General features: G+C 60.4%; 99 protein-coding genes and 3 pseudogenes (2 of these 102 running past the window's edge). 49 read left to right on the top strand and 53 right to left on the bottom strand.

The genetic code is table 11. The annotated features are described in order from the left end of the window. The 10 genes and pseudogenes from PSH69_RS02035 to PSH69_RS01990 all read left to right on the top strand — a co-directional run. Positions 1 to 1,511, top strand: partial view of an MMPL family transporter gene (locus PSH69_RS02035; RefSeq protein WP_305410886.1) — the 3' portion only. It extends 829 nt beyond the left edge of the window; the window shows 1,511 of its 2,340 coding nt (coding positions 830–2,340); its start codon lies beyond the left edge, outside the window; its stop codon occupies positions 1,509 to 1,511. After that, positions 1,511 to 2,668, top strand: a complete 1,158-nt coding sequence (locus PSH69_RS02030; protein ID WP_305412773.1) for a sodium:proton antiporter — start codon at positions 1,511 to 1,513, stop codon at positions 2,666 to 2,668. The genes PSH69_RS02035 and PSH69_RS02030 overlap by 1 nt, the downstream gene beginning before the upstream one ends. After that, positions 2,655 to 3,902 carry an NAD(P)/FAD-dependent oxidoreductase gene (locus PSH69_RS02025; RefSeq protein WP_305410885.1) on the top strand — a complete coding sequence of 416 codons (1,248 nt, stop codon included), beginning with the start codon at positions 2,655 to 2,657 and terminating at the stop codon, positions 3,900 to 3,902. The genes PSH69_RS02030 and PSH69_RS02025 overlap by 14 nt, the downstream gene beginning before the upstream one ends. Then, positions 3,899 to 4,624 (top strand): class I SAM-dependent methyltransferase, encoded by a 726-nt coding sequence (locus PSH69_RS02020; RefSeq protein ID WP_305410884.1) that lies wholly within the window; start codon positions 3,899 to 3,901, stop codon positions 4,622 to 4,624. The genes PSH69_RS02025 and PSH69_RS02020 overlap by 4 nt, the downstream gene beginning before the upstream one ends. Beyond that, positions 4,624 to 5,121 (top strand): hypothetical protein, encoded by a 498-nt coding sequence (locus PSH69_RS02015; protein ID WP_305410883.1) that lies wholly within the window; start codon positions 4,624 to 4,626, stop codon positions 5,119 to 5,121. Before PSH69_RS02020 ends, PSH69_RS02015 begins: the two co-directional genes overlap by 1 nt. Next, complete coding sequence (locus PSH69_RS02010; RefSeq protein ID WP_305410882.1) at positions 5,118 to 6,314, top strand: beta-ketoacyl-[acyl-carrier-protein] synthase family protein; 1,197 nt, start codon at positions 5,118 to 5,120, stop codon at positions 6,312 to 6,314. The genes PSH69_RS02015 and PSH69_RS02010 overlap by 4 nt, the downstream gene beginning before the upstream one ends. Beyond that, a complete protein-coding gene (locus tag PSH69_RS02005) occupies positions 6,311 to 6,769 on the top strand; it encodes a hotdog family protein (RefSeq protein ID WP_018928602.1) in 459 nt (152 codons plus the stop codon). The genes PSH69_RS02010 and PSH69_RS02005 overlap by 4 nt, the downstream gene beginning before the upstream one ends. Next, positions 6,769 to 7,497 carry a 3-oxoacyl-ACP reductase FabG gene (fabG, locus tag PSH69_RS02000; protein ID WP_019581870.1) on the top strand — a complete coding sequence of 243 codons (729 nt, stop codon included), beginning with the start codon at positions 6,769 to 6,771 and terminating at the stop codon, positions 7,495 to 7,497. The genes PSH69_RS02005 and fabG overlap by 1 nt, the downstream gene beginning before the upstream one ends. Continuing rightward, entirely contained in the window at positions 7,497 to 8,723 is a 1,227-nt protein-coding gene (locus PSH69_RS01995; protein ID WP_305410881.1) for a beta-ketoacyl-ACP synthase, read from the top strand. The genes fabG and PSH69_RS01995 overlap by 1 nt, the downstream gene beginning before the upstream one ends. A 15-nt stretch (positions 8,724 to 8,738) precedes the next feature. Then, a pseudogene (locus PSH69_RS01990) lies at positions 8,739 to 8,891 on the top strand (excinuclease); the annotation flags it as partial. A gap of 342 nt (positions 8,892 to 9,233) precedes the next feature. Here PSH69_RS01990 and PSH69_RS01985 read toward each other — a convergent pair. Next, entirely contained in the window at positions 9,234 to 9,617 is a 384-nt protein-coding gene (locus tag PSH69_RS01985) for a type II toxin-antitoxin system PemK/MazF family toxin (RefSeq protein WP_370695225.1), read from the bottom strand. A 104-nt stretch (positions 9,618 to 9,721) separates the two neighbouring features. After that, positions 9,722 to 10,618, bottom strand: a complete 897-nt coding sequence (locus tag PSH69_RS01980; RefSeq protein WP_111453918.1) for a LysR family transcriptional regulator — start codon at positions 10,616 to 10,618, stop codon at positions 9,722 to 9,724. A gap of 118 nt (positions 10,619 to 10,736) precedes the next feature. Here PSH69_RS01980 and PSH69_RS01975 point away from each other — a divergent pair, with 118 nt between their 5' ends. Then, complete coding sequence (locus tag PSH69_RS01975; RefSeq protein WP_305410880.1) at positions 10,737 to 12,011, top strand: MFS transporter; 1,275 nt, start codon at positions 10,737 to 10,739, stop codon at positions 12,009 to 12,011. Positions 12,012 to 12,079: 68 nt separating this feature from the next. Here the strand turns inward: PSH69_RS01975 and hemE are convergent, their stop codons facing one another. The 11 genes from hemE to PSH69_RS01920 form a co-directional block, all read right to left on the bottom strand. Continuing rightward, positions 12,080 to 13,147 carry a uroporphyrinogen decarboxylase gene (gene hemE, locus PSH69_RS01970; protein ID WP_305410879.1) on the bottom strand — a complete coding sequence of 356 codons (1,068 nt, stop codon included), beginning with the start codon at positions 13,145 to 13,147 and terminating at the stop codon, positions 12,080 to 12,082. Positions 13,148 to 13,300: 153 nt separating this feature from the next. After that, entirely contained in the window at positions 13,301 to 14,719 is a 1,419-nt protein-coding gene (locus PSH69_RS01965; protein ID WP_007936832.1) for an FAD-dependent oxidoreductase, read from the bottom strand. 33 nt (positions 14,720 to 14,752) lie between these two features. After that, positions 14,753 to 19,198 (bottom strand): glutamate synthase large subunit, encoded by a 4,446-nt coding sequence (gene gltB, locus PSH69_RS01960; RefSeq protein WP_305410878.1) that lies wholly within the window; start codon positions 19,196 to 19,198, stop codon positions 14,753 to 14,755. A 349-nt stretch (positions 19,199 to 19,547) separates the two neighbouring features. Then, on the bottom strand, positions 19,548 to 21,155 hold the full coding sequence (locus tag PSH69_RS01955) for an AAA family ATPase (protein ID WP_305410877.1): 1,608 nt from the start codon (positions 21,153 to 21,155) through the stop codon (positions 19,548 to 19,550). Between the two features lie 10 nt (positions 21,156 to 21,165). Continuing rightward, complete coding sequence (gene aroB, locus PSH69_RS01950; protein ID WP_018928613.1) at positions 21,166 to 22,266, bottom strand: 3-dehydroquinate synthase; 1,101 nt, start codon at positions 22,264 to 22,266, stop codon at positions 21,166 to 21,168. Positions 22,267 to 22,416: 150 nt separating this feature from the next. Beyond that, a complete protein-coding gene (gene aroK / locus PSH69_RS01945) occupies positions 22,417 to 22,935 on the bottom strand; it encodes a shikimate kinase AroK (protein ID WP_019581860.1) in 519 nt (172 codons plus the stop codon). Positions 22,936 to 22,939: 4 nt separating this feature from the next. Beyond that, a complete protein-coding gene (gene pilQ, locus PSH69_RS01940) occupies positions 22,940 to 25,015 on the bottom strand; it encodes a type IV pilus secretin PilQ (protein WP_305410876.1) in 2,076 nt (691 codons plus the stop codon). Between the two features lie 13 nt (positions 25,016 to 25,028). Next, positions 25,029 to 25,556, bottom strand: coding sequence for a pilus assembly protein PilP (locus tag PSH69_RS01935; RefSeq protein ID WP_305410875.1), 528 nt, complete (start codon positions 25,554 to 25,556; stop codon positions 25,029 to 25,031). Next, positions 25,553 to 26,176 (bottom strand): type 4a pilus biogenesis protein PilO, encoded by a 624-nt coding sequence (gene pilO / locus PSH69_RS01930; RefSeq protein ID WP_019581857.1) that lies wholly within the window; start codon positions 26,174 to 26,176, stop codon positions 25,553 to 25,555. The genes PSH69_RS01935 and pilO overlap by 4 nt, the downstream gene beginning before the upstream one ends. Further along, complete coding sequence (locus tag PSH69_RS01925; RefSeq protein WP_019581856.1) at positions 26,173 to 26,739, bottom strand: PilN domain-containing protein; 567 nt, start codon at positions 26,737 to 26,739, stop codon at positions 26,173 to 26,175. Before PSH69_RS01925 ends, pilO begins: the two co-directional genes overlap by 4 nt. Next, positions 26,739 to 27,803, bottom strand: coding sequence for a pilus assembly protein PilM (locus PSH69_RS01920; protein WP_305410874.1), 1,065 nt, complete (start codon positions 27,801 to 27,803; stop codon positions 26,739 to 26,741). The genes PSH69_RS01925 and PSH69_RS01920 overlap by 1 nt, the downstream gene beginning before the upstream one ends. A 217-nt stretch (positions 27,804 to 28,020) precedes the next feature. On the opposite strand from PSH69_RS01920, the gene PSH69_RS01915 reads away from it, so the two are divergent. Beyond that, entirely contained in the window at positions 28,021 to 30,459 is a 2,439-nt protein-coding gene (locus tag PSH69_RS01915) for a penicillin-binding protein 1A (RefSeq protein WP_370695247.1), read from the top strand. Positions 30,460 to 30,592: 133 nt separating this feature from the next. Here PSH69_RS01915 and PSH69_RS01910 read toward each other — a convergent pair whose 3' ends face one another. The 3 genes from PSH69_RS01910 to rpmE all read right to left on the bottom strand — a co-directional run bounded on the left by PSH69_RS01910 (position 30,593) and on the right by rpmE (position 33,086). Beyond that, positions 30,593 to 31,861 (bottom strand): malic enzyme-like NAD(P)-binding protein, encoded by a 1,269-nt coding sequence (locus PSH69_RS01910; RefSeq protein WP_204123936.1) that lies wholly within the window; start codon positions 31,859 to 31,861, stop codon positions 30,593 to 30,595. Positions 31,862 to 32,043: 182 nt separating this feature from the next. After that, positions 32,044 to 32,832, bottom strand: coding sequence for a thermonuclease family protein (locus PSH69_RS01905; protein ID WP_305410872.1), 789 nt, complete (start codon positions 32,830 to 32,832; stop codon positions 32,044 to 32,046). Positions 32,833 to 32,867: 35 nt separating this feature from the next. Then, positions 32,868 to 33,086, bottom strand: a complete 219-nt coding sequence (gene rpmE, locus PSH69_RS01900; RefSeq protein ID WP_105340587.1) for a 50S ribosomal protein L31 — start codon at positions 33,084 to 33,086, stop codon at positions 32,868 to 32,870. Positions 33,087 to 33,415: 329 nt separating this feature from the next. On the opposite strand from rpmE, the gene PSH69_RS01895 reads away from it, so the two are divergent. From PSH69_RS01895 to PSH69_RS01850, 10 genes are all read left to right on the top strand, one after another. After that, positions 33,416 to 35,635 carry a primosomal protein N' gene (locus tag PSH69_RS01895; protein WP_305410871.1) on the top strand — a complete coding sequence of 740 codons (2,220 nt, stop codon included), beginning with the start codon at positions 33,416 to 33,418 and terminating at the stop codon, positions 35,633 to 35,635. 166 nt (positions 35,636 to 35,801) lie between these two features. Further along, positions 35,802 to 37,538: an arginine--tRNA ligase gene (argS, locus tag PSH69_RS01890; protein ID WP_305410870.1), complete on the top strand. Its 1,737-nt coding sequence runs from the start codon at positions 35,802 to 35,804 to the stop codon at positions 37,536 to 37,538. A 1-nt stretch (position 37,539) separates the two neighbouring features. After that, a complete protein-coding gene (locus tag PSH69_RS01885) occupies positions 37,540 to 38,250 on the top strand; it encodes an SPOR domain-containing protein (RefSeq protein WP_007936813.1) in 711 nt (236 codons plus the stop codon). A 298-nt stretch (positions 38,251 to 38,548) separates the two neighbouring features. Then, entirely contained in the window at positions 38,549 to 39,079 is a 531-nt protein-coding gene (gene hslV, locus PSH69_RS01880; RefSeq protein ID WP_007936812.1) for an ATP-dependent protease subunit HslV, read from the top strand. Positions 39,080 to 39,133: 54 nt separating this feature from the next. Next, a complete protein-coding gene (hslU, locus tag PSH69_RS01875; RefSeq protein ID WP_105340591.1) occupies positions 39,134 to 40,474 on the top strand; it encodes an ATP-dependent protease ATPase subunit HslU in 1,341 nt (446 codons plus the stop codon). 198 nt (positions 40,475 to 40,672) lie between these two features. Next, positions 40,673 to 41,053: a gamma-butyrobetaine hydroxylase-like domain-containing protein gene (locus tag PSH69_RS01870; RefSeq protein ID WP_018929151.1), complete on the top strand. Its 381-nt coding sequence runs from the start codon at positions 40,673 to 40,675 to the stop codon at positions 41,051 to 41,053. A gap of 243 nt (positions 41,054 to 41,296) precedes the next feature. Next, positions 41,297 to 42,976: a class II poly(R)-hydroxyalkanoic acid synthase gene (gene phaC / locus PSH69_RS01865; RefSeq protein ID WP_007936808.1), complete on the top strand. Its 1,680-nt coding sequence runs from the start codon at positions 41,297 to 41,299 to the stop codon at positions 42,974 to 42,976. A gap of 134 nt (positions 42,977 to 43,110) precedes the next feature. After that, on the top strand, positions 43,111 to 43,965 hold the full coding sequence (gene phaZ / locus PSH69_RS01860; protein ID WP_086944125.1) for a poly(3-hydroxyalkanoate) depolymerase: 855 nt from the start codon (positions 43,111 to 43,113) through the stop codon (positions 43,963 to 43,965). 129 nt (positions 43,966 to 44,094) lie between these two features. Beyond that, a complete protein-coding gene (phaC, locus tag PSH69_RS01855) occupies positions 44,095 to 45,777 on the top strand; it encodes a class II poly(R)-hydroxyalkanoic acid synthase (RefSeq protein ID WP_305410869.1) in 1,683 nt (560 codons plus the stop codon). Between the two features lie 59 nt (positions 45,778 to 45,836). Then, on the top strand, positions 45,837 to 46,457 hold the full coding sequence (locus PSH69_RS01850) for a TetR/AcrR family transcriptional regulator (protein WP_019581845.1): 621 nt from the start codon (positions 45,837 to 45,839) through the stop codon (positions 46,455 to 46,457). 182 nt (positions 46,458 to 46,639) lie between these two features. On the opposite strand, the gene PSH69_RS01845 is transcribed toward PSH69_RS01850, so the two are convergent. The 3 genes from PSH69_RS01845 to PSH69_RS01835 form a co-directional block, all read right to left on the bottom strand. After that, complete coding sequence (locus PSH69_RS01845; RefSeq protein WP_138866662.1) at positions 46,640 to 47,449, bottom strand: phasin family protein; 810 nt, start codon at positions 47,447 to 47,449, stop codon at positions 46,640 to 46,642. A 10-nt stretch (positions 47,450 to 47,459) separates the two neighbouring features. Next, complete coding sequence (locus PSH69_RS01840) at positions 47,460 to 47,882, bottom strand: phasin family protein (RefSeq protein WP_111453927.1); 423 nt, start codon at positions 47,880 to 47,882, stop codon at positions 47,460 to 47,462. Positions 47,883 to 48,087: 205 nt separating this feature from the next. Continuing rightward, positions 48,088 to 48,363, bottom strand: a complete 276-nt coding sequence (locus tag PSH69_RS01835) for a polyhydroxyalkanoic acid system family protein (protein ID WP_018929158.1) — start codon at positions 48,361 to 48,363, stop codon at positions 48,088 to 48,090. A gap of 154 nt (positions 48,364 to 48,517) precedes the next feature. Between PSH69_RS01835 and ubiE the strand changes: the two genes are divergently transcribed. The 11 genes and pseudogenes from ubiE (at position 48,518) to PSH69_RS30150 (ending at position 56,676) form a co-directional block, all read left to right on the top strand. Then, a complete protein-coding gene (ubiE, locus tag PSH69_RS01830; RefSeq protein ID WP_007936800.1) occupies positions 48,518 to 49,288 on the top strand; it encodes a bifunctional demethylmenaquinone methyltransferase/2-methoxy-6-polyprenyl-1,4-benzoquinol methylase UbiE in 771 nt (256 codons plus the stop codon). Further along, a complete protein-coding gene (locus PSH69_RS01825) occupies positions 49,288 to 49,911 on the top strand; it encodes an SCP2 domain-containing protein (RefSeq protein WP_305410868.1) in 624 nt (207 codons plus the stop codon). The genes ubiE and PSH69_RS01825 overlap by 1 nt, the downstream gene beginning before the upstream one ends. Continuing rightward, the gene (gene ubiB / locus PSH69_RS01820; protein WP_028939613.1) at positions 49,908 to 51,512 is read left to right on the top strand and encodes a ubiquinone biosynthesis regulatory protein kinase UbiB; all 1,605 of its coding nucleotides are present in this window, start codon (positions 49,908 to 49,910) and stop codon (positions 51,510 to 51,512) included. The genes PSH69_RS01825 and ubiB overlap by 4 nt, the downstream gene beginning before the upstream one ends. 91 nt (positions 51,513 to 51,603) lie before the next feature. Next, positions 51,604 to 52,005: a phosphoribosyl-AMP cyclohydrolase gene (gene hisI, locus PSH69_RS01815; protein WP_007936797.1), complete on the top strand. Its 402-nt coding sequence runs from the start codon at positions 51,604 to 51,606 to the stop codon at positions 52,003 to 52,005. Further along, complete coding sequence (locus PSH69_RS01810) at positions 51,998 to 52,330, top strand: phosphoribosyl-ATP diphosphatase (RefSeq protein ID WP_007899279.1); 333 nt, start codon at positions 51,998 to 52,000, stop codon at positions 52,328 to 52,330. The genes hisI and PSH69_RS01810 overlap by 8 nt, the downstream gene beginning before the upstream one ends. Positions 52,331 to 52,354: 24 nt before the next feature. Then, positions 52,355 to 52,633, top strand: coding sequence for a twin-arginine translocase TatA/TatE family subunit (locus PSH69_RS01805; RefSeq protein WP_305410867.1), 279 nt, complete (start codon positions 52,355 to 52,357; stop codon positions 52,631 to 52,633). A gap of 10 nt (positions 52,634 to 52,643) precedes the next feature. Then, a complete protein-coding gene (tatB, locus tag PSH69_RS01800) occupies positions 52,644 to 53,075 on the top strand; it encodes a Sec-independent protein translocase protein TatB (RefSeq protein ID WP_305410866.1) in 432 nt (143 codons plus the stop codon). Beyond that, on the top strand, positions 53,072 to 53,866 hold the full coding sequence (gene tatC / locus PSH69_RS01795; RefSeq protein ID WP_019581837.1) for a twin-arginine translocase subunit TatC: 795 nt from the start codon (positions 53,072 to 53,074) through the stop codon (positions 53,864 to 53,866). Before tatB ends, tatC begins: the two co-directional genes overlap by 4 nt. Then, positions 53,863 to 54,570, top strand: coding sequence for a 16S rRNA (uracil(1498)-N(3))-methyltransferase (locus PSH69_RS01790; protein ID WP_305410864.1), 708 nt, complete (start codon positions 53,863 to 53,865; stop codon positions 54,568 to 54,570). The genes tatC and PSH69_RS01790 overlap by 4 nt, the downstream gene beginning before the upstream one ends. 189 nt (positions 54,571 to 54,759) lie before the next feature. Then, positions 54,760 to 55,773, top strand: a pseudogene (locus PSH69_RS30155) (methyl-accepting chemotaxis protein); the annotation flags it as partial. Positions 55,774 to 55,812: 39 nt separating this feature from the next. Beyond that, positions 55,813 to 56,676: a methyl-accepting chemotaxis protein gene (locus tag PSH69_RS30150; RefSeq protein WP_370695246.1), complete on the top strand. Its 864-nt coding sequence runs from the start codon at positions 55,813 to 55,815 to the stop codon at positions 56,674 to 56,676. 81 nt (positions 56,677 to 56,757) lie between these two features. Here PSH69_RS30150 and PSH69_RS01780 read toward each other — a convergent pair whose 3' ends face one another. From PSH69_RS01780 to hutC, 20 genes are all read right to left on the bottom strand, one after another. After that, positions 56,758 to 57,492 carry an amino acid ABC transporter ATP-binding protein gene (locus tag PSH69_RS01780; RefSeq protein WP_007936789.1) on the bottom strand — a complete coding sequence of 245 codons (735 nt, stop codon included), beginning with the start codon at positions 57,490 to 57,492 and terminating at the stop codon, positions 56,758 to 56,760. Continuing rightward, entirely contained in the window at positions 57,485 to 58,444 is a 960-nt protein-coding gene (locus PSH69_RS01775) for an amino acid ABC transporter permease (RefSeq protein ID WP_305410862.1), read from the bottom strand. The genes PSH69_RS01780 and PSH69_RS01775 overlap by 8 nt, the downstream gene beginning before the upstream one ends. A gap of 140 nt (positions 58,445 to 58,584) precedes the next feature. After that, positions 58,585 to 59,382, bottom strand: a complete 798-nt coding sequence (locus PSH69_RS01770) for a transporter substrate-binding domain-containing protein (RefSeq protein WP_033063925.1) — start codon at positions 59,380 to 59,382, stop codon at positions 58,585 to 58,587. Positions 59,383 to 59,608: 226 nt separating this feature from the next. Further along, complete coding sequence (gene mdoH, locus PSH69_RS01765) at positions 59,609 to 62,179, bottom strand: glucans biosynthesis glucosyltransferase MdoH (protein WP_305410861.1); 2,571 nt, start codon at positions 62,177 to 62,179, stop codon at positions 59,609 to 59,611. Further along, entirely contained in the window at positions 62,172 to 63,986 is a 1,815-nt protein-coding gene (locus PSH69_RS01760) for a glucan biosynthesis protein G (RefSeq protein ID WP_305410860.1), read from the bottom strand. Before PSH69_RS01760 ends, mdoH begins: the two co-directional genes overlap by 8 nt. 321 nt (positions 63,987 to 64,307) lie before the next feature. Then, entirely contained in the window at positions 64,308 to 64,745 is a 438-nt protein-coding gene (dtd, locus tag PSH69_RS01755) for a D-aminoacyl-tRNA deacylase (RefSeq protein WP_258672065.1), read from the bottom strand. Continuing rightward, positions 64,742 to 65,713 carry a prolyl aminopeptidase gene (gene pip, locus PSH69_RS01750; protein WP_018929173.1) on the bottom strand — a complete coding sequence of 324 codons (972 nt, stop codon included), beginning with the start codon at positions 65,711 to 65,713 and terminating at the stop codon, positions 64,742 to 64,744. The genes dtd and pip overlap by 4 nt, the downstream gene beginning before the upstream one ends. Before the next feature lie 115 nt (positions 65,714 to 65,828). Continuing rightward, on the bottom strand, positions 65,829 to 66,749 hold the full coding sequence (locus PSH69_RS01745; RefSeq protein ID WP_305410858.1) for an alpha/beta hydrolase: 921 nt from the start codon (positions 66,747 to 66,749) through the stop codon (positions 65,829 to 65,831). Continuing rightward, positions 66,749 to 67,696, bottom strand: coding sequence for a choline ABC transporter substrate-binding protein (locus PSH69_RS01740; RefSeq protein WP_305410857.1), 948 nt, complete (start codon positions 67,694 to 67,696; stop codon positions 66,749 to 66,751). Before PSH69_RS01740 ends, PSH69_RS01745 begins: the two co-directional genes overlap by 1 nt. A gap of 239 nt (positions 67,697 to 67,935) precedes the next feature. Beyond that, positions 67,936 to 68,736: an N-formylglutamate deformylase gene (gene hutG / locus PSH69_RS01735; protein ID WP_305410856.1), complete on the bottom strand. Its 801-nt coding sequence runs from the start codon at positions 68,734 to 68,736 to the stop codon at positions 67,936 to 67,938. Between the two features lie 10 nt (positions 68,737 to 68,746). Further along, positions 68,747 to 69,952 (bottom strand): imidazolonepropionase, encoded by a 1,206-nt coding sequence (gene hutI / locus PSH69_RS01730; RefSeq protein WP_305410855.1) that lies wholly within the window; start codon positions 69,950 to 69,952, stop codon positions 68,747 to 68,749. A gap of 17 nt (positions 69,953 to 69,969) precedes the next feature. Beyond that, on the bottom strand, positions 69,970 to 71,379 hold the full coding sequence (locus PSH69_RS01725; RefSeq protein ID WP_305410854.1) for an amino acid permease: 1,410 nt from the start codon (positions 71,377 to 71,379) through the stop codon (positions 69,970 to 69,972). A 153-nt stretch (positions 71,380 to 71,532) separates the two neighbouring features. After that, positions 71,533 to 73,071, bottom strand: a complete 1,539-nt coding sequence (hutH, locus tag PSH69_RS01720) for a histidine ammonia-lyase (RefSeq protein WP_305410852.1) — start codon at positions 73,069 to 73,071, stop codon at positions 71,533 to 71,535. Between the two features lie 113 nt (positions 73,072 to 73,184). Then, positions 73,185 to 74,708, bottom strand: coding sequence for a histidine ammonia-lyase (hutH, locus tag PSH69_RS01715; RefSeq protein WP_305410851.1), 1,524 nt, complete (start codon positions 74,706 to 74,708; stop codon positions 73,185 to 73,187). A 158-nt stretch (positions 74,709 to 74,866) separates the two neighbouring features. Then, entirely contained in the window at positions 74,867 to 75,697 is an 831-nt protein-coding gene (locus tag PSH69_RS01710) for a glycine betaine/L-proline ABC transporter ATP-binding protein (protein WP_096481383.1), read from the bottom strand. After that, the gene (locus PSH69_RS01705; RefSeq protein ID WP_018929182.1) at positions 75,694 to 76,545 is read right to left on the bottom strand and encodes a proline/glycine betaine ABC transporter permease; all 852 of its coding nucleotides are present in this window, start codon (positions 76,543 to 76,545) and stop codon (positions 75,694 to 75,696) included. Before PSH69_RS01705 ends, PSH69_RS01710 begins: the two co-directional genes overlap by 4 nt. 70 nt (positions 76,546 to 76,615) lie before the next feature. After that, the gene (locus tag PSH69_RS01700) at positions 76,616 to 77,584 is read right to left on the bottom strand and encodes an ABC transporter substrate-binding protein (RefSeq protein WP_018929183.1); all 969 of its coding nucleotides are present in this window, start codon (positions 77,582 to 77,584) and stop codon (positions 76,616 to 76,618) included. A 170-nt stretch (positions 77,585 to 77,754) separates the two neighbouring features. Beyond that, entirely contained in the window at positions 77,755 to 79,437 is a 1,683-nt protein-coding gene (gene hutU / locus PSH69_RS01695; protein WP_305410850.1) for a urocanate hydratase, read from the bottom strand. 450 nt (positions 79,438 to 79,887) lie between these two features. Next, entirely contained in the window at positions 79,888 to 80,457 is a 570-nt protein-coding gene (locus tag PSH69_RS01690; RefSeq protein WP_305410849.1) for a HutD family protein, read from the bottom strand. Positions 80,458 to 80,480: 23 nt separating this feature from the next. After that, entirely contained in the window at positions 80,481 to 81,191 is a 711-nt protein-coding gene (hutC, locus tag PSH69_RS01685) for a histidine utilization repressor (RefSeq protein WP_162135916.1), read from the bottom strand. Positions 81,192 to 81,337: 146 nt separating this feature from the next. Between hutC and PSH69_RS01680 the strand changes: the two genes are divergently transcribed. Continuing rightward, complete coding sequence (locus tag PSH69_RS01680) at positions 81,338 to 82,702, top strand: formimidoylglutamate deiminase (protein WP_204123945.1); 1,365 nt, start codon at positions 81,338 to 81,340, stop codon at positions 82,700 to 82,702. Between the two features lie 60 nt (positions 82,703 to 82,762). Here PSH69_RS01680 and PSH69_RS01675 read toward each other — a convergent pair whose 3' ends face one another. Both PSH69_RS01675 and PSH69_RS01670 read right to left on the bottom strand, forming a co-directional pair. Then, positions 82,763 to 83,332: a lipocalin family protein gene (locus PSH69_RS01675; protein ID WP_305410848.1), complete on the bottom strand. Its 570-nt coding sequence runs from the start codon at positions 83,330 to 83,332 to the stop codon at positions 82,763 to 82,765. Between the two features lie 33 nt (positions 83,333 to 83,365). Then, entirely contained in the window at positions 83,366 to 83,620 is a 255-nt protein-coding gene (locus PSH69_RS01670; protein ID WP_019581819.1) for a hypothetical protein, read from the bottom strand. 284 nt (positions 83,621 to 83,904) lie between these two features. On the opposite strand from PSH69_RS01670, the pseudogene PSH69_RS30145 reads away from it, so the two are divergent. After that, positions 83,905 to 84,891, top strand: a pseudogene (locus PSH69_RS30145) (cache domain-containing protein); the annotation flags it as partial. Between the two features lie 141 nt (positions 84,892 to 85,032). Then, positions 85,033 to 85,797 carry a methyl-accepting chemotaxis protein gene (locus tag PSH69_RS30140; RefSeq protein ID WP_370695245.1) on the top strand — a complete coding sequence of 255 codons (765 nt, stop codon included), beginning with the start codon at positions 85,033 to 85,035 and terminating at the stop codon, positions 85,795 to 85,797. A 62-nt stretch (positions 85,798 to 85,859) separates the two neighbouring features. Here the strand turns inward: PSH69_RS30140 and PSH69_RS01660 are convergent, their stop codons facing one another. From PSH69_RS01660 to PSH69_RS01640, 5 genes are all read right to left on the bottom strand, one after another. Beyond that, on the bottom strand, positions 85,860 to 86,477 hold the full coding sequence (locus PSH69_RS01660; RefSeq protein WP_305410846.1) for a DUF924 family protein: 618 nt from the start codon (positions 86,475 to 86,477) through the stop codon (positions 85,860 to 85,862). 3 nt (positions 86,478 to 86,480) lie between these two features. After that, positions 86,481 to 87,491: a class 1 fructose-bisphosphatase gene (locus tag PSH69_RS01655; RefSeq protein ID WP_305410845.1), complete on the bottom strand. Its 1,011-nt coding sequence runs from the start codon at positions 87,489 to 87,491 to the stop codon at positions 86,481 to 86,483. A 244-nt stretch (positions 87,492 to 87,735) separates the two neighbouring features. Further along, on the bottom strand, positions 87,736 to 89,103 hold the full coding sequence (locus tag PSH69_RS01650) for a DUF3999 domain-containing protein (protein WP_305410844.1): 1,368 nt from the start codon (positions 89,101 to 89,103) through the stop codon (positions 87,736 to 87,738). Continuing rightward, the gene (locus PSH69_RS01645; protein WP_305410843.1) at positions 89,100 to 92,687 is read right to left on the bottom strand and encodes a DUF2339 domain-containing protein; all 3,588 of its coding nucleotides are present in this window, start codon (positions 92,685 to 92,687) and stop codon (positions 89,100 to 89,102) included. Before PSH69_RS01645 ends, PSH69_RS01650 begins: the two co-directional genes overlap by 4 nt. Before the next feature lie 193 nt (positions 92,688 to 92,880). Beyond that, positions 92,881 to 95,331, bottom strand: coding sequence for a glycogen/starch/alpha-glucan phosphorylase (locus tag PSH69_RS01640; protein WP_305410841.1), 2,451 nt, complete (start codon positions 95,329 to 95,331; stop codon positions 92,881 to 92,883). Between the two features lie 256 nt (positions 95,332 to 95,587). Here PSH69_RS01640 and PSH69_RS01635 point away from each other — a divergent pair, with 256 nt between their 5' ends. Beyond that, positions 95,588 to 96,025: a YkgJ family cysteine cluster protein gene (locus tag PSH69_RS01635; RefSeq protein ID WP_138866653.1), complete on the top strand. Its 438-nt coding sequence runs from the start codon at positions 95,588 to 95,590 to the stop codon at positions 96,023 to 96,025. Between the two features lie 139 nt (positions 96,026 to 96,164). Here PSH69_RS01635 and typA read toward each other — a convergent pair whose 3' ends face one another. Beyond that, positions 96,165 to 97,985, bottom strand: a complete 1,821-nt coding sequence (gene typA / locus PSH69_RS01630; RefSeq protein WP_008028025.1) for a translational GTPase TypA — start codon at positions 97,983 to 97,985, stop codon at positions 96,165 to 96,167. Positions 97,986 to 98,124: 139 nt separating this feature from the next. After that, positions 98,125 to 99,579: a tRNA uracil 4-sulfurtransferase ThiI gene (thiI, locus tag PSH69_RS01625; RefSeq protein WP_305410839.1), complete on the bottom strand. Its 1,455-nt coding sequence runs from the start codon at positions 99,577 to 99,579 to the stop codon at positions 98,125 to 98,127. A 328-nt stretch (positions 99,580 to 99,907) separates the two neighbouring features. Here thiI and glnA point away from each other — a divergent pair, with 328 nt between their 5' ends. The 6 genes from glnA to ntrC all read left to right on the top strand — a co-directional run bounded on the left by glnA (position 99,908) and on the right by ntrC (position 105,980). Beyond that, positions 99,908 to 101,314 (top strand): glutamate--ammonia ligase, encoded by a 1,407-nt coding sequence (gene glnA / locus PSH69_RS01620; RefSeq protein WP_018929197.1) that lies wholly within the window; start codon positions 99,908 to 99,910, stop codon positions 101,312 to 101,314. 134 nt (positions 101,315 to 101,448) lie between these two features. Continuing rightward, positions 101,449 to 101,997 (top strand): chorismate mutase, encoded by a 549-nt coding sequence (locus tag PSH69_RS01615; protein WP_064615886.1) that lies wholly within the window; start codon positions 101,449 to 101,451, stop codon positions 101,995 to 101,997. 101 nt (positions 101,998 to 102,098) lie between these two features. Continuing rightward, entirely contained in the window at positions 102,099 to 102,614 is a 516-nt protein-coding gene (locus PSH69_RS01610; RefSeq protein WP_305410838.1) for a DUF4124 domain-containing protein, read from the top strand. Next, the gene (locus tag PSH69_RS01605) at positions 102,611 to 103,231 is read left to right on the top strand and encodes a DUF4124 domain-containing protein (protein ID WP_305410836.1); all 621 of its coding nucleotides are present in this window, start codon (positions 102,611 to 102,613) and stop codon (positions 103,229 to 103,231) included. The genes PSH69_RS01610 and PSH69_RS01605 overlap by 4 nt, the downstream gene beginning before the upstream one ends. Positions 103,232 to 103,461: 230 nt before the next feature. Further along, positions 103,462 to 104,547, top strand: coding sequence for a nitrogen regulation protein NR(II) (gene glnL, locus PSH69_RS01600; protein WP_018929201.1), 1,086 nt, complete (start codon positions 103,462 to 103,464; stop codon positions 104,545 to 104,547). Continuing rightward, on the top strand, positions 104,544 to 105,980 hold the full coding sequence (ntrC, locus tag PSH69_RS01595; protein WP_018929202.1) for a nitrogen regulation protein NR(I): 1,437 nt from the start codon (positions 104,544 to 104,546) through the stop codon (positions 105,978 to 105,980). Before glnL ends, ntrC begins: the two co-directional genes overlap by 4 nt. Positions 105,981 to 106,582: 602 nt before the next feature. Here ntrC and PSH69_RS01590 read toward each other — a convergent pair. Further along, the gene (locus tag PSH69_RS01590) at positions 106,583 to 107,023 is read right to left on the bottom strand and encodes a hypothetical protein (protein WP_018929203.1); all 441 of its coding nucleotides are present in this window, start codon (positions 107,021 to 107,023) and stop codon (positions 106,583 to 106,585) included. Here PSH69_RS01590 and trmL point away from each other — a divergent pair. Further along, positions 107,022 to 107,477, top strand: coding sequence for a tRNA (uridine(34)/cytosine(34)/5-carboxymethylaminomethyluridine(34)-2'-O)-methyltransferase TrmL (gene trmL / locus PSH69_RS01585; protein WP_007939438.1), 456 nt, complete (start codon positions 107,022 to 107,024; stop codon positions 107,475 to 107,477). The genes PSH69_RS01590 and trmL overlap by 2 nt on opposite strands. 137 nt (positions 107,478 to 107,614) lie before the next feature. On the opposite strand, the gene secB is transcribed toward trmL, so the two are convergent. From secB to PSH69_RS01570, 3 genes are read right to left on the bottom strand one after another with little or no spacing between them, the layout of a single operon-like run. Then, on the bottom strand, positions 107,615 to 108,100 hold the full coding sequence (secB, locus tag PSH69_RS01580) for a protein-export chaperone SecB (RefSeq protein WP_305410835.1): 486 nt from the start codon (positions 108,098 to 108,100) through the stop codon (positions 107,615 to 107,617). A 56-nt stretch (positions 108,101 to 108,156) separates the two neighbouring features. Then, positions 108,157 to 108,411, bottom strand: coding sequence for a glutaredoxin 3 (grxC, locus tag PSH69_RS01575; protein ID WP_018929204.1), 255 nt, complete (start codon positions 108,409 to 108,411; stop codon positions 108,157 to 108,159). Between the two features lies 1 nt (position 108,412). Continuing rightward, complete coding sequence (locus PSH69_RS01570) at positions 108,413 to 108,826, bottom strand: rhodanese-like domain-containing protein (RefSeq protein ID WP_018929205.1); 414 nt, start codon at positions 108,824 to 108,826, stop codon at positions 108,413 to 108,415. Between the two features lie 153 nt (positions 108,827 to 108,979). On the opposite strand from PSH69_RS01570, the gene gpmI reads away from it, so the two are divergent. The 4 genes from gpmI to PSH69_RS01550 all read left to right on the top strand — a co-directional run bounded on the left by gpmI (position 108,980) and on the right by PSH69_RS01550 (position 114,233). Then, positions 108,980 to 110,509, top strand: a complete 1,530-nt coding sequence (gene gpmI, locus PSH69_RS01565; protein WP_305410834.1) for a 2,3-bisphosphoglycerate-independent phosphoglycerate mutase — start codon at positions 108,980 to 108,982, stop codon at positions 110,507 to 110,509. Positions 110,510 to 110,802: 293 nt separating this feature from the next. Beyond that, positions 110,803 to 112,095: a murein hydrolase activator EnvC gene (locus tag PSH69_RS01560; RefSeq protein WP_305410833.1), complete on the top strand. Its 1,293-nt coding sequence runs from the start codon at positions 110,803 to 110,805 to the stop codon at positions 112,093 to 112,095. A 34-nt stretch (positions 112,096 to 112,129) separates the two neighbouring features. After that, positions 112,130 to 113,449 (top strand): S41 family peptidase, encoded by a 1,320-nt coding sequence (locus PSH69_RS01555; RefSeq protein ID WP_028939599.1) that lies wholly within the window; start codon positions 112,130 to 112,132, stop codon positions 113,447 to 113,449. Position 113,450: 1 nt separating this feature from the next. After that, positions 113,451 to 114,233 (top strand): divergent polysaccharide deacetylase family protein, encoded by a 783-nt coding sequence (locus PSH69_RS01550; protein ID WP_305410832.1) that lies wholly within the window; start codon positions 113,451 to 113,453, stop codon positions 114,231 to 114,233. 54 nt (positions 114,234 to 114,287) lie between these two features. On the opposite strand, the gene PSH69_RS01545 is transcribed toward PSH69_RS01550, so the two are convergent. Next, on the bottom strand, positions 114,288 to 115,043 hold the full coding sequence (locus PSH69_RS01545) for an ABC transporter substrate-binding protein (RefSeq protein ID WP_305410831.1): 756 nt from the start codon (positions 115,041 to 115,043) through the stop codon (positions 114,288 to 114,290). Between the two features lie 213 nt (positions 115,044 to 115,256). Here PSH69_RS01545 and PSH69_RS01540 point away from each other — a divergent pair, with 213 nt between their 5' ends. Then, positions 115,257 to 115,343 carry the 5' portion of a serine protease gene (locus PSH69_RS01540; protein WP_305410830.1) on the top strand. The gene runs 1,443 nt beyond the window's last position, so only the first 87 of its 1,530 coding nucleotides appear in the window; the start codon lies at positions 115,257 to 115,259; the stop codon falls past the right edge of the window.

The raw sequence follows: 115,343 nt of genomic DNA, 5'->3' as shown, positions 1-115,343 counted from the left end.
TGGTGCTGGCGTTCGTCCCGGTGCTGGTGGGCATGCTGTTCGGCGCGGTGGCCTGCGTGGCGCTGTTCGGTCAGATGCATGTGATGACGCTGGTGCTGGGCTCAAGCCTGATCGGCGTAGCAGTGGATTACCCACTGCATTACCTGTCGAAAAGCTGGAGCCTGAAACCCTGGCACAGCTGGCCGGCGTTGCGCCTGACCCTGCCGGGGCTGACGCTGAGCCTGATCACCAGTTGCATCGGCTACCTGGCCCTGGCCTGGACGCCGTTCCCGGCCCTGACCCAGATTGCCGTGTTCTCCGCCGCCGGCCTGCTGGGCGCTTATCTGTCGGCGGTGTGCCTGCTGCCGGCGCTGCTCAAGGGCGCGCAACTGCGTCCGGCGCAATGGCCGATGCGCATTGCCGAGTCTTTGCTGGCGCTGCGCGAGTCGCTGCTCAAATACGTTCGCACGCCAGTGCTGCTGGCGCTGTTGATCGCCTTCTGTGTCGGCGGTCTGTTGCAACTGCAGACCAAAAACGACGTTCGCCAATGGGTTGGCACACCACAGCAGTTGACCGACGAAGCCCAGGCCATCGCACGCATCACTGGCTATCAACCCACCAGCCAATTCTTCCTGGTGCGCGCGGCCAATCAGCAGGAGTTGCTCGAACGCCAGACGGCACTGAGTGAGCGCCTGGATCAGTTAGTCAATCTGGAAAAACTCCAGGGCTACCTGTCGCTCAACCAGTTGGTCAGCCCGCCGAGCGAACAGCGCAAAGTGCGTGATGCACTGGGCAAGCTGCCGCAGCTCTGGCAACCGTTGCTCGACCTTGGCGTGCCTGCTGACGCCTTGCAAGCCGAGTTGGCGAAGTTGCAGGCACTGCCCGTCGAAGACATCGACACAGCGCTGGCCGGTCCATTGGCCGAACCTTATCGCACCCTGTGGCTGGGGCCCACCGATGACGGCGTGGCCGCGATGGTCAGCCTGCAAGGCTTGAACAATCCCGCGCTGTTGCGGATCCAGGCGCTGGACTTGCCGGGCGTGCAACTGGTCGACCGCCTCGGCGACCTGAACAAGGTATTCGCCGCGACTCAAATCAGCGCCGCGGAATTGAAACTCGCCTCCTGCGTGTTGATCGTGCTGGTGCTGATCCTGCCATTCGGTCTCGGTGGCGCACTGCGAATTGTCTCCCTGCCACTATTGGCGGCCCTGTGCAGCCTGGCAAGCCTCGGCTGGCTCGGGCAGCCGCTGACGCTGTTCAGCCTGTTCGGCCTGCTGCTGGTGACAGCCATCAGCGTCGACTACGCGATCCTCATGCGCGAGCAGATCGGCGGCGCCGCCGCGAGCCTGTTGGGCACCATGCTGGCAGCCGCAACCACATGGTTGTCCTTTGGCCTGCTGGCGGTGTCCAGCACACCGGCGGTGAGCAACTTCGGCCTGTCGGTGAGCCTCGGCCTGGCATACAGCTTCATTCTGGCGCCGTGGGCTGGACGCCAAGTCCACACCGCCCCGGTTGCGGAGCCAGCAGCGTGATGGTCGCGGCGTTCTGGGTCATGGCCCTGGTGTTGTTCGCCATGGCCACCCATGTCGGTAGACGTTTCGGTCTGATTCCGATCGTCAGCCAGTTGTTGCTGGCAACCTTCGGCCTGCCGCTGCTGATGTATTTCTGGATCGAACCGGGTTGGCAACTGAGCGGTGCCGACCTGATCTCGCCGGGTTGGCTGAAGAACCTCTACAGCCTGAGCTTTGCCTTGCTGCTGGGGCACATCCTCAGCGACGTGATCGACCTGCGACTGGATCGCCAGAGCCTGAAAATCGCCCTGCCGAGTTTCTGCATTCCGTTTGCCTGCGGGCTGGCGACAGCGGTCTGGCTACTGCCGCCACAGCCGTGGATCAGCTCGCTGGCGGTCGGTCTGTTGTTCGCCATCACAGCGATTCCGGTGTTGTACCTGTACCTGCGACACATCAACTACCCGCCCGCCGCCACCCGGCGCCTGGTGCAGACCGCGATCCTGATCGACCTGACCTGCTGGACCCTGTTCGCGTTCGCCCAAGGCAGCCTGCACCTGAGCAGCCTGTTGCTGCCGCTGGCCGGCGCCTGCCTGCCGTTGTTGCTGCGACTGCTCAGCTTACGCCAACCGTTGCTGTACAGCGGCTGCTTCTTTGCACTGCTGGTGGTTGCCGAACACTTCAAGCTCAATGCGCTGATTTTCGGCATCGGTTACCTGCTGTGCATGGCCGCGCTCAAGGTGCCGTTGGTGCTGCCATTGCCCACGGCGTGGATGAGTCGTTTGCAGACCTGGATCGCCATCCCGTTGATCCTCACGTTCGGCATCGTGCAGATCAACGTGCACAACGCCCTCGACAGTCTCGGTGGGGTGCAACTGGCCGCGCTTCTGTTGTTGCCGATCGCCAGTAAACTGTTGGGCAACTGGCTGGGTCTCGGCTGGGCCGGCGTCTCGTTTGAAGGTGCCAGCCGCTGGCGGGAAAGCCTTTTACTGAATATCCGCGGCTTGAGTGAGATCGTCTTTCTCAACCTGCTGCTGCAACAACGACTCATCAGCCCCGAGCTGTATTTCGCGCTGATGTTGATGGGCCTGATCGCAACCCTGCTGCCGGCACTCGCCGGCATGCACCGAATCCCTTTGAACATCGCCGCCCCGGCAAGGAGCACCCGTGCCAACAGTTGAAATGGAACGTCGTCAGGTGGTGGTGATCGGTGCCGGCCCCTCGGGCGCCATCGCCGCCGCGCTGCTCAAGCGCAAAGGCCATGATGTGCTGATGATCGAACGCCAGCATTTCCCACGGTTTTCCATCGGTGAAAGCCTGCTGTCCCACTGCCTGGATTTCGTCGAAGAAGCCGGCATGCTCGACGCGGTCAATGCGGCCGGGTTCCAGTTGAAGAACGGTGCGGCATTCGCCTGGGGCGATCAGTACAGCACCTTCGATTTCGGCGAGACGTTCAGCAACGGCAAGCCGACGACCTTCCAGGTCCAGCGCGCCGACTTTGACAAGCTGCTGGCCGACCAGGCTGAACTGCAGGGAGTCGACGTCCGTTACGGCGAAGCCATCGTCAGCGTTGATTTCAGCTTGGCGAAACCGCAGCTCGATGTGCTTCGCGAAGATGGCAGCCAATACCGCGTCGAGGCCGATTTCGTGCTCGATGCCAGCGGCTACGGTCGCGTGCTGCCGCGCTTGCTGGACCTTGAGGCACCATCGAACTTTCCGGTGCGCCAAGCGGTGTTCACCCACGTCGAAGACTGTATCGACAGCCCGGCTTTCGAGCGGAAAAAAATCCTCATCACCACCCATCCGACCCAGCGCGACATCTGGTTCTGGACCATCCCGTTCAGCAACGGTCGCTGCTCGGTGGGCGTCGTGGCAGCCGCCGAACACTTCGCAGGCCGCACCGAGAATCTGGACGACTGCCTGCGCGGCTTTATCGCTGAAACTCCAAGCCTGGCCGGGGTGCTGAACAATGCGGTGTGGGATACCCCCGCGCGGACCATCGGCGGTTATTCGGCCAACGTCAAAACCCTGCATGGCCCTGGCTTCGCCTTGTTGGGCAATGCCGCGGAATTTCTCGACCCGGTGTTCTCCTCCGGCGTGACCATCGCCATGCGCTCGGCGAGCATGGCCGCCGGCGTGCTGCATCGCCAACTGCAAGGTGAAAGCGTCGACTGGCAAACCGAGTTCGCCGAACCGCTCAAGCGCGGCGTCGACACCTTCCGTTGCTACGTCGAAGGCTGGTACGCAGGGACTTTTCAGGATGTGATTTTCTATCAGGGCGGTACAGAGGATATTCGCCGCATGATCAGCTCGATCCTCGCGGGTTACGCCTGGGATGAACGCAACCCGTTCGTCAGCGAAGCCAAACGTCGACTGCGGATGATCTCAGACCTGTGCGCCAGGGAAGCGACATGAGTTATTTGAGCGACAACTACGTCGAAGAAACCCGTTTCGGCTTCTGGTTCCTGCGCAGCCACACCTGGCAGCACCACGTATTGCGAGTGGCGATCAATGACTTGCGCAGCCTGTTCAGCACACCGTTGCCCAGCAATCCGGTCTTGCTGGACGCCGGGTGCGGCCAGGGCAAGTCGTTCCAGTACCTGCGCCAGACCTTCGCGCCCAAGCACCTGATCGGGCTGGATGCCGACCCTCACAGCCTGAACCTGAGCGGCGAAGAAGCGGCCCGCCAGGGCATGGATGTCGAGCTGATCGGCAGTGACTGCGCCAGCATCAACGTGCCGGACGCTAGCGTCGATCTGCTGTTCTGTCACCAGACCTTCCATCACCTGGTCGAACAGGATCAGGCCCTGGCCGAGTTTTACCGGGTGCTCAAGCCGGGCGGCTATTTGCTGTTCGCCGAGTCCACCGAGGCTTACATTGATACGTGGGTGATTCGCTGGCTGTTCCGCCACCCGATGCACGTGCAAAAGAGCGCCGCCGGCTACCTGGAGATGATTCGTCGGCAGGGTTTTGAATTCGGCCCGCAGAACGTGTCTTACCCTTACTTGTGGTGGAGTCGCGCCAAGGATTTCGGCCTGCTCGAACGCTTCGGCTTGCGCCAGCCAAAACCCTTTGGCCAACGGGAAGAAACCCTGGTCAATGTGGTCGCGCGCAAGCCCCTTGAAGAGAGTGTCTGATGATCCGTTTCCTGCTTCTGGGTTGTGTCCTGCTACTGAGCGCCTGTGCCAGCCAGACGCCGCTGCCCGAGCGAACCCCGAACCTGGCGTTGCCACTGCAACTACACATCGAACGGCAGATGGCCGAGCAGCGTCAGGACTGGCTCCTGGTGATCCAGCGTGAAGGCCCGGGCATTCGCTGGTCGATGATGGACCCGTTGGGGATTCCCGTGGCACGACAGAAACTGATCGATGGCCAATGGCACGCCGACGGGTTGCTGCCACCCAATCCGGAAGCCCGGGAGCTGTTCGCCGCCCTGTTGTTTGCATTGACTCCCGAAGGCGAGTTGCACGGCAACTATCCCGCCGCCCGGCAGCATGACGGGCAACGGTCATTGTCAGCGCGCTGGAACATCCGCTATTCACAACCAAGTCTTTCGCAACCACCGAGCTTTGAATTGAACGTGTCCCAAGGCCCGCACTATCGCGTCACCCCATTAGGCGAAAACACGCCATGACCGCTTACCTGAATGCCCTCGGGGTAATCTGCGCCCTCGGCCGCGACAAGCAGGAAGTCGCCCGCAACCTGTTTGCCGGCGATTGCTCGGGCATACGCAGCGAGGCCGGCTGGGTAGCGGAGCGCTCGTTGCCAGTGGCGGCGGTGCGCGGCGAGCTGGCGCCGATTCCGGCTGAACTGGCGCATCAAAGCAGTCGCAACAATCAATTGCTGCTGGAGGCCGCGCTGCAAATTCGCCAAGACATCGAGCAGGCGATCCAGACCTACGGCCGCGACCGTATCGGCGTCATTCTGGGCACCAGCACCTCAGGCATCGACGAGGCCAGCCGCGGCCTGGCCCATTACATCCGTGAGCATCACTTCCCTGCCGACTATGACTATCAGCAGCAAGAGCTTGGTGCACCGGCGACGTTTCTCGCCGACTGGCTGCAATTGAGCGGCCCGGCCTATGTGATTTCCACCGCCTGCACCTCCAGCGCCCGCGCGCTGATGAGTGCCCAACGACTGCTCGACCTGGGCATGTGCGACGCCGTGTTGTGCGGTGGTGTCGACAGCTTGTGCAAGCTGACCCTCAACGGTTTCTCGGCCCTGGAAGCGGTGTCCGAGCAGCGCTGCAACCCGTTTTCGGCGAACCGCAACGGCATCAATATCGGCGAAGCCGCGGTGCTGTTCCTGATGAGCAAAACCGCCGGCGGCGGCCAACCGATTGCTTTGCTCGGCAGTGGTGCCAGCTCCGATGCACACCATATTTCCGCGCCGGAACCCACCGGCCGTGGCGCCCGGCAAGCCATGCACAAAGCCTTGAGCCGCGCAGGCCTGCAACCCCAACAGATCAGCTATCTGAACCTGCACGGCACCGCCACCCAACACAATGACGCCATGGAAAGCCTGGCTGTGACGGCGCTGTTTCCACAAGGCGTGCCCTGCTCGTCGACCAAACCGATGACCGGCCATACCCTCGGCGCCGCTGGTGCCCTGGAAGCGGCGTTCTGCTGGTTGAGCCTGAGCGCGGATAACCACGAGCATGCCCTGCCGCCCCATGTCTGGGACGAGCAGCCCGACCCCGAGTTGCCGGCGTTGCATTGGGTGACCCCGACCGACCACCTGACGTCCATTGCACCCCGCTACCTGATGAGTAATTCCTTTGCCTTTGGTGGCAATAACGTCAGCCTGATTATCGGAGATGCCCCATGATTACCTGGCCGCTCGCCGAATTGCTGCCCCATGCCGGCGACATGATCCTCATCGATCAGATCCTGTCGTTCGACGACGAGCAGATCTATACCCGACTCACCGTCAAACCCGGCGGCCTGTTCAATCGCCCCGACGGCAGCCTGCCGGCCTGGGTCGGCATCGAGTTGATGGCCCAAAGCGTCGCCGCTTATGCCGGTTGCCATGCGCGCCAGAAAGGCAATGCGGTGGAACTCGGATTCCTGCTTGGCAGCCGCAAATTCGAATGCAACGTGGAACACTTCCCCGCCGGCACCGAACTGACCATCCACGGGATACGCTCGCTGGAAGACGACAACGGCATGGGCGTATTCGAATGCCACATCACCGCCCCCGGCATCCACGCGACCGCCCGGTTGAACGTGTTCCGCCCGCCTCAAGCCGCTCAATATCTACATGAATCCCAAGGAGTCGAGTGATGACTGAATCCGTACTGGTCACCGGCTCCAGCCGTGGTATTGGCCGCGCCATCGCATTGCGTCTGGCCCGGGCCGGGCATGACATCGTGCTGCACTGCCGCAGCGGCTTGGCGGACGCCGAAGCCGTCAAAGCCGAAGTGGAAGCCTTGGGCCGCAACGCGCGCATCCTGCAATTCGACGTCAGCAACCGCGCCAGCTGCAAAGCCATTCTTGAAGCCGATGTCGAAGCCCATGGCGCCTATTACGGCGTGGTGCTCAACGCTGGCCTGACCCGCGACGGTGCTTTTCCGGCCCTGAGCGAGGAGGATTGGGATGTGGTGATGCGCACCAACCTCGACGGTTTCTACAACGTGCTGCACCCGGTGATGATGCCGATGATCCGTCGTCGCGCCGCCGGGCGGATTGTCTGCATTACTTCGGTGTCCGGGCTGATCGGCAATCGCGGACAGGTCAATTACAGCGCCTCCAAGGCCGGTCTGATTGGCGCGGCCAAGGCGTTGGCGATTGAGCTGGGCAAGCGCAAAATCACGGTTAACTGTGTCGCACCCGGCCTGATCGACACGGCGATGCTCGATGAAAACGTGCCGGTGGAAGAACTGATGAAAATGATCCCCGCACAACGCATGGGCACCCCGGAAGAGGTGGCCAGTGCAGTGAATTTCCTGATGTCGGCGGAAGCTTCGTACATCACCCGGCAGGTTCTGGCCGTCAACGGAGGCCTGTGCTGATGAAGCGCGTCGTCGTCACCGGCATGGCCGGCATCACCTCACTGGGCAGCGACTGGGACACCATCGCCGCCAACTTCGCCGCCAACCGCAGCGGCATCCGCCGCATGGACGAGTGGGATCGCTTTACCGAACTCAACACCCGCCTGGCCGGGCCGATCGACGACTTCCAGGTGCCCGGCCACTGGACGCGCAAGCAACTGCGCAGCATGGGCCGGGTATCGCGATTGGCCGTCGGCGCGGCGGAAAAAGCCCTGGAGGACGCCGGGCTGCTGGGTGACGAGTCGATCAAGGACGGGCGCATGGGCGTATCCTGCGGCTCGTCCACCGGCAGCACCGACGAGATCAAGGCGTTCGGCAAAATGTTGCTCAACTCGGTGGCCGAAGGCCTGAACGCCAACTCCTACGTGCGGATGATGCCGCACACCACGGCAGCGAATATCAGCATCTTCTTCGGCCTCACCGGCCGACTGATCCCGACCTCCAGCGCCTGCACCAGTGGCAGCCAGGGCATCGGTTACGCCTACGAGTCGATCAAGTTCGGCCGCCTGCCGCTGATGCTCGCCGGCGGTGCCGAAGAGCTGTGCCCGACCGAGGCCATGGTGTTCGATGCGCTCTACGCCACCAGCCTGAAAAACGATGCCCCGCAAACCAGCCCGCGCCCTTACGACAGCGGCCGCGATGGCCTGGTCATCGGTGAGGGCGGCGGCATGCTGGTACTCGAAGAACTCGAACACGCCCTGGCGCGTGGCGCCCGCATCCACGCCGAGATCGTCGGTTTCGGCAGCAACGCCGACGGCCAGCATGCCACCCGCCCCGAGCTGATCACCATGCGCCGTGCGATGGAACTGGCCCTGGAAGACGCCGGGCTCGAACCGAGCGCCATCGGCTATGTAAACGGTCACGGCACGGCGACAGAACAGGGCGACATTGCCGAAACACTGGCGACCAACAGTTTGTTCGGCGAACACATGCCGATCAGCTCGCAGAAGAGTTTCCTCGGCCACACCCTGGGAGCCTGCGGCGCGCTGGAATCCTGGTTCAGCATCGAAATGATGAACCGCGACCTGTACGTGCACACCTTCAACCTCGATGAGGTCGATCCACAGTGCGGCAAGCTCGATTACCTGCGCGGCGAATTCCGGCAGATGAGCAACCAGTATGTGATGAACAACAACTTCGCTTTTGGTGGGGTCAACACCTCGTTGATCTTCCGCCGCTGGTCGTAAACGAAATACCAGGGTCAAGGAGACCAGCATGCCGGCGCCAACGCCGTGACCAACATCGTCAGCTTCTACAAGAGCAATGAGCGCAAGGATGCCAAGACCTATGAGTGCCACGCTGGGGCGATCATGGCCGGGGTTGCGTTGAAGGGGGATTTGGCGAAGGTTCAGTAAAAGCAGTGATGAGTTGAACGCAATCCTGTGGCGAGCGAGCTTGCTCGCGCCGGTCTGCGCAGCAGCCCCCAAAAACTCTGGAATTCATTGCTGATTTTTGTGAGCGCTGCGCACTCAAGCGGGAGCAAGCTCCCTCGCTACAACGACAAAGGGCGCCTTTCGGCGCCCTTTCACAAACAGGTCGGCTTGTCATCGCCCAGTACCTGCCTGGCTCTGCGATGGCTGGTTACCCAGGATCCTCAGAGTCTCACAAGCCCCTTTCGGGAACGCGGTCAGTATTGCTTGAAACTGAATGGGAGACAACGGGTGGCGACTTGCCCAACTGCGCCATATCTGATGACATCACAGACCAAGAGCGCTACGTACCGCGGCTTTGATTGCGTAAAACTCATCTGTTGCAAGTTGTGAAATGAGGTACACACGCTTTCCATGACGGTCTCGACTTTTTATCCGGTCAAGTCTGGACAGACTCACTGTCGCAACCATATCGCATTTTGCCCAGCAGGTTGGGCTGGCTCCCTGCAGATGACTCTGAAGCTCCAGGTGATGTTGAAGCACACAATTCGGCGCAGTGGTACTCAACGGGACAACAGTCACTAATAGGCTGTTGGTTCTGTGCTTGCGTATGACAACAACGGGCCTGACCTTGATCATTTCAGGAACTTCGTAACCCCTGAAATCACAAATCAGCACGCTGCCTTCCTTGGGCTGGTATCGAAGTGGCATCCATGGCACTCGTTTTAAAGAAATCAATTCTGCGCAAGAATTGGCTAAATCACTAAGACGGATCCATTACTTGAAGTGTCCTGAGTGCGGTGATTTGCTCGCTTTCACTTCCCTTCAACCTTACGCGTCAACAACTCCACAAACGCCTTGGCCATCGGCGACTTCTGATCCTTGCGCTGCACCAGCCACACCGCCGAAATAGCCTCTGGATCGAGCAATGGCCGATACACCACGCCATCAATGCGCATCCGCTGATAAGACGCCGGCAACACCGACACCCCCAAACCCGCCGCCACCAGCCCGATGATGGTCATCGCCTCGCCCGCCTCCTGGGCAAAGTGCGGGCTGAAGCCGGCGTCCCGCGCCAGAGTGAGCAGTTGTGCGTACAGACCGCTGCCATAGCTGCGCGGAAAAAATACGAACGGCTCGAGGGCCAGAGCGGACAGGAACAGACCTTCTTCGCTGCCATCCACCAGCGGATGCTTGGAGCTGAGCACCGCCACCAATGGCTCACGCATCAGCTCCACCACGCTGAGGGAGTCCGGCAAGCCCAACGGTCGCATGATGCCGACTTCGATCGACTCGTCCACCAGCGCATCGGCCACTTGGGTGCTGCTCATTTCCCGCAGGTTCAGGTGCACCGCCGGGAAGCGCTGGCGAAACGAGAAAATCGCCTGGGGAATGGTCGAGTTGAACGGCGCCGACGAGGTGAAGCCGATCTTCAGTTCACCCAATTCACCAAGTTGTGCCCGCCGAGCCACATCCGCCGCTTTGTCGACCTGCGCCAGCGCCAGCCGCGCCTCTTCCAGAAACAGCCGACCGGCCTCACTCAGCTCGACCCGACGATTGGTCCGTTCGAACAGACGCGCCCCCACTTCCTGTTCCAGCGCCTGAATCTGCTGGCTCAGCGGCGGCTGCGAGATGCCCAGCACTTGGGCGGCGCGGCCGAAATGCAGTTCTTCGGCGACGGCAATGAAGTAGCGCAGGTGACGCAATTCCATGAAAACTCCATTAGGTCGTTAAACCTATCAAACAGGTCGAACAATATATTGGATAGAAACATTAGCCAGCTATATGATTTTTTCATTGCCTGACCGGCTGCGTCCTCCGAGGTCCGAAGTGAAAACTGCTGTCGCCCCACTCGCCCATGAAATTCCGCCCGCCGCGTTGAATGATGTCGTCACTGAACGCAACGAGATGTACATCGAGAAAGGCACACCGATGTTTATGCGCACGGTGCTGGCGCTGTTTTCCGGAGGCTTCGCGACCTTTGCCTTGCTCTACTGCGTACAGCCGATGATGCCGCTGCTGTCCCGCGAGTTTTCCATCAATGCGGCCCAGAGCAGCCTGATCCTGTCGGTCGCCACCGGCATGCTGGCTATCGGATTGCTGATCACCGGCCCCATCTCCGATCGCATCGGGCGTAAACCGGTGATGGTCGCCGCACTGTTCGCCGCCGCACTGTGCACCATGGCCAGTGCGATGATGCCGAGCTGGCAAGGCGTGCTGGTGATGCGGGCGCTGGTTGGGCTGTCGCTGAGCGGTCTGGCGGCGGTGGCAATGACTTACCTAAGTGAAGAAATTCACCCGCAGCACATCGGCCTGGCCATGGGCTTGTACATCGGTGGCAACGCCATCGGCGGCATGTGCGGACGATTGATTGTCGGGGTGCTGATCGACTTCGTCAGCTGGCACACGGCAATGCTGGTCATCGGCGGCCTGGCGCTGATTGCCGCCGCGGTGTTCTGGAAAATCCTTCCCGAGTCGCGCAATTTCCACGCCCGCTCGCTGCACCCGCGTAGCCTGCTCGACGGCTTCACCATGCACTTTCGCGACGCCGGCCTGCCGCTGCTGTTTGTCGAAGCGTTCGTGCTGATGGGCGCGTTCGTTACCCTGTTCAACTACATCGGCTATCGCCTGCTGGCCGAGCCGTATCACATGGACCAGGCCTTCGTCGGGCTACTCTCGGTGGTGTACCTGTCGGGCATCTACAGCTCGGCGAAAATCGGCGCCCTGGCCGACCAGCTCGGCCGGCGCAAAGTGCTCTGGGCAACCATTGTGGTGATGCTCGCGGGCCTTGCGTTGACGATGTTTACGCCCCTGCCAGTAGTGATCTTAGGCATGCTGGTCTTCACCTTCGGCTTCTTCGGCGCGCATTCGGTGGCCAGCAGCTGGATCGGCCGTCGCGCGACCAAGGCCAAGGGGCAGGCGACGTCGTTGTACTTGTTCAGCTATTACGCCGGGTCGAGTATCGCGGGTACGGCGGGCGGTATGGCCTGGCATCTGGGTGGCTGGAACGGGATCGGACTGTTCATCAGCGGATTGCTGGTGATTGCGCTGTTGGTGGCGTTGAAACTGGCGAAGTTGCCGCCGTTGGAGAATTTGAAAGCTTAAGGCTGCGATCCTTTGATTTTGATGCAAAAACGCCCGGCAAATGCCGGGCGTTTTTTATCGGGCGACGATCACTCGTGATACTGCGCCGACAATTCATGCACCGCACGCAGGAACGCACCAGCGTGCTCCGGGTCGACTTCCGGGGTAATGCCATGGCCAAGGTTGAACACGTGACCGCTGCCCTTGCCGTAGCTGGCGAGGATCCGGCCGACTTCGGTGCGGATGGCCTCTGGCTTGGCGTAAAGCACGGTCGGGTCCATGTTGCCTTGCAGAGCGACTTTGTTGCCGACGCGTTGGCGGGCTTCGCCGATGTCGCAAGTCCAGTCCAGGCCCAGCGCATCAGCGCCGGCGTCGGCGATGCTTTCCAGCCACAGGCCGCCATTCTTGGTGAACAGGATGACCGGCACTTTGCGGCCTTCATGTTCGCGGATCAGGCCGCTGACGATTTTGCGCATGTAGGCCAGGGAGAATTCCTGGTACGCCGCCGCCGAGAGATTGCCGCCCCAGGTATCGAAGATCTGCACCGCTTGCGCGCCGGCCAGGATCTGGCCATTGAGATACGAGGTGACCGACTGCGCAAGCTTGTCCAGCAGCAGGTGCATGGCTTGCGGGTTGTCGTAGAGCATGGCCTTGGTCTTGCGGAAGTCTTTCGACGAGCCGCCTTCGACCATATAGGTGGCCAGCGTCCACGGGCTGCCGGAGAAACCGATCAGCGGCACGCGGCCGTTCAGTTCGCGGCGGATGGTACTGACTGCGTCCATGACGTAGCCGAGGTCTTTCTGTGGATCAGGAATCGGCAAGACTTCGATGTCGGCCAGGGTGCTGACGACTTTTTTGAAGCGCGGACCTTCGCCGGTCTCGAAGTACAGGCCCTGGCCCATGGCATCGGGGATGGTCAGGATGTCGGAAAAGAGGATCGCCGCGTCCAGTTGCGGATAGCGGTCGAGCGGCTGCATCGTGACTTCGCAAGCGAACGCCGGGTTCATGCACAGGCTCATGAAGTCACCGGCCTTGGCACGGCTGGCGCGGTATTCAGGCAGGTAGCGACCGGCCTGACGCATCATCCACACGGGGGTGACGTCTACGGGTTGCTTGAGCAGGGCGCGAAGGAAACGGTCGTTCTTCAGGGCAGTCATGTCGGCATCCGGAAAAAAAGTGCGGGCATTTTCTCAGAGCGCGACGCAAAAGGCACGGCAAGAGCCGATCCTTTTGTCTATCGGGTCAATTTGTCGCGGTTTCGGCATCGAAAGATCGTTCCCACACAGGGCGTGGGAACGATCAGTGGAGGGTTAAACGCCCAGGTAATCCAGGATTCCTTCGGCGGCATTGCGGCCTTCGAAGATCGCCGTCACCACCAGGTCGGAACCGCGCACCATGTCGCCACCGGCGAAGATTTTCGGGTTGCTGGTCTGGTGCTTGTACTGGCCTTGCTCCGGCGCCACGACGCGGCCCTGGCTGTCGGTCTGGATGCTGAACTGCTCGAACCACGACGCCGGGCTTGGACGGAAACCGAACGCGATGACCACGGCGTCGGCCGGGATAATCTCTTCGGAACCCGGGATCGGCTCGGGGCTGCGACGGCCACGGGCATCCGGCTCGCCGAGACGGGTCTCGACCACCTTCACGCCTTCGACACGGTCTTCACCGACGATTGCGATCGGCTGGCGGTTGTAGAGGAACTTCACGCCTTCTTCCTTGGCGTTCTTCACCTCTTTGCGCGAGCCCGGCATGTTCGCTTCGTCACGACGATAGGCACAGGTCACTGCCTTGGCGCCCTGACGAATCGAGGTACGGTTGCAGTCCATCGCCGTGTCACCGCCGCCCAGAACCACCACCTTCTTGCCTTTCATATCGACGAAATCTTCCGGCGACTTTTCAAAGCCCAGGTTGCGGTTGACGTTGGCGATCAGGAAGTCCAGCGCGTCGTGCACGCCCGGCAGGTCCTCGCCGGCGAAGCCGCCCTTCATGTAGGTGTAGGTGCCCATGCCCATGAAGACCGCATCGAATTCTTCGAGCAGTTGTTCCATGGTCACGTCCTTGCCCACTTCGGTGTTCAGACGGAACTCGATGCCCATCCCGGTGAAGACTTCGCGGCGATTGCTCAACACGGTCTTTTCCAGCTTGAACTCGGGAATGCCAAAGGTCAGCAGACCGCCGATTTCCGGGTTCTTGTCGAACACCACCGGCGTCACGCCGCCACGCACCAGCACGTCGGCACAGCCCAGGCCCGCAGGGCCCGCACCGATTACCGCAACACGCTTGCCAGTCGGCTTGACCTTGGACATGTCCGGGCGCCAACCCATGGCGAACGCGGTGTCAGTGATGTACTTCTCCACCGAACCGATGGTCACCGCACCGAAACCGTCGTTGAGGGTGCAGGCACCCTCGCACAGACGATCCTGTGGACACACCCGACCGCAGACTTCCGGCAGGGTGTTGGTCTGGTGCGACAGTTCGGCGGCCTGGAGGATGTTGCCCTCGGCCACCAATTTGAGCCAGTTGGGAATGAAGTTGTGCACCGGGCACTTCCATTCGCAATACGGGTTACCGCAGCCCAGGCAGCGGTGGGCCTGGTCGGCCGACTGCTGGGGTTTGAACGGCTCGTAGATTTCCACGAACTCTTTCTTGCGTTGACGCAACAGTTTCTTCTTCGGATCCTTGCGCCCGACATCGATGAACTGGAAGTCGTTATTCAGACGTTCAGCCATTGTTAAAACCTCATCAAACTCTTCAGGCGCATATCACTGCGGGTTGGCACGGGTGCTGGAAAGCAACGATTTCAGGTTGGCAGCCTTGGGCTTGACCAGCCAGAAACGACGCAGATAGTCATCGAGGTTTTCAGCGAGGTTACGACCCCACTCGCTGTCGGTTTCCTCGACGTATTCGTTCAGCACGCGTTGCAAGTGGCTGCGATAGGCTTCCATCGCCTCACCGCTGATCCGCTGGATTTCCACCAGTTCGTGGTTGACCCGGTCAACGAAGGTGTTGTCCTGGTCGAGCACGTAGGCGAAACCGCCGGTCATGCCTGAGCCGAAGTTGTAACCGGTCTTGCCCAGAACGCAGACGAAACCACCGGTCATGTACTCGCAGCAGTGATCGCCTGTGCCTTCCACCACAGTGTGAGCACCGGAGTTACGCACCGCGAAACGCTCACCCGCGGTGCCGGCGGCGAACAGCTTGCCGCCGGTGGCGCCATACAGGCAGGTGTTGCCGATGATGGCACTGTCCTGCGTCTTGTAGACGCTGCCTTTCGGCGGAACGATGACCAGTTTGCCGCCGGTCATGCCTTTGCCGACGTAGTCGTTGGCATCGCCTTCCAGGTACATGTTCAGACCGCCGGCGTTCCACACGCCGAAGCTCTGACCCGCCGTGCCTTTGAAGCGGAAGGTGATCGGCGCGTTGGCCATGCCCTGGTTGCCGTGTTTGCGGGCGATTTCACCGGAGATCCGCGCGCCGATGGAACGGTCGCAGTTGCAGATATCCAGGGCGAAATCGGCACCGCTCAGGTCGTTGATCGCTGAGGTGGCCATGTCGACCATTTTCTCGGCCAACAGGCCTTTGTCGAACGGCGGGTTGCGGTCGACCTGGCAGAATTGAGGCTTGTCTGCCGGGATGTGATCGCTGCCGAGCAACGGGGTCAGGTCCAGGTGGTTCTGCTTGGCGGTCTGGCCTTCGAGGACTTCCAGCAGATCGGTACGACCGATCAGCTCTTCGAGGGAGCGCACGCCCAGCTTGGCCAGCCACTCACGGGTTTCTTCGGCGACGTAGGTGAAGAAATTCACCACCATGTCGACGGTCCCGATGTAGTGATCCTTGCGCAGCTTCTCGTTCTGAGTCGCGACGCCGGTGGCGCAGTTGTTCAGGTGGCAGATGCGCAGGTATTTGCAGCCCAGGGCGATCATTGGCGCGGTGCCGAAGCCGAAGCTTTCAGCGCCGAGGATCGCGGCCTTGATCACGTCGAGGCCGGTTTTCAGGCCACCGTCGGTTTGTACCCGGACTTTGCCGCGCAGGTCGTTGCCACGCAGGGTCTGGTGCGTTTCGGCCAAGCCGAGCTCCCATGGTGCGCCCGCGTACTTGATCGAGGTCAGTGGCGATGCACCGGTGCCGCCGTCGTAGCCGGAGATGGTGATCAAGTCCGCGTAGGCCTTGGCCACACCGGCCGCGATGGTGCCGACGCCCGCTTCTGCCACCAGTTTCACTGAAACCAGCGCATTCGGGTTGACTTGTTTCAGGTCGAAAATCAGCTGGGACAAGTCTTCGATCGAATAGATGTCGTGGTGCGGTGGAGGCGAAATCAGGGTCACGCCCGGCACCGCGTAACGCAGCTTGGCGATCAGACCGTTGACCTTGCCGCCTGGCAACTGACCACCTTCGCCGGGCTTGGCACCCTGGGCGACTTTGATCTGCAGCACTTCAGCATTGACCAGGTATTCCGGGGTCACACCAAAGCGGCCAGTGGCGACCTGCTTGATTTTCGAGCTCTTGATGGTGCCGTAGCGCGCCGGGTCTTCGCCGCCTTCGCCGGAGTTCGAACGCGCGCCGAGACGGTTCATGGCTTCGGCCAGGGCTTCGTGGGCTTCCGGCGACAGAGCGCCCAGCGAAATACCAGCGGAGTCGAAGCGCTTGAGCACCGACTCCAGAGGCTCGACTTCGCTGATGTCCAGCGGCGTGTCGAGGGTTTTGACCTTGAGCAGGTCGCGGATCATCGACACCGGGCGGTTGTCCACCAGCGCCGTGTATTCCTTGAACTTGCTGTAGTCGCCCTGCTGCACTGCGGCTTGCAAGGTGTTGACCACGTCCGGGTTGTAGGCGTGATATTCGCCACCGTGGACGAACTTCAACAGACCGCCCTGCTGGATCGGCTTGCGCGGGCTCCAGGCTTCGGCCGCCAGGGCTTTCTGCTCGGCTTCGATGTCGACGAAACGTGCACCCTTGATGCGGCTTGGCACGCCACGGAAGCTCAGTTCGCAGACTTCTTCGGACAAGCCGATGGCTTCGAACAGCTGCGCACCGCGATACGACGTGATGGTCGAGATGCCCATCTTCGACAGGATCTTGAGCAGGCCCTTGGTGATGCCTTTGCGGTAGTTCTTGAACACCTCATAGAGGTCGCCCAGCACTTCACCGGTGCGGATCAGGTCACCCAGCACTTCATAGGCCAGGAACGGGTAGACCGCCGAGGCGCCGAAACCGATCAGCACCGCGAAGTGGTGCGGATCACGAGCGGTCGCGGTTTCCACCAGAATGTTGGAGTCGCAACGCAGGCCTTTTTCGGTCAGGCGGTGGTGCACGGCACCGGTCGCCAGCGAAGCGTGGATCGGCAGCTTGCCCGGAGCAATGTGACGGTCACTCAGTACGACCTGGGTGCGACCGGCGCGAACGGCTTCTTCAGCCTGATCGGCGACGTTACGCACTGCGGCTTCGAGGCCCACGCTCTCGTCGTAGTTGAGGTCGATGATCTGACGCTCGAAACCTGGGCGATCGAGGTTCATCAGCGAGCGCCATTTGGCCGGAGAAATGACCGGCGAGCTGAGGATCACGCGCGAGGCGTGTTCCGGCGACTCCTGGAAGATGTTGCGCTCAGCACCGAGGCAGACTTCCAGCGACATGACGATGGCTTCGCGCAGCGGGTCGATCGGCGGGTTGGTGACCTGCGCGAACTGCTGACGGAAATAGTCGTACGGCGTACGCACGCGCTGGGACAGCACGGCCATCGGCGTATCGTCGCCCATCGAGCCGACGGCTTCGTAGCCTTGCTCGCCGAGCGGACGCAGCACCTGGTCGCGCTCTTCGAACGTGACCTGGTACATCTTCATGTACTGCTTGAGCTGGTCGACGTCGTAGAACGCTGAACCGTGGTCGTTGTCTTCCATGGTCGCCTGAATGCGCAGGGCATTCTTGCGCAGCCATTGCTTGTACGGATGACGGGACTTCAAGCGGTTGTCGATGGCGTCGGTGTCGAGGATCTGACCGGTTTCGGTGTCCACGGCAAAGATCTGGCCCGGGCCGACACGCCCCTTGGCGATCACGTCTTCAGGCTGGTAGTTCCAGACACCGATTTCCGAGGCCAGGGTGATGAAGCCGTTCTTGGTGGTCACCCAACGCGCCGGACGCAGACCGTTACGGTCGAGCAGGCACACCGCGTAACGACCGTCGGTCATTACTACGCCAGCCGGGCCGTCCCACGGTTCCATGTGCATCGAGTTGTATTCGTAGAACGCACGCAGGTCCGGGTCCATGGTTTCGACGTTCTGCCACGCAGGCGGAATGATCATCCGCACGCCACGGAACAGGTCGATGCCACCGGTGACCATCAGCTCGAGCATGTTGTCCATGCTGGAGGAGTCGGAACCGACACGGTTCACCAGCGGGCCGAGTTCATCCAGATCCATCAGATCATTGGTGAACTTGGTGCGACGGGCCTGCGCCCAGTTGCGGTTGCCGGTGATGGTGTTGATTTCGCCGTTGTGGGCAAGGAAGCGGAACGGCTGCGCCAGCGGCCATTTCGGCAGCGTGTTGGTCGAAAAGCGCTGGTGGAACACGCAGATCGAAGTTTGCAGGCGCTGGTCGCTCAGGTCTGGATAGAAGGCGGTCAAATCCGCCGGCATCATCAGGCCTTTGTAAATAATGGTCTTGTGGGAAAAGCTGCAGATGTAGTGATCGACATCGGCGGCATTGGCCACGGACGAACGACGACGGGCGCTGAACAGCTTGATCGCCATGTCCTGATCGCTCAGGCCTTCACCACCGATGAACACTTGCTCGATCAGCGGCAGACGCTCGAGGGCCAGGCGGCCGAGGACGCTGGTGTCGATCGGCACTTTGCGCCAGCCGACCAGGGTCAGGCCTTCGGCCAGGATTTCGCGGTTCATGTTCTCGCGAGCGGCTTCGGCTTTCACCGGATCCTGGTTGAAGAAGACCATGCCCACGGCATATTGCTTGGGCAGTTCGACGCCGAAGGTTTCCTGGGCGATGGCACGCAGGAACACATCCGGCTTTTGAATCAGCAGACCGCAACCGTCACCGGTCTTGCCGTCGGCGTTGATCCCACCGCGGTGGGTCATGCAGGTCAGGGCCTCAATGGCCGTTTGCAAAAGGGTATGACTGGGCTCGCCCTGCATATGGGCTATCAGGCCAAAACCGCAGTTATCCTTGAATTCATCTGGTTGGTACAGACCTGCTTTCATAGACACTTTCTCACCAGGCTGCCTCTTATCGAGGCAAATTTCTTTTCAATTCAACCAGTTACCATCCACGCCGAACGTACGCCAGCTTTGCGGGGCAAAAGGGAGGTCATTGTACACACCGACACAGAGGCTCACAAATTTGACGACGAAATGTCGCAAATCTATGTCGCATTTGTGAAAGGTTTAAAGCGATATGCTGTGCTAGTCAAAACTTTTTTAATTTTGACCGCAGCGACTCAAAGACTACTGTGACGCAGACACCACAAGGCACGCGGCCTGTAGAGGCGGCATGCGCTTGTAGAAATTTTGAGGTGCTTGGAGAGGCGGCCTGGGTAAGGCCGCCGAATCTTCAGCGAGTTGTTGCCAGTTCCTGTTGGACGCTGGCGACAGTGCGAGGCCAAGGTTTACCAGCCTGAACCTTCGCTGGCAAGGCCTTGATGGCAGTAACAGCTGCATCGCGGCTGGCGAAGCTGCCGTAGGTGATGACGTAAAGCGGCTTGCCGTTGAGCACTTTCTTGAAATAACGGTACTCGCCGCCCTGCTCCTTGACGAAGTTTTGCGCGGTCGATTCGGAGCTGGTGCCAAGGATCTGCACTACGTAGCTGCCCGGTGCCTGGCCTGCGTACCAGCTGCCACCAGCGGCTTTGGCCACGGCAGCTGGCTTCTCGGCGGGTTTGGCCACGACGGCCGGCTTGGCGGGCGCTGGAGCCGGTTTGGCAGCCGGTGCAGGCGCTGGCTTGGCCACAGGCGCGACAGGCTTGGCGGTCGCGATTTGAGTCGGCGCAGGCGTCGGCTTGGCAGCCGGTGTCGGCGCGGGCCCCGCTGGAACGCCTGCCGGTGGCGCAGTGGTGGTCACGGTCGGCGATGTGGCGCTGGAGCCTTCGACCGGTACGCCATCATCGCCTTCGGTAATGCCTCCAGCCGCTTCGGCCAACGGACCACGCATCACTGGCTGCGAGTTACCGACCAACGGCAATGGCATCGGTTGCGTATTACCGGCGAACTCCACGGCTGGAGCGCCTGCGCTGTTAGGTTTTGGCGTGCCCTGGCCCAGCGGCAGTTGTGCCTGTTCGTTGGCTGGCGCGCCGGTGGTCGGTGCCTTGTTGCGACCTGGCATCAACCAGGCGGCAGCAACCGCGACCACGACGACGGCGGAAATTGCCAATACGTGTTTCTTCGGCATGTTGAACCCCATACTTGGACGCTTGACCGCTGAGCGGCTGGCAATCATGGCTTCGATCATTGCATCGCGGGCGACCTGGTTGATGTTGCCAGGCCAACCGTCGGAGCTTTCGTGAATATCAGAGATCTGATCCGCGGTGAAAAGTTCGATTCCCCGGCCAGCACCTTCGAGACGCTGATCCAGATACTCGCGGGTTTCTTCTTCGGTGTAGGGCTGCAATTCGATGACGTGAAAACGCTCTTCCTCGAGGCTCAGCGCATCAAGTTGAGCAATCAGCGAGGACTCACCGAACAGGAATACGTGCGGACGACCTTCCGGCGCGCCGGCAGCCAGGGCCAACAAGGCTTCCAGTGCAGACTCGTCGAGTTGCTCGGCGTCATCCACCAGCAAATAGACTTCCTGCCCCGTGAGCGCAAGCTGCACCACTTGAGCCAGGATCGCACCGACTTCGGCCTGGACAACGTTCAGCGCCTGAGCCACTTGATTCAGCACGCCAGCGGCATCGCCGGCGCCACGGGCGGAAACCACCACGCTCTGCACTGACTGTTTGTTGGTGCTGGCCACCAGGGCCTGACGCAACAGGGTTTTGCCGCTGCCTTGCGGGCCAGTGACCACCAGCAGCAACTGGCTGTAGCGAGCCAGGTGGTGCAGTTGCCCCAGCACCGGTTTGCGCTGGGCCGGGAAGAATTTGAAGCCAGGCACCCGTGGAGCGAAAGGGTCATGACTTAACTGGTAATGGCCGAGGAAAGCCTCGTCGGCATGCAAACTAGTCATCGGGATCTTATTAACCTTTAAGCTGAGCCAGGGCGCGGTAATCCGCTCCCAGCGTGGCCTGTAAAACCTCTTTCGGATAATCGTCGGTCACCACTGCTTCGCCCATGTGGCGCAGCAGCACCAGGCGCAAACGACCGTCGATCACTTTCTTGTCAATTGCCATGTGTTCGAGAAAATCGGCTTCGGTCATCTCTTCCGGCGGGATGACCGGCAGGCCGGCGCGCTGGAACAGGCGAATACCGCGATTACGCTCCTCTTCGCTGATCCAGCCCAGCCGCGCGGACATTTCCAAAGCCATCACGGTGCCAGCAGCGACTGCTTCACCATGCAACCAGACACCATAGCCCATATGGGTTTCGATCGCGTGGCCGAAGGTATGTCCCAGGTTCAACGTGGCACGCACGCCGGTCTCTTTCTCGTCGGCACCAACCACCGCAGCCTTGGCCGCACAGGAACGTTCGATGGCGTAAGTCAGGGCGGCCTGGTCCAGGGCGCGCAGGCGATCGACGTTTTCTTCGAGCCAGGTCAGGAACGGCTCGTCACAGATCAGCCCGTACTTGATGACTTCCGCCAGCCCGGCAGACAGTTCGCGGGCCGGCAGTGTGTTGAGGGTGGCGGTATCGATCAGCACCACGTTGGGCTGATAGAAGGCGCCGACCATGTTCTTGCCCAGCGGATGATTGATCCCGGTCTTGCCGCCCACCGAGGAATCGACTTGCGACAGCAACGTGGTCGGCACCTGGATGAAATCGACGCCCCGCTGGTAGCAGGCCGCGGCAAAACCGGCCATGTCACCGATCACGCCGCCACCGAGGGCAATCACCGTGGTGCGACGGTCGTGCCGAGCGGTCAGCAGGCCATCGAAAATCAGTTGCAGGGTTTCCCAGGTCTTGAAGGCTTCGCCATCAGGCAGCACCACGGAAATGACCGAGAACTGCGCCAGACTGCGGGTCAGACGCTCGAGGTAGAGCGGCGCGACGGTCTCGTTGGAGATGATCGCCACCTGCCGCCCGCGGATATGCGGGGCCAGCAGCTCTGGCTTATCCAACAAACCTTCGCCAATATGAATCGGGTAGCTGCGCTCGCCTAGATCGACCTTGAGTGTCTGCATGTGTCCCCACAGTGAAGATGGAATCAGGCGTCCTGCCTTGAGTTTACGAATTCCATGGCGTCTGCTGGTGTGACGCCGTCCGGTAGCCATCCGCCACAACCTTGAGCGGCTGCGACAGGACGCCGAGGATAGCGCATTTCGCCCCGTGCATTAACGGGGCGGCAGCTGCTGCAAGCGTTCGAGAATATCGAGCACCACCATCCGCGGCGGCCGCTCATCGGTTTCCACCACCAGGTCGGCGATTTCCCGATACAGCGGGTCACGGATCGCAAGCAAGTCCCGCAGGGTCTTGGCCGGATCGGCGGTGCGCAACAGTGGCCGATTGCGATCGCGAGCCGTTCGGCCCACTTGCTGCTCGACAGACGCGTGCAGATAGACCACCCGACCACCGGCGTGCAGCGCCCGACGATTGGCTTCGCGCATTACCGCTCCGCCACCGGTCGCCAACACCACGCCGTCGGACGCGCACAGCTCGGCAATCATCGCCTGCTCGCGGTCACGAAAGCCCGGTTCGCCTTCTTTATCGAAAATCCACGGGATATTGGCGCCCGTGCGCAATTCAATTTCCTTATCGGAATCTTTGAACGGCAGGCGCAGCTCTTTGGCCAGCAACCGGCCGATGGTGCTTTTTCCAGCCCCCATCGGTCCAACAAGAATCAAATTTCGCACAGAATCAATGACTCACAGCAATCGCCTGATTGTTCATGATACGCGGAGTGAGAAATACCAGCAGCTCGGATTTTTTCTCCGAAACCACGTCACGCCGGAAAAGGCGGCCAAGATACGGCACATCACCGAGAAATGGCACCTTATCTACAACCTTGCTCTGAGTATTTGAGAAAACCCCACCAATCACGATGGTCTCGCCGTCGTTGACCAATACCTTGGCGTTGACCTCGTTTTTCTTGATCGGCGGTACATCCTGCACTTTGTTCAGGTAGTCCGGTTCGTCCTTGGTGACCTTGACCTCCATGATGATGCGGTTGTCCGGGGTGATCTGCGGCGTCACTTCCAGGGACAGCGAGGCCTCCTTGAACGACACCGAAGTGGCACCGCTGGAGCTGGCTTCCTGATAGGGGATTTCGGTGCCCTTGAGGATTTTCGCGGTTTCCTTGTCGGACGTGACCACCTTGGGCTGCGAGACGATTTCCCCGTTGCCGGTTTTTTCCATGGCCGTCAGCTCAAGGTCCAGCAGCACATTGTCGGTAATGAAGGCGATACCGATCCCCGAGGTGTTGGAGGAAGTCCCGAGGTCGACGAACGGCGAGTTGGTGCTGGTGCTGCCCGGCGTGCCGACGGTGGTCGAAGAGCCGTTGACCCCGGAGCCGTTCCAATTACCCTTCTGCACTGAACCGCCCCAGCGCACGCCGAGGCTTTTGTCGTAATCGACGTTGGCCTCAACGATGCGCGCCTCGATCATCACCTGACGCACTGGAATATCCAGCTGTGCAACGATGCGACGCAATTCGTCGAGGCGGTCCTGGGTCTGGTAGGCAATGATGTTGTTGGTCCGCTCATCGACAGTGATTGAACCGCGCTCGTCGACTTTCGCCTCGGCACTGGTCACTGACTGGAACAGCTTGGCGATATCGGCAGCCTTGGCGTAGTTGACCTGCAACAGTTCGCGACGCAGAGGCGCCAGTTCGGCGATTTGCTTCTGCGACTCCAGCTCTTGACGCTCCCGGGCGGCGATTTCATCGGCCGGCGCCACCAGCAACACATTGCCAATCTTGCGCTTATCCAGGCCTTTGGTTTTCAACACCAGGTCCAGCGCCTGATCCCACGGCACATTCTGCAGGCGCAACGTGATGCCACCCTGCACCGTGTCACTGGCCACCAGGTTGAGGTTGGTGAAATCGGCGATCAGTTGCAGCACCGAGCGCACATCGATGTCCTGGAAATTCAACGAGAGCTTTTCGCCGCTGTAGGCAAAACGTTCGGCGTTGCGTTTTTGCAAGTCATCGACAGTCATCGGCCGGATGCTGACGGTCAGTTTGTTATCGGTCTGGTAGGTCGAATAATCGAAGGCGCCGCTGGGCTCGATGCTGATGATGGCCCGGTCGCCCGTGGCGCTGGCGTTGACGAACTGCACCGGGGTAGCGAAATCCTTGACGTCGAGACGGACGCGCAACCGCTCAGGCAATTGGGTTTTGGTGAAGCCGACGATGATCTTGCCATCGCGTTCCTGAATGTCCGGGGCGATGGACGGATCCGACAGATCGATAACCACGTTGCCTTCACCCTGGGTGCCGCGCTGGAAATCCACGCCACGAATAGCCTTGCCCACGGGAGCACTGGCTCTGGCGGGCGCGGGTACCGCCGTGGCCGCGCGTGGTGCGCTGGCAATCGGTTTGGACGCCTTGTTACCGGCCGCCTGCCCGACAACCACAAACAGGTTGTTGCCTTCGACACGTGCGCTATACGGAGTCAGTTGAGTCAGACCGATGATCAGCCGCGTGCGGTCCTTGGCTTCCACCACCGTGGCGCTGCGGGCATTGCCGCCGCCCAGGTCACGACTCTTGTTCGTCAGCTGGCTGGTAACTCCCGGCAAATCCAGCGCAATCCGCGCAGGCTGCTCAGTCGTATAGCCATGAGGCTGCGGTGGCGGCCCGTCGAACGACAACTTCAGCTCGACACGGTCACCAGGCAGCGCGGCGACATCCAGCGCTTTGAGGTTGGCCGCCTGTACCAACGGCGACAGAAACGCTATCCATAGCGAAATACCGAAGGTTGAGAAAATCCTGTTCATTGTTCGAGTTCCACTATGAGTGCTCTTTCAAAGGGATGGTCCGCGGCCGCTCCAGCCAGGCGCCTTCGCCATCGGGAACGATTTCGACCACATCGACTTGCGAAGCGCTGATGGCGACGATCCGCCCATCATTGCGTCCCAGGTAATCGCCGACTTTCAGCCGATGCACACCGCCCGCCCCGCGCAGCAGCGCAAAGGAGCCGGAGGCATTGGAGATTGTGCCGACCATTTCAAATTGTTCGATGTTGAAGCCTTCGAGGTACTGCTTGACCCGGTTGGGGTCGGGTTTGACGTTGCGCGAGCCGTGCTTCTGGCCAGCCAGATCGACTCTGACCTGCCGGGAGAACGGGCTGCGCAGGTTGGCAGCGCTGTAGGTGAATGTCGGATAAGACTGGAATGTCGGCGTTGGTTCAATCTTGCCGGGCGCTCGCAGACGCACTTCGTTCAGGTAGGCGTCGATGTCGCTGAAACCATTGTCACCGCCACAACCGGCCAGGGCGACCAGACACATAACCATCGACAGGCAACGAATCGGGTTCATTTCTGCAACCCCTTGTCGTTGTAGCGGTAGGTCTTGGCAAGGATGCTCATGCGCAGCTTCGGACCGCCTTCGGGATTGGCCGGCACCAGGTCGAAATCATGCAGGGTGACGATCCGCGGCAACCCCGCCACGCCGCTGACGAAAGTGGCCAGGTCGTGATAAGCGCCGGTGACGGTGATCTGGATAGGGAGTTCGATGTAGAACTGCTGGGTGACCTCCGGCAGCAGCTTGATCTCTTCGAACTCCAGGCCACTGCCCAGGCCGGTGCGGGTGATGTCCTCCAGCAGGCCGGGCACTTCGGTGTCGCTGGGCAATTGCCGTAATAGCATGCCGAAGGAGTTCTCCATTTCCTTCATCTGCTGGGTATACAACTCAAGATTGGCCGCCATGTGGGCCTTGGTCGCGAACTGCTCCTTGAGCGTCGACTCCTCCTCACGCTTGAGTTCCAGGTGGCTTTGCAGGTCGCTGATCAGGAAGCTATAGCCCAGGGCCAGCACCAGCACCATCAGCAGAACACTCGCAAGGACCTTGATCGCCCTTGGCCAGGAACCCATGTTGTTGGTGTCCAGATCGCTGATGTCGATCTGGCGCAACCCTTCGAGCCATTCGGACGGCCTCATTTAGCCACCCCCACAATTGCCGGCTGAGTCTGACGGACGGTCAACTGAAAAACATTGGCCTGATCCAGCTGACCGGCGGTGTTCGCTTTGACTTCCGTGAGATTGGGCGCATCGAACCAGTCGGATGCATCTAGATTGCGCATCAAATCCGAAACACGATTGTTGGACTCCGCCGCGCCGGTGATGGACAAGGTCTTGCCGACCATTTTCACTTCGGTGAAATACACGCCGTCCGGCAAGGTGCGCGCCAACTGATCGAAGATCCTCCCGCTGATCGGCCGATTGCCTTGCAGGTCCTGGATGATGCGCATGCGCTCGACGAGCTGCTGGCGACGAGCCTTCAGATCGCTGATCTGCTTGATCCGCTCGTCGACCACGGCAATCTGCTTGGCGATGTAATCGTTACGCGCGACTTGTCGATCAATGGCGCTGTTAATGACCTGGTCCGTGATCAGCAGCGCCCCCACCGACCCTGCCAGCACACCGACCAACGCCAGCAAAAAGCGTTTGCGCCGCGCTTCGCGCAACTCTTCACGCCAGGGTAAAAGATTGATCCGTGCCATCAGTCGAAACTCCTGAGGGCCAGCCCGCAGGCGATCATCAGTGCCGGCGCATCGCTCGCCAGGGCACTGGCGTTGACCCTGCTGCTCAGGGTCATGTCGGAGAATGGGTTAGCGACCTGGGTCGGCGTACCCAGGCGCTGCTCGATCAATCGATCCAGCCCTGGGACCGAGGCAGTGCCGCCGGCCAGGAGAATGTGATCGACCGAGCTGTATTGGCCGGAGGCAAAGAAAAACTGCAGTGAGCGCGATACTTGTTGCACCAACGCATCCCGAAACGGCTGCAAGACCTCACTGACGTAATCGTCCGGCAAGCCGCCCTGCTTCTTCGCCAACCCTGCCTGCTCGACCGTCAGGCCATAACGGCGCTGGATTTCTTCCGTCAGTTGTCGACCGCCGAACAATTGTTCGCGGGTGTAGATGATCCGCCCATTGTTCAACACACTCAGGGTGGTCATGGTGGCGCCGATATCGACCACCGCCACGGTCAGATGCTCCTGAGAGGCGGCCAGCTGGGTTGCCAGCAAGCCGAACGATCGCTCCAGGGCATAGGCCTCGACATCGACCACTCGCGCGGTCAGCCCGGCCAGGGCCAGGGCCGCTTCACGAACCTCGACGTTTTCCTTGCGACAGGCGGCCAGCAGCACATTGACCCGCTCGGGGTTGCGCACTGACGCGCCTTGCACTTCGAAGTCGATCGCCACTTCATCCAGCGGATACGGGATGTACTGATCAGCTTCGATCTTCAGCTGGTTTTCCATCTCCTCGTCGGAAAGACCGGCGTCCATCTCGATAGTCTTGGTGATCACCGCCGAGCCGGCGACCGCCACGGCGACGTTCCTCTGGCTGGTTTTGGCCTTGAGCAGCACGCGCGCAAGGGCCTGCCCCACGCCTTCGAGCTCGGCAATATTTTTTTCGACCACGGCACTGGCGGGCAGCGGCTCGACCGCATAGGCCTCGACCCGATAACGGTCGCCTTGGCGGCTTAACTCCAACAGCTTCACCGACGTAGAGCTGATGTCGATCCCCAGAAGCGCATTGGTTTTTTTATTGAAGAGTCCTAGCACTACCAATTCCCTATGACTATCCGTGAGTTACGGACTCTGTAATATCCATTGCGTTCAATACCCCCCGTCTTGACAGAAGCGCAAATGACGCTCCCTGCGGAAAAATGCTTATAATGCCGAGCGTTTTTCCGCTTTCACTGCAAGCGCGGGTCATTCTCTTTATAGCCTGAACCCTGATGCCTAATTCATTCTTTGCCCTGGATATCCAAAAGCCTTGATTCGTCTGCTGAAATTCTTCGGTTGGTCCATCGTCGCCGTTTTCTGCGGACTGCTCCTGGGTCTGAGCGGCGCTTTTCTTTACCTTAGCCCCGGATTGCCATCTGTGGAGGCGCTGAGAAGTATTCAGTTGCAGATTCCTTTGCGGGTGTACAGCAGCGACAACAAGTTGATCGCAGAATTTGGCGAAATGCGCCGTACGCCGATCCGTTTCGCCGACATTCCCCCCAATTTCATTAATGCGTTACTAAGTGCTGAAGACGACAATTTCGCCAACCACTATGGCGTCGATCCCAGCAGCCTGATGCGTGCCGCCACCCAGCTGGTAAAGAGCGGACACATTCAGTCCGGCGGCAGCACCATCACCATGCAGGTGGCGAAGAACTTCTTCCTGACCAGCGAACGCAGCTTCTCGCGCAAAACCACCGAAATCCTCCTGGCCCTGCAGATCGAACGGCAACTGACCAAGGACGAAATCCTCGAGCTGTACGTCAACAAGATTTACCTGGGCAACCGCGCCTATGGCATCGAGGCAGCGGCGCAGGTCTATTACGGCAAGTCGATTCGTGACGTCAGCCTGGCGCAGATGGCGATGATCGCCGGTCTGCCAAAAGCCCCGTCGCGCTTCAACCCGCTGGCCAACCCGGCCCGCAGCAAGGAGCGTCGCGACTGGATCCTGGGGCGCATGTACAAGCTCGGCAAGATCACCGAAGCCGACTACACCGCGGCGATCAACGAACCGCTGAACGCCAGCTATCACGTGCCGACCCCGGAAGTGAACGCACCGTACGTCGCCGAAATGGCCCGCGCCGAAATGGTCGGTCGCTATGGCAGCGATGCGTACACCGAAGGCTTCCGCGTCACCACCACGGTGCCGAGCGATTTGCAGGAAATGGCCAACACCGCGATTCACGAAGGCTTGATGACCTACGATCAACGGCACGGTTATCGCGGCCCCGAGTCACGCCTGCCGGGTAAAACCCGAGAGGCCTGGACCCTGGAACTGACCAAGCAGCGGACCATCAGCAGCCTGGAGCCGGCGATCGTGACCCAGGTCGACAAGAACGGCGTGCAGGTGCTGACCCGCACCGGCGAAGAGCACGTTGCCTGGGACACCATGAAGTGGGCCCGTCCGTTCCTGAACACCAACAGCATGGGCGCCAATCCGAAGCAGCCGTCGGACGTCGCGCAGGTCGGCGATCTGATTCGCGTGCAACGTCAGCCGGACAATTCGCTCAAATTCAGCCAGATTCCGCAGGCCCAGGGCGCACTGGTGTCCCTCGATCCGCAGAACGGCGCCATTCGTTCCCTGGTCGGCGGTTTTGCCTTCGAGCAGAGCAACTACAACCGCGCCATGCAGGCCAAGCGTCAACCGGGTTCGAGCTTCAAGCCGTTCGTCTATAGTGCCGCCCTGGATAACGGCTACACCGCCGCCAGCCTGGTGAACGACGCACCGATCGTGTTCGTCGACGAGTACCTGGACAAGGTCTGGCGCCCGAAGAACGACACAAACACCTTCCTCGGCCCTATCCGCATGCGTGAAGCGCTCTACAAGTCGCGCAACCTGGTATCGATCCGTCTGCTGCAAGCACTGGGCGTCGACCGCACCATCGACTACATCAGCAAGTTCGGCTTCAACAAGCAGGACCTGCCACGCAACCTGTCCCTGGCACTGGGCACCGCGACCCTGACGCCAATGGAAATCGCTACTGGCTGGAGCACCTTCGCCAACGGCGGCTACAAGATTTCCCCGTATATCATCGACAAGATCGAAAGCCGCAACGGCGACACACTGTTCGTTGCCAACCCGCCGAGCGTTCCGAAAGGCAACGTAGTCAGCGACGGCATCGCCGTGCCGGCCGCCAATACCTTCACCGTCAACGCCACCCCAGGCGAAGCGCCGAGCGCCCAGCCAGTGTCACAAGCGCCAGCAGTGGCCGAACGTATCATCGATGGCCGCACCACCTACATCCTCAACAGCATGCTTGAGGACGTAATCAAACTCGGCACTGGCCGTCGCGCACTGGCCTTGGGCCGCAGTGACATTGCGGGCAAGACCGGCACCACCAACGAATCCAAGGACGCCTGGTTCTCCGGCTACAACGCCGATTACGTGACCACCGTCTGGACCGGCTTCGACCAACCGGAAAGCCTGGGCAAACGCGAGTTCGGCGGCACCGTCGCCCTGCCGATCTGGATGAACTACATGGGCGCCGCCCTCAAAGGCAAGCCGCCTCATACCCAGCCGGAACCTGAAGGCATCCTCAGCCTGCGGGTCGACCCGGTCAGCGGCCGTGCAGCCACCCCAAGCACGCCTGGCGCCTACTTTGAGCTGTTCAAGGCCGAAGATACGCCGCCGTCGGTGAATGAGCTGGGTAACGGCAATGTGCCGGGCAGCCCGCTGCCAGCGGACGAAGCGGCGCCGATCGATTTGTTCTGATCGCCGCAACACCAAAAAGCCCCGCCTTCGAAAGAAGTGCGGGGCTTTTTATTGCCTGCCTGCAAACCCCTCAGATACAAAAAAGCCCCGACTCAGAATGAGTCGGGGCCTTTGGTTGAAGCGCTACAACGGCTTAGCCGTTGAACACGTCATCCACGCTTTTCAGCGGGTAGTTCTTCGGATACGGCAGGGTCGCCACGCCGGTCTCGATCGCAGCCTTGGCCACGGCATCGGAGATCACGGTGATCAGACGGGCATCCATTGGTTTCGGGATGATGTACTCACGACCGAATTCCAGCTTGATGCCGCCGTAGGCGTCGCACACTTCCTGAGGCACTGGCAGCTTGGCCAGTTCACGCAGGGCGTTGGCGGCAGCCACTTTCATTTCTTCGTTGATGCGCTTGGCGCGAACGTCCAGGGCACCACGGAAGATGAACGGGAAGCCCAGTACGTTGTTGACCTGGTTCGGGTAGTCCGAACGGCCGGTGGCCATGATCACGTCGTTGCGAGTGGCGTGCGCCAGTTCCGGGGAGATTTCCGGATCCGGGTTCGAGCATGCGAACACGATCGGGTTGGCCGCCATGGATTTCAGGCCTTCGGCGCTCAGCAGGTTCGGGCCGGACAGGCCAACAAACACGTCAGCGCCTTCCAGCGCGTCAGCCAGGGTGCGCTTGTCGGTCGCGTGAGCGAAGACAGCCTTGTACTGGTTCAGGTCGTCACGGCCGGAGTGGATCACACCGGTACGGTCAACCATGTAGATGTTTTCGATGTTGGCGCCCATGCTCACCAGCAATTTCATGCAGGAGATGGCGGCAGCACCGGCGCCCAGGCAGACGATCTTGGCTTCCGGCAGGGTTTTACCGGCGATTTCCAGGGCGTTGATCATGCCGGCAGCGGTCACGATCGCGGTACCGTGCTGGTCATCGTGGAATACCGGAATGTCGCACTGCTCGATCAGAGCGCGTTCGATTTCAAAGCACTCAGGCGCCTTGATGTCTTCCAGGTTGATGCCACCGAAGGTAATGGAGATACGCTTGACGGTGTCGATGAAGGCTTGCGGGCTTTCGGAGTCGACTTCGATGTCGAACACGTCGATGCCGGCGAAGCGCTTGAACAGAACACCTTTACCTTCCATCACCGGCTTGGAAGCCAATGGACCGAGGTTACCCAGGCCCAGAATCGCGGTGCCATCGGAAATGACTGCAACCAGGTTGCCTTTGCCGGTGTATTTGTAGGCCAGTTCAGGATCGCGGGCGATTTCGCGTACTGGTTCGGCTACGCCGGGGCTGTAGGCCAGCGACAGGTCGCGGGCGGTAGCAGTGGCCTTGGTGAGCTCGACACTCAGCTTCCCTGGACGAGGATTGGCGTGATATTCGAGAGCGGCAGTTTTCAAATCAGACATGTGGGCATTCCGCTTTTTACTGTTGGACAGACGGACCGCCGAGGATACTCGTGTCGCAAAGTCCCCACAAGACTGACCAGTCACCCCTGTCAAGCGCCCTGCCCTACGACTTTGGGCCAAGAGCCACGGAATACAAGGGGTAGACTGTTCACAATCTATAGAATAAATGTCTACAATTTTTCTTACGGTGCGACCCGCAACATCGCCGGATCGGTCAGCGGCAAAAGCCAGCGCGCCTGTCCGGGCTTCAGTCCGCCACGGCGCGAACGATCCACGACCCAGCCACGAGCCTCGATTTGCTTGCCTATGAGCCTTTCAAGCGATGCGCCATCGAACTGGCCCAACATATTGGGTGCAACCCGCAATACAACTGAATCCTGCAACTCGATCCAAACCCCGCCGCGATTGCGCTGAACCTTGCTCACACGACCACTGAGCACGGCGAAGCCGGACGCGTTGATCTGCTCCGCTTTCAGCACAGGTGACTGTCGCCACAGCCCGAGGCCGGCCTGACGAGCACTGCGTTCCGCCGCCTGCTGGCAGCCGACCAAATCGACGTTCGGCGCTACCGCGACCTGAAAACCGAAACCTTCAGCAAGCATCTGCGCTTCGAGGTTGGCGCCATCGACGCTGTAAACATGGGCCAGGGTGCGACCGTAATGGTCCTTGCCTTCTTTACCCGGCAGCAAACCGACCCGCCCGTCGCTGGCGGCCACCAGGGCTTCCAGGCGTTTGCGCGCGGCCACGGCGAACGGCTCGTCGGAACGACCCTGCTTGCCCAGCTCCGGCGTGTTCAAACCGATCATGCGCACACTGCGCCCATCGCTCAGACGCAAGGTGTCGCCATCCACCACCCGCTGCACCGCGACCGGCGTCAGCCCGCTCGGCGCCGGGCAGAAGGCCTGGGCAGCGGAAAGCCAAATCGCAGACATAAAAAAGGCGCCCGCAAGGGACGCCTTTTTCATCAGCATGGAAAAACCGTAACGGCTTCCCAAGTTGATCGGCCTTAGGCCTTTTTCGCGCCGAAAGCACCGAAACGGTCTGCGAAACGCTGAACGCGGCCGCCAGTGTCCAGAGTCTTTTGCTTACCGGTGTAGAACGGGTGGCATTCGTTGCAAACGTCGATCGCCAGGGCTTTGCCGTAGGTCGAACGGGTTTCGAACTTGTTGCCGCAGCTGCAAGTTACGTCAACTGCTGGGTATTCTGGATGGATATCGGCTTTCATGGTGTCTTCCTCAGGCTAGCGTGCCGCCACCCAACACTATTGTTGAATACCGCACGTAATTAGGCCGCGGATTCTACCAGACCTTTGCAAACACGCAAGCTATGCAAGGTGTCCTCCATCAGAAAAGACTGTTCAATGCTGACGGCATCTTTTAATGCCAAGCTGCGTTGCTGCTCCTCCCCATAGCGCGCTTTGGGTCGTCGCAGCGCCTTGCCTGGCATTAAAATCCACTCGTCAGCACTTGAACGCTTTCCTGATGGAGGACACTTCTCCGACCGTCTGCTAGGCTCCCGGCCTTCTTCATCACCCCTCACCGAGAAAACAATCGCGTGCCCAACGCCATTCTGCGCCTCGCCCTGCCTTCGCCCCTGCGCCGCCTGTTCGACTATCGCGCCCCGGCCGGAGTCCTGCGCGCCCAGTTACACCCGGGCATGCGTTTGCGGGTGCCGTTCGGCCGGCGGGAGATGATCGGGATTCTGGTGGAGATCACCGACGACAGCGAAGTCCCGACAGAAAAGCTCAAACCGGCGCTGGCCCTGCTCGATGCCGTACCGCCGCTGCCACCCGCGCTGTTCAAGCTGTGCCTGTGGACGTCCCAGTATTATCAGCACAGCCTCGGCGACACGTTGAGCTGGGCGCTGCCGGTGTTGCTGCGTCAGGGTGAGCTGGCCGAAGCCCGTCAGGAGCGGTTCTGGTCCGCCGCGCCCGGCGCCAGCCTCGATGACCCGCGCATCGCCCGCGCCCCGCGGCAGCGCGAAGCCCTGGCGACCCTGGCCCAACATCCCCACGGCGTCGCCCATCAGTTGCTGAGCAAACTGATGCTGAGCAAGGACAGCCTCGATCTGTTGCTGGCCAAGGATCTGGTGCAGGTAGACATCCGCAGGCACGCGCCCGGCGCTCGCCACGAACACTGGCTGGCACAACCGGAATTGCCGCTCAATCCGGAGCAGCGCGCCGCTTATGAAGCGATTCGCGCCGGATTCGACAGTTATCACGCGTTCCTGCTGGCCGGCGTCACCGGCAGCGGCAAGACCGAAGTCTATTTGCAACTGATCCGCGAAACCCTCGAGGCCGGCAAGCAAGCCCTGGTGCTGATCCCGGAGATCAACCTCGGCCCGCAAACCCTGGCGCGCTTCGAACAGCGCTTCAATGCACGCATCGCGCTGATCCACTCCGCCGTCAACGACCGCGAGCGCCTGGACGCCTGGCTGGCCGCGCGGGATGGCGAAGCCGACATTATTATCGGCACCCGTTCGGCGCTGTTCACGCCGATGAAGAACCCCGGCCTGATCATCATCGATGAAGAGCACGACGGCTCCTATAAACAGCAGGAAGGCTTGCGCTACCACGCCCGCGACCTGGCGCTGGTTCGCGCCCGGCAGGAAAACATCCCGATTGTCCTCGGCTCCGCCACGCCTTCGCTGGAAAGCCTGCAAAACGCCTACACCGGTCGTTACGGCCTGCTGCGCCTGAATGAGCGCGCCGGTGGCGCCAAGCAACCGCGCTTCCTGCGCCTGGACGTGAAAAGTCGTCCACTGGACAGCGGCATTTCCGGGCCGATGCAGCAAGCCATCGGTCAGACCCTGGCCGCCGGCCAGCAGGTGCTGGTGTTCCTCAACCGTCGAGGGTTCGCCCCGACACTGCTCTGCCACGATTGCGGCTGGATGTCCGAATGCCAGCGTTGCGACGCGCGAATGACCGTGCACCAGCGCTCGGGCGAATTGCGCTGCCATCATTGTGGCTACGTCGAGCGCGTGCCTCGGCATTGCCCGAAGTGCGGCAAGGTCGATTTGCGGCCCGTGGGCGCCGGTACCGAGCGCGCCGAGGAGCGCCTGGGGATTCTGTTCCCGGACGTCCCGGTGCTGCGGGTCGACCGCGACAGTACTTCACGCAAAGACGCGATGAATCAGTTGTTCGCGACCATCCAGAAAGGCCAGCCGTGCATTCTGGTCGGCACACAGATGCTTGCCAAAGGGCACCACTTTCCTCGGGTGACCCTGGTGTCGATTCTCGATGCCGACGGCGGGTTGTTCTCCGGCGACTTCCGCGCCAGCGAGCGCATGGCGCAGTTGATCGTCCAGGTCGCCGGACGCGCGGGCCGCGCCGAAGAGCCGGGCAAAGTGATCATCCAGACGCACCTGGCGGACCACCCGCTGCTGGTGCAACTGACCGAGCAGGGCTATTTCGCCTTTGCCGAACAGGCATTGAGCGAACGCCGCTCCGCCGGGTTGCCGCCATTTGCGCATCTCGCGCTGCTGCGGGCCGAAGCGCACAAACCGGGGCAGGCCGAAGGGTTCCTCGATGAAGCGTGCAGCGAGGCCGAGCGACTGCTGGCCGAACAGCATCTGACCGGTATCGAGTTGCTGGGACCGGTTCCGGCACCGATGGAGCGCCGAGCCGGGCGCTATCGCGCACAGTTATTGCTGCAAGCCACGGCCCGGGCGCCACTGCATCGATTGTTGAGCAGTTGGTTGCTGGCTTTGGAGCAGATGCCCAGTGGGCGGGCAGTGCGTTGGTCTTTGGATGTAGACCCTGTGGATTTGTATTGATTGGAAGATTGCTTTCGCGAACAAGCCCGCGATAGCGGTCGAATAGTCACCACATATCCATAACCTGCCCGCTATAGTTGGCAAGCCCGTCTTCGCAACGGATAATGCCCAGTTTTTCCACCAGCGCACTGAAGCGCCGCCGCGCCTGCGGTCGAAAGAGAAGACCATGAAAGACACCATTCGCCAGCTGATCCAACAAGCCATCACCCAACTCGTCAACGAAGGTGTGTTGCCTGAAGGCCTGTCGCCGGCGATCCAGGTGGAAAACTCCCGTGACAAGACTCACGGCGACTTCGCCAGCAACATCGCGATGATGCTGGCCAAACCGGCCGGCATGAAACCCCGTGACCTGGCCGAGAAAATCATCGCCGCGCTGCCGGCTGACGAAAACGTCTCCAAAGCCGAAATCGCCGGCCCTGGCTTCCTGAACTTTTTCCAGAACACCCAAGCCCTGGCGACCCGCCTGGACGCGGCCCTAGCCGACGACCACATCGGCGTACGCAAGGCCGGCCCGGTGCAGCGCACCGTGGTTGACCTGTCGGCCCCGAACCTGGCCAAGGAGATGCACGTCGGCCACTTGCGCTCGACCATCATCGGCGACGGCGTGGCCCGGGTACTGGAATTCCTCGGCGACACCGTGATCCGGCAGAACCACGTCGGCGACTGGGGCACCCAGTTCGGCATGCTGATGGCTTATCTGCAGGAAAACCCGATCACCAGCGACGAGCTGTCGGACCTGGAAAACTTCTACCGCGCCGCCAAGCAGCGCTTCGACGAGTCCGAAGAGTTCGCCGACCGCGCCCGTGGCCTGGTGGTCAAGCTGCAAGCCGGCGACCCGGACTGCCTGGCCCTGTGGACCAAGTTCAAGGACATCTCGCTGTCCCACTGCCAGAAAATCTACGAACTGCTGAACGTCAAACTGACCATGGCCGACGTGATGGGTGAAAGCGCCTACAACGACGACCTGATCAACGTGGTCAACGACCTCAAGGCCAAAGGCATGCTGGTCGAGAGCAACGGCGCTCAATGCGTATTCCTCGATGAATTCAAGAACGCCGAGGGCGAACCGCTGCCAGTGATCATCGTCAAGGCCGATGGCGGCTACCTTTATGCCACCACCGACCTGGCGGCCGTGCGCTACCGCAGCGGCAAGCTCAAGGCCGATCGCGCGCTGTACTTCGTTGACCAGCGCCAGGCCCTGCACTTCCAGCAGGTGTTCGCCGTCGCCCGCAAGGCCGGCTTCGTGACCCATCCGATGGAAATGGAACACATGGGCTTCGGCACCATGAACGGCGCCGATGGCCGCCCGTTCAAGACCCGTGACGGCGGCACCGTGAAGCTGATCGACCTGCTGACCGAAGCCCAGGAACGCGCCTACACGCTGGTGAAGGAGAAGAACCCGGAGTTGGCCGAAGACGAGTTGCGCAACATCGCCAAGGTCGTGGGCATTGGCGCTGTGAAGTACGCCGACCTGTCCAAGCACCGCACCAGCGACTACAGCTTCAACTTCGACCTGATGCTGAACTTCGAAGGCAACACCGCACCGTACCTGCTGTACGCCTACACCCGAGTAGCCGGCGTGTTCCGCAAGCTAGGCAAGGACTTCAGCGCAGTCGAAGGGCAAATCGTCCTCGAAGCGCCGCACGAACATGAGCTGGCGGCGAAACTGGCGCAGTTCGGCGAAATCCTGAATAACGTGTCCGACAAAGGCACGCCGCACATTCTCTGCACCTACCTGTACGATGTTGCCGGCCTGTTCTCCAGTTTCTACGAGAACTGCCCGATCCTCGGCGCCGACACCCCGGCGCAGATGCAGAGCCGTCTGCGCCTTGCTGCGTTGACCGGCCGCACTCTCAAGCAAGGCCTGGAACTCTTGGGTCTGGAAACTCTGGAGCGTATGTAAGTTGGCTGCCAAGAAAAAACCTGCACCCAAGCGTGGCGCCAGCCGTTACCAAGCTCCTGCAAAGCAACCGATCCCGGGCTGGCTGTGGATGGCCATCGGCCTGACGGTCGGCGCGTTCATTGTGTTCCTGATGAAGCTGGAGCCGGGCAAGGGCAGTGACAGCGTCAAGCGCGAGAAGGTCGAGCAACAGCAGAAAGCTACCAAGATCGCCGAAGCCAACAAGACCCCGCCGAGCCCGACGCAACCGGTGAAGCCGAAGTACGACTTCTACACCTTGCTGCCGGAGTCGGAAGTGATCGTGCCGCCGGATGCAGTACCTGAGAAAACCCTGCCGACGCCACAAGTGCCGGCCGTGCCGACCACGCCAGTGACGCCTGCGGAAGCGGCGAAGATCGACACCGCCCGGGCTCAGGCGGCATTGGCCGGCATCACTCCGCCGCCAGCGCCACCGGTGGCTAAAGCGGCGCCGGTGACCAAGTTCTTCCTGCAGGCCGGTTCGTTCCGCAAACAAGCCGATGCCGACAAGGTTCGGGCGCAGATCATCCTGCTGGGTCAGGCCGTGGCGGTTGAATCCGGCACGGTGAAGGACGAGACCTGGTACCGGGTGCTGGTCGGCCCGTTCAGCAACCGCGAACAACTGACCACCGCCCAGAAACAATTGGCTGGCAGCGGCTTCAGCAATCTGTTGTTACAACAACGCCAGAGCCGCTGATCCCACTTTACAGTCAGAAGCAATCTGCTTTTGTGGCAAGGGAGCTTGCTCCCGTTCGGCTGCGAAGCGGCCCTAAAATCGACCGCCAAGGTCTGTCTGGCCAACCGCGGCGACCGACTTTAGGGCCGCTTCGCGCCCCAACGGGGGCAAGCCCCCTCGCCACAGGGATTCACTTGCACCCGCCTTCGCAAATGACACACCGCTCGTCCCCCGCCGCGTCCTACAGTTGAAAAACGCTCCACCACCCCCATATGAGTTGGCATAAGGCATTTTCGCCCCGCTGCGTGGAGACTCTCCCTTGACCACCATCGTTTCAGTTCGCCGCCACGGCAAAGTCGTCATGGGCGGCGACGGCCAGGTTTCGCTCGGCAATACCGTGATGAAAGGCAACGCGAAGAAAGTTCGCCGCCTCTACCACGGTCAGGTTATCGCCGGTTTTGCCGGGGCTACCGCTGACGCCTTCACCCTCTTCGAACGTTTTGAAGGCCAACTCGAAAAACATCAGGGCCACCTGGTTCGCGCCGCTGTCGAACTCGCCAAAGAATGGCGCACTGACCGCTCCCTCAGCCGCCTCGAAGCCATGCTCGCGGTCGCCAACAAGGATGCCTCCCTTATCATCACCGGCAACGGTGACGTGGTTGAGCCTGAAGAAGGCCTGATCGCCATGGGTTCCGGCGGTGGCTACGCCCAGGCGGCGGCCAGCGCGCTGTTGAAAAAGACCGACCTGTCGGCCCGGGAAATCGTCGAAACCGCTTTGGGCATCGCTGGCGACATCTGCGTGTTCACCAACCACAACATCACCATCGAGGAGCAGGATCTCGCTGAGTAAGCCTGTATCGGCCTAGCGCCACGGCTTACTTTTGCTTGAGGACCGCCAATTACTATGCCCATGACCCCCCGTGAAATCGTCCACGAACTCAATCGCCATATCATCGGCCAGGACGATGCCAAACGCGCCGTCGCCATTGCCTTGCGCAACCGCTGGCGCCGGATGCAGCTGCCCGAAGAGCTGCGCGTCGAAGTCACCCCCAAGAACATTCTGATGATCGGCCCGACCGGCGTCGGCAAAACCGAGATCGCCCGTCGCCTGGCCAAACTCGCCAACGCGCCGTTCATCAAAGTCGAAGCGACCAAATTCACCGAAGTGGGCTATGTCGGTCGCGACGTCGAATCGATCATTCGTGATCTGGCGGACGCTGCGATCAAGCTGCTGCGCGAACAGGAAATGACCAAGGTTCGCCACCGCGCCGAAGACGCCGCCGAAGAGCGCATCCTCGACGCCTTGCTGCCACCGGCACGCATGGGCTTCAACAACGAAGACGCCGCCCCGGCCCAGGACTCCAACACCCGTCAGCTGTTCCGCAAACGCTTGCGTGAAGGTCAGCTGGACGACAAGGAGATCGAAATCGAAGTGGCCGAAATCACCGGCGTCGATATCTCCGCGCCACCGGGCATGGAAGAAATGACCAACCAGCTGCAAAGCCTGTTTGCCAACATGGGCAAGGGCAAGCGCAAGAACCGCAAGCTCAAGGTCAAGGAAGCGCTGAAACTGGTTCGCGACGAAGAAGCCGGTCGCCTGGTCAACGAAGAAGAATTGAAGGCCAAGGCCCTGGAAGCCGTCGAGCAGCATGGCATCGTGTTCATCGACGAAATCGACAAGGTCGCCAAGCGCGGCAATACCGGTGGCGTCGACGTGTCCCGTGAAGGCGTACAGCGCGACTTGCTGCCGCTGATCGAAGGCTGCACCGTCAACACCAAGCTGGGCATGGTCAAGACCGACCACATCCTGTTCATCGCCTCCGGTGCGTTCCACCTGAGCAAGCCGAGCGATCTGGTGCCAGAGCTGCAAGGCCGCCTGCCGATTCGCGTCGAACTCAAGGCCCTGAGCCCGGAAGATTTCGAACGCATCCTAAGCGAGCCGCATGCATCGCTCACCGAGCAGTATTGCGCGCTGCTGAAAACCGAAGGCCTGCTCATCGAATTCCAGCCCGATGGCATCAAGCGCATTGCCGAGATCGCCTGGCAGGTCAATGAGAAGACCGAAAACATCGGTGCCCGTCGCCTGCACACCCTGCTCGAGCGCCTGCTCGAAGAGGTGTCGTTCAGCGCCGGCGATCTGGCCAGCACCCACGAGGAAAAGCCAATCCTGATCGATGCCGATTACGTCAACAGCCACTTGGGCGAATTGGCACAGAACGAAGACCTGTCCCGTTATATCCTGTAGGTCTCATTCTGTGTGAGCGGGCTTCTGTGGCGAGGGAGCTTGCTCCCGCTGGGTCGCGAAGCGGCCCCAAAGTCGGTGAATGCGGTTTAAGACCTCATTCGCCGGATTTACGACTGCTACGCAGCCGAGCGGGAGCAAGCTCCCTCGCCACAGAAGCCCGCCGACACAGGGCCTTCATACAGACGGAAGATCGGCCCCATGACGACCCAACTCCCCACCGACATCAAACTGCACAAAGCCTCGAAAACCCTGACGCTCAAATACGCGTCCGGCGAGGAGTATCACCTGCCCGCAGAATTCCTTCGCGTGCACTCTCCTTCCGCCGAGGTCCAGGGCCACGGCAAACCTATCCTGCAATTTGGCAAGATCGGCGTAGGCCTGAGCAAGGTCGAACCGGCCGGTCAGTACGCACTGAAATTGACCTTCGACGACGGCCACGACAGCGGACTGTTCACCTGGGAATATCTGTACCAGTTGGCGGTGCGCCAAGAGGATCTGTGGAACGATTATCTTGCGGAACTCAAAGCGGCTGGAAAGACCCGAGATCCGAACGAGTCGGTCGTCAAGCTGATGCTCTAGGTCAGGCCTCGAGGTATTTAGAGGGCATTTTCTAATTCCATCTGTTTGAATGCTTGGCTGCCGGGTCAACGATTGGCCCGCTTGCGAAAAAAATTAAACTCGGGTAACCAATGGAGCTGGCAAGTTCCGTGCATTTGTAGCTATGCGCAATTAACGGTCACCCCGAGCAGTAGTACCTGGCGTTTGCTGTGTGACTACACAGCTGGGCTCAGGTACTCGCCTCAGGACAATGGAGCGTCGTAGATGAGTAACAAGCAAAACGATGACCTGAAATTCCAGGCTTCAGAAAATACCTTGGGACTGAATCCTGTTGTTGGGCTGCGTAGAAAGGATCTACTGGGCTCTGCCCGAATGGTGCTGACACAGGCCATCAGACAACCCATCCACAGTGCCAGGCACGTCGCCCATTTCGGCATCGAACTCAAGAACGTGCTGTTCGGAAAATCCGAGCTTCAACCGCAAAGCGACGACCGCCGTTTCCTCGACCCGGCCTGGAGCCAGAACCCTCTCTACAAACGTTATTTGCAAACTTATCTGGCGTGGCGCAAGGAACTCCACACCTGGATCGATAAGAGCAATCTCTCGCCCAAGGACGTCGCTCGCGGGCATTTCGTGATCAACCTCATGACCGAAGCCATGGCCCCGACCAACACGGCAGCCAACCCGGCGGCGGTCAAACGCTTCTTCGAAACCGGTGGCAAAAGCCTGCTCGACGGCCTCTCCCACCTGGCCAAGGATCTGATCCACAACGGCGGGATGCCGAGCCAGGTCAACATGGGCGCGTTTGAAGTCGGCAAGAGCCTGGGTGTAACCGAAGGCGCAGTGGTCTTTCGCAACGACGTGCTGGAGCTGATCCAGTACAAGCCGATCACCGAGCAAGTGCATGAACGCCCACTGCTGGTGGTGCCGCCGCAGATCAACAAGTTCTATGTTTTCGACCTGAGCCCGGACAAGAGCCTGGCGCGCTTCTGCCTGCGCAACAACGTGCAGACCTTCATCGTCAGCTGGCGCAACCCGACCAAGGAGCAGCGCGAGTGGGGCCTGTCGACCTACATCGAAGCGCTCAAGGAAGCGGTCGATGTCGTCACCGCGATCACCGGCAGCAAAGACGTGAACATGCTCGGCGCCTGCTCCGGCGGCATCACCTGCACTGCCCTGCTGGGTCATTACGCAGCGATCGGCGAAAAGAAAGTCAACGCTCTCACACTGCTGGTCAGCGTGCTCGACACCACCCTCGACAGCGACGTGGCCCTGTTCGTCGACGAGCAGACCCTCGAAGCCGCCAAGCGCCATTCCTATCAGGCCGGCGTGCTGGAAGGTCGCGACATGGCGAAAGTCTTCGCCTGGATGCGCCCCAACGACCTGATCTGGAACTACTGGGTCAACAACTACCTGTTGGGCAACGAGCCACCGGTGTTCGACATTCTGTTCTGGAACAACGACACCACTCGCCTGCCGGCCGCTTTCCACGGCGACCTGATCGAGATGTTCAAAAACAACCCACTGATCCGTCCCAACGCACTGGAAGTGTGCGGCACACCGATCGACCTCAAACAGGTCGACGCCGACATCTTTTCCCTGGCTGGCACCAACGATCACATCACTCCGTGGAAGTCCTGCTACAAGTCGGCACAGCTGTTCGGCGGCAAGGTCGAGTTCGTGCTGTCCAGCAGCGGTCATATCCAGAGCATTCTGAACCCGCCGGGCAATCCGAAAGCACGCTACATGACCAGCACTGACATGCCGGTCAAGGCCGAGGACTGGATGGAAAATTCCACCAAGCACACCGACTCCTGGTGGTTGCATTGGCAGGCATGGCAGGCCGAACGCTCGGGCAAACTGAAAAAGTCCCCCGCCAACCTTGGCAACAAGGCCTATCCCGCGGGTGAAGCGTCGCCAGGCACGTATGTGCACGAACGTTGAGCTTCAAACAACTCGCAGTCCGCGGCACTGGGAGGTGCCGCGATTGTTATTAATCAGCCTCGAGGCCAGCCTCGAACATTCTGCGACGGCCCGGGATGGCCCGATCAGCGTTTAAAACCTACAGGGCTTCGTGCATGCCGCAACCGTTCGTATTTCGTACCGTCAACCTGGATGGGCAAACCCTCCGCACCGCGGTACGCCCCGGCAAGCCTCACTTGACGCCCTTGCTGATTTTCAACGGCATCGGCGCCAACCTGGAGCTGATATTTCCGTTCGTCCAGGCGCTGGATCCGGACCTGGAAGTCATCGCCTTCGACGTACCCGGTGTCGGCGGCTCATCCACTCCCAGCCGGCCGTATCGCTTTTCGGGCCTGGCGAAACTGACGGCGCGAATGCTCGACTATCTCGATTACGGGCAGGTCAATGTGATCGGCGTGTCATGGGGTGGCGCCCTGGCGCAGCAATTTGCCTATGACTATCCCGAGCGCTGCAAGAAACTGGTGCTGGCAGCCACGGCGGCCGGCACAGTGATGGTGCCGGGCAAACCGAAAGTGCTGTGGATGATGGCCAGCCCACGACGCTACATCCAGCCGTCCCATGTGATTCGCATCGCGCCGATGATCTATGGCGGCTCGTTCCGTCGCGATCCAACCCTGGCGGCCAGTCACGCCGCGCGGGTTCGCTCGGCAGGCAAACTGGGCTACTACTGGCAGCTGTTCGCCGGGTTTGGCTGGACCAGCATTCACTGGCTGCACAAGATCCAACAGCCGACCCTGGTGCTGGCCGGCGACGACGACCCACTGATCCCGCTGATCAATATGCGCATGCTGGCCTGGCGAATTCCCAATGCCCAATTGCACATCATCGACGACGGACATCTGTTCTTGATTACCCGGGCCGAAGCGGTGGCACCGATCATCATGAAGTTTCTCGAAGAGGAACGTCAGCGCGCAGTGATGCATCCGCATCCGGCGCCATCGGGCAGTTGACCGGCCCCGGCTTTGGTTCAGGAAAAGAGCGTCGACAGGACGTCGTACCGCGCAACAATCCGCAACAACGTCTATGGTGATTTGTTCGGTGAGTTTGTTTTTGGCCTGATGACGAAGGAGTGTTGACTCATGCGCGACAAACCAGCGAAGGGCTCCTTGCCCACTCCCGCTGCATTCATCAACGCACAGAGTGCGGTTACCGGTCTGCGCGGCCGGGACTTGCTTTCAACCTTGCGCAGCCTGGCCACCCATGGCCTGCGCAACCCGGTGTACACGGCCCGGCATGCCTTGAAGCTGGGCGGCCAGCTTGGCCGCGTGTTGTTGGGTGAGACCCTGCACCCGATCAATCCGCAAGACAATCGCTTTGCCGACCCGGCGTGGAGCCTCAACCCTTTTTATCGCCGCAGCTTGCAGGCCTACCTGAGTTGGCAGAAGGAGGTCAAAAACTGGATCGACGAGAGCAACCTGAGCCCGGACGATCGCGCCCGCGCCCACTTTGCGTTTGCCTTGATCAACGACGCCGTGGCGCCGTCCAACACCCTGCTCAATCCGCTGGCGGTCAAGGAGATCTTCAACTCCGGCGGTCACAGTCTGGTGCGGGGTATCGGCCATCTGCTCGATGACCTGCTGCACAACGACGGTTTGCCCAGACAGGTCACCAAACAAGCATTCGAGGTAGGCAAGACAGTCGCCACCACCACCGGATCCGTGGTGTTTCGCAATGAGCTACTGGAACTGATCCAGTACAAGCCGATGAGCGAAAAACAGTATTCCAAGCCGTTGCTGATCGTGCCGCCACAGATCAACAAGTTCTACATTTTCGACTTGAGCCCCAGCAACAGCTTCGTCCAGTTCGCCCTTAAAAACGGCTTGCAGACATTCATTATCAGCTGGCGCAATCCCGATGTGCGTCATCGCGAATGGGGGCTGTCGTCTTATGTCGAAGCCACCGAAGAAGCGATGAATGTGTGCCGGGCGATCACCGGTTCCCGCGACGTCAACCTGATGGGTGCCTGCGCCGGCGGGCTGACCATCGCCGCGCTGCAGGGGCACTTGCAGGCCAAGCGACAGCTGCGGCGGGTGTCCAGCGCGACCTATCTGGTGAGCCTGCTCGACAGTCAGATAGAAAGCCCGGCCACCCTCTTCGTCGACGAACAAACGCTGGAAGCGGCCAAGCGCCGCTCATATCAGAAGGGCGTTCTGGAAGGTCGCGACATGGCCAGGGTTTTTGCCTGGATGCGCCCCAACGATTTGATCTGGAATTACTTCGTCAATAACTACCTGCTGGGCAAGGAGCCACCGGCGTTCGACATCCTCTACTGGAACAATGACAACACGCGCCTGCCGGCAGCGTTTCATGGCGACCTGCTGGACTTCTTCAAGCACAACCCGCTGAGTCATCCGGGCGGGCTGGAAGTGTGCGGCACTCCGATCGACCTGCAAAAAGTCACCGTCGACAGTTTCAGCGTGGCCGGCATGAACGATCACATCACCCCGTGGGATGCGGTGTATCGCTCGACCTTGCTGCTGGGTGGCGAGCGGCGCTTCGTGCTGTCGAGCAGCGGTCATGTGCAGAGCATTCTCAACCCGCCGCACAACTCGAAAGCCAACTACGTCGAGAACCCGAAACTGAGCAGCGACCCGCGGGCCTGGTATTACGACGCCAAACGCGTCGACGGCAGTTGGTGGACACAATGGCTGAGCTGGATTCAGGAACGCTCCGGCGCACTACACGAAACCAAGATGCCCCTCGGCAACCAGAACTATCCACCGATGGAGGCGGCACCCGGTACTTACGTGCGCGTGCGCTGACGTTCAATGAACCACGGCCGCCAATGGCCGTGGCCTGACTCGACCATTAAGAAGACTGGATGAAAACCCGCGACCGGATTCTCGAATGTGCCCTGCAGTTGTTCAATCAGAAGGGCGAACCGAACGTGTCCACCATGGAGGTGGCCAACGAAATGGGCATCAGCCCGGGCAACCTCTACTACCACTTCCACGGCAAGGAGCCGCTGATCCTGGGGCTGTTCGAACGCTTCCAGACCGAACTGACGCCCTTGCTCGATCCACCGTCCGATGTGGAATTGGCCCCCGAAGATTACTGGCTGTTCCTGCACCTGATCGTCGAACGCCTGGCACAATACCGGTTTCTGTTCCAGGACTTGTCGAACCTTGCCGGCCGCCTGCCGAAACTGGCCAAGGGGATACGCAACCTGCTCAATGCGTTGAAGCGCACACTGGCTTCATTGCTGGCACAGTTGAAGGCTCAGGGCCAGTTGGTCAGCGACACCCAGGCGCTGGGACAACTGGTGGAGCAAATCACCATGACATTGCTGTTCTCGCTGGACTATCAGCGGATTCTCGACCGTGAAGGTGAAGTACGACTGGTGGTGTACCAGATCATGATGCTGGTGGCGCCGCATTTGTTGCCGCCGGTCAAAGTCGCGACCGAGCGGTTGGCGTTGCAGTACCTCGAAGAGCACGACTGACCCGGTGGGTCTTCGATGGTTTCTGGAATCCATGCACAAACAAAAACGCCCGACCTTTACAGGCCGGGCGTGATCGTTCCCATGCTCCGCGTGGGAATGCAGCCGGTGACGCTCTGCGTCACTGCCGCAATGGACGCGGAGCGTCCGGTGAGGCATTCCCACGCGGAGCGTGGGAACGATCATCAGGACTGACTGGTTGGCGCCGATGGAGTCGGTGCGATAGTCGGGGTTACAGCAGGGGTCGGCGCAGCGGCGGAGTTCGCCGGACTGACCGGGGTTGCCGGTTTGGCGGCAGCCACTGCTGGTTTCGGAGCGGCCGCTTTCGGGGCGGCTGGTTTTTTCACTGCTGGCTTCTTCGCCGCAGCGGGTTTGGCCGCTGCGGTTTTAGCTGCAGGTTTGGCCGCTGGTTTAGCGGCTGGTTTTGCAGCAGCTTTTGCAGCGGGTTTAGCGGCCGCTTTGGCTGCAGGTTTCGCAGCAGCAGTTTTGGCTGCAGGTTTCGCTGCGGCCTTGGCCAATGGTTTGGCAGCGCTTTTAGCTGCCGGTTTGGCCGCTGCGGTTTTCGCCGCAACAGGCGCAACCTTGGCACCGGTGAGTTTTTCGATTTGCTTGGTCAGGGTATCGACCTTGCTGTGCAGTGCCTTGACCTCATTGCGGCTCGGTACACCCAGGCGCGAAATGGCGCTGTTCAGGCGCTTGTCGAAAGCCCCTTCCAGCTCATCCCACTTGCCCAGTGCGCGATCTTTCACACCGCTGATGCGCGACTTGGCCGACGAAGCGGAGTCCTTGGCCGCATCGACTTTCTTGCCGACAGCGCTCTTGGTGAGCTTCTCGGCTTTCTCGCCGTCCTTAACCAATGCATCGAAGAGTTTGCTGCCGTCAGAATCAATCTTCGAGTACACGCCTAAACCAGCCAGCCAGATCTTGCGGGAGTAGTCTTCGACCTTCCCGATCCACGAGCTGCCTTCTTTTTCAGTATTCTTTTTGCCAGCCATCCCGTTCTCCTTAAGATTTACGCGCGACACGTTCGAGCAATGCTGTCAGCTCATCGAGCTTAGCAGAGAGTGTCTCCACGTCATGTTTAGACGGAATGCCGATACGATTCAAGGCACTTGCGATACGCGTATCGAAAGCCTTCTCGACTTTGTCGAGTTGAAGTTCGACTTTGCCTTTGAAAGTACTCACTTCACTCTTGGCTTCATCGATCTCGGCATTAGCCGCTTCAAGTTTCTCAGCAACTACTTTTTTGCCTTTCTTTTCAACAGCTTGACCAGCCTTGATCAACTCTTGAACGTACTCGCTACCCTCTTGACCGACCTTGGTGTAAGCACCCAGGCTCGCCAGCCAGATCTTGCGGGCATACGATCTGACGTCGTTCAGAGTGCTGGTCTCAACGTCGACTTTTTTCTTCACAATAACTTTGGCCATGGTCCACCTCACGCGCAGAAGGGTTGAGGAACTGCCCGCGAAAGTGTCGGGCTCAGGCACAAAGTAGGGAGAAAAATTAGAAACGGCACCCTAACAAATGACACAAATCGGTGGTGCCTCCGGGAAAAGATCTCAGCCTTCGGCAACGCCTGCAGATGTACACATTTCAATGCAGGAGCCGCCGAAGGCTGCGCTCTTTGGGGAGTCACGCGAGGGCTTTGTCGAGGGCCCTTTCGATTTCCGATTTGATGGTGCCGCTCATGGCGGACATCAACAGCCCCAGTTCGACATCGACCCTGATCGAATCCTCGCCCACATGCACCGCCCCTTTCACACCGGAGCGCTTGAGGTTCAGCGTGTCGCCAGACCACTGTGGCTCCAGGCCATATTGATCGGACAGTTTCTGCGCCAACTTGTCGGCCTTCTCGCGGGCCGCTTCCTTACCCAGGCCATGGGCACGCTCAACACTAATATGGGCCATCGAATGACTCCTGCTTTATGGACACTTCCTGAAGCATCTTGACCGTTACTGCGTCAAAACGTCCCGGTTTCTCTATATCTTACCTTCAGCCTTGCCAAGACAAAGCAGGCCACCGGGATTAGAATGTCCCGCATTCTATTTTGGTGACAGCGATATGACTGATCAGCGCAAAGGCAGCGATGCCGAACCCACCACTCACTTCGGCTTCAAAAACGTTCCGGAAAGCCAGAAAGCGGAAAAAGTCGCTGAGGTTTTCCACTCGGTAGCCGCCAAGTACGACTTGATGAACGACCTCCTGTCGGGCGGCATGCACCGTCTGTGGAAGCGTTTCGCGATCGAACTGTCGGGCGTGCGTGCCGGTAACCGCGTGCTGGACATCGCCGGCGGCACTGGCGACCTGACCAAAAAGTTTTCGCATCTTGTGGGACCGACCGGTCAGGTAGTGTTGGCCGACATCAACGAATCCATGCTCAAGGTCGGTCGTGACCGCCTGCTGGATTTGGGTGTGTCTGGCAACGTCGAATTCGTCCAGGCCGACGCTGAAAAGCTGCCGTTCCCGGACAACCACTTCGACTGCGTGACCATCGCTTTCGGCCTGCGCAACGTGACGCATAAAGAAGACGCCCTGCGCTCGATGCTGCGCGTGCTCAAGCCCGGCGGTCGCCTGCTGGTGCTGGAGTTCTCCAAACCCACCAACGCACTGATGTCCAAAGCCTACGATGCCTATTCGTTCGCCTTCATGCCGTTGATGGGCAAGCTGATCACCAATGATTCGGAAAGCTATCGCTACCTGGCCGAATCGATCCGCATGCACCCGAATCAGGAAACCCTGAAGTCGATGATGGTCGAGGCCGGTTTCGACCGCGTGACCTACCACAACATGACCGCAGGCATCGTCGCCCTGCACCGTGGCATCAAACCCTGATGTTGCTGGCCGGCCTGCTCGCCAGCGTTGAACTCGGTCTGAACCGGGTGCTGCGTCTCGACAGCACGGCGCTGCCGCGGCTGGCGCATTTGAGTGGCAAGGTGATTGCCGTCGACTGCCGCAGCCCGGCGCTGCAAGTGTTCATCCTGCCCAGCGACGAAGGTCTGATGCTGGCGTCCCACTGGGAAACCGGTGCCGACTGCACCTTGCGCGCACCGGCCTCAAGCCTGCTGAAACTGGCGACGAGCAAAGACAAGACTTCCGTGCTGCATGGCCCGGAAGTCGAACTCGACGGCGACAGCGGCGTGCTGCTGGAACTGGCGGCGGTCCTGCAGGACCTGGAGCTGGACTGGGAGTACGAACTCTCGCGCTGGCTGGGACCTGTGGCCACGCAACTGGTCGGCGGTCACCTGCGCAGTCGCGCACGCTGGTATCAGCAAGGGTTCGCCAGCCTCAACCAGAACCTGGGCGAGTACCTGGCCGAAGAATCGCGCACCCTCGTCGGTCAGCGCGAAGCGGAAGCCCGTTTCAGTGAACTGGACCAGATCAAGCTCGATCTGGAACGTCTCGAGGCGCGTTTCGAGCGCCTTTCCCGATCCCTCGACCCAAGCGATAACGCATGAAGCTGCTTGCCGTCCGCCGTTTGTTGCGCATCCAGCGCGTCGTGATCCGCTACCGCCTCGATGACCTGCTGTTCGCCCTGCCATTGCCCTGGTTTCTACTGGCGCTGCGCTATGCCTTGCCGTGGCGCTGGTTCCCGCGCAAGCCCCTGGACCTGAGCCGTGGCGCACGATTGCGCCTGGCGTTGCAGGACCTTGGGCCGATTTTCATCAAGTTCGGCCAGATCCTTTCGACGCGCCGCGACTTGCTGCCCGAAGACATCGCCGATGAACTGATGATGTTGCAGGACCGGGTACCGCCGTTCGACTCGCAAGTGTCGGTCCGGTTGATCGAAGAGCAGCTCGGCAAGAAGATCAATGAAGTCTTCTCACGTTTCGACGTCGAACCGCTGGCCTCGGCTTCGGTGGCGCAGGTGCATGCCGCGCAGCTGAAAACCGGTGAAGAAGTAGTGGTCAAGGTGATCCGCCCGGGCCTCAAGCCGGTGATTGCCCAGGACCTGGCATGGCTGTTCATTCTTGCCCGCGCCGCGGAAAAACTCTCGGCCGACGCCCGTCTGCTACACCCGGTGGACGTGGTCAGTGACTACGAAAAAACCATCTACGACGAACTCGATCTGCTGCGTGAGGCCGCCAACGCCAGCCAGTTGAAGCGCAACTTCGACGGTTCGCCGCTACTGTATGTGCCGCAAGTCTATTGGGACTGGTGCCGACCGAAAGTGCTGGTGATGGAGCGCATCTACGGGATTCAGGTCACCGACCTCGCGACCCTGGCCGACCAGCGCACCGACATGAAAATGCTCGCCGAGCGTGGCGTGGAGATCTTCTTCACCCAGGTGTTCCGCGACAGCTTCTTCCACGCCGACATGCACCCCGGCAACATTTTCGTCAGCACCGTGCAGCCCTGGAGCCCGCAGTACATCGCCATCGACTGCGGCATCGTCGGCAGCCTGACCCCGGAAGACCAGGACTATCTGGCGCGCAACCTGTTCGCGTTCTTCAAGCGTGACTACCGGCGTGTCGCGCAGTTGCACATTGACTCGGGCTGGGTGCCGGCGGAAACCAAACTCAACGAATTCGAAGCGGCGATCCGCACGGTGTGCGAGCCGATCTTCGAAAAACCGTTAAAAGATATTTCCTTTGGTCAGGTGCTGATGCGCCTGTTCCAGACCGCTCGACGCTTCAACATGGAAGTGCAGCCGCAGTTGGTCTTGCTGCAAAAAACCCTGTTGAACATCGAAGGCCTGGGTCGTCAGTTGTACCCGGACCTTGATCTGTGGAACACCGCCCAGCCGTTCCTCGAACGCTGGATGCGCGAGCGCGTCAGCCCCAAAGCCTTGCTGGGCAACGTGCAGAGCCAGTTCGAGCAACTCCCGCACCTGGCCAACATGGCCCGCGACCTGCTTGAGCGCATGTCCCAACCCCACGCCAACGACCCGCCGCCTCCGTGGCACCGGCGCAAGGACGACGTGTTCCTGCGCCTGCTCGGCACCGCTCATCTGGCGGGTGGCACGATACTCGCAGCCGGTGGCCCGTTACACGAACTGGGGCATTGGCCCGCCGGAATCATGGTGGCGATCGGCTTGTATCTGGTCGTTCGCCGATAGCCAGTTGGATCATCGGCTGGCACACTGTTTGAACGCTGAATTTGAACATTGGCCTCAACTATTGAAGTAGAGCCCGCTGTCGGAGTCGAAGATGAAAAACTGGCTGGACGAGATCAAGTGGGACGCCGATGGACTGGTGCCGGCGATTGCCCAGGATCACAAGACCGGACGCGTCCTGATGATGGCCTGGATGAACCGCGAAGCACTGCAATTGACCGCCGCCGAGAACCGTGCCATTTACTGGTCACGTTCCCGTGGCAAGCTGTGGCGCAAGGGCGAAGAGTCCGGCCACGTGCAAACCCTGCATGAGATGCGCCTGGACTGTGACGCTGACGTGATCATCCTGATGGTCGAGCAGATCGGCGACATCGCCTGCCATACCGGCCGTCAGAGCTGCTTCTATCGCGTCTTCGAGAACGGCGACTGGAAAACCGTCGACCCGGTTCTCAAAGACCCGCACGCCATCTACTCCGCAGGACATACCCATGAGTGACACTTTGACCCGTCTGGCCCAGGTGCTGGAAGAGCGCAAAGGCGCAGCCGCCGACAGCTCGTACGTCGCCAGCCTGTACCACAAGGGCTTGAACAAGATTCTGGAAAAAGTCGGCGAAGAGTCGGTCGAAACCATTATCGCCGCCAAGGATGCCGCCATCAGCGGTGACTGCAGCGATGTGATCTACGAGACCGCCGACCTGTGGTTCCACAGCATGGTCATGCTCGCCCAGTTGGGGCAACATCCACAGGCTGTGCTCGATGAACTGGACCGTCGCTTCGGTCTGTCCGGACACGCCGAGAAAGCCTCGCGTCCGTCCGCCTGAATAATTATTGGAGAGGAACGCAACATGGGCATTTTTGACTGGAAACACTGGATCGTCATCCTGATTGTCGTGGTGCTGGTGTTCGGCACCAAGAAACTGAAAAACCTCGGCACTGACGTGGGCGAGTCGATCAAAGGCTTTCGCAAAGCCATGAACGATGAAGACAAGCCAGTCGATCCGACAGTGACCCCGGCCCAACCGGTTCCGCCTGTCCAGCCACAGGCCACAACGTCTGTGAACCCGCCGCACACCATCGACGTGCAGGCGCAAAAAGTCGAAGAGCCGACCCGCAAAGACTCGTGAGCACTGACTAATGTTTGGTATCAGCTTCTCTGAACTGCTGCTCGTCGGCCTCGTCGCCCTGCTGGTGCTGGGCCCCGAGCGTCTGCCGGGCGCTGCGCGCACCGCTGGCCTGTGGGTCGGACGGCTGAAGCGCAGCTTCAACGCGATCAAACAGGAAGTTGAACGTGAAATCGGTGCCGACGAAATTCGCCGGCAACTGCACAACGAGCACATTCTGTCCCTGGAGCAGGAGGCGCGGAAGATTTTCACGCCGACTCAGCAGGAGCCAACGCCGGTGGAACCGGTGGCGACGCCGACGATTCATGCGCCGACAACTGACGCTACGCCGGCGGTTGCAGCCGCTGAACCTGCGCCTGCCAACCCAGTAGAACCTGTTGCTCCTGCCGCTGCGCCGACAACCCCGGCGCCTCACGACACCACTTTGCCGCCGCGAGCCCCATGAGCGATCTCCCCGAAAACGACCAGCACATGCCACTGGTCTCGCACCTCACCGAGTTGCGCACCCGTCTGCTGCGCTGTGTAGCGGCGATTTTCATTATCTTCGCCGGGTTGTTCGCCTTCACCCAGCAGATCTACACCTTCGTCTCCACGCCGCTGCGCCAGTACCTGCCGGCCGGCGCGACGATGATCGCCACCGACGTGTCGTCGCCGTTCCTGACGCCGCTGAAGCTGACCATGATGGTCTCGTTGTTCCTGGCAATCCCGGTGATCCTGCATCAGATCTGGGGTTTCATCGCGCCAGGCCTGTACAAGCATGAGAAGCGCATCGCCGTGCCGTTGCTGGTCTCCAGCATCCTGCTGTTCTACACCGGCATGGCCTTCGCCTATTTCCTGGTGTTCCCGCTGATCTTCAAGTTCTTCGCCGCTGCCACCCCGGCCGGCGTGGAAATGATGACCGACATCACCAGCTACCTCGATTTCGTCATGACACTGTTCTTCGCCTTCGGCGTGGCGTTCGAGATCCCGGTGGCCGTGGTGCTGCTGGTGTGGATCGGCGTGGTCAACGTCGCCTACCTGAAGAAAATCCGCCCGTACGTGGTCATCGGCTGCTTCGTGGTCGGCATGATCCTGACGCCGCCGGACATCTTCTCGCAGACGCTGTTGGCCGTACCGATGTGGTTGCTGTTCGAGATCGGCGTCCTGTTCGGCGGCCTGATCAGCAAGCGCGGTGAGCACCCGGACGAAAAACCGGCTGACGATCACAACGACCAACCGCCAGCGACCCAAGCGTGAATCTGCTGCTCCTCGAGGAGGCCGATTTCATTGCGGCCGACCGGGCGATCCTGCGCGATCGCCGCTTGACCCATATGCAGGAAGTCCATCGCTGTGAAGTGGGTGACAGCATGCGCGTCGGGCGTATCGACGGGCTGATGGGCGCCGCCGAAGTACTGCGCCTGGACGCCGACGAAGCCGAGTTGCGCGTCACCCTCGACCAGCCGCCGCCAGCCAAGCTGCCACTGACCCTGGTGTTGGCCCTGCCACGCCCGAAAATGCTCCGCAGGGTGTTTCAGACCGTGGCCGCCATGGGTGTGCCACGAATCGTTCTGGTAAACAGCTATCGCGTCGAGAAGAGCTTCTGGCAAACACCGTTCCTCGAACCTGAAGCGATTCGCGAGCAATTGATCCTGGGGCTTGAACAGGCCCGGGACAGCGTGCTGCCGGAAGTCGTCATCGAGAAGCGCTTCAAACCTTTTGTCGAAGATCGCCTGCCAGCAATCACTGAAGGCACTCTCGGCCTGGTCGGTCATCCCGGCAATTACCCGCCCTGCCCCCGTGGCCTGGACGAACCCGTGACCCTGGCCATCGGCCCCGAAGGCGGCTGGATTCCTTACGAAATCGACCTGCTGGCCAAGGCCGGCCTGCAACCGGTGCAGCTTGGCGAGCGCATCCTGCGGGTGGAAACCGCCGTCACTGCACTGCTCTCGCGCTTGTTCTAACCCCCCCAGATCAAACCTCCCCCTGTAGGAGCTGCCGAAGGCTGCGATCTTTTGATTTTTAGAATCAGGATCAAAAGATCGCAGCCTTCGGCAGCTCCTACGGGATCGTGCCTTGGCGCCTACAGATTCCCGTCTGCCTGCCGATACAGTCCCCATAAAACCGAATAATGGTCCGAGGGGAGTTGCAGCATGTACCGTTGGCTAGCCGAGAAACTGGGGAACGTAAGCGTCAATCGCAAACTGGGTGTCGGCTTTGGCCTCGTGCTGCTCATGACTCTCCTGATCACCTTCACTGGCTGGAATAGCCTGGGCAGTGTGATCAGTCGCGCAGACAAGCAGAGTTACATCTCCAATCTCAACGAGTTGGGCAAGGATTTGCGAACCGCCCGTCTCGAATACGAAATGCGTCGTGGCGAACAAGGTCCAGCAGCCGTCAGCGAACTCGTGGGCAAGCTCGATGATGGCATACAGGTTGCTCTCAAAATGTTTGTGCTCCCCGCGAGCAAGGAAATGCTCAGTCAACAACTGGCCGCCCTCGGTGAGTACAAACGCGCCTTTGCCGACATGAATCAGGCGACACAGAACCGTGAATCGGCCCGATCCAAGCTCGGCGCCACCGCCGACAACGCTGTGGCCAAGGTGACAGAAGTCGAAAAGTCCTTGCTGCAAGGCGACAGCGTCACTCAATTCAACAGCGTGGTCGAGCTGAGCAAACTGCTCCAGCAAGCACGCTTCCAGGTGCGCGGTTATACCTACAGCGGCAAGGCCGAAGCCGAGCAACCCGCGCTGGATGCCATCGACAACGCCCTGAAGAACCTTGAAAGCCTTCCGGGCAAACTGCCGGAACAACACACCGTCAACCTGCAACAAGCCACCGAATCGCTCAAGGGCTACCGCGTCGCAGTCAGCCAGTTCCGCGACGCGCAGGTGGCCAGCGCCGCCGCCCTCAAGAAGATGGTGGATCAAGAGATCCGCTTGAATGACCTGAGTGCACAACTGACCCGCACGCAAACCGACAAGCGTGACCAAGAGACGGCCCAAGCGAAAAGCACGCTGATCATCGTGACCGTCCTGGCGTTAGCGTTTGGCCTCCTCGCAGCCTGGATCATTACGCAGCAGATCGTCGTTCCACTGCAACAGACGTTGGTGGCAGTCGAACGTGTCGCCTCGGGCGACCTGAGCCATAACCTTGAGGTCACTCGCCGCGACGAGCTGGGTCAATTACAAAGCACCCTGCAGCGGATGGTCGTCAGCCTGCGGGAGCTGATCGGCGGCATCAGTGACGGCGTGACCCAAATCGCCAGCGCCGCTGAAGAACTGTCTGCCGTCACCGAGCAGACCAGCGCCGGGGTCAACAGTCAGAAGGTTGAAACCGATCAAGTGGCCACCGCCATGCACGAAATGACCGCCACCGTGCAGGAAGTCGCGCGCAATGCCGAGGAAGCGTCCGAAGCCGCCGTCGCCGCCGACCAGCAGGCCCGCGAGGGTGACAGGGTGGTCGGCGAAGCCATCGCCCAGATCGAGCGCCTGGCCCTCGAAGTCGGCAATTCCACTGCTGCCATGGGCGACCTGAAGCGCGAAAGCGACAAGATCGGCAGCGTGCTCGACGTGATCAAATCCGTGGCCCAGCAAACCAACCTGCTGGCGCTCAACGCCGCCATCGAAGCCGCCCGCGCCGGTGAAGCCGGGCGGGGCTTTGCGGTGGTCGCCGACGAAGTCCGCAGCCTGGCCCAGCGCACCCAGAAGTCCACCGAAGAAATCGAAGAGCTGATCGTTGGCCTGCAAACCGGCACTCAGCAAGTCGCGACCATCATGGACAACAGCCGCAACCTGACCGACAGCAGCGTCGAACTGACCCGCCGCGCTGGCGGCTCGCTGGAGAGCATCACACGCACCGTGTCGGCGATCCAGTCGATGAACCAGCAGATCGCCGCTGCCGCCGAGCAACAGAGCTCGGTGGCCGAAGAGATCAACCGCAGCGTGCTTAACGTGCGTGACGTGTCCGAGCAGACCTCGGCCGCCAGTGAAGAGACCGCGGCCTCCAGCGTCGAGCTGGCGCGGCTGGGGACGCATTTGCAGATGCTGGTGGGCAGGTTCAAGGTTTAACACCACATAAAGCAAAAAAATCGCAGCCTTCGGCAGCCTGCAGGAGCTGCCGAAGGCTGCGATCTTTTTTCGGCGATGCGGTTACAAAACCTGGCGCAAAAACGCCTGTGCCCGCGGATCCTTCGGTGCATCGAAGAACTCGGCCGGAGAGGCATCTTCCAGCAATTTGCCGTGATCGAAGAACAGCACCCGATCCGCCACTTCCCGGGCGAAGCCCATTTCGTGGGTGACGCAAACCATGGTCATGCCTTCTACGGCCAGGGTCTTCATCACATCCAGCACTTCACCGACCATTTCCGGGTCGAGCGCCGACGTCGGCTCATCGAACAGCATGACCTTCGGCTCCATCGCCAACGCCCGGGCGATGGCCACGCGCTGCTGCTGACCACCGGACAGGCGCGATGGAAACTCGTGGGCCTTCTGAGCGATACCGACCTTTTCCAGCAACACCATGGCCTTGGCCTCGCGCTCCTTCTTGCCGCGCTTGCGCACGACTTTCTGGGCCAGGCAGAGGTTTTCCAGCACGGTCATGTGCGGGAACAGGTTGAAATGCTGAAACACCATGCCGACTTCGCGGCGATAGGCGTTGACGTCGGTTTTCGGGTCGGCCAGTTGCAGACCGTCGATGCTCACCGAACCGGAGTCGAACGCTTCCAGGCCATTCAGGCAGCGCAGAAAGGTCGATTTGCCGGAACCGGACGGGCCGATCACCACCAATACTTCGCCCTTCGCCACTTGGGTGGTGACGTTGTCCACCGCGCGAACCACCTGGCCGCGGGTGTCGAAGACTTTTATCAGATCGCGGACTTCAATCACTTTGCGCGAGCCTCCGCTCAAGCCGACCGGCGATTTTCGACAGCGGCAGGTTGATCAACAGGTACAGCCCAGCCACGCAGAACAGGATTTCGAACGGCGAGAACGAGGTGGTGATGACTTCGCGACCGCTTTTCAACAGTTCGGTAATCGCGATCACCGACACCAGCGAGGTGTCCTTGACCAGACTGATGAACTGCCCGGCCAGCGGTGGCAGCACGCGCTTGAACGCTTGTGGCAGCACCACATGGCGCATCGACTGGCCACCGCTCAAACCGAGGGAGCGCGCAGCTTCGTTCTGGCCGCGTGCAATCGATTGCACGCCAGAGCGGATGATCTCCGCCACGTAGGCACCGGTGAACAGCGACAGCGCGGCGATCCCGGCGAACTCCCGGGAGAGGTTCATCACGGTGCCAATGAAGAAGTAGAAAATGAAAATCTGCACCAGCAGCGGCGTACCGCGCACCAGCTCGACGTAGATCGTCGAGAGGTCGCGCAGGGTCGGGTTGTTCGACAGGCGGCACAGCCCGGTGGCCAGGCCGATCAGCAGGCCAAGCACGCCAGACACCAGGGACAACCACAACGTGGTCCAGAGCCCCCATAGCAGCGGGCCGGCGGCCCAATGCCGGGTCACGCCGATCACATCGCCTTCGGCCACATCATCGCCTTGCGCGACTTGCAGGCTGTTGTCGTCAACCGTCAGGTGCTGCTCATCCCCGGCATCATTGCGCAGGGTGACTTCAGCCTTGCCGCCCTTGCGCACCAGCTCGCTGACGGTGGAGATGTCGGCCGCACGCTGGGACTCTTCGGCGTGGTAGGCGAAGTACTGCGGCACGCGGTTCCAGCGCCACTCGTAGGACATCAGCGAGGTGGCGTAGTACAACGCGCCGGCCAGGCCGATCAGCACCAGCACGGTTAATACGTGCCAGGGCCATTGGGCTTTTTTCTGTTTCATTAAACGTTTCTCTGATTCGCTCGTTCCCACGCTCTGCGTGGGAATGCATCCAGTGACGCTCTGCGTCACGCTTGCGAAGGAACGCGGAGCGTCCCGGGCGGCATTCCCACGCAAAGCGTGGGAACGATCAAGTAGAGGTGTTACTCCATGTCCTTGAGCCAGGCGGTGTCTTTAAACCACTTGTCATGGATGCGATCGTAGGTGCCGTCTTCGTGAATCTGGTGCAGGAAGTTGTTGATGAAGTTGAGGCTGTCGTAATCGCCTTTCTTCAGGCCGAAAGCCAAAGGCTCATAGGTGAACGGCTTGTCGAGGAACAGCAGTTTGCCGTTGCCGACCTTGTTCACCGCCACGACGTTGTAAGGCGCGTCGTAGATAAAGGCGTCAGCCTTGCCGTTGACCACGTCGAGCACCGCTTCCTGCTCGTTGTCGTAGCCGTGGTACTTGGCTTTGGAAATGAGTTTTTTGGCGACCATCTCGCCGGTGGTACCGAGCTTGGAGGTGATGCGGTAGTCGGCGGTGTTCAGGTCTTTATAGGACTTGATGGTGCCTTCCAGCTCCTTGCGGATCAGCAGCGTCTGGCCGACCACGATGAAGGGCTCGCTGAAGTTCAGGCGCAGGTTGCGTTCCTGGGTCAGGGTCATGCCACTGCCGATCATGTCGAACTTGTCGGTCAGCAGGGCCGGGATGATGCCGTCGTAGCCGGTGGATACCATTTCCAGCTTGACGCCCATGGCCTTGGCCATGGCTTTGAGGATGTCGACTTCGAAGCCGATGATCTCGCCACGCTTGTTGGTCATTTCGAACGGCATGTAGGTCGGGTCCATGCCGACTTTCAGCGTGCCGCGCTTGACCGCGTCATCAATGGCACCGGCCTGCGCCGCGTTGACTGCAACCAATGCCGTGACGCCGACCAGCAGCATCGACAGATACTTCTTCATCTTCAAGTCCCCAAACCATCGCGTTGTAAGGCACGCAAACTGCAGATTTCCTTTGGAAAACCGGCAGATACGAACAGAAAATTGTCCGGGCGCACCAATTCGGGGACGGATGCTAACGCACTCGGCCGTTTGCACAAGGGGTTGAGGGAGATTTGTTTGATCGTTCCCACACAGAACACGGAACGATCATCAGCACAAAAAAACCCCGCTTTCGCGGGGTTTTTCATTATGCCAACTGAGGCTGCACGCTCAACGGTTTGAGCGGCAACAGCGGCGCATGCGGATCGGCATCCACTGAAGTGCGCCAGGCCTGCAGCCACTCGGCATGGCCTTCGCTCCAGACTTGCTCATGCAAGCGACCCAGTGCCACCGGATCACTCAGCAGGGCCACACGCTCGTTGTTGGTCAGCCCTTCAGGCCCGGCCTTCATCGCATGGCGAACCCGCTCGACGCGCAGCCATTCGATCGGCTCGGCCTCACGGTGACGGGAGGTCGCCAACGCACATGCCAACGCGTTCTGCTGAGGATCGACCACCGACCGGACGAAGCCGTCGTGCAGTGCATGCCAGCGGTTTTCGTGGGTGTACTGATCGGTCGCCAGCAATGCCTGCGGCGGATTGTATTCCTCAGGAATCAGGAACAGGCTCTCGTCACGGGACTTCAGGCCCAGGCCGACACGACTGGAGATCACCGACACCGGAATCGACAGCATCAGCGAACCGACGATCGGCACCAGCCACCAGAGGAAGCTCGGGTTCAGCCAGATCACCAGCAACGCCCAGAAGAAACCCAGCAAGGTTTGCGGACCGTGGCGCTTGACCGCTTCGCTCCACGGCGTGGAGTCGTCGTCACGTTGCGGCGAGTTCCAGGTCGCGGCCCAGCCGAGGAACGCGGCGAGCACGAAACGGGTGTGGAAAATCATCCGCACCGGCGCCAGCAGCATGGAGAACAACATCTCCAACAGCATCGACAGCGTCACCTTGAACCTGCCACCGAACTCTTTCGCGCCCTTGGCCCAGATCAGGATGATGCTCAGCAGCTTCGGCAGGAACAGCAGCACGATGGTCGTCGAGAACAGCGCGATCGCCTTGTCCGGGTGCCATTGCGGCCACAACGGATAGAGCTGGCGCGGTTCCAGGAAGTACTGCGGCTCCATCAGCGTATTGGTCGCCAGCAGGGCCGTCGACAGCACGAGGAAGAAGAACCACAACGGCGCCGACAGGTAAGACATCACGCCTGTCAGGAACACCGCGCGGTGTACCGGGTGCATGCCTTTGACCAGGAACAGCCGGAAGTTCATCAGGTTGCCGTGGCACCAGCGACGGTCACGCTTGAGTTCGTCCAGCAGGTTCGGTGGCAGTTCTTCGTAGCTGCCCGGCAAGTCATAGGCAATCCACACGCCCCAGCCGGCACGGCGCATCAGCGCCGCTTCAACGAAGTCGTGGGACAGAATCGCACCGGCGAACGCGCCTTTACCGGGCAACGGCGCCAGGGCGCAGTGCTCGATGAACGGCTTCATGCGGATGATCGCGTTGTGGCCCCAGTAGTGGGATTCGCCCAACTGCCAGAAGTGCAGGCCAGCGGTGAACAGTGGACCGTACACACGGGTGGCGAACTGCTGCATACGCGCATAAAGGGTGTCCATGCCCGACGCACGCGGCGCGGTCTGGATGATCCCGGCGTCCGGCGTGGCTTCCATCAGGCGCACCAGGCTGCTCAGGCATTCGCCACTCATCACGCTGTCGGCGTCGAGCACGACCATGTACTTGTAGTCACCACCCCAACGACGGCAGAAGTCGTCGAGGTTGCCGCTTTTACGTTTTACGCGACGACGGCGGCGGCGGTAGAAGATCTTGCCGAAGCCCTTGGCTTCACGGCAGACGTCCAGCCAGGCCTGCTGTTCGGCGACGCAGATATCGGCGTCGTTACTGTCGCTGAGCACGAAAAAGTCGAAGCGATCCAGGTTACCCGAGGCTGCAACCGACTCGAAGGTCGCCCGCAAACCGGCGAATACCCGCGGCACGTCTTCGTTGCAGATCGGCATCACCAATGCGGTGCGTGCATCCTTGGCGATCGGCTCGTTGCCGGCGCTGGCGCCGGAAATGCGGTACTTGTCGCGACCGGTGATCAACTCGAGGAAGCCCATCAGCGCGGTCCAGAAACCGGCCGACACCCAGCAGAACAGAATCCCGAACAGAATCAGGATGCTGGTTTGCAACACGTAAGGCAGCACCTGGGCCGCAGTTTGCAGCAGCGGTTGGTGCAGGACTTCTTCCAGATCGACGAACGACCAGCCCTGGTACGGCATGATGCCTTTCATGTACCAGCCGGCGACGATCGTCTGACCGAGCATCAGCACCAGCAGAATGTAACGACGGATCGAACCGACGGTGCGCCAGCGAGCTGCTGGCAACACGTTCTCGTCTTTCGGCGGCTTCGGCGGGTTGGTGCGACCGGTCAGCCGACGCCAGCCACGCACCAGAATATTGGTGCGCCATGGCTCCGGAACGACTTTGGTCCGACGGATCGGCGGGGCTGCCTTGAGGCAAACCCGACCACTGGCGTCGAGTCCCAACATTTGCGCATCCGCCAGTTCTTCGGCGGTGTTCAGGGTCAGACGCCGCCCGACCGACGCCTGGGCGGCATCGGTGGGCGCGTCGAACGCCTGGGACGACAGACGTTCATGCAACTCACTGAAAGACTTGCAGTCCGCGAGTTCCGCGCGCTGCTCGTCGGTCATCGGCAAATGCGCCAGGTACTCGGCAAGCGTTTGTGGCTGTACTTGTGAATTACTCATCGGCGGGCAACTGATAGCTCCAGGTCTCGGTCAGGACTTGTTCAGTCGGTGCCGATTCCGGTGTGGCAGGGGCCGCTTCGGCAGCAACAGGCTGCTTGGCGTCTTTGTTGTCCTTGTCCTTGGTGTCCTTGACTTGCTGGGCTTGCGCTTCAGCTTGCTTGGCTTCCTTGGCTTCTTTGTCCTTCTTCTCCTGCTGGCGGGCGGCGATCTTGTCGGCCTTGGCAACGGAAGAGCTGGACGCTGGCGCAGTGGTCTTGATCGTCTCGGCAGGCGTGATGGTCTTGACCAGGGCTGCACGCATTTCGGTGGACTTGCCCGGATCCTTGATCTTCATCCGCAGGGTCAGGCGCCAGCCCTTGGTTTCAGGGTTATAACGGACACTGTTCTCGACCAGTTCCGCGTTGTCGCCAACACTCACCTGACTGCGCACTTCGGCATCTTCCGGCAAGTCTTGCAGGGACGGACCTTGGAAATCCACCAGGTAGGCCACGCTGCCGTCCGGCTGACGAATCAGGTTCGACTGCTTCACGTCACCCGTGGAACGCAGGGTCTGTTGAACCCAGGCGCTGTCCGCCGAATGCAGGGAGGCTTCGTCGATGGTCCAGTGCATGCGATAGGCGACGTCCAGGGACTGGCCAGGCTCTGGCAGTTTTTCCGGGCTCCAGAAAGCAACGATATTGTCGTTGGTTTCGTCAGCGGTAGGAATCTCCACCAGATCGACGGAGCCCTTGCCCCAATCGCCTTTCGGCTCGATCCAGGCACTTGGGCGCTTGTCGTAGCGGTCATCGAGGTCTTCGTAGTGGCTGAAGTCACGACCACGCTGCAGCAAGCCGAAACCGCGCGGGTTCTCGATCGAGAAGTTGCTCACGGCCAGGTGTTTCGGGTTGTTCAATGGACGCCAGATCCATTCGCCGTTGCCGGCATGGATCGACAGACCGCTGGAGTCGTGCAGTTCGCGACGGTAGTTCAGCACTTTCGACGGCTGGTTGGCGCCGAACAGGAACATGCTGGTCAGCGGCGCAACGCCGAGTTTGGTGACCTTGTCACGCAGGAACATCTTGGCCTTGACGTCGACGACCGTGTCGCTGCCCGGACGCAGGGTCAGGCGATAGGCACCGGTGGCGCGCGGCGAATCCAGCAGGGCGAAGATCACCAGGTGCTTGTCGCCCGGCTTCGGCTGCTGAATCCAGAACTCGGTGAAACGCGGGAACTCTTCGCCGGACGGCAAGGCGGTATCGATGGCCATGCCGCGAGCGGACAAGCCATAGGTGTGGCCCTTGCCGACAACGCGGAAATAACTCGCGCCGAGCATGGTCATGATTTCGTCTTGCTTGTCGGCCTTGTTGATCGGGTACAGCACACGGAAACCGGCATAACCCAGTTGTTCAGTGGCTTTAGGATCGAATTTCACGTCGCCGAAATCGAAACGACTCGGGTCGTATTTGATCTCTTCGACGGTGTTGGCCGTGATTTCGTTGATTTTCACCGGCGTATCGAAGTGCATGCCCTGGTGATAGAACGACAGCTTGAATGGGGTTTTCTGACCGGCCCACTCGGCTTTTTCGGTGCGGAACCGAATTTTTTGATAGTCCGCGAATTTCATCTCGCGGAATTCGTTCGGCAGGTTACTGCGCGGGGCTTCGTATTTTTGCCCGGCCAGCTCTTTTGCCTTGACCGATACGTCATCCAGATCGAATGCCCAAAGCTGGCCGGCGCTGAACAGGCAGAGCAGTGCAGAGCCCGCTACCAGAGCATTTCGAAACCGTTTGGCAGACAATTTTGGTGCATTACAGGGACTAACAATCACGAGCAACCCTCGCCGAAAACAGATCAAAAAACCAACGGCCAGTTAAAGTGCCAGCACGGTGTACGGTGGGAAAAAACCGACCCTGCGGACCACTCTTGCCAAGTTGGCGAGCATTGTTCCGACTCCCATGGGGCAAAATGATTCCCCAACAGGCCGCGGACAAGTCTCTACCTAAGTCAAAATGGACCAACGAACGCTGATCCCCGTAGCGCGCGATTATCTAGTAGGCCGCGTTACAACGCATCAGGGGGAAGCAAGTATTTATCGGGATAAACCCCTGTTTTTAGCCGAAACGCCCTTAAAAACATGTTTCAAGAGCTTTTACGTCTGTAACAGGAAGGTTACCGGGCCATCATTGACCAGATGCACCTGCATATCCGCGCCGAATCTACCTGATGCCACAGTGCCATGCACCTGTTTCGCTTTGCCCAATAAATAGTCGAACAGCGCCTCGCCCAAGGCCGGAGGGGCCGCAGTCGAAAAACTCGGACGCAACCCGTTTTTGGTATCGGCGGCCAGGGTGAACTGCGAGACCAGCAACAACCCGCCGCCCACGTCCGCCAAGGACAGATTCATCTTGCCCTCGGCGTCACTGAATACTCGATAGTTAAGCAGTTTATGCAGAAGTTTGTCGGCGCTGGCCTGCGTGTCGTCGGGTTCGACCGCCACCAGCACCAGCAACCCCTGATCTATCGCACCCACCACCTCTCCCGCGACCTCGACTCGCGCGCCGCGCACGCGCTGCAGCAGGGCCTTCATGCTTCGTCAGGCGACAGGTCGAGCAAGCGACGGGCCATCTGATCGGCGGCGCGTACCAATGCATCGGTGATCCCCGGTTCGGACGCCGCATGGCCGGCGTCGCGGATCACCTGCAATTCGCTGTTCGGCCAGGCTTGATGCAGTTCCCAGGCGTTGTCCAGCGGACAGATCACGTCATAGCGACCATGGACAATGACGCCGGGCAGATGGGCGATCTTGCCCATGTCGCGGATCAGTTGGTTCGGCTCAAGGAAAGCGTTGTTGGTGAAGTAGTGGCATTCGATGCGGGCGATGGACAACGCACGCTGGGGTTCGGAGAAACGATCGACCACCAGCGGGTTCGGACGCAAGGTCGCGGTGCGGCCTTCCCAGATGGACCAGGCCTTGGCCGCGTGCATCTGGGCGATCTGGTCGTTTCCGACCAGGCGTTTGTGGAATGCCGTGAGCAAGTCGTCGCGCTCGTCCAGCGGGATCGGCGCGATGTAGTCCTGCCAGTAATCGGGGAACAGGCGACTGGCGCCACACTGGTAGAACCACTCGATTTCCTGGGGACGGCAGAGAAAAATCCCGCGCAGAATCAGACCGTGCACGCGCTCCGGGTGGGTTTGCGCGTAAGCCAGGGCCAGGGTCGAACCCCAGGAACCGCCGAACAGCACCCATTTGTCGATGCCCAGGTGCTTGCGGATCCGCTCGAGGTCGGCGACCAGATCCCAGGTGGTGTTGTTCTCAAGGCTGGCGTGGGGCGTGGAGCGACCGCAACCGCGCTGGTCGAAGGTGACGATGCGATACAGGTTCGGATCGAAATACCGGCGGCTCTGCGCATCACACCCGGCGCCAGGGCCGCCGTGAATGAACACTACCGGCAAACCTTCCGGTGAACCGCTTTCGTCGACATACAGCGTATGGGTTTTATCGACGGCCAGATCGTGCCGGGCGTGGGGTTTGATCTGCGGGTACAAAGTCTGCATTGCGCGCTCCGTAAGGGGTCGAGGTCATCCCTGTAGGGACTTCTATTATTCTGCCGTCCGGCATCATAAACCCGAATTACTTCAATGAGCATGCCCCTTGCCGCGTCAGCGCTTGTCAGCCCGTCTTGTCAGCCAAATAGCCGAGCAGGGTTTCATAGAGTCGGTCGACCTCGGCAACCTGCCCCCGCGCCCGCAAACAACCGTGAACCAGCCCCTGACCGTAGTAAAGCATTGCGCTCACGCCGGCGGCGTTGAGTCGCCCGGCGTAAAGCACGCCGTCATCGCGCAGCGGGTCGAACTGCGCCACGGCGATCAATGCCGGCGGCAGACCGCTGAAATCGTCGCCGAGCAACGGCATCGCATAAGCACCCGGCTGTCGGGTTCCGCGTAAATACAACGCGTGATAACAATCCAGATCGCCGCTGCTGAGCAATGGCGCGTCGGCGCATTCGCTGCGCGACAGCAATCGGTGATCACCGCCCAGGCCCGGGTAGATCAGCACCTGTGCACAAGGCGCCGGTTCGCCGGCATCGCGCAAGGCCAGACACAGCGCAGCGGCGAGGTTGCCGCCAGCGCTGTCGCCGGCCACCAGCGTCCGCGCCGGGTCGAGCTGAAACGGCCCCGTGCGCAACGCACGCCAGACACTCAGGCAGTCATCGAACGCCGCTGGAAACGGATGCTCCGGCGCCAGCCGATAATCGACGGCGATCACCAACACACCGAGCACCGATGCCAGTTCGGCGCAGATGAAGTCGTGGGAGTCCAGATCCCCCACCACCCAACCGCCGCCATGCAGATACACAATGCAGGGCCAACCGTTGGTCGGCGGCGGAACCGGTGGTTGCCAGGCGCGCACCGCGACTCCCGCCAACTCGAAATCGACCACCTCAAGCCCCGCGGGATGTGGCGGGGTAAACGCCCGGCACATCTCGCTGTAGGCCTGACGCATACCGGCGAGGCTGCTGTCAGTGCTGTTGAAGCTGAGGGTTTTCTCGACGAATGCCGACATCTGCGCAGAGATCGGATACGCGGCCATCAGGGTTTCAAACTGGCCTGAACGGTTGCCACGCCATCCTTGCCATCGAAACTGCTGACACCCGCCAGCCAGCGCTGAAGGTCTTCGGGATGATCACGCAGCCACTGTTTGGCGACATCCTGCGGCGTCTTGCGCTCCATGATCGGCACCATCAACTGGCTTTCCTGGGCAGCGGTGAAGGTCAGGTTTTCCAGCAGACGGTTCACGTTCGGGCAACGCTCGGCATAGTCCGGCGCGGTCACGGTGGAAACGGTCGCCGCGCCTTCGTTCGGGCCGTAGACGTCTTCGCTGCCGGTCAGGTAGGCGATGTTCATGTTGATGTTCATCGGATGCGGGGTCCAGCCGACGAACACCACGAACTCCTTGCGATTGACCGCCCGTTGCACGGCGGCGAGCATCCCGGCCTCACCGGACTCGATCAGCTTGAAGTCCTTCAAGCCGAAGCGATTGGTCTCGATCATGGTTTTGATGGTGGTATTGGCGCCGCTGCCCGGCTCGATGCCGTAGATTTTGCCGCCCAACTGATCCTTGAATCTGGCGATATCGGCGAAGGTTTTCAGGCCGACGGCAGCGACGTAGTCAGGTACGGCGAGCGTTGCCTGGGCGTCGGCCAGGCTCGGTTTGTCCATGACCTTCACTTGATTGGCCGCGACGAACGGGGCGATGTTCTTGTCCATCGCCGGTTTCCAGTAGCCGAGGAAGATATCGAGGCGTTTGTCGCGAATGCCGGCGAAGATGATTTGCTGCACGGCGCTGGTTTGCTTGCTTTCATAACCAAGGCCATTGAGCAGCACATCAGCCATGCCGCTGGTGGCAATGACGTCGGTCCAGTTGACCACGCCCATGCGCACGGTCTTGCAGGAAGCGGGGTCGTTGGCGAAAACGCTGGTGCTCAGAAGAGCAGTGCCGGTGAGGATTAACAGACAGCGGTTGAACAGTCGTTTCATCGGGAAGGCTCGCTCGGCAGCAGATTATTGTGGGCCCGGTGTCTTTGTGCACCGTGCCCACAACGTTACGCAGCGCCGAGTCGGCAAAAGTGACCTGTGGCGACCGTGTTTTGCACGGTGGCGACTGTCTCAACCGATCGTTCCCATGCTCTGCGTGGGAATGCAGCCCGTGACGCTCCGCGTCACTGGACGCGGAGCGTCCCTAGAGGCATTCCCACGCGGAGCGTGGGAACAATCAGTCAGCCGTAGTGCTTTTCGCCCCACGCCAACAGCCCTTGCAGCAATTCCCTAAGCACCACTTGCGTCGGTGCCGCCAGGTCCGGGCGATAACGGAACGGCTGGAACTCTTCCATGTACGTGCACTGGCCTAACTCCAGTTGCACGGCATGAATGTTCTCGGCCGGGTTGCCGTAATGCCGGGTGATGTGACCGCCCTTGAAGCGACCGTTCAGCACATGGCTGTAATCGGTGTGCTTCGCGCAGATCGCTTCCAGCTGTGTGGCCAACTGTGGATCGCAGCTGGCGCCGTTGAAAGTGCCGAGGTTGAAGTCCGGCAGCTTGCCGTCGAACAGGTGCGGGATCACCGAGCGGATCGAGTGCGCGTCAAACAGCAGCGCGTAGCCGAACTCGGCTTTCAGCCGTGCCAGTTCTTCCTGCAAGGTGCGGTGGTACGGCGTCCAGATCTGCTCCAGATACGTCGCCCGCTCTGCAGCCGACGGCTCCAGCCCTTCGCGGAACAACGGCACGCCATCGAACAGCGTCGCCGGATACAGACCGGTGGTGGCGCCGACATATAAAGGCTTGTCGTCGGACGGCCGGTTCAGGTCGATGACAAACCGCGAGTACTCGGCCGCCAGGGTGCTGGCGCCCAGTTCGGCGGCGAATTCATAAAGCCTGGGGATATGCCAATCGGTGTCCGGCAGGCTTTTCGCGTCGGGGATCAACCCCGCTTCCACCGTCGGGGTCAGGCGCAGGCCGGCGTGGGGCATGCTGATCAGCAGTGGCACGCGGCCTTGTTTGAAGTTCAGAACCTTATCCACAACTGCTCTCCTAAACGCTTGTTTCAACGCCGTGACGCACGACGCGTTTTTCCAGGTCGCCGCCCAGCCAGTACGACAGGTCGGCCGGACGATCGATTTGCCAGGCGACGAAGTCTGCGACCTTACCGGCCTCCAGCGAACCGTGGGTTTGGCCCATGCCCAACGCGGTGGCGGCATGAATAGTCGCGCCCGCCAGCGCCTCTTCCGGGGTCATGCGGAAGCAGGTGCAGGCCATGTTCAGCATCAAGCGCAACGACAACGCCGGCGAGGTGCCCGGGTTGAGATCGCTGGCGATGGCGATTTTCACCCCGTGTTTGCGCAAAGCTTCCATCGGTGGCAATTGGGTTTCCCGCAGGAAGTAAAACGCGCCGGGCAGCAATACCGCGACGGTGCCGGACTTGGCCATGGCGATGGCGTCATCTTCGGTCATGAACTCCAGATGATCGGCGGACAGTGCGTGGTAACGCGCCGCCAGGCTCGAACCGTGCAGCGATGACAATTGCTCGGCGTGCAGCTTCACCGGCAAGCCGAGGTTCTGCGCGGCGATGAACACCCGCTCGACCTGCTCTGGCGAAAACGCCAGGTACTCGCAGAAAGCGTCCACCGCATCCACCAGCCCTTCAGCCGCCAGGGCCGGGAGCATTTCGCTACAGATGTGATCGATGTACGCGTCGGCGCGGTTGGTGTATTCCGGCGGCAAGGCGTGGGCCGCCAGGCACGTGCTGCGCACGCTGACGGGTAGCTCGGCGCCGAGACGACGGATCACCCGCAGGATCTTGCGTTCGCTGGCCAGGTCCAGGCCGTAGCCGGATTTCATTTCGACCGTGGTCACGCCATCGCGCATCAGGCTTTTCAGCCGCTTGGCAGCGCTGGCGAACAGCTCATCTTCACTGGCGGCACGGGTGGCGCGCACGGTGCTGGCAATGCCGCCGCCGGCTGCGGCGATTTCCGCGTAGCTGACGCCTTGCAGGCGCTGCTCGAATTCGCCGCTGCGGTTGCCGCCGAACACCGTGTGGGTGTGGCAGTCGATCAGGCCCGGAGTGACCCAGGCCCCCTTGAGGTCATTGACCGCCGGGTACTCACCGGCCGGCAGTTCACCGCGCGGACCAATCCACTGAATGTGCGCACCGGACGTCACGATGGCCGCATCCTCGATGATCGAGTAGACGCCTTGCGCCATGGTTGCGACGTGGCAGTGTTGCCAGAGCGTTTTCATCCTTGGCCTCCGTTAGGTTATCGATGAGAAAAAGAAGGTTCCTGTTCCACCGGTACCGCCTTGCCTGCCGCCGGCTTGACCCACGTCAGGTAGGCCAGCACCAGCAATGCAATCCAGACCACGCCAACGATCAACGCCGCCTGGGTGTCCGGGAAATAGCCCAGCACGCCGAAGACGAACAGCATGAAGGCAATCGCCGCCATCGGCGCATAGGGCCAGAACGGCACCGGGAATTTCAATTGTGCGACCTGCTCGGCACTCATGGAGCGACGCATGGCCACCTGGGTGAACAGAATCATCAGCCAGACCCACACCGTGGCAAAGGTCGCGATGGAGGCGATCAGCAGAAACACGTTTTCCGGGATCAGGTAGTTCAGCAACACACCCAGCAGCAGCGCGCAGCTCATCACCATTACCGTCAACCACGGCACGCCATTGCGTGACAAGCGAGCGAAGCCTTTCGGTGCGTGCCCTTGTTGAGCCAGGCCATACATCATGCGGCCCGCGCCGAATATGTCACTGTTGATGGCCGACACCGCCGCCGAGATCACCACGATGTTGAGGATGGTCGCCGCCGAGCTGATCCCCAGGTTGTCGAAAATCTGCACGAACGGGCTGCCTTGGCTGCCGATCTGCTGCCACGGGAAGATCGACATCAGCACCAGCATCGTCAGCACGTAGAACAGCAGGATTCGCAACGGTACGGCATTGATCGCGCGAGGCAGCACATGCTGCGGGTCTTTGGCTTCACCGGCGGTAACGCCGATGATTTCAATACCACCAAAGGCAAACATCACCACCGCAAACGAGGCGATCAAGCCGCCCACGCCATTGGGCATGAAGCCGCCCTGGGTCCAGAGGTTGCTGATATCGGTCGCCTGGGCACCGGGCGCATTGCTGATACCGAACAGCATGATGCCGAAACCGCCGAGGATCATCGCGACGATGGCCGCGACCTTGAGCAGCGACAACCAGAACTCCATTTCACCGAAGACTTTGACGTTGCACAGGTTCAAGCCGCCGACCACCGAAACGATGCCCAGCACCCAGATCCAGCGGGAGACTTCCGGAAACCAGAAACCCATGTAAATGCCGAACGCGGTCACATCGGCCATACCGACGATGACCATTTCAAATGCGTAGGTCCAACCGAGGATAAAGCCCGCCATCGGTCCCAGATAAGTGCTGGCGTACTGACCGAATGAGCCGGCCACCGGGTTATGCACCGCCATCTCGCCAAGGGCGCGCATGACCATGAACACCGCCGCGCCACCGATCAGGTAAGCGAGCAGGACCGCGGGGCCAGCCATTTGAATGGCCGAGGCAGAACCGTAAAACAGCCCGGTGCCGATCGCCGACCCCAGTGCCATGAAGCGAATATGTCGGGCAGAGAGCCCGCGTTTCAAACCTTTTGCTGGCTGTTGCATCTCTCGTCCTTAATTATTCTTATTCGACGCTAAATGATCGTTCCCACGCTCCGCGTGGGAATGCCTCTGGGGACGCTCCGCGTCCAGTGACGCGGAGCGTCACGGGCTGCATTCCCACGCAGAGCGTGGGAACGATCATCAGGGAAGGAGCTATTACAGGCTAGGCAGCAACTTCGCCGTCACCAGGTCATTCAGGCAACGCGTAGCCAACAACTCACTGGCCGCATTGATGTCCGGCGCAAAGAAGCGGTCCTTCTCATAGAACGGCACTTCAGCACGCAGGATCGCCCGGGCTTTTTCCAGTTTTGGCGAGGTTTTCAGACCGTCGCGCAGGTCCAGCCCCTGGGCCGCGGCCAACCATTCCACCGCGAGAATCCCGCGAGTGTTCTCGGCCATTTCCCACAGACGCTTGCCGGCAGCCGGCGCCATGGACACGTGGTCTTCCTGGTTGGCGGAAGTCGGCAGGCTGTCCACCGAATGCGGATGGGACAGCGCCTTGTTCTCGCTGGCCAGTGCCGCTGCCGTTACTTGAGCGATCATGAAGCCGGAGTTCACGCCGCCATTGGCCACCAGGAACGGCGGCAGTTGCGACATGTGCTTGTCCATCATCAGCGAGATGCGGCGCTCGCTCAGGGAGCCGATTTCGGCGATGGCCAGGGCCATGTTGTCGGCAGCCATGGCCACCGGCTCGGCGTGGAAGTTACCGCCGGAGATCACGTCGCCTTCAGCGGCGAACACCAATGGGTTGTCCGATACGGCGTTGGCTTCGATGGCAAGCACTTCGGCGGCCTGACGGAACTGGGTCAGGCAGGCGCCCATGACTTGCGGCTGGCAGCGCAGGGAGTACGGATCCTGGACCTTTTCGCAGTTCTGGTGCGAATCAGACACTTCACTGCGCTCGCCCAGCAAATCGCGGTAAGCGGCAGCGGCGTCGATCTGGCCTTTCTGGCCGCGAGCGGCATGAATACGCGCGTCGAATGGCGAGCGCGAACCCAGTACCGCTTCGACCGTCAGGCCGCCAAGGGCCAGGGCGCCGGCGAACAGATCTTCGCCTTCGAACAGGCCACGCAGGGCGTAGGCGGTGGACACCTGAGTGCCGTTGAGCAGCGCCAGACCTTCTTTCGCTGCCAGGGTCAGCGGTGTCAGACCGGCGACTTTCAGCGCTTCGGTGGCGGGCAGCCATTCACCTTTGTAACGCGCCTTGCCTTCGCCCAGCAGCACCAGCGACATATGCGCCAACGGCGCCAAATCGCCGGATGCACCGACCGAACCTTTCAGAGGAATATGCGGGTAAACCTCGGCATTGATCAACGCGATCAGTGCGTCGATCACCTGACGACGAATACCGGAGAAACCACGGCTCAGACTGTTGACCTTGAGCACCATGACCAGCCGCACCAGGGCGTCGCTGATCGGCTCGCCGACACCGGCGGCATGGGACAGCACCAGCGAGCGCTGGAGGTTTTCCAGGTCTTCGCTGGCGATGCGGGTCGAGGCCAGCAGGCCGAAACCGGTGTTGATGCCATACGCGGTGCGGTTCTCGGCGAGGATCTGTTCCACGCAGGCAACGCTGGCTTCGATTTGCGCCGAAGCGCTTTCGTCGAGGGTGACTTTGACCGGTTGCTGATACACATCACGCAGTTGGGCAAGGCTCAGTTGGCCGGGAATCAAATTAAGCGCAGTCACATTCATTCTCCTTTTGAGAGCATTTTTATTAACTAACCAGACGCTCCGGAGATATCCGTTGTCCGTCGCGTCCCGCCTTTTGGAGGGGCCGCGCCTTGGCACGCTGGTGGTTGTGGAAATCAGTTGAGGTTCGGTACAGCCTTGTGCAGCAAAATCGGGTCTTTCAAAACAGCCGCGGCGCTGGCGATGTCCGGCGCCAGCCAGCGGTCCTGGTCGTAGGCCGGAATACGTTCGCGCAGCAGGCGCCACGCGGCATCGGTGCCGGCGCCGAAGCGTTGTTCTTTCAGGAATTCAAAAGCCTGAGCCGCCAACAGGTACTCGATGGCGAGGATCTGCGTGCAGTTTTCCAACGCGCGATGCAGCTTCAGTGCGGCGTTGGTGCCCATGCTCAGGTGGTCTTCCTGCAAGCCCGAAGTGACGTAGTTATCGAGCACCGCCGGTTGCGCCAACTGGCGGTTTTCCGCACACAGCGACGCAGCGACGTATTGCACGATCATCATCCCGGAGTTCACGCCCGGGTTGGCCACCAGAAAGGCCGGCAAACCGCTGACGTGCGGGTTGACCAAGCGGTCCAGGCGACGCTCGGCGATGGAGCCGATTTCGGCCATGGCGATTGCCAGCAAGTCAGCCGCCAAAGCAACCGATTGGCCGTGGGGGTTGGCCTGGGACATGACGCGGAAGTTGTCCGGCGTGCCCAGCAGCAACGGGTTGTCAGTCGCGGAGTTGAGCTCGGTTTCGATCTGCTTTCTGGCGTGTTCCAGCTGATCGCGGGCAGCGCCGTGCACTTGCGGAATCGAGCGAATGCTCAGCGCATCCTGAGTGCGAATGCCTTTGCTGCTGGCGATCACTTCACTGCCGTCGAGCAACGCTCGCAGATTGATACCCACCTGCTGCATGCCCGGATGCGGTTTGAGCGCGATGATCTCGGCATCAAACGCGGCAATCTGGCCACGCTGGGCTTCGAAGCTCATGGCGCCGATCACATCGGCCCACTGCACCAGGTTCGTTGCATCGGCCAGGGCCAGGCAGCTGAGGCCGGTCATGCACGGTGTGCCGTTGACCAGGCACAAACCATCTTTGGCACCCAGTTGAACCGGTTGCAGACCTTCTTCGGCCAAGGCTTGTTGTGCAGAAACGATCTGCCCGCGATAGCTGACATTGCCGACGCCCATCAGCGCGATACCGATGTGGGCCATGTGGGTCAGATAACCGACCGACCCCTGGGACGGCACTTGCGGAGTGATGCCGCGATTGAGCAACGCCAGCAACGCTTCGACCACCCGGCGGTGAATGCCGGATTTGCCATGGCTGTAGTTGTGGATCGCGGCGCAGAGAATCGCGCGAGTCTGCTCGTCGGACAGTGGAGCACCGACGCCGCAGGCATGGCTGAGCAAGGTGTTGCGCGACAGCTGGCTGAGTTGTTCGTCCTTGAGCGAGACGTTGCACAAGGCGCCCAGGCCGGTGTTGACGCCATAGGCACGCTCGCCGCTGGCGACGATGCGCTGGACGATCGCCTGGGCATTTTCGATCCGCGCCCAGGTTTGGGCCGACAGCTCGAGCTGCGCGCCATGGCGGGCGACCGCGACCACATCCTGCCAACGCAACGGGGCATCGGCGATAACGATTTTTTCAGCCTGGGACATCATTAACCTCTTGAACTTGATCGTTCCCACGCTCTGCGTGGGAATGCCGCCAAGGACGCTCCGCGTCCCGTTGTCAGCGCAAGGCTCAAGCCCTGCGCATGTGTGACGCGGAGCGTCACGGGATGCATTCCCACGCAGAGCGTGGGAACGATCGACCTTTAAACCACCGCAGCCCGCCGCTGTACGAACCGGTCTACATACTCATCCGCCGGCGAATGCAGGATCTCTCGTGGCGTGCCGACCTGAATCAGCCGGCCATCCTTGAGGATCGCGATGCGGTTGCCGATGCGCACGGCCTCATCGAGGTCGTGGGTGATGAAGACGATGGTCTTGTGCAGGGTCTTTTGCAGTTCCAGCAACTGGTCCTGCATTTCGGCGCGGATCAGCGGGTCGAGGGCGCTGAAAGCTTCGTCCATCAGGATGATGTCGGTGTCCGCCGCCAGGGCGCGCGCCAGGCCCACACGCTGGCGCATACCGCCGGAAAGCTGATGCGGGTATTTGTTTTCGTAGCCCTTCAGGCCCACGGTATTGATCCAGTGCAGCGCGCGCTCGGAGCACACCTGCTTGCTCTCGCCACGCACTTTCAGGCCGTAGGCGACGTTATCCAGCACGCTTTTGTGCGGCAGCAGGCCGAAGCTCTGGAACACCATGCTGATCTTGTGCCGGCGAAATTCCCGCAGGGCTTCCATGTCGTATTGCAGGATGTCCACGCCGTCCACCAGGATCGCGCCGCTGGTGGGGTCGATCAGGCGGTTGAAGTGACGCACCAGGGTCGACTTGCCGGAACCCGACAGGCCCATGATCACGAAGATCTCGCCGGTGCCGATGCTCAGCGACAGGTCATTCACGCCGACCACGCAACCGGTTTCGGCCAATACCTGGTCTTTGGTTTTGCCCTGGCTAATCATGGCCAGCGCATCCTTGGAACGGTTGCCGAAAATCTTGAAGACGTTTTTGACTTCGATCTTGCTGATGGCTGCGTTGCTCATTTGCTCACCTCATGCCGTGCACGACCGTACGCCTGTGTAATGCGGTCGATCACCACTGCCAGAATCACGATCGCCAGACCGGCCTCAAGACCACGTCCGACGTTGAGGGTCTGAATCCCCACCAATACGTCTTCACCCAAGCCACGGGCACCGATCATCGAGGCGATCACCACCATCGACAGGGCCATCATGGTGGTCTGGTTGATCCCGGCCATGATGCTCGGCAGGGCCAGCGGCAGTTGCACGCCGAACAGTTGCTGCCAGCGGTTGGCACCGAAGGCGTTGATCGCTTCCATCACTTCACCGTCAACCTGGCGAATACCCAGATCGGTCAGGCGGATCAGCGGCGGCGCAGCGTAAATAACGGTAGCGAAAATCGCCGGGACCTTGCCCAGGCCGAACAGCATCAGCACCGGGATCAGGTACACGAAGCTCGGCATGGTTTGCATGATGTCCAGCAATGGCATCAACACCGAACGCAGGCGATTGCTGCGCGCAGAAAGAATGCCCAACGGAATGCCGATCAGCACCGAGATGACCGTCGCCACCATCATCAGCGCCAGGGTCTGCATCAGCTTGTCCCAGAGACCGACCGCGCCCACCAGGAACAGCAGGCCGACGATGACCGCCGTGGTCACGACTTTGCGGGTCGCGTGCCAGGCCACGCCCGCCACGATCGCCAGCATCAGCCACCAGGGTGCCGCACGCAGCAGCCCTTCAAGATTGACGATGGCCCACAGCAGGGTGTCGGAGATGCTGCGGAACACGTCGCCGTAGTTGGTGACCAGCGTATCGACCCAACCGTTGACCCAGTCGGCGATGGAAAAGGTAAAGCTTTCGGGAAACATAAGAGACTCTCAATCAAGGGGTTGCGATCAAGCATCCGACTGCCGTTGCCGACAGTCGGAGAGGCTCAACCTACAAGGCCGCGTCGATTTTCTTGGCTGCGTCTTCGCTCACCCACGCGTGCCAGACTTCAGGATGTTCCTTCAAGAAGATCTTGGCCAGTTTTGGCGACTCGATCCGCTCTTTGGCCATACGCCCCAGGTTCTGATTCAACAGGTCGATCGGCAGGTTGACCTTTTCCAGCACGGTCACCAGTTCCGGGGCCTGCTCGTGGAAAGTCTTGGAGAGGCCGACCTTGATGGTCACGCGCTTGTCGACACCCGGTTTTTCTTCCAGTTTGACCACGTCGATCTGGCCCATCAGCGGGGTTGGCGACCAGTAGTAGAACAGGATCGGCTCGCCACGCTTGTAGCTCGACAGCACCGCCGCATCCAGCGCCGGGCCGGTGCCTGGACGGAAGTTGGTGTAGCTGTTTTCCAGGCCGTAGCTTTTCAGCATTTCGCTGTTATCCAGCTCGCAGGTCCAACCGGCCGGGCAGTTGTAGAAACGCCCTTTGGATGGCTCTTCGGCGTCCTTGAATACCGCGGAATATTTAGCCAGATCGGCAATGTTTTTCAGGTCCGGCGCCTTGGCTTCCAGTTTGCGCTTGGCGTCGCCTTCGATCACGTAGCGCGGCACGTACCAGCCTTCGACGGCACCCACCACCGGAGCGCCGACACCGACGACCTTGCCGGCCTTCTCGGCCTTGTTCCAGACTTCGCTGCGGCCGACCCACTCTTCGGCGAACACTTGGATGTCGTTGCTGCTCAGGGCGTTTTCCATGGTGATGGAGTTGCCCGGCAGGCTGTCGGTCTTGCAGTCGTAGCCTTTCTCCAACACGACTTGCAGCACGTCGGTCAGCAGCATGGCGCTTTCCCAGTTCAGGCCGGCGAATTTCACCGGTTTACCCGATTCGCACCAGCCAGCCGCCTGGGTAGCACCGGCACTGGCCAGCAGGCCCATGGAAAGCAAAGTGGTCAGCAGGGTCTTGTTCGATTTCATTGTGTGACGCTCCTAATCATGAGTTGGCTTACGGCAGTCAAGAGGCATCCAGCCCTGTCCACGTCCAATCAGGCCTGCGCTACGCGCGACCCGCCCCGCTTATTGTTGGGTCTGCAACATCGTGATCTCTGCAGGAGCTGCCGCGACAGCTCCTGCAGTGGTCTTTTCTCTTATTTGCCGGTGATCATCGGCAGGTTCAGCCCCTGTTCCTTGGCGCAGTCGATCGCGATCTGGTAACCCGCGTCGGCGTGACGCATGACACCGGTGGCCGGGTCGTTGTGCAGCACGCGAGCGATACGCTCGGCCGCTTCGTCAGTACCGTCGCAGACAATCACCATGCCCGAGTGCTGGGAGAAGCCCATGCCGACGCCGCCGCCGTGGTGCAGGGAAACCCAGGTCGCGCCGCTCGCGGTGTTCAGCAGAGCGTTGAGCAGTGGCCAGTCGGACACGGCGTCGGAACCGTCCTGCATCGATTCGGTTTCGCGGTTCGGGCTGGATACGGAACCGGAGTCCAGGTGGTCGCGACCGATCACGATTGGCGCGGACAATTCACCGCTACGGACCATTTCGTTGAACGCCAGACCGAGCTTGGCGCGCAGACCCAGGCCAACCCAGCAGATACGTGCCGGCAGACCCTGGAAGCTGATGCGCTCGCGAGCCATGTCCAGCCAGTTGTGCAGGTGGGCGTCGTCCGGGATCAGTTCTTTGACTTTGGCGTCGGTCTTGTAGATGTCCTGCGGGTCGCCCGACAGCGCAGCCCAACGGAACGGGCCGATGCCACGGCAGAACAGTGGACGGATGTAAGCCGGTACGAAACCCGGGAAGTCGAATGCGTTTTCCACGCCTTCTTCTTGCGCCATCTGACGGATGTTATTGCCGTAGTCGAAGGTCGGGATGCCTTGCTTCTGGAAATCGAGCATCGCTTTGACGTGAACGGCCATCGATTGCTTGGCGGCCTTGACCACGGCAGCAGGTTCGGTCTTGGCGCGAGCGCGGTATTCGTCCCAGGTCCAGCCGGCTGGCAGGTAACCGTTGAGCGGGTCGTGGGCGCTGGTCTGGTCGGTGACCATGTCTGGACGCACACCGCGACGAACCAGTTCCGGCAGGATTTCAGCCGCGTTGCCGCACAGGGCGATGGAGACAGCCTTGCCTTCGGCGGTGTATTTGGCGATACGGGCCAGAGCGTCGTCGAGGTCGGTGGCTTGCTCGTCGACGTAGCGGGTCTTCAGGCGGAAATCGATGCTGATCTGCTGGCATTCGATGTTCAGCGAGCAAGCGCCAGCCAGGGTTGCGGCCAGAGGCTGAGCGCCGCCCATGCCACCCAGGCCAGCGGTCAGTACCCACTTGCCGGTCAGGTTGTCGTTGTAGTGCTGGCGACCGGCTTCGACGAAGGTTTCGTAGGTGCCTTGAACGATGCCCTGGCTGCCAATGTAGATCCAGCTGCCGGCGGTCATCTGGCCGTACATGGCCAGGCCTTTGGCGTCGAGTTCGTTGAAGTGTTCCCAGTTCGCCCAGTGTGGTACCAGGTTGGAGTTGGCAATCAGAACGCGTGGTGCGTTGCTGTGGGTCTTGAACACGCCGACCGGCTTGCCGGATTGCACCAGCAGGGTCTCGTCGTCGTTCAGGTTGGTCAGGCTTTCGACGATCTTGTCGTAGCATTCCCAGTTACGTGCCGCACGACCGATACCACCGTAAACCACCAGTTCTTTAGGGTTCTCGGCGACTTCCGGGTCGAGGTTGTTCATCAGCATGCGCAGCGGCGCTTCAGTCAGCCAGCTCTTGGCGGTCAGCTTGTTACCGCGGGCAGCACGGATTTCAACGTCACGAAACTTAGTAGGTTTATTCTCAGTCACGAAAAGAACTCCTCAGCAATCAATCCAAACCAACCCAGGTAGTGGGCGAGCAAGCCGATGGGCATCAGTGCACATCAGCGAATCAGTGGACGATGGTTGAGTCTTCGTGACTCATACACATACGTCTTTACTTGTACATACAAGCATATGCAATCAAGCGGCCAACTTGTTGAATGAGCATCCAAGAAAATTTCTTACAGGGCTGGAAAGCGCCTGGATCAAGGGTTCTGCCGTAAGTGAAATTTTTCGCGGGGATTTATTCGGGGACGTGCCGATTGTTACTTGAGCATGGTATTGCGCCACGCTGGGGCGTTCGGTAACAAATTAGTGCGCGATGGGGAACGGATTTGCGAGGACGAAAAGCATCGCGGGCAAGCCTCGCGCCCACAAGATTGTCATCGACCTTGTGGGCGCGAGGCTTGCCCGCGATAGAGGCGACTCGATATTGGATCAGCGTGCAGTCAGCTCAATGATGCAGCACGAACCATTGATGGCGACGTCCTGCAGACCGACGTTACCGTCCAGTTGCAGGCAATCATGGCGACCGAGTTGCGATGCGCTGTTACCGACCTTCACTTCCAGCGCTTCACTGACACTGAACACCAGCAGAGTCCCGGTTTCACTAAAAAACCGCTGCTTGCCTTCCAGCCACTGCAACCGCGCACTGTAACGATCCGGCGCATAAATCAGGTTGAAGTCGCGAATCGGCCCACCAAGCAATGCGCAGGACACATGACTTTCGCCACTGAAGGCAAACGGGTCCAGCGGTAACAACGCCCGCGTGTCCTGGCCATCGACGCGCAAGGTCATGCCCTCGCCTTGCAGCACGGTGATGACCCGCTCATAACCGGCAAAGGTGGAAAAACCGCCCGACTCGCCGATGTCGGCAATCGACAGGCGCCAGCCAAAACCATCAAGGCCTACCCCCGTATCACGGGTGATTTCTTCAGTGCTGCCGCCGCCGTTCTTCCACGGCATGCGCGGGTAATCGGTTGCGCGTAAGACCTTCAACTGCCCCATTTATGTCTCTCTACTTATGGCTCTTATTTATGGAACCGCCCTTCCAGACGATGACGGGAACCGGGGTGGATCAAGCGGGCGGCGGTCACTGGCTGACGGCCGGACCAGGTGCGGCGACGAATCAGCAGGCACGGTTCACCCTTTTCAATCTGTAGCAGCTTGCATTCGGACGGCTCGGCGAGAATCGCTTCGACCACATGCTCGCCTTCGGTCAACGGCGCGACCTGATTCAGATAGGCGTAAGGCGTTTGCAGGGTGAAGTCTTGCTTGAGGTAGTCCGGAGCCACCAGCGCGTTGACGAAACGGTCTTCGATTTGCACCGGGATATCGTTTTCGAAATGCACGATCAGCGAGTGGAACACCTTCTGGCCTTCGCGCATGTCCAGGGCCAGGGCCCGCTCGGAACCGGCGGCCTCTTCTTCGAGGGTGATCACCTTGCACGTGTGACGATGACCACGGGAGGCGATCTCGTCGGCGATGTTATGCACTTCAAACAGCGCAGACTGACTTTTCGGCTCGGCGACGAACGTTCCGACGCCTTGCATACGCACCAACAGGCCGTCGGCAGTCATCTCGCGCAGGGCGCGGTTGATGGTCATGCGGCTGAAACCCAGCTGGCTGACCAGCTCGCTTTCCGACGGAACGCGGTAGTGCGGCGGCCAGTTTCCACTGTCGATTTGCTGGGTGATCATCTGTTTTACGCGGGCGTACAAGGGCGCCGGACTGTCGCCCATGTTCGCGGCCAACGGGGAGACTGCAGGCGGAGTCGGCACGGTTAATCCTTGTTCATTTGGTAGAGGTTGCTAGCTTGCCGGAGTTTACCGAGCAGGCAAACGTCTGTATATGTATATACAAATAACACACGATGGGGTGCTGAACCATGTCCGCCTTCTTTGCCGAACGCGCGCTGCTGCCTAGTGGATGGGCCAACAATGTACGTCTTGAAGTCAACGCCGATGGCGTGCTGACCCATATCCAGGCCGATTCCCACGCAGATGGCGCCGAACGGTTGAGCGGTCCGCTGCTGCCGGGAATGCCGAATTTACACTCCCACGCCTTCCAGCGGGCCATGGCCGGCCTGGCGGAAGTGGCGGGTAATCCGAATGACAGTTTCTGGACCTGGCGCGATCTGATGTATCGGCTCGTCGGAAAAATCAGCCCGGACCAACTCGGCGTTATCGCCCGTCAGCTGTACATCGAAATGCTCAAGGCCGGTTACACATCGGTCGCTGAATTTCATTACGTCCATCACGACAATAATGGCCAGCCGTATGCGGACCCGGCCGAACTGGCACTGCGCATCAGCCAGGCGGCCAGCTCCGCCGGTATCGGTTTGACCTTGCTGCCGGTGCTCTACAGCCATTCCGGCTTCGGCGGCCAGACCCCGAACGAAGGCCAGCGCCGCTTTATCAACAGCACCGAAAACTACCTGAAGCTTCAGTCGCGTTTGCAGCCGATTCTGGCGCAGCAACCGGCGCAGTCGCTCGGCCTGTGTTTCCACTCGTTACGCGCGGTCACACCGCAGCAGATCAGCGAAGTGCTGGCGGCCAGCGACAAGCAGTGCCCGGTGCACATTCACATCGCCGAGCAGCAGAAGGAAGTCGACGACTGCCTTAGCTGGAGCGGTCGCCGTCCGCTGCAATGGCTGTACGAAAACACCGAAGTCGATCAACGCTGGTGCCTGGTCCACGCCACCCACGCCAACCCGGAAGAAGTCACGCTCATGGCCAAGAGCCGCGCCATCGCCGGCCTATGCCTGACCACTGAAGCCAACCTCGGCGACGGGATTTTCCCGGCGGTGGACTTCCTGGCGCAGGGCGGGCGCATGGGTATCGGTTCCGACAGCCATGTGTCGTTGAGCGTGGTGGAAGAATTGCGCTGGCTGGAATACGGCCAGCGTCTGCGCGATCAGCGGCGTAATCGGTTGTATGGCGCGAATCAGCCGATGGTCGGCCGCACGCTGTACGACGCAGCGCTGGATGGCGGCGCCCAGGCGTTGGGGCAGCCGATCGGCGCCCTGGAAGTCGGCAAGCGCGCGGATTGGTTGGTGCTGGACGGCAACGATCCGTACCTGGCGACGGCCAGTGGCGACGGGATTCTCAATCGTTGGCTGTTTGCCGGTGGCGATCGCCAAGTCCGGGATGTGCTGGTCAATGGCCAGTGGGTCGTGCGCGATGGGCGGCATGCCGACGAGGAAGAGAGTAACCGGGCATTCACCCAAGTCCTGCGCGATCTCTTGGGCTGACGCAAAAAAACTGTGGGAGCGAGCCTGCTCACTCCCACAGTTTTTGCTCTTCGGTGACCGTTAGTTCGAGGTCTTGGCCATCTTGCTATCCGACGTACGCCAGATCAGTCGCGTCGTGTCATAGCCCTGCTGACGCGCCCTGCTCAGCAGTTCTTCACGCATTACGCCATTGACCGTCGGGGTCCGTGACAGCAGCCAGAGATGATGGCGGCTCGGGTCGCCGACAATCGCGGTCTTGTAGTCATCGCTGACGTACAACACCCAGTATTCTCCCTTCGACACTCCGGGTATCAGTCTCGAGAACCAGGTATCGAACTCGACCCACAGCTTGTCGGCCTTGCCGGGTACCTGTGGATAAGCCCTGCCCTTGGCCTCTTCCCATTGCCATTGCGAGGTCAGGCAGCGGTTCAGCACCGCCATCTCACCGTCAGGCTTGAGGCTGTAATGGGCTTCGGATTGCGCACAGTTACGCTGGAAATACACCGGCAGACGCGCCAATTCGTACCAGGTTCCCTGGTAACGCTTGAGGTTGACACTATTGACGGTCTTGGGCGCCAACGGATCTACGCCAGAAGAGGCGCAGCCGGCCAATACCAGGCCGGCAAAAAGAACGATCAGGAACCGCTTCATTATTTTTTTCTCCCGTGGGCGAAAAGCCCCGGTTTACTTCAGGCCTTGGCCCGAAAACATCAGCACTTTGTCACCGGCATACTGCACGCTGATAAAGCTGTTTTTGTCGCCCCAGGTGCAGCTGGACATGCCGAGTGCGCCCGAGCAATCGGTGGGTTTGCCCAGCAAGGTTTCAACCTCGGCCTTGGGCATGCCGGTCGACAGCTTCGAATAATTTTCCTGATTGATCTTGCTGCACGCGGCCAACAGCACGCAGAACGAGAGCAAGGCGATAGAACGCAGCGACATGGTGTAACTCCTGGAGCGGAAGAGAGGTGGCATGTTGCCAACCAGAAGCTTAGAAGAGAAAACCCTAATCTGGTTCCCCGACCGTCCGCCTATTTATTAGGCCACTCGTCAGCCTTTTACCGATAAATCAGCCCCTTTCTCAGGTCATTCGGTATTTCGTCGGTTTTCGTCAATACCCGCCTAATCTTTGGCGCTGGCCAGTCGACATAAAAGCAGCGCCAAGCCCTCGACTGTGGCAAATTGACGCCCCTTTGCTGACCAGCCACTGCGCGGTAGATCATTTAATGACCAGAAACATGAAATTCAGCCACAAGATCTTGTTGGCAGCCGCTCTCGTGGTGGCCGTTGCATTCGCCTGTTTCATCCTGTTCAACGATTACCGCCAGCGTCAAACCCTGCGCAGCAGTACCGAGTCCTCGATGCATGAACTCGGCAGCCTGACCACCAGCAACATCCAGACCTGGCTGGAAAGCCGCATCCAATTGCTGCAATCGCTGTCCCAGCAGATCGCCGTGGATGGCAGCGCCCCGGCCAATCTCAAACGCGCCATCGACCTGCCGGCCTATACCGGCAACTTCCAGCTGAGCTACTTCGGCGGCACCGATGGCGTGATGTTCTCGATCCCGGCCGGCAACCGCGCCGCGGACTACGACCCTCGCGCCCGTGGCTGGTACAAGGCAGCCAACAACGCGCAACAGACCATCGTCACCGAACCCTACATCGCGGCGTCGTCGGGCAAACTGGTGATCACCGTGGCCACGCCGGTGAAGTACCAGAGCCAGATGATTGGCGTCGCTGGCGCGGATATCGACTTGTCCAGCGTCAGCGCGATCATCAACTCGCTGAACTTCGGCGGTCATGGCCATGCGTTCATTGTCAGTGCCGATGGCAAGATCCTGATCCACCCGGACAGCAAACTGGTGCTCAAGAACCTGGCCGACGCCTACCCCAACGGCGCGCCTAACGTCAGCCCGGGCTTGAAGGAAGTCGAACTGGATGGCAAAACCCAGTTCATCTCCTTCACCCACGTTAACGGTGTGCCGTCGGCGGACTGGTACGTGGCGCTGGTGCTGGATCAGGAAACCGCGTTCTCGATGCTCAGCGAGTTCCGCACCTCGGCGATCATCGCCATGGTCATCGCCGTGGTGATCATCATCGCGCTGCTGAGTATGTTGATCCGCGTTCTGATGCAGCCTCTGCTGATCATGGGCCGTGCCATGCATGACATCGCCGAGGGCGAAGGCGACCTGACCAAACGCCTGACCATTCATGGCCAGGACGAATTCGGTGCTCTGGGCACCTCGTTCAACCGTTTCGTCGAGCGTATCCATACCTCGATCCGCGAAGTATCTTCGGCCACCGGCCAGGTCAACGAAGTTGCCCTGCGCGTAGTGGCGGCCTCGAACTCGTCGATGTTCAACTCCGATCAACAGGCCTCGCGCACCAGCAGCGTCGCGGCAGCGATCAACCAGCTCGGTGCCGCCGCCCAGGAAATCGCCCAGAATGCCGCCCTCGCCTCGCAACATTCGAGCGACGCGCGCAGCCTGGCCGAAGAGGGTCAGCAGGTAGTGGATAAAACCATCGCCGCGATGCACCAGCTTTCGGCAAAAATCAGCGATTCGTGCGGCAACATCGAAACCCTGAACAGCAACACGGTGAACATCGGACAGATTCTGGAAGTGATCACCAGCATCTCGCAACAGACCAACCTGCTGGCCCTCAACGCGGCCATCGAAGCTGCCCGTGCCGGTGAAGCCGGCCGTGGTTTTGCCGTGGTGGCCGACGAAGTACGCAACCTCGCCCACCGCACTCAGGATTCGGCGCAGCAAGTGCAGAAGATGATCGAGGAGCTGCAAGTCGGGGCCCGGGAAGCGGTCAGCACCATGACCGACAGCCAGCGCCAGAGCGAAAGCAGCGTCGGCATCGCCAACCAGGCTGGCGAACGCCTGGGCAGCGTGACGCAGCGCATCGGTGAAATCGACGGGATGAACCAGTCGGTAGCTACCGCGACTGAAGAACAGACCGCCGTGGTGGAATCGATCAACGTCGACATCACCGAGATCAACACGCTGAACCAGGAAGGTGTGGAGAACTTGCAGTCGACTTTGCGTGCCTGTGCTGATCTTGAGCAGCAAGCGGCGCGGTTGAAGCAGTTGGTGGGTAGTTTCCGGATCTAAGGCGCTCTCACTGGCCTCATCGCGGGCTTGCCCGCGATGGCGGCATCAGCAACAACGAAAAGCTAGAAGCGCGATCCTGGCCCCGAAAGAAACTCCAGCTCCTCAGCCGTAGATTCACGCCCCAACACTGCATTGCGATGGGGAAACCGCCCAAATCGCGCAATGATCTTCTGATGCCGTTCGGCGTAATCAAGGTTGCTGGCAAACACCGCCCGATCCGCCTCGGGTTGCTGTTCAACCAGATCGAGAAACCGCGAAACCGCTTCGTTCTGCACCGCCAGGTTTTCGCAGTGTTCGAACACCAGATAGATAAAAACCCGCTGGATCGGTCGCAGTTGCCGATCGAAATCCGCGGCAATGCCTTGCGCCACCAGTGCCTGGGCCCTGACGTCGCCGGAAAAGGATTTGGGGGTGTCGCGAAAGATCATTCTCGGCAGTTGATCGAGCAACAGCACCAGGGCCAGCCAACCTTCGGGGCGTTGCGCCCATTCGGTCAATCCGCCGGCCAGTGCCTGCTCGACCAGGTCCCCGAAACGCATCCGCGCCTCGAGGTCCTGACTGTCACGCTTGCCGAACCATAACTTGCCCTTCTCGGCCGACACTTGATTCGGCGGCTTTTGGTTCAAAGAGCATGCTGAACCGAACCACCACTCAAGCAACGGCTGCCAGGGCGCGGCCATGGGTTACTCCTTGTGGTATGCCGTGGCGCGTTCGACTTCCTCTTTCGAGCCGAGGAACACCGCTACGCGCTGGTGCAGGCCTTCTGGCTGGATGTCGAGGATACGTTGACGACCGTCGGTGGACGCGCCGCCGGCCTGTTCGACCAGGAACGACATCGGGTTGGCTTCGTACATCAGACGCAGTTTGCCCGGCTTGGACGGCTCGCGGCTGTCGCGTGGGTACATGAACAGGCCGCCACGGGTCAGGATGCGGTGCACGTCCGCTACCATCGAGGCAATCCAGCGCATGTTGTAGTTCTTTTTCAGCGGGCCGGTTTCGCCAGCCAGCAGCTCGCCAACGTAGCGCTGTACCGGGGCTTCCCAGTGACGCTGGTTGGACATGTTGATGGCGAATTCCTGAGTGGTTTCAGGGATGGTGATGTTTTCGTGGGTCAGGACGAAGCTGCCCATTTCGCGGTCCAGGGTGAAACCTTTCACACCGTCGCCCAGGGTCAGGATCAGCATGGTCTGTGGACCGTAGATCGCGTAACCGGCGGCAACTTGCTTGGTGCCTGGCTGCAGGAAGGCTTTTTCGCTCAGGGTTTCGTTCTGGCTCAGGTGCTCGTTCGGGCAACGCAGTACCGAGAAGATAGTGCCGACCGATACGTTGACGTCGATGTTCGACGAACCGTCCAGTGGGTCGAATACCAGCAGGTAGGCGCCTTTCGGGTATTTGCCCGGAATCTGGTAGGCATTGTCCATTTCTTCGGACGCCATGCCGGCCAGGTGACCGCCCCACTCGTTGGCTTCAAGCAGGATCTCGTTGGACAGCACGTCGAGTTTCTTCTGCACTTCGCCTTGGACGTTTTCGGTGCCCATGCTGCCCAGGACACCACCCAGGGCGCCTTTGGAGACGGCGTGGCTGATTTCCTTACAGGCACGCGCCACCACTTCGATCAGGAAACGCAGATCGGCAGGAGTGTTGTTGCTGCGGGTCTGCTCAATCAAATAGCGACTCAGGGTAACGCGGGACATGGACGGCTCCGGAGGAATGGGGGGCTAAAAACCCGCGCAGTTTAACGCGAGTCGGGGCGCATTTCCTCCTATCAGACGTGATACACCCAATAGAGTTCATGCGCGGGGTTGAGCGTAGTTCGAAATGGGCCGCGATTGGGCGGCTGTTTCGATATTTTTGGTGGCAGGAAGGACGTCTTCGCGGGCAAGCCTCGCCCCTGCAGGAGCGGCTTGCCCGCGATCTGGCGCGCAGCGCCAGCCATCCTCAGGATTTAGCAGCAGGCTTGCGCAGCAAACTGAACGCCATCCCTCCCAGAAACAGCACACTGAGCAGCAACACCGCCCACAGTCCGATCTTTTTCCAGTTCGTGCCCAGCACCGTTGGCGCTGTCGCCACCGGGGTCACCACGGCCCCGCCGTCCACCGTCGCCTTGCCCAGCGTCGCCAGCTTCGCCGCGCTGTAATCGGGAATCAGCGTCGACAATGGCAAGCTTGCAGCCTTCACCGTCGCACTTCCCAGCGCCAGCGTATAAGGCCCGGCACCGCGCGCCAGGAACACCAATTGCGTGGAGCGCACGGCATACCGCACGGTGGGTGCTTCGGCGCCCAGGCCACCGCCGCGTTCATCCACCGTCAGTTTCAATTGCTGCACGGTCTGGCCCGACAACTGCAATTCGTTCTGCACCACATCCTGGCCATTCTGGGTCAGGCGATAGAGCAAACCGTTGGTCAGCGGTTGCCACGGCAGGCTGGTCTCCCGGCGCCCCGACAACGTTACCGGTGCCAGGCTGTTGGGCTGATTCAGCTCGACCTGCAAACGCTGGACGTTCAACCCCATCGGCAATTGCCAGATGTACTCACCGGCCTTCACTCTGCTGCCGGCCAAGGGTTGCGACCAGACCAACGGCAGCGGCAAGGTGCGAGGGTTGGTGCTTTCCAGCTGCGCCGAAGTCAGCACTGGCGCCGACTGAGGCGAATTCCAAAGCAAACGTAGATAGCGCGCCGATTGCCCCGGCAGGCCGACTTCATGTTGCTCGACCCGTTCGTCGGCAAACGTCAGACGCGCCACCTGCCCTTCACCCCATGACTGCCAATGCTGCAAATCATTGCTGGCCTCGATGCTGAAACGCTGAAAGCCGTCGCGTTCACTGGTCCAGTCGAGGATCAATTGCTGCAACGGGGCCTTGATGCCGCTGGCATCGAGTAACCAGCCGCGCAGTTCTTCTTCGCCCGCCTCCAACTGGCTGGACGGCTGCACTTCGATCAACGTGCCGTTGGTGTTCGATTGCACCCGTACGCTTGGTGTGCGTTCGCTGGCATCCGCCGAGTTGTACAACGGGAACCACTTTACGTCGGTCAGCGTGCGGTTTTCGTGGGTCTGCGCAGGCTCTCGGGCCAGAGCGTACGCCTGAGGCTCACCGGCGGCGTTGAACACACGCACATCGCTGAGATCGGTTTGCCGCGCGTTCAGTTGCACGCCCAAGGGCAATTCCAGGCGATACCACGGGCCCTCGCCGCTCACAGACAATGGCACCTGCGTGGCGAAATCCGCAGGTTTTTCCTGCGCGCCAGCCGACAGTGTCACCCCCAGCACAACAGCAGCCCACCAGCCCAGGTTCAGCTTCTGACTCAAGATGACACTCCTTCGGTTTCAGGGGCCGGTTTTTCAGCATCCGGCACGGCTTCGGCACGCTTGGGTGGCAACGGGGCGAAATAGCCCACCACCAACAGCAACACGCCAACGCCGATAAACGACACGATCCGCGCCAGCCCGCCGCGGTTACTCAATTCAACAAAGAACAGCTTGGCAACCACCAGCGCGATCAGCCCTGCGCCGATCAGCCAGACTTCACGGCGGTGACGCAGATGCCCACCGATCATCAGACTCAGGGCCATCAGGGTCCAAACAATGGACAGCCCGGCCTGCACCAGCATCGATTCAAGTAGCAAATCCAGCGCGAACGGCACGCCACCCCAGTGGTGGGCCGCGCGCATCACCAGCGAGGTGAAGAAGGCAAACAGTGAAACACCGGCAATCACCTGCGTGGCGTTATCGGCGTAATCCTCTCGAATCGCCAGTTGCGTGACTGCGTTGCGGGACCAGACATAGACGCCGAACAGGGCGAACAACAGGCCCAGCTCCAGCGGGTTGATCAGTGGCACATACGGCAACGGCTCGGCGGTGCCGTCGCTGGCAATGTTCGCCAGCCAGAACCAGCCGAGCATCAACACCGCCAGCGGCGCGGCGGCATAGATCCGATACTCGCGGGGGTAAGCCGACACTGGCCATGGCCACGCGCGCGGTGCGGCCATCAGCACCAGATACAGGCTCGGCAGAATCGCCCAGCCCAACCAGCGCCAGGCGTTGTACTGCTCCGACAACAGTAGCAAGCCATAACGCAGCTCCAGGGCCAGCACGCCGATCAACAGCCAGCAGCCGAGCACATGGGCGGTGCTCAGGGCTTTTTCGGGCAGCATTGGCGCCAGCCGCCGCAGCGAGGAGAAATGCACGACGAACACCGCAGCCCAAACCAGCCAACCGAAATGGGCTGCCGGGTGATAACGCGAATACCAGGCCGCGAGTAATACCAGACCGGCGGCGGGAATCAGCAAGGTGCAGAGCAAGCCCAGCGACGACCATTTCAGGCGCAGCGCCAGCACCGCCCACAGCGCCGCACTCACCGCCGCGACCGCCAGCAACAACGTCGCTTGCAGGTTCACAGGCGCAAAGCGCAGCACTTCGCTGATCCACGCCAGTGCCCACCAACCGGTGCCCCACACCAGCAACACTTCGGACAAGCGCTGCAGGCTCAACACATCGAAAGCCGAAGCATGGTTGCCTAGCTGCAAACGCCAGGCCCCGACAAATGCCGCCAGCCCCAGCACCAGCGGTGTCCAGAACCCGCTATGCGCCAACGGTCGCAACCCTTCGCTGAGCAGCGGCCCGAGCAGGTCTGGCCCGGCGAACAGGAACGCTACGCCGCCGATCACCTGCAACAGCAGACCAAAGACAAAACTCACACGCTGCTTCAGGTACAGACTCAGCCAGATGATGAACAAACCACTGGCCGCCCACACCGCGCTCGCGGTTTGCCACGGCAACACGAACAGCACCGCCAGGTTGATCAGCACCAGACCGGCCAATAACACCACCGACAAGCCGCGCAGCAAACGCACGTCACTGCGCACCATTTCGTCCCGGGCCGCCAACAACATGCCGGCGATCAGTGCCAGCCCGATCAAGGATGCGCTGAGCAATCCGCTCCAGCCGGCGCTGAAGACCGCAGCCGAGTCTCCGCTCGCCCCTCGCAGCCGCACCAGGAACAACACACCGCCAAGCAGTTGCACAGCGAATGCGCTGAACAGGAACGCCCGCGATTGCAGGCGCAGGCCGACGAACAGCGTCGCCAACCCGGCCAGCGCCCAACTGATCGCCGTGCCGTGAGTGAAGAAAAACAGCGGCGCCAGCAGATAAAGGAACGTCAGGCCCAGGCAGGCCAGCACCGGCAACCCTTGGCGTTCCCATGGCAACGCCTGTTCAGGCAACGCTTTGCGTAATTGGTAGAAGCTGAACAGCAGCGCCACGCCGAGCATCAACACCCCCAGCGGCGCACCATCGAGCAGGCTGCTCTCGCCGCTGCGCAATTCGCTGATAAAGGCCAACGCCGAGCCCAATTGCAGCAGCAAGGCAAAGGCCCGCGCCAGCGGCCGTCGTTGACGCAGGCCGAGCCAGAAAATCCCCGCGCCTTCCACCGCCCAGGCTGCGGCAGTCCAACGCGCATCAAGCCCCAGAGGAATCGCCAGACTGGCGAAGATCACCCCCAGCGCCAGACAGGTTTCGGCCAGCAACAGTGCTCGGCCCCCCATCAGCAACCGGGCCAGCCCCATGTAAATCATGCCCAGGGCCAAGGCGCTGAAGGCTGCGGCAAATTCAAAGTGCTCCACCAGTGCGAACTGCAGACCGAAGCCCACCAACGGTGGCGCGAACAGCATCATGCCGTCGACGTAATCGCCCTTGTGCGCCGACCAGCGCAGCAGTGCTTCACGGCTGTCGTCCTCGGGCGCGTCGCTCATTTCCAGCAACTTGCGCCGGGTAAACAACAAACCGATGGCCAGGTACATCAGGAAGAACAGGATCAGGAACGGCTCGGTACTCCACAGCAGCTCCGGTCTATAGGAGCGCAGGCCCCAGGCAAAGCCGATGCCGAAGGTGCCGACAAACCCGATCAGGTTGAGCAGCCGCCAGGCCTTGAACCACGCGATGGCGAGGATGCCGGCGTTGAGCAGGGCGAAATAGCTGAACAACGCGACGTGATTGCCGGCGCCGGTGGAGGTCAGGATCGGCGCGGCGAAACCGCCCAACGCGGCAGCGGCGGCCAGGCCCAAAGCATTTTGGGTAATGGCGAGAATCGCCGAGAACACCGTCACCACCACCAACAGGCCCAATGCTGCCTTGGGATCAAGCAACGGATGCAGACGCATCGCGGCAAATACCGTCAGGTACAACACCGCGATCCCGGTGCCTTGCAGCATCAGCGCGTAGTTGCTGTTGCGCAGTCGCAGCCACCAGCCCAGCGCGAGCAGGCCCAAGGCCGCCGCCGCGACACCGGCGTAACGCAACTCGATCGGCACCACCATGCCTTCGGTTGCATAGCGCAACAGGAAGGCCAGGCCGAGGAACAACAGCACCACACCGACCCGCAACACAGTATTGCCGCCAAACAGCCAGTTGCGTGCGCCGCTGATGGCGCGCTCGATGAAGTTCGGGCCGCGCGGCTCGGCCGGTTGCTGTGGTTCGCGGGCGACCGGCTCGGGTTGCCAGACATCGGCGGGCAACGGACGACTGGTTTCGGCAGCGGCCACGGTGATGGGTTCGAATTCGGGGGGTAGCTCCCAGACCAGCTCCGGAGGTGCGACAGGGGCTTGCTCAAGAATGATTTCAGGCGACTCAGCAGGTTCGCTGACAACCGGTTCGCCTGGTTCAGGTGCCTCGGCACCCGACACCTCCAGCAATGCCAGTCGCTGCTCGACTGCATGCAGCGCAACCTGAGCCTGATCAAGCAAGCGTCGCTGCTCGGCCGTTTGAGTGCTCAAGCGGCCGATACGCATGGCCTGGCCGAGACCCAGCCCGAGCAAAGCGCCCAACAGCGCCTCGCTGAACGACTCGTCAAGTATCCAGCCCAACATAAGCCCAATCAGCATGAACATCCATTGCATGGTCGATATCCCTAAGCGGCCCCGTGGCGGGGCTGATCCGTGCGATACAGCCTCTGGCTCAGTCTAGTGAGCAGACACCCGGAATCCAGTGTGGGAGCGGCAGTGCGCCGCTCCCTCACTGGGTCAAGTGGGTGCTTAGTATATCGATCAGGCCCAACGGACGTTGGGCCTTGCGCACATTTGTTGCTAAAAATTACTCCAAAGCCTTCCAGATATCCGTTGCGTACTCGCGAATGGTCCGGTCGGATGAGAACCAGCCCATCCGCGCAGTGCTCAATACCGCCGAACGCCACCACTCTTTCGAGTCGTGCCAGTGTTCTTCAACGCGCATTTGCGCATTCCAGTAAGAGTCGAAATCGGCGCAGACCAGGAAGCGGTCGTAGCCCACCAGTGAATCGATCAGCGCGGTGTAACGGGACGGATCGTCTGGCGAAAACACCCCGCTGCGAATCGCCTGCAGCACGTCACTGAGTCGATGGGAGGCGGCAATATCCGGCTCTGCGTTGAATTCATGGTTGCGCTTGCGCGCCTCCACTTGCTGGGCGCTGAGGCCGAAGATGAACATATGCTCGGCACCGATGCGCTCGCACATTTCCACGTTGGCCCCGTCCAGGGTGCCGATGGTCAGCGCGCCGTTGAGGCCGAACTTCATGTTGCTGGTGCCCGAGGCTTCGAAGCCGGCGGTGGAAATCTGCTCCGACAAGTCCGCCGCCGGAATGATGCTTTCGGCCAGGCTGACGTTGTAGTTGGGCAGGAACACCACTTTGAGCAAGCCGCGCACCGTCGGGTCGTTGTTGACCACCCGCGCGATGTCGTTGGTCAGCTTGATGATCAGCTTGGCCTGGTGATAACTGGCCGCCGCCTTGCCGGCGAAGATTTTTACTCGCGGTACCCAGTCGGTTTCCGGCTCGGCACGAATCGCCTGATACAGCGCAACGGTATGCATCAGGTTAAGCAGCTGACGCTTGTATTCGTGGATCCGCTTGACCTGCACATCGAACATTGCCGCCGGATTGACCGCGATCCCCAGCCGCTCATGAATCAGATACGCCAGGGCTTTCTTGCTGTGCAGCCGCTGTTCGGCGAACTGCTTGCGAAATGCAGTCTTCTCGGCAAACGGCTCCAGCGCGAGCAAGTGCTCCTCGGGGTTGTCCAGCAGGCTCGGGCCGAGGGCGTCGACCAGCATGGAGGTGAGTTCGGGGTTGGCCTGATAGAGCCAGCGGCGGAAGGTAATGCCATTGGTCTTGTTGTTGATCCGGTCCGGGTAAAGCTTGTGCAGCTCGGAGAACACCGTGCTGCGCATCAGCTGCGTGTGCAGGCCGGACACGCCATTGACGCTGTGGGAACCCAGGAATGCCAGGTTACCCATGCGCACGCGGCGACCGTTGTCTTCCTCGATCAGCGAAATCGCACGCAGCACGTCGAAATCGTGAACGCCCTTGGCTCGCAACGAGTCGATGTGCTGGGCGTTGATCAAGTAAATGATCTGCATGTGCCGGGGCAGCATCCGCTCCATCAATCCGACCGGCCAGGTTTCCAGCGCTTCCGGCAACAGCGTGTGGTTGGTGTACGACAGCGTGTCGACCGTGATCTGCCAGGCCGCATCCCACGCCACGTCATAGACGTCGACCAACTGACGCATCAGTTCGGCCACGGCGATCGAGGGGTGAGTGTCGTTGAGTTGAATGGCCGCGTGATCGCCCAGGGTCAGCACCGAGGTGTGCATGTTGCGATGGCGACGCAACAAGTCCTGCAAGGACGCGGAGACAAAGAAATATTCCTGGCGCAGGCGCAACTCCTGGCCGGCCTCGTTGCTGTCCGCCGGGTAAAGCACGCGAGAGATACTTTCTGCCCAGGCCACTTCCGCGACCGCGCCCAAGTGGTCGCCCGCGTTGAAGCGCTCCAGATGCAATTCTTCCATGGCCCGGGCGCGCCACAGCCGCAGGGTGTTGACGCTTGCACCACGCCAACCGACCACCGGGGTGTCGTAGGCGATGGCCCGCACGGTTTCCGACGGGGACCAGACTTGCCTGGACTTGCCGGCTTCATCGGTCACGGTTTCGACACTGCCGCCGAAACCGATCGGGTAGGCCACCTCTGGTCGTTCGAACTCCCACGGGTTGCCGAAGTCCAGCCAGTGTTCGGTCTGCTCCTGCTGCCAGCCGTCGACGATGGCCTGGCGGAACAAACCGTGTTCGTAACGAATGCCATAACCATGGCCGGCGATGCCGAGGGTCGACATGCTTTCCATGAAGCATGCCGCCAGACGCCCGAGGCCACCGTTGCCCAGTGCCGCATCGGGCTCCAGCAGACGGATGCGTTCGATGTCGACGCCCAGTTCGGTCATGGCCTCGCGGGCCACATCGAGCAAGCCGAGGTTGCTCAGGCTGTCGTAGAGCAAGCGACCGATAAGAAATTCAAGGGAAAGGTAATAAACGCGTTTCTGGCCTTTGCGGTAGATCTGCCGGGTGTGGTCCATCCAGTGCTCGACCATGTGATCACGCGCCGCCAGGGCAATGGCTTCGAACCAGTCGTGGTCGAAGGCGTGATCCGGGTCTTTGCCCACCGCGTAAGTGAGCTTGGTCAAGACGGCGTCGCGGAATGCGGCCACCTCTGCTTCGCGAACAAGTGGTTCTTGAGTCATCGATAAGACCTCGAGCGAGCGTGAAGTTGTCTGAGCCTAGTCGGTCTGACAGACCGTAGAGACTCTGGTTCGGCAGTTTTTCCTGTTAGTACGAGATAGATCGAGATTACGTTGTCGTGTGCCAGAAACAATGCAGGGGCCGTGCCGGACACAGGACTATTTTGCGACAAGCAAAAAAAATCTGGCGAAAGGTTGTTCAAAAATCCACCAGTCCCGGTATGATCGCGCGCCCTGATGCACACGCTGGTAACAACCGATGATGAAGCCCAACCTGATCGCCGCCGCGGAAATCGATCGCCTCGATACCTGGGCCAAGTACTCTGCCCCAATGTGCGGCTCGTGCATGTCCAGCTGCTGCACGCTGCCGGTCGAGGTCAAGATCAAGGATCTGATCCGTATCGGCATCGTCGACGAATTCGAACTGGGCGACCCACCCAAGAACATCGCCAAGCGCTTGCAGAAGGAAGGGATTGTCGAGCGCTACAACCAGAAGTCCGAGATCTTCACCCTCCAGCGCATGAGCAACAACGATTGCCTGTACCTGGATCGTAAAAGCCGTTTGTGCACTATTTATGATAAGCGCCCGGACACCTGCCGCAACCACCCGAAGATCGGACCGCGGCCAGGGTATTGCGCGTACAAGCCTAAAGAAGTGGTGCGCGAGAACAATCCGCGGACGCTGGACAAGTTCTGATTCGCGATCTCGCTGCCTGAAAGGGCGTCATCGCGGGCATGCCTGCGAGAGGGGCGGCACAAACACCGCACAAAACCCAGACAAACAAAAACGCCCCCGGCCTTTCGACCGGGGGCGTTTTCATTCAGCCTGAGTTAACTCAGTTCTTGGCTTTCTTGGCAGCGCGGGTACGCTCGCCTTCGTCCAGGATCTTCTTACGCAGGCGGATCGACTTAGGTGTCACTTCGCACAGCTCGTCATCCTGGATGAATTCCAGGGCCTGTTCCAGAGTGAAGCGAACAGGTGGAACCAGAGCGATGGTTTCGTCTTTACCCGAAGCACGCATGTTGTCGAGCTTCTTGCCTTTGGTTGGGTTGACGCCCATGTCGTTGTCACGGCTGTTCAGACCAACGATCTGACCGTTGTAGATCTCTTGACCGTGTTCAACGAACAGCTTGCCACGCGCCTGCAGGGTTTCCAGGGAGTAGGTCAGCGCCTTGCCGGTTTCTACCGATACCAGAACACCGTTCTGACGACCGGACATGTCGCCGGACTTCATGGTGTCGTAGCGATCGAAGATCGAGGTCAGGATGCCAGCACCGTTGGTCAGGGTCAGGAACTGGTTACGGAAACCGATCAGACCGCGAGCAGGGATGTTGTACTCCAGACGAACACGGCCTTTGCCATCCGGCACCATGTTGGTCAGGTCGCCTTTACGCAGGCCCATCTCTTCCATGACCTTGCCCTGGGATTCTTCAGGGGTGTCGATGGTTACGTTTTCGAACGGTTCCTGCTTCACGCCGTCAACTTGACGGATGATCACTTCCGGACGACCAACGCCCATTTCGAAGCCTTCGCGACGCATGGTTTCGATCAGTACCGAGAGGTGCAGCTCACCACGGCCGGAAACCTTGAACTTGTCAGCCGAGTCGCCTTCTTCAACGCGCAGTGCAACGTTGTACAGCAGCTCTTTGTCCAGACGTTCCTTGATGTTACGGGAAGTCACGAACTTGCCTTCTTTACCGCAGAAAGGCGAGTCGTTTACCTGGAAGGTCATGGAAACGGTTGGCTCGTCAACGGTCAGAGGCTTCATCGCCTCGACGTTGTCCGGCTGGCACAGGGTGTCGGAGATGAACAGCGAGTCCATACCGCTCACGCACACGATGTCACCGGCAAACGCTTCTTCAACGTCGATACGGTGCAGGCCGTGGTGACCCATCAGCTTCAGGATACGACCGTTACGCTTCTTGCCGTCGGCGCCAATGGCCACGACTGGAGTGTTCGGCTTGACGCTACCACGAGCGATACGGCCAACACCGATAACACCCAGGAAGCTGTTGTAGTCCAGTGCCGAGATTTGCATCTGGAACGGGCCTTCACGGTCAACTTTAGGAGCCGGTACGTTGTCGACGATCGACTGGTACAACGGGGTCATGTCTTCAGCCATGTCGGTGTGGTCCAGACCGGCGATGCCGTTCAGGGCCGAGGCGTAGACGACTTTGAAGTCCAGCTGTTCTTCGGTAGCACCCAGGTTGTCGAACAGGTCGAAGATCTGGTCCAGAACCCAGTCCGGACGCGCGCCTGGACGGTCAACCTTGTTGATGCACACGATTGGACGCAGGCCGGCTTCGAACGCCTTCTTGGTCACGAAACGGGTTTGCGGCATAGGGCCGTCTTGAGCGTCAACCAGCAGCAGAACGGAGTCGACCATCGACATTACGCGTTCAACTTCACCGCCGAAGTCGGCGTGGCCCGGGGTGTCCACGATGTTGATGTGGTAGCCGTTCCAGTTGATGGCGGTGTTTTTCGCCAGAATGGTAATACCGCGCTCTTTCTCCTGGTCGTTGGAGTCCATCACGCGTTCGTCGTTGAGCTCGTTGCGTTCCAGGGTGCCGGATTGACGCAGGAGTTTGTCTACCAGGGTGGTTTTACCATGGTCAACGTGGGCAATGATGGCGATGTTGCGTAGATTTTCGATCACTTGTGTATCTCGATCAGAGGATTCGGTGTGCTGACAAGTCTTGGCAGCGATTAACAGTAGCGTCCGTACAAGCCGTTACAGCTTGACGGTGGCATCGGGGGGCCGGTGACGCAGGCCACAGGCAAACAGCCCCGGGCACTTAGCTCGGTCGATAAACGCGCACATTGGCATGCCCCTCACTGAGCAAATGGTGGGCATGCAGGCGACTCATCACGCCTTTGTCGCAATACAGCAGGTACTGGCGAGTAGGGTCCAGTTCCTTGAAACGAGCGTTCAGTGCATAAAACGGCATCGTCTGTACCTCGATACCAGAAAGCTCCAGCGGGTCGTCTTCGGCGGCATCCGGGTGACGGATGTCGATGATGATCTGGCCCGCCAGCGCTTCGCTGACTTCTTCAATCTGCAAATCCTGGCCCAATTCGTCGATCACGCGATCGATCGGCACCAGTTTGGCGTTCTCGAGCGCGCGCTCAAGGACTGCCATGTCGAATTCTTTCTCTTCGTGCTCCACGCGGTAGCGCTTGGCCGCCGTCTTCGGATTGACCGAGATGACCCCGCAGTACTCCGGCATGTGCCGGGCGAAATCGGCGGTGCCGATCTCGTTGGCCGTGTCGATGATGTCCTGCTTGTGACTGGCGATCAGTGGACGCAAGACCAGCTTGTCGGTCACGCAGTCGATCACGGACAGGTTCGGCAACGTCTGGCTCGACACCTGGGAGATCGCCTCACCCGTGACCAGCGCTTCGATGTGCAGTCGATCAGCAATTCGGGAAGCAGCGCGCAACATCATACGCTTCAAAACTACACCCATATGACTGTTATCGACTTTCCCGAGAATTTCTCCCAGAACTTCCTCGAACGGCACACTGACAAATAACACGCGTTGGGAGCTGCCGTACTTCTTCCAGATGAAGTGCGCGACTTCCATGACGCCCAATTCGTGGGCACGTCCGCCCAGATTGAAGAAGCAGAAGTGGCTCATCAGCCCGCGGCGCATGATCTGGTAGGCCGCAACGGTGGAATCGAAGCCGCCGGACATCAGTACAAGCGTCTGTTCCAGGGCCCCGAGCGGATAACCGCCGATGCCGTTGTGCTGGCTGTGGATCACGAACAACCGTTGGTCGCGAACTTCGATACGGACTTCGATTTCGGGCTTTTTCAGGTCGATCCCGGCGGCACCACACTGACGGCGCAACTGGCTGCCGACATATTTCTCGATGTCTATCGAACTGAATGGGTGCTTGCCCGCACGCTTGCAGCGCACCGAGAAAATCTTTCCGGCCAGCGCATCGCCGTAGTGCTGCTTGCACTTCTCGACGATATCGTCGAAGTCGCCCAGCGGGTACTCGTCGATCTGCAAAAAGTGCGCGATGCCCGGCGTGCAAGTCAGGCGCTCGCCCATCTCTTTCAGGACCTTGGGGTCGCTGACGCGGGTTTCCAGCTCGAGATTGTCCCACACACCGTTCACCACCACGGCCGGGTCCAGATCGCGGAGCACGGTACGGATGTTTTTGGCCAACTGGCGGATGAAACGCATCCGTACCGGGCGGCTCTTGATGGTGATCTCGGGGAAGACTTTTACGATTAGTTTCATGAAAACAGCGCGCGCAGGGCCAGCCGAAAAAGGGGGGCGCGGATTATAGCGGAAATTGCTCAAGGTTTAACCAGTTAATGTGCAGAAGGTTTTGCATGCACCAAAACGGGTCATTTATGGAAATCGACGCTACATTACAGGGCGATATTTTGCGCTTTATGGTGCGCCGCCCCCTTGGAAGCGTGATATTGGGGCAAAAAACCCATGATGAGGCACTGGCATGCAATTTGCTCCCTTGTGAGGCAGGTTGCCATGGCAGAGTATTCGCGCCGGCATCACCCACATTTAAGGGCATCCATTACTAGCCCTAAGCCACCCGGAGGACACTATGTCGAAGTCGGTTCAACTCATCAAAGATCATGACGTCAAGTGGATTGATCTGCGCTTCACGGACACCAAAGGCACTCAGCACCACGTGACCATGCCGGCTCGCGATGCGCTGGATGAAGCTTTCTTCGAAGAAGGCAAAATGTTCGACGGTTCCTCCATCGCTGGCTGGAAAGGCATCGAAGCTTCCGACATGATCCTGATGCCGGACGACACCACTGCCGTTCTCGACCCGTTCACCGAAGAGCCGACCCTGATCCTGGTCTGCGACGTGATCGAGCCTTCGACCATGCAAGGCTACGACCGTGACCCACGGGCGATCGCCAAGCGTGCCGAGGAATACCTGAAGTCGACCGGTATCGGCGACACCGTATTTGTGGGTCCAGAGCCTGAGTTCTTCATCTTCGACGAAGTGAAGTTCAAGTCCGACATCTCCGGCTCGATGTTCAAAATCTACTCCGAACAAGGTTCGTGGATGTCCGACCAGGACGTGGAAGGCGGCAACAAAGGCCACCGTCCAGGCGTCAAAGGCGGCTACTTCCCGGTTCCGCCGTTCGACCACGACCACGAAATCCGTACCTCCATGTGCAACGCCATGGAAGAAATGGGCCTGACCATCGAAGTTCACCACCACGAAGTGGCGACTGCCGGTCAGAACGAAATCGGTGTGAAGTTCAACACCCTGGTGGCCAAGGCTGACGAAGTTCAGACCCTGAAATACTGCGTACACAACGTAGCTGACGCATACGGCCGCACCGCGACCTTCATGCCTAAGCCGCTGTACGGCGACAACGGTTCGGGTATGCACGTTCACCTGTCCATCGCCAAAGATGGCAAGAACACCTTCGCTGGCGAAGGCTATGCCGGCCTGTCCGATACCGCCCTGTACTTCATCGGCGGCATCATCAAGCACGGTAAGGCTCTGAACGGCTTCACCAACCCGTCGACCAACTCCTACAAGCGTCTGGTCCCAGGTTTCGAAGCTCCAGTGATGCTGGCCTACTCGGCTCGCAACCGTTCCGCGTCGATCCGCATTCCTTACGTGTCCAGCCCTCGCGCTCGCCGTATCGAAGCCCGCTTCCCGGATCCAGCAGCCAACCCATACCTGGGCTTCGCTGCACTGTTGATGGCTGGCCTGGACGGCATCCAGAACAAGATCCACCCTGGCGATGCAGCTGACAAAAACCTGTACGACCTGCCGCCTGAAGAGGCGAAAGAGATCCCACAAGTTTGCGGCAGCCTGAAAGAAGCCCTGGAAGAGCTGGACAAAGGTCGTGCGTTCCTGACCAAAGGCGGCGTTTTCAGCGACGACTTCATCGACGCTTACATCGCTCTGAAAAGCGAAGAAGAAATCAAGGTTCGTACCTTCGTACACCCACTGGAATATGAGCTGTACTACAGCTGCTGATCCGGTAGCGCTGCACTACGCAGCGTGACAAAAGAGAGGCCTCCTTCGGGAGGCCTTTTTTGTGGGCGAACGTCTGTCATCGAATGCCCGGTTGCGTGCATCATGGCCTTCACCCGATAAAGTCGAGATCCTCCATGCGCCTACGCTCATCCCTTGCCTTGCTCACTGCCCTGCTGGCCAACAGCGCTTTCGCCAGCCCGGCACCTGCCGCCCTCGCCCCACTGCTTGGCACCATCGAGGAGCGCCTGGCGATTGCCGATCAAGTCGCGTTGAGCAAATGGGACAGCGGTAAACCCGTCGAGGACCGTCAGCGCGAGCGTGAGGTGATTGCCGGCGCCGTTGCCCTGGCACCTGCTTATAAATTGAGCAACGAAGCCGTCGAACAGTTCTTCTCGGCGCAGATCGAGGCCAACAAACTGGTGCAATACGCGCATTTGTCTGACTGGCATGCGCAAGGCAAGGCACCCGACGATCCTCGCCCCGACCTCGTCGGGCAGATCCGCCCGCAACTTGATCAGTTACAAAAACGCCTGCTGCAACAACTGGCCGATTTCAGCCCTTATCGCAACGACCCGCAGTGCCCGTCCTGGCTGGCCAAGGCCAACAAAACCGGCACCCAAGTATCTCTGCGCGAGCTCGCCAAGGTACGCGCCAGCGCTGAGTTGTGCAGCGCCAGCCGCTGAGCCGGCCTGCCGACATGCGCTGATGTGCTCTATGCTCAGCGCTTAGTCGCCACGAACGGAACAGGGCCGGACACTTGCCCAACGGCCAATGGAAGCCTGCAATGCGCTCATTGTTGTTATGCCTGCTCGTACTGATCGCCCTGCCCGCCGCCGCGCAGATCTATAAGTACACCGACGCCAATGGCAACACCGCCTACAGCAATCAGCCGCCCGACGGCGTCAAAGCCCGGTCGGTCGAATTGCCACCGCTCAACAGCGTCGAGCGTCAGTCGCCCAGCGAACCCGTAGCACCTGCGCAAGCCAGTAGCCGTGACCAACCGCACAGCGCCTATCAGGTGCTGGAGCTGAGCGGCCTGCCCACCGAAGAAGCCTTGCGCGCCAACAACGGCACGTTCACCGTCAGCGTATTGATCAATCCACGCCTGCAAGGCACTCATCGATTGAGGCTGTTACTGGACGGTCAACCCTACGGCCAGCCGAGCAACGTGCCAACCCTGCAACTGGTGAACATCGACCGTGGCGAACATAACCTTGCGGTTCAGGTGATCGACGGGCAAAACGTCGTGCAACAGAGCCCCACCGTGACGCTCACCGTGCAACGGGTGCATAAACCTTGAGGGCCTGGCTGTTGATCGCGTGCCTGGTCAGCCTGCCGGCGATGGCCGAGGTCTTCACATATATCGACGCTCAGGGTAATCGGGTCTTCACCGATCAGCCGGGCACTCGCAACGCCAAACGTGTGCCGTTGGCGACAAGCAATCGAATGTCAGCCAACCCGAGTGGCGCAGCGCCCATGACCGCAGCGAAAACAAACCCGGCCAAACCACTGTTTCATTACGACATGCTTCGGGTGCTGGTGCCGGAACCGGATGCCACGATCCGTAGCAGTGCCGGTGAATTGATCGTCAGCGTTACTAGCGAACCCGGCCTGCAACAGGGTCATCGTTACCGTTTGCTGCTGGACGGCCAGCCCACCGCCGAGCCCGGCCCCAGCCCGGTGTTCGCCCTGAGCAATATCGACCGCGGCAGTCACAACCTGTCGGTGGAAATCCTCGACGAACAGGGCCGCACCGTCGAACGCACGGCCAATCAACCGTTCCATATGCTGCGCATTTCCCTGGCACAGAAACGCCAGGTCAAACCCTGCACCCTCACCGACTACGGCCAACGGCCGGAATGCCCCCTTAAAGACAAGCCTGAAGAAGAAAAAAGCGCCTTCTGGCCCTTCTTCTAACCTCGTTCAGGTTTGCGCACTATATTGGTGCAAACATCTGCACCATACCCACATCTCAGCCCATTTTGGTTCGAAAGTACCCGAAAAAACTGGCAGAACGCCATGCAAACGAGCGTAAAACGCCCGTTTCAGGCTCTAAACGCTTCTTTTCGGAGCCTTGGTTTGGTTTTTGCATTTTCCTCATACCGGCGCGTTATTCATGCGCATGCCCTGCTCCAAAAGAGGTCCTGATGACCATTAGCGACGCACTGCACCGCTTGCTACTCGACAACCTGACCACCGCCACCATCCTGCTCGACGCCGAACTGCGCCTTGAGTACATGAACCCGGCGGCGGAAATGCTCCTGGCCATCAGCGGTCAGCGTAGCCATGGGCAGTTCATCAGTGAGCTGTTCACCGAATCCACCGAAGCGCTGAACTCCCTGCGCCAGGCGGTCGAGCAGGCGCACCCGTTCACCAAGCGCGAAGCGATGCTCACCGCCCTCACCGGCCAGACCTTGACCGTCGACTACGCCGTGACGCCAATCCTGAGCAATGGCGACACGATGCTGCTGCTGGAGGTTCATCCTCGCGACCGCCTCCTGCGGATCACCAAGGAAGAGGCACAACTGTCGAAGCAGGAAACCAGCAAAATGCTGGTGCGTGGCCTCGCCCACGAGATCAAGAACCCTCTCGGCGGCATTCGTGGCGCGGCTCAGTTACTCGCCCGTGAGTTGCCGGAAGAAAGCCTGCGCGATTACACCAACGTCATCATTGAAGAGGCCGATCGCCTGCGCAATCTGGTGGATCGCATGCTCGGCTCTAACAAGCTGCCGTCGCTGGCCATGTGCAACGTCCACGAAGTGCTGGAGCGTGTGTGTCAGTTGGTGGAAGCCGAAAGTCAGGGCTGCATCACTTTGGTGCGCGACTACGACCCAAGCATTCCGGATGTCTTGATTGATCGCGAACAGATGATTCAAGCCGTGCTGAACATCGTGCGCAACGCGATGCAGGCCATCAGCAGCCAGAACGAGCTGCGCCTTGGCCGCATCAGTTTGCGTACCCGCGCCATGCGCCAGTTCACCATCGGCCACGTGCGCCATCGCCTGGTAACCAAGATCGAAATCATCGACAACGGCCCGGGGATCCCCGCCGAGCTGCAGGAAACCATCTTCTTCCCCATGGTCAGCGGCCGCCCGGACGGTACCGGGCTGGGCCTGGCCATTACCCAGAACATCATCAGCCAGCACCAGGGCTTGATCGAATGTGACAGCCATCCAGGCCACACCACGTTCTCGATCTTTCTGCCACTGGAACAAGGAGCCACATCGACATGAGCCGTAGTGAAACCGTGTGGATCGTCGATGACGACCGTTCTATCCGTTGGGTCCTGGAAAAAGCCTTGCAACAGGAAGGCATGACCACGCAAAGCTTCGACAGCGCCGATGGCGTGATGAGCCGCCTGGCGCGCCAGCAGCCGGACGTGATCATCTCCGACATTCGCATGCCGGGTGCCAGCGGCCTGGACCTTCTGGCGCGGATTCGTGAACAACACCCACGGCTGCCAGTCATCATCATGACTGCCCACTCCGACCTGGATAGCGCTGTCGCGTCCTATCAGGGCGGCGCGTTCGAATACCTGCCCAAGCCGTTCGACGTCGACGAAGCCGTTTCCCTGGTCAAGCGCGCCAATCAACACGCTCAGGAACAGCAAGGCCTGGAAGTCGTCCCGACGCTGACCCGCACCCCGGAAATCATCGGCGAAGCGCCGGCGATGCAGGAAGTGTTTCGCGCCATCGGGCGCTTGAGTCACTCCAACATCACCGTGCTGATCAATGGCGAATCCGGCACCGGTAAAGAGCTGGTGGCCCACGCCCTGCACCGTCACAGCCCACGGGCGGCCTCGCCATTCATTGCGCTGAACATGGCGGCGATCCCCAAGGATCTGATGGAGTCCGAACTGTTCGGCCACGAAAAAGGCGCGTTCACCGGCGCGGCCAACCTGCGTCGCGGGCGCTTCGAACAGGCCGACGGCGGCACGCTGTTCCTCGATGAAATCGGCGACATGCCGGCCGACACCCAGACTCGTTTGCTGCGGGTACTGGCGGACGGCGAGTTTTACCGCGTCGGCGGTCATGTGCCGGTGAAGGTCGATGTACGCATCATCGCTGCGACGCACCAGAATCTGGAAACCCTGGTGCATGCCGGAAAATTCCGTGAGGACTTGTTCCACCGCCTCAACGTGATCCGCATCCACATTCCACGGCTGTCGGACCGTCGCGAAGACATCCCGACCCTGGCCAAGCACTTCCTCAGCCGCGCCGCGCAAGAACTGGCGGTGGAACCGAAACTGCTGAAAAGCGAAACCGAGGAATACCTGAAAAACCTGCCATGGCCAGGCAACGTGCGTCAGCTGGAGAACACCTGCCGCTGGATCACCGTAATGGCTTCAGGTCGCGAAGTGCACATCAGCGACCTGCCGCCGGAGCTGCTGAGCCTGCCGCAGGATTCAGCACCGGTAACCAATTGGGAGCAGGCCCTGCGCCAGTGGGCCGACCAGGCTTTGGCACGTGGCCAATCGAGCCTGCTCGACAGCGCCGTACCGGCCTTCGAGCGGATCATGATCGAAACTGCCCTCAAACACACCGCCGGCCGCCGCCGCGACGCCGCCGTGCTGCTGGGCTGGGGGCGTAATACCTTGACGCGCAAGATCAAGGAATTGGGGATGAAGGTAGACGGTGGGGATGATGATGAGGGGGATGAGGGTTAAGTAGCCCTTTAATCATCGCCGTTCTGTAGATCCATTCGCGGGCATGCGTCGCTCCCACGGGATTTTCACCCGTCCTGTAGGAGCGAGGCTTGCCCGCGATGCTTTTGGGGCCACCGTGCACCGCGGCAATGCACCGTGAACCGCAATTGCGCACAGCAACCCGCCCCAAATCCCGCGCTCATCTGCAGGAAAAACCATACCGCAAAAACACAAAAGTCCCGGAATACGGGGCTTTCAGCGCTACTCAGCGATTTTTCATTCCAGCATATTAAAAACTGGCACGCCCCCTGCAGTAGTCCAATCAGTGGTTCGATTCACTACCCAGTTTCGGGGACCTTGGTACAGGCAGGCCGGGGATTCCCCTCTTTATACCGGGCTCATACCGCAACAGCGACGAGCCCACCCGTTTTGGGGTCCTTGGTACAGGCAGGCCGGGGATTCCCTCTTTACACCGGGCTCACGACACAAAGCGCGAGCCCTCCCGTTTCGGGAACCTTGGTACAGGCAGGCCGGGGATTCCCTCTTTACACCGGGCTCACGACGCATGCGCGAGCCCTCCCGTTTTGGGAACCTTGGTACAGGCAGGCCGGGGATTCCCTCTTTTATTGCTCTCGGAGATGGATCTCCAGCCGCCAGCGGTCATCGACCTTGCTACCGGCCCAGTCGCCCTGCAGGGGCCGGGCCGCCACCACCGTCAGCAACAATCCCCCATCACTCAATCGCGTTCGCCAGTTCACGTCCTTGCCGTTGAGCTTGAGCTGACCTTTCTGTGCACGGCCTTCAGCCTCGAACAACAGCGCGACACTGCCGTCGACCAACTCGCCGTGGGTTTTGGGTTCGTTGTTGAACCACACCACCAGTCCATCATTGGTCACCTCGACCTGCTGCAAAACGCTGGGGTCGGGCGCAGTCAGACGACCGATCATCAGGCCCACCATCACCCCGACAATCGCCAGTGAACCCATCACCCGCAGGAATAGTTTCGAACGGGGATCGGCTTGCGGCGTAGAATGCTGCTCATCTTTACCTTCGGAGCCGTGCATGTTTCACGTCATCCTTTTCCAACCAGAAATTCCGCCGAATACCGGCAACGTTATCAGGCTGTGCGCCAACAGTGGCTGCCACCTGCATTTGATCGAACCGCTGGGCTTCGAGATGGACGACAAGCGCCTGCGCCGGGCGGGCCTCGATTACCATGAGTATGCCACCCTGCAACGCCACGCAGACCTCGCCAGTTGTCTGGAAAGCCTCGGCCACCCTCGGCTGTTCGCCTTTACCACCAAGGGTTCGCGACCGTTCCATGATGCCAGCTTCGCCGAGGGCGATGCCTTCCTGTTTGGCCCGGAAAGCCGTGGCTTGCCAGCCGAAGTGCTCGACGCCCTGCCCGGCGAACAACGCCTGCGCCTGCCCATGCGCGAAGGCTGTCGCAGCCTGAACCTGTCCAACACCGTGGCCATTGCGGTGTACGAGGCCTGGCGCCAGCTCGGGTTCAAGTAGGACCACCGGTGTGACGCGGAGCGTCACGGGCGGCATTCCCACGCAGAGCGTGGGAACGATCATGGCCCCCTGCGAGTTCGTTTGCCCCATGAAAAAAGCGCCCGTTACGGCGCTTTTTTCGTTACGGCATCGAACGCTTATTGAACGGTCGGAGTCTCGCCAGCCGCCTGCATGCGCTGCAGCTCTTGTGCGTACAGCGCGTCGAAGTTCACCGGGGCCAGCATCAGGGCCGGGAACGAACCGCGGGTCACCAGGCTGTCCAGGGTTTCGCGGGCGTACGGGAACAGGATGTTCGGGCAGAACGCGCCCAGGGTGTGGCTCATCGAAGCGTCGTCCAGGTTCTTGATCAGGAAGATCCCGGCCTGTTGTACTTCAGCAATGAACGCCACTTCTTCACCGTTTTTCACGGTGACCGACAGGGTCAGCACGACTTCGTGGAAGTCGCCTTCCAGCGCCTTCTGACGGGTGTTCAGATCCAGACCGACGCTCGGTTCCCACTGCTGGCGGAAGATTGCCGGGCTTTTCGGGGCTTCGAAGGACAAGTCACGTACGTAGATGCGCTGCAAGGAGAATTGCGGTGCGTTTTCTTCTTCGCTAGCTGCAGTGTTCTGTTGGTCAGTCATCTCAGATCCTTTCTGATCTCGGGTCTTATAGGGTTAGCTATTTCTAAGTAACGCAGTCAGGCCTTGAGCATGGCGTCGAGCTTGCCGGCGCGCTCCAGGGCAAACAAATCATCACAGCCGCCAACGTGGGTGTTGCCGATCCAGATCTGCGGCACGGACGTACGCCCGGCCTTCTGAGCCATCGCGGCACGCACCTGCGGCTTGCCATCGACCTTGATCTCTTCGAAGGCCACGCCTTTGTTCTCGAGCAGGTACTTGGCTCGCGAGCAATAAGGGCAGTAATCGCTGGAATAGACGACGACGTTGTTCATATCACTTCACCAGTGGCAGATTGTCGGCTTTCCAGCTGGAAATACCGCCGGACAGCTTGGCAGCGGTGAAACCGGCTTTCACCAGTTCACGGGCATGAGTACCGGCGGTCTGGCCCATGGCGTCGACCAGGATAATGGTCTTGGCTTTGTGCTTTTCCAGTTCGCCGACGCGAGCGGTCAGTTTGTCCTGAGGAATGTTCAACGCGCCAACGATGTGACCGGCGGCGAAATCCTTGGTCGGACGAATGTCGACCACCACGCCTGCGTCCTTGTTGACCAGCCCGGTCAGTTCACCGGTGCTCAGGCTGCGGCCGCCGCCTTGCATCTGATAGGCCAATAGCAGGGCCGCCAGTACAACGAAGATACCCACGAGAATGTAGTGGTTGGTGGCGAATTGAATCAGGTGATCAACCATCGAAGGAGGTTCCAGGGCGTTAAAATGTCGGCCAGTATACACAGCCACTATGGTGGGCCAAACCCCGTCCGGCGGTGACGGCGCCGGAACTTAGCTTTAAACTCCTACTCCCTTTTCCATCGCCCTCTTTTAATTCAGCCACGAGTGGAATCCATGACTACCACGCCTAAACCTTTGGTCCTGATTATTCTCGACGGCTTCGGTCACAGTGAGAGCCCTGAATCCAACGCCATCTTTGCGGCGAAGAAGCCCGTACTGGACCGTCTGTGGGCCACCGTGCCGAACGGCCTGATCTCGGGCAGCGGCATGGACGTCGGCTTGCCGGACGGCCAGATGGGCAACTCCGAAGTCGGCCACATGAACCTCGGCGCCGGCCGGGTGGTGTATCAGGACTTCACGCGCGTGACCAAAGCGATCCGCGACGGCGAGTTCTTCGAGAACCCGACCATCTGCGCCGCGGTGGATAAAGCCGTCGCTGCCGGCAAAGCCGTGCACTTCATGGGGCTGCTGTCCGATGGCGGCGTTCACAGCCACCAGGACCACCTGGTCGCCATGGCTGAGCTGGCCTTCAAGCGCGGCGCCGAAAAAATCTACCTGCACGCCTTCCTCGACGGCCGCGACACGCCGCCGAAAAGCGCCCAGTCGTCGATCGAGTTGCTGGATGCGACCTTCCAGGCCCTCGGCAAAGGCCGGATCGCCAGCATCATTGGCCGTTATTACGCCATGGACCGTGACAACCGTTGGGATCGCGTGTCCCAGGCCTACAACCTGATCGTCGATGGCGCCAGCGAATTCAACGCCGCCACCGCCCAGGAAGGCCTGCAAGCTGCGTACGAACGTGGCGAGAGCGACGAATTCGTCAAAGCCACCAGCATCGGTGAGCCGGTGAAGGTCGAAGACGGCGACGCCGTGGTCTTCATGAACTTCCGCGCCGACCGTGCCCGCGAACTGACCCGCGTATTCGTCGAAGACGATTTCAAGGAATTCGAACGTGCTCGCCAGCCAAAACTGGCCGGTTTCGTCATGCTGACCCAATACGCCGCCAGCATCCCCGCGCCGTCGGCTTTCGCTGCGGGCAGCCTGGAAAACGTACTGGGCGATTACCTGGCGAAAAACGGCAAGACACAGCTGCGCATTGCCGAAACCGAGAAGTATGCCCACGTGACCTTCTTCTTCTCCGGCGGCCGCGAAGAACCGTTCCCGGGCGAAGAACGCATCCTGATCCCGTCGCCGAAAGTCGCCACCTATGACTTGCAGCCCGAGATGAGTGCCCCGGAAGTCACCGACCGCATCGTCGATGCCATTGAAAACCAGCGTTACGACGTGATCGTGGTCAACTACGCCAACGGCGACATGGTCGGCCACAGCGGTGTATTCGAGGCGGCGGTGAAAGCTGTGGAATGCCTGGACACCTGCGTCGGCCGTATCGTCACGGCACTGGAAAAAGTCGGCGGCGAAGCCCTGATTACCGCCGACCATGGCAATGTCGAGCAAATGTCCGACGCCTCCACCGGCCAGGCCCACACCGCCCACACCACCGAGCCGGTGCCGTTCATCTATGTCGGCAAGCGTGACTTGAAGGTTCGCGAAGGCGGTGTGCTGGCTGACGTGGCGCCGACCATGCTGAAGTTGCTGGGGCTTGAGAAGCCTGTGGAAATGACCGGAACTTCGATTCTGGTGTAATCCGCCGTTCAAACACCACACAACCCTGTGGGAGCGGGCTTGTGTGGTGAGGGGGCTTGCCCCCGTTCGGCTGCGCAGCAGTCGTAAAACCATTGCATGCGGTGTACCTGGTACACCGCGATTGCAGATTTTGGGGCCGCTTCGCGATCCAACGGGGGCAAGCCCCCTCGCCACACAGGCTCGCTCCCACATTGGTTTTCAGTCCAGTTATCACACAGTCCCAATTGGGCGTTTTTTTTGCAGCGTGGGGCGGGCATACTAGGCCGTCCCTTTCCCTGGTGTCGCCCGCCTCTATGCTTCGCGTCCTGATAGCCCTCGCTCTGACTTGCCTGCTCCAACCGGCCTTTGCCGACGAGCGCGCGCAAACCCAACAACAGTTGGACGCCACGCGTCAGGACATCGCCGAGCTGAAAAAACTGCTGGGTAAACTCCAGGAAGAAAAATCCGGGGTGCAGAAGGACCTCAAAGGCACCGAAACCGAGATGGGCAAGCTCGAGAAGCAGGTCGAGGCGCTGCAAAAAGAGCTGAAGAAAAGCGAATCCGAGCTGCAGCGACTCGATGCCGAGAAAAAAAAACTCCAGAGCGCGCGCGTTGAACAGCAACGACTGATCGCCATCCAGGCCCGCGCGGCCTATCAGAATGGCCGCCAGGAGTACCTGAAACTGCTGCTCAACCAGCAGAACCCGGAAAAGTTCGCCCGTACCCTCACCTATTACGACTACCTGAGCCAGGCCCGCCTGGAGCAGCTGAAGAATTTCAACGAAACCCTGCGCCAACTGGCCAATGTCGAAAAAGACATCTCCATGCAGCAAGCGCAATTGCTGGTGCAGAAAAGCAGCCTCGACAGCCAGCGCGACGAACTCGACAAGGTCCGCAAGGAGCGCCAGCAAGTCCTGGCCAAGCTCAATGACGACGTGAAGGCTCGCGATCAGAAACTGGCCGCCCGCGAGCAGGATCAGGCGGACCTGTCTAAAGTCCTTAAAACCATTGAAGAAACCCTGGCTCGTCAGGCCCGAGAGGCAGAAGAAGCGCGGCAAAAAGCGCTGATCGCCCAGCAGGAAGCCGAAAAAAAGCGGTTACGTGAGGCTCAGGCTGAAGCAGACGCCAGCGACGCCCCACGCAAACCCGCCAAATCGACGCCCGGTGCCCTGGTTTCAAGTTCAGGCGAGACCTTCGGCGGTCCTTTTGCTTCGACTCGCGGCAAACTTCCATGGCCGGTTGATGGTCGACTGCTGGCACGCTTCGGTGAAACCCGTGGCGACGATGCCCGCACCAAGTGGGACGGCGTGATGATCAGCGCCTCCGCCGGCAGCCAGGTGCATGCCGTTCACGGCGGTCGCGTGGTGTTTGCCGACTGGCTGCGTGGGGCCGGGCTGCTGGTGATTCTCGACCACGGCAACGGTTTTTTGAGTCTTTACGGTCACAACCAGACGCTGCTCAAGTCTGCGGGTGACGTGGTAAAAGCCGGTGAGTCCATCTCCACTGTCGGTAACAGTGGCGGGCAGGACACACCAGCGCTGTATTTCGCTATTCGTCAGCAGGGTCACCCGAGTGACCCGGCGCAATGGTGCCGCGCGCAAGGATAGGCGTTGAGTCACCTACATTAGGAGTTCGTTCGACATGCTGCATTTGTCCCGCCTTACCTCGCTGGCTCTGACGATCGCCCTGGTGATCGGCGCGCCTCTGGCGTTCGCCGCTCAACCGGCCCCGGCGGTCGCGCCTGCCGGCACTGCTGCGACCACCAAGGCGCCATTGCCGCTGGACGAGTTGCGCACCTTTGCCGAAGTCATGGACCGGATCAAGGCAGCCTATGTAGAACCGGTTGACGACAAGACCCTGCTGGAAAACGCCATCAAAGGCATGCTCAGCAACCTTGACCCGCACTCCGCCTACCTGGGCCCGGAAGACTTCACTGAATTGCAGGAAAGCACCAGCGGCGAATTCGGCGGCCTGGGCATCGAAGTCGGCGCGGAAGACGGCTTCATCAAAGTGGTTTCGCCTATCGATGACACCCCGGCCTCCAAGGCTGGCATCCAGGCCGGCGACTTCATCGTCAAGATCAACGGCCAGCCGACTCGCGGCCAGAGCATGACCGAAGCCGTGGACAAGATGCGCGGCAAGATCGGCCAGAAGATCACCCTGACCCTGGTCCGCGACGGCGGCACTCCGTTCGACGTGACCCTGGTCCGCGCCACCATCCAGGTGAAAAGCGTCAAGAGCCAGCTGCTGGAATCCGGCTATGGCTACATCCGCATCACCCAGTTCCAGGTCAAGACCGGCGAAGAGGTCTCCAAGGCCTTGGCCAAGCTGCGCAAGGACAACGGCAAGAAGCTCAGCGGCATCGTCCTCGACCTGCGTAACAACCCGGGCGGCGTGCTGCAATCGGCGGTGGAAGTGGTCGACCACTTCATCACCAAGGGCCTGATCGTCTACACCAAGGGCCGCATCGCCAACTCTGAACTGCGCTTCTCCGCTACCGGCAAGGACGAAAGCGAAGCTGTGCCAATGGTCGTGCTGATCAACGGCGGCAGCGCCTCGGCCTCGGAAATTGTCGCCGGCGCCCTGCAGGATCAGAAACGTGCGGTGGTCATGGGCACCACCAGTTTCGGCAAAGGCTCGGTCCAGACCGTGTTGCCGCTGAACAACGACCGCGCACTGAAAATCACCACGGCGCTGTACTACACGCCGAACGGCCGCTCGATTCAGGCTCAGGGCATCGTCCCGGACATCGAAGTGCGCAAGGCCAAGATCACCAACGAGCAGGACGGCGATTACTTCAAGGAAGCCGATCTGCAAGGTCACTTGGGCAATGGCAACGGCGGCGCCGACAAACCGACAGGTTCGGGCGGCAAAGCCAAGGCCATGCCGCAGGATGACGATTACCAGTTGGCCCAGGCCCTGAGCCTGCTCAAAGGACTGAGCATCACCCGCGGCCACTGAGATGCGCCTGCGGTTACTACTCGGTCTGCTGTGCAGTCTGGCGGGAGTTGCTCACGCAGCACCTGCCACGACAGCGACCACACCTCACAAGGCTTATCTGAGCCTGATCATCGATGACCTGGGGCAGAACCTGCCCCGGGATCGTCGCGTGCTGGCCCTGCCCGGCCCGGTCACCACGGCAATCATGCCCGATACACCCCACGCCACCGAATTCGCCCGCGAAGCCCATCGCGCCGGCAAGACTGTCATTCTGCATATGCCCATGGACCCGGCCACCGGACCATTCGCCTGGCATCCCGAGTTGCCCATCGAAGAACTTGAAAAGCGCCTGAACGCCGCGTTCAACATGGTGCCCTATACCGCCGGCATCAATAACCACATGGGTAGCCGCATGACCGCTCAGCAACCGGCCATGGCCTGGCTGATGGCGGACTTGCAGCGTCGGCACAAATTCTTCGTCGACAGCCGCACCAGTGCGCAAACCGTGGCCGCCGCCGAGGCGCAGAAGATTGGTTTGGCAAGCGTTTCGCGGGATGTGTTTCTGGATGACGAGCCCACCGAAGCGGCGATCTTCACGCAGCTACAGACGGCGATCAGCCTGGCGCGCAAGCAGGGTTCGGCGGTGATGATCGGGCATCCGTATCCGCAGACTCTGGCGGTGCTGGAGCGTGAGTTGCCCAAACTCAAGGCACAGGGAATTGAGTGGATCGACATCAAATTGATGATTAGCGTGCGCGGCAATCGTGCGACGGCTGCTCATGGCAAGGATGGCGTCTACCGCTGACTTGCCGCACCTCCCACAGTGTTTTGCGTAAGCTACAAGGCTCGGCGTTGGGATTTAGAGATACCGCGCCATGATGTCGTCCACCACGCCTTCCTTGCGCAACTGATCCAGCGCAGCCTGCAGCTTGGCGACGGTCTCATCCGGCACGTCCTTGTTCAGCGCAAGGTACAGCTCGGCGCTGTTGAAACGCAGTACGGTCTTGAGCCCGGTTACCCCGTCCAGCCGCGCCAGGTAACGTCCCGCCGGATCACCCGTAGCCCACAGATCGATCTGACCGTTAGCCAGCTTCTTCGCATTGTCCTGGTCGCGCAGAACCACAATCGGCTTCAGCCCTTGCTTGGCCAAAGTCTCGGCAATCGCATCGCCCTTGTAGGCACCAATTTTGTATTTACGCGCCTGATCCAGCGATTCCAGGGTGATCTTGCTATCAGCCTTGGCCAGCATGATCCAGTCGTCCGGGCCGATAGGGCCGACCCACTTGAAGAGATTCTCGCGGTCCGGCAGCCGCGCCATTACGAACACGCCATAACCGGGCTTTTCCAGGGCGAGTTTGTAGATTCGCTCCCAAGGGAAACGCAGCGTCAGGCTGTAGGGGATGTCGGCGCGCTTGAACATCTCGCGGACGATGTCCACGGCGATGCCATTGATGTTCTCGTCCTGGGCGAAGTTCTTGCCGTTCTTCGCCATGTTGTATGGGGGAAAGTTTTCCGTCAGCAATACCAGGCCGGTGCCGGGACCTTCTTCGGCGCGAGCCCCGTTGATGAGCAACAGAGAAGCGCTGGCGAGGACAAGAAGAAGACGTTTAAGCATGTCGGGCTACCGGAATCCATGGCGTGCCCAAGAGTGCCTTGAGCCCGCCATGCTGTCTACTGGCCTGTTGATAACGGCCTTATATGCATCATTAAAATAATGGGTATCACAGTCATTGTGGTAGATAGTTACCACCCTCCACCCGGCCTCACCTGATTAATTGCAAATACCCGGCCACAGGCCGTTTCTTCAATTAATCAGAGGCACCCTTCAATGAATTCGATCCCCGTACTTCTTGCCAGTGCATTGTGCTCACTGTGTACACTCAGTTTTGCGAACAACAGCGATTATGGCGAAGGC

This window comes from Pseudomonas sp. FP1740, assembly GCF_030687165.1.
Taxonomy (GTDB): Bacteria; Pseudomonadota; Gammaproteobacteria; order Pseudomonadales; family Pseudomonadaceae; genus Aquipseudomonas.
The sequence above is the reverse complement of the archived record's forward strand: the minus strand, read 5'-3'. Positions and strand labels throughout refer to the sequence as shown.

What these genes read in the sequence shown, in the direction of transcription:
- PSH69_RS01835 (WP_018929158.1), bottom strand. Translation starts at nt 48,363, where the DNA reads ATGGCCCATATTAGTGTTGAGCGTGCCCATGGCCTGGGTAAGGAAGCG.
- PSH69_RS01745 (WP_305410858.1), bottom strand. Translation starts at nt 66,749, where the DNA reads ATGGCCGCGTATCCGATCTCTGCGCAGATGTCGGCATTCGTCGAGAAA.
- PSH69_RS02020 (WP_305410884.1), top strand. Translation starts at nt 3,899, where the DNA reads ATGAGTTATTTGAGCGACAACTACGTCGAAGAAACCCGTTTCGGCTTC.
- PSH69_RS02005 (WP_018928602.1), top strand. Translation starts at nt 6,311, where the DNA reads ATGATTACCTGGCCGCTCGCCGAATTGCTGCCCCATGCCGGCGACATG.
- PSH69_RS01555 (WP_028939599.1), top strand. Translation starts at nt 112,130, where the DNA reads ATGCTGCATTTGTCCCGCCTTACCTCGCTGGCTCTGACGATCGCCCTG.
- gpmI (WP_305410834.1), top strand. Translation starts at nt 108,980, where the DNA reads ATGACTACCACGCCTAAACCTTTGGTCCTGATTATTCTCGACGGCTTC.
- PSH69_RS01615 (WP_064615886.1), top strand. Translation starts at nt 101,449, where the DNA reads ATGCGCCTACGCTCATCCCTTGCCTTGCTCACTGCCCTGCTGGCCAAC.
- PSH69_RS01705 (WP_018929182.1), bottom strand. Translation starts at nt 76,545, where the DNA reads ATGTTTCCCGAAAGCTTTACCTTTTCCATCGCCGACTGGGTCAACGGT.
- ntrC (WP_018929202.1), top strand. Translation starts at nt 104,544, where the DNA reads ATGAGCCGTAGTGAAACCGTGTGGATCGTCGATGACGACCGTTCTATC.
- PSH69_RS02015 (WP_305410883.1), top strand. Translation starts at nt 4,624, where the DNA reads ATGATCCGTTTCCTGCTTCTGGGTTGTGTCCTGCTACTGAGCGCCTGT.
- PSH69_RS01850 (WP_019581845.1), top strand. Translation starts at nt 45,837, where the DNA reads ATGAAAACCCGCGACCGGATTCTCGAATGTGCCCTGCAGTTGTTCAAT.
- rpmE (WP_105340587.1), bottom strand. Translation starts at nt 33,086, where the DNA reads ATGAAAGCCGATATCCATCCAGAATACCCAGCAGTTGACGTAACTTGC.
- glnL (WP_018929201.1), top strand. Translation starts at nt 103,462, where the DNA reads ATGACCATTAGCGACGCACTGCACCGCTTGCTACTCGACAACCTGACC.
- PSH69_RS01700 (WP_018929183.1), bottom strand. Translation starts at nt 77,584, where the DNA reads ATGAAATCGAACAAGACCCTGCTGACCACTTTGCTTTCCATGGGCCTG.
- mdoH (WP_305410861.1), bottom strand. Translation starts at nt 62,179, where the DNA reads ATGAGTAATTCACAAGTACAGCCACAAACGCTTGCCGAGTACCTGGCG.
- gltB (WP_305410878.1), bottom strand. Translation starts at nt 19,198, where the DNA reads ATGAAAGCAGGTCTGTACCAACCAGATGAATTCAAGGATAACTGCGGT.
- PSH69_RS01690 (WP_305410849.1), bottom strand. Translation starts at nt 80,457, where the DNA reads ATGGGGCAGTTGAAGGTCTTACGCGCAACCGATTACCCGCGCATGCCG.
- PSH69_RS01680 (WP_204123945.1), top strand. Translation starts at nt 81,338, where the DNA reads ATGTCCGCCTTCTTTGCCGAACGCGCGCTGCTGCCTAGTGGATGGGCC.
- PSH69_RS01710 (WP_096481383.1), bottom strand. Translation starts at nt 75,697, where the DNA reads ATGAGCAACGCAGCCATCAGCAAGATCGAAGTCAAAAACGTCTTCAAG.
- PSH69_RS01995 (WP_305410881.1), top strand. Translation starts at nt 7,497, where the DNA reads ATGAAGCGCGTCGTCGTCACCGGCATGGCCGGCATCACCTCACTGGGC.
- hutC (WP_162135916.1), bottom strand. Translation starts at nt 81,191, where the DNA reads ATGGGCGACAGTCCGGCGCCCTTGTACGCCCGCGTAAAACAGATGATC.
- dtd (WP_258672065.1), bottom strand. Translation starts at nt 64,745, where the DNA reads ATGAAGGCCCTGCTGCAGCGCGTGCGCGGCGCGCGAGTCGAGGTCGCG.
- PSH69_RS01925 (WP_019581856.1), bottom strand. Translation starts at nt 26,739, where the DNA reads ATGGCACGGATCAATCTTTTACCCTGGCGTGAAGAGTTGCGCGAAGCG.
- PSH69_RS01740 (WP_305410857.1), bottom strand. Translation starts at nt 67,696, where the DNA reads ATGAAACGACTGTTCAACCGCTGTCTGTTAATCCTCACCGGCACTGCT.
- PSH69_RS01840 (WP_111453927.1), bottom strand. Translation starts at nt 47,882, where the DNA reads ATGGCCAAAGTTATTGTGAAGAAAAAAGTCGACGTTGAGACCAGCACT.
- PSH69_RS01645 (WP_305410843.1), bottom strand. Translation starts at nt 92,687, where the DNA reads ATGCAATGGATGTTCATGCTGATTGGGCTTATGTTGGGCTGGATACTT.
- PSH69_RS01935 (WP_305410875.1), bottom strand. Translation starts at nt 25,556, where the DNA reads ATGAACCCGATTCGTTGCCTGTCGATGGTTATGTGTCTGGTCGCCCTG.
- hisI (WP_007936797.1), top strand. Translation starts at nt 51,604, where the DNA reads ATGAAAAACTGGCTGGACGAGATCAAGTGGGACGCCGATGGACTGGTG.
- PSH69_RS30150 (WP_370695246.1), top strand. Translation starts at nt 55,813, where the DNA reads ATGGTCGTCAGCCTGCGGGAGCTGATCGGCGGCATCAGTGACGGCGTG.
- ubiB (WP_028939613.1), top strand. Translation starts at nt 49,908, where the DNA reads ATGAAGCTGCTTGCCGTCCGCCGTTTGTTGCGCATCCAGCGCGTCGTG.
- PSH69_RS01725 (WP_305410854.1), bottom strand. Translation starts at nt 71,379, where the DNA reads ATGCAACAGCCAGCAAAAGGTTTGAAACGCGGGCTCTCTGCCCGACAT.
- PSH69_RS01955 (WP_305410877.1), bottom strand. Translation starts at nt 21,155, where the DNA reads ATGACTAGTTTGCATGCCGACGAGGCTTTCCTCGGCCATTACCAGTTA.
- hemE (WP_305410879.1), bottom strand. Translation starts at nt 13,147, where the DNA reads ATGACTGCCCTGAAGAACGACCGTTTCCTTCGCGCCCTGCTCAAGCAA.
- phaC (WP_305410869.1), top strand. Translation starts at nt 44,095, where the DNA reads ATGCGCGACAAACCAGCGAAGGGCTCCTTGCCCACTCCCGCTGCATTC.
- PSH69_RS01550 (WP_305410832.1), top strand. Translation starts at nt 113,451, where the DNA reads ATGCGCCTGCGGTTACTACTCGGTCTGCTGTGCAGTCTGGCGGGAGTT.
- trmL (WP_007939438.1), top strand. Translation starts at nt 107,022, where the DNA reads ATGTTTCACGTCATCCTTTTCCAACCAGAAATTCCGCCGAATACCGGC.
- aroB (WP_018928613.1), bottom strand. Translation starts at nt 22,266, where the DNA reads ATGCAGACACTCAAGGTCGATCTAGGCGAGCGCAGCTACCCGATTCAT.
- pilO (WP_019581857.1), bottom strand. Translation starts at nt 26,176, where the DNA reads ATGAGGCCGTCCGAATGGCTCGAAGGGTTGCGCCAGATCGACATCAGC.
- PSH69_RS01545 (WP_305410831.1), bottom strand. Translation starts at nt 115,043, where the DNA reads ATGCTTAAACGTCTTCTTCTTGTCCTCGCCAGCGCTTCTCTGTTGCTC.
- PSH69_RS01635 (WP_138866653.1), top strand. Translation starts at nt 95,588, where the DNA reads ATGATGAAGCCCAACCTGATCGCCGCCGCGGAAATCGATCGCCTCGAT.
- grxC (WP_018929204.1), bottom strand. Translation starts at nt 108,411, where the DNA reads ATGAACAACGTCGTCGTCTATTCCAGCGATTACTGCCCTTATTGCTCG.
- PSH69_RS01770 (WP_033063925.1), bottom strand. Translation starts at nt 59,382, where the DNA reads ATGAAGAAGTATCTGTCGATGCTGCTGGTCGGCGTCACGGCATTGGTT.
- PSH69_RS01810 (WP_007899279.1), top strand. Translation starts at nt 51,998, where the DNA reads ATGAGTGACACTTTGACCCGTCTGGCCCAGGTGCTGGAAGAGCGCAAA.
- thiI (WP_305410839.1), bottom strand. Translation starts at nt 99,579, where the DNA reads ATGAAACTAATCGTAAAAGTCTTCCCCGAGATCACCATCAAGAGCCGC.
- PSH69_RS02010 (WP_305410882.1), top strand. Translation starts at nt 5,118, where the DNA reads ATGACCGCTTACCTGAATGCCCTCGGGGTAATCTGCGCCCTCGGCCGC.
- PSH69_RS01905 (WP_305410872.1), bottom strand. Translation starts at nt 32,832, where the DNA reads ATGCTGATGAAAAAGGCGTCCCTTGCGGGCGCCTTTTTTATGTCTGCG.
- PSH69_RS01980 (WP_111453918.1), bottom strand. Translation starts at nt 10,618, where the DNA reads ATGGAATTGCGTCACCTGCGCTACTTCATTGCCGTCGCCGAAGAACTG.
- PSH69_RS01825 (WP_305410868.1), top strand. Translation starts at nt 49,288, where the DNA reads ATGTTGCTGGCCGGCCTGCTCGCCAGCGTTGAACTCGGTCTGAACCGG.
- PSH69_RS02030 (WP_305412773.1), top strand. Translation starts at nt 1,511, where the DNA reads ATGGTCGCGGCGTTCTGGGTCATGGCCCTGGTGTTGTTCGCCATGGCC.
- PSH69_RS01775 (WP_305410862.1), bottom strand. Translation starts at nt 58,444, where the DNA reads ATGAAACAGAAAAAAGCCCAATGGCCCTGGCACGTATTAACCGTGCTG.
- PSH69_RS01965 (WP_007936832.1), bottom strand. Translation starts at nt 14,719, where the DNA reads ATGGCTGAACGTCTGAATAACGACTTCCAGTTCATCGATGTCGGGCGC.
- pip (WP_018929173.1), bottom strand. Translation starts at nt 65,713, where the DNA reads ATGCAGACTTTGTACCCGCAGATCAAACCCCACGCCCGGCACGATCTG.
- glnA (WP_018929197.1), top strand. Translation starts at nt 99,908, where the DNA reads ATGTCGAAGTCGGTTCAACTCATCAAAGATCATGACGTCAAGTGGATT.
- fabG (WP_019581870.1), top strand. Translation starts at nt 6,769, where the DNA reads ATGACTGAATCCGTACTGGTCACCGGCTCCAGCCGTGGTATTGGCCGC.
- PSH69_RS01675 (WP_305410848.1), bottom strand. Translation starts at nt 83,332, where the DNA reads ATGAAGCGGTTCCTGATCGTTCTTTTTGCCGGCCTGGTATTGGCCGGC.
- hutI (WP_305410855.1), bottom strand. Translation starts at nt 69,952, where the DNA reads ATGAAAACGCTCTGGCAACACTGCCACGTCGCAACCATGGCGCAAGGC.
- PSH69_RS01560 (WP_305410833.1), top strand. Translation starts at nt 110,803, where the DNA reads ATGCTTCGCGTCCTGATAGCCCTCGCTCTGACTTGCCTGCTCCAACCG.
- PSH69_RS30140 (WP_370695245.1), top strand. Translation starts at nt 85,033, where the DNA reads ATGTTCAACTCCGATCAACAGGCCTCGCGCACCAGCAGCGTCGCGGCA.
- PSH69_RS01610 (WP_305410838.1), top strand. Translation starts at nt 102,099, where the DNA reads ATGCGCTCATTGTTGTTATGCCTGCTCGTACTGATCGCCCTGCCCGCC.
- pilQ (WP_305410876.1), bottom strand. Translation starts at nt 25,015, where the DNA reads ATGAACAGGATTTTCTCAACCTTCGGTATTTCGCTATGGATAGCGTTT.
- hutH (WP_305410852.1), bottom strand. Translation starts at nt 73,071, where the DNA reads ATGAATGTGACTGCGCTTAATTTGATTCCCGGCCAACTGAGCCTTGCC.
- PSH69_RS01910 (WP_204123936.1), bottom strand. Translation starts at nt 31,861, where the DNA reads ATGTCTGATTTGAAAACTGCCGCTCTCGAATATCACGCCAATCCTCGT.
- PSH69_RS01640 (WP_305410841.1), bottom strand. Translation starts at nt 95,331, where the DNA reads ATGACTCAAGAACCACTTGTTCGCGAAGCAGAGGTGGCCGCATTCCGC.
- ubiE (WP_007936800.1), top strand. Translation starts at nt 48,518, where the DNA reads ATGACTGATCAGCGCAAAGGCAGCGATGCCGAACCCACCACTCACTTC.
- PSH69_RS01570 (WP_018929205.1), bottom strand. Translation starts at nt 108,826, where the DNA reads ATGGTTGATCACCTGATTCAATTCGCCACCAACCACTACATTCTCGTG.
- PSH69_RS01845 (WP_138866662.1), bottom strand. Translation starts at nt 47,449, where the DNA reads ATGGCTGGCAAAAAGAATACTGAAAAAGAAGGCAGCTCGTGGATCGGG.
- PSH69_RS01805 (WP_305410867.1), top strand. Translation starts at nt 52,355, where the DNA reads ATGGGCATTTTTGACTGGAAACACTGGATCGTCATCCTGATTGTCGTG.
- PSH69_RS01655 (WP_305410845.1), bottom strand. Translation starts at nt 87,491, where the DNA reads ATGTCCCGCGTTACCCTGAGTCGCTATTTGATTGAGCAGACCCGCAGC.
- PSH69_RS01985 (WP_370695225.1), bottom strand. Translation starts at nt 9,617, where the DNA reads ATGCCACTTCGATACCAGCCCAAGGAAGGCAGCGTGCTGATTTGTGAT.
- PSH69_RS01590 (WP_018929203.1), bottom strand. Translation starts at nt 107,023, where the DNA reads ATGCACGGCTCCGAAGGTAAAGATGAGCAGCATTCTACGCCGCAAGCC.
- hslU (WP_105340591.1), top strand. Translation starts at nt 39,134, where the DNA reads ATGCCCATGACCCCCCGTGAAATCGTCCACGAACTCAATCGCCATATC.
- phaC (WP_007936808.1), top strand. Translation starts at nt 41,297, where the DNA reads ATGAGTAACAAGCAAAACGATGACCTGAAATTCCAGGCTTCAGAAAAT.
- argS (WP_305410870.1), top strand. Translation starts at nt 35,802, where the DNA reads ATGAAAGACACCATTCGCCAGCTGATCCAACAAGCCATCACCCAACTC.
- PSH69_RS01660 (WP_305410846.1), bottom strand. Translation starts at nt 86,477, where the DNA reads ATGGCCGCGCCCTGGCAGCCGTTGCTTGAGTGGTGGTTCGGTTCAGCA.
- tatB (WP_305410866.1), top strand. Translation starts at nt 52,644, where the DNA reads ATGTTTGGTATCAGCTTCTCTGAACTGCTGCTCGTCGGCCTCGTCGCC.
- hutH (WP_305410851.1), bottom strand. Translation starts at nt 74,708, where the DNA reads ATGTCCCAGGCTGAAAAAATCGTTATCGCCGATGCCCCGTTGCGTTGG.
- phaZ (WP_086944125.1), top strand. Translation starts at nt 43,111, where the DNA reads ATGCCGCAACCGTTCGTATTTCGTACCGTCAACCTGGATGGGCAAACC.
- tatC (WP_019581837.1), top strand. Translation starts at nt 53,072, where the DNA reads ATGAGCGATCTCCCCGAAAACGACCAGCACATGCCACTGGTCTCGCAC.
- PSH69_RS01870 (WP_018929151.1), top strand. Translation starts at nt 40,673, where the DNA reads ATGACGACCCAACTCCCCACCGACATCAAACTGCACAAAGCCTCGAAA.
- secB (WP_305410835.1), bottom strand. Translation starts at nt 108,100, where the DNA reads ATGACTGACCAACAGAACACTGCAGCTAGCGAAGAAGAAAACGCACCG.
- PSH69_RS01670 (WP_019581819.1), bottom strand. Translation starts at nt 83,620, where the DNA reads ATGTCGCTGCGTTCTATCGCCTTGCTCTCGTTCTGCGTGCTGTTGGCC.